Origin of the sequence: Streptomyces smaragdinus (assembly GCF_009604385.1) — a bacterium.
Classification (GTDB): Bacteria; Actinomycetota; Actinomycetes; order Streptomycetales; family Streptomycetaceae; genus Streptomyces; species Streptomyces smaragdinus.
Genome location: NZ_WEGJ01000008.1, coordinates 56,651 through 169,939 on the forward strand (window position 1 = coordinate 56,651; position 113,289 = coordinate 169,939).

Sequence of the window (113,289 nt, forward strand, 5' to 3'; positions counted from 1 at the left end):
GAGTCGGACGGGCGTCCCGCGTAGCGGCTGAGGGGGATACAGGGGCCGCCAAACCGTCATTCTGTCGGTGGCTACCGGTAGACTGGATGGCATCCGCCGCTTGCGGATCATGTCGACCTCAGTACCACTCGATGTGGCCACCCGGACGTAGTCAGGAGAGTGGCCCCACCTGTGCCAGAAAGGGCGCTTCGTGGCCGATTCCGGCAACCCCAACGAGTCCATCCCCGCCAACAAGACCGCCGGCGAAGCGTCGTACGACGCCGACGCGATCACCGTGCTCGAGGGCCTCGACGCGGTGCGCAAGCGCCCCGGCATGTACATCGGCTCGACCGGTGAGCGGGGTCTGCACCACCTCGTTCAGGAGGTCGTCGACAACTCGGTCGACGAGGCCATGGCGGGGTACGCCACCCATATCGAGGTGACGCTGCTGGCGGACGGCGGCGTGCGCGTCGTCGACAACGGCCGCGGTATCCCGGTGGGCATCCAGAAGTCGCAGGGCAAGCCGGCCGTGGAGGTCGTGCTGACGGTCCTGCACGCGGGCGGCAAGTTCGGCGGCGGCGGGTACGCGGTCTCCGGCGGCCTGCACGGCGTGGGCGTCTCGGTGGTGAACGCGCTGTCGACGCGGCTGGCGGTGGAGATCAAGACCGACGGTTACCGCTGGACGCAGGAGTACAAGCTGGGTGTGCCGACGGCGGACCTGGCGCGGCACGAGGCGACGAGCGAGACCGGTACGTCGGTCACGTTCTGGGCGGACGGCGACGTCTTCGAGACGACGGAGTATTCGTTCGAGACCCTGTCGCGCCGGTTCCAGGAGATGGCGTTCCTGAACAAGGGGCTGACGATCTCGCTGACCGACGAGCGGGAGACCGCCCGGCAGACGGCGGGCGCGGAGTCGGCCCAGGCGCCGGACGACGAGTCGGCGCGGACCGTCACGTACCACTACGAGGGCGGTATCACCGACTTCGTGAAGCACCTGAACTCCCGCAAGGGCGAGCCGGTGCATCCGACGGTGATCGACTTCGACGCGGAGGACACCGACAGGAAGCTGTCGGTGGAGATCGCGATGCAGTGGAACACGCAGTACAGCGAGGGTGTGTACAGCTTCGCCAACGTGATCCACACGCATGAGGGCGGTACGCACGAGGAGGGCTTCCGGGCCGCGCTGACGGGCCTGGTGAACCGCTACGCGCGGGACAAGAAGCTGCTGCGGGAGAAGGACGACAACCTGACGGGCGAGGACATCCGTGAGGGTCTGACGGCGATCATCTCGGTGAAGCTGAGCGAGCCGCAGTTCGAGGGCCAGACGAAGACGAAGCTGGGCAACACGGAGGCCAAGACCTTCGTGCAGAAGGCGACGCACGAGCATCTGACGGACTGGTTCGACCGCAATCCGAACGAGGCGGCGGACATCATCCGCAAGTCGATCCAGGCGGCGACGGCCCGGGTGGCCGCGCGCAAGGCGCGGGATCTGACGCGGCGCAAGGGGCTGCTGGAGTCGGCGTCGCTGCCGGGCAAGCTGGCGGACTGCCAGTCCAACGACCCGTCGAAGTGCGAGATCTTCATCGTCGAGGGTGACTCCGCCGGCGGTTCGGCGAAGTCCGGCCGTAACCCGAAGTACCAGGCCATCCTGCCGATCCGCGGCAAGATCCTGAACGTGGAGAAGGCCCGGATCGACAAGGTCCTGCAGAACCAGGAGGTCCAGGCGCTGATCTCGGCGTTCGGCACGGGCATCCACGAGGACTTCGATCTGGCGAAGCTCCGGTATCACAAGATCATTCTGATGGCGGACGCCGACATCGACGGGCAGCACATCCAGACGCTGCTGCTCACGCTGCTGTTCCGGTTCATGCGGCCGCTGATCGAGGGCGGGCACGTGTTCCTCGCCCAGCCCCCGCTGTACAAGATCAAGTGGACCCGGGACGAGTACGAGTACGCGTACTCCGACCGTGAGCGCGATCAGCTGATCGAGCTGGGCCGGGCGGCCGGCAAGCGCATCAAGGACGACTCGGTGCAGCGGTTCAAGGGTCTGGGTGAGATGAACGCGGAGGAGCTGCGGATCACCACCATGGACGCCGACCACCGGGTGCTGCGGCATGTGACGCTCGACGACGCGGCGGCCGCGGACGATCTGTTCTCCGTCCTGATGGGCGAGGACGTGGAGGCCCGCCGCTCGTTCATCCAGCGCAACGCCAAGGACGTTCGCTTCCTCGACATCTGAGTCGGCCCGGCCGGCCGTACGGCGTACGGCCGGCCGCCGTAGACCCGAGACAAGGACTGAGACCTAGCAATGGCCGACGAGAACGGCGAGACCCCCGTGACCCCCGCTGCGGACGACGACACCCTCAACTCCAGTGGCGCGCTGCGGCTGCAGCCCGTCTCCCTGGAGACGGAGATGCAGCGCAGCTACCTCGACTACGCGATGTCGGTGATCGTCTCGCGTGCGCTGCCGGACGTGCGCGACGGGCTCAAGCCCGTGCACCGCCGGGTGCTGTACGCGATGTACGAGGGCGGTTACCGGCCGGAGCGCGGTTTCTACAAGTGCGCCCGCGTCGTCGGTGACGTGATGGGCAACTACCACCCGCACGGCGACTCGGCGATCTACGACGCCTTGGTGCGTCTCGCGCAGCCGTGGTCGATGCGGATGCCGCTGGTCGACGGCAACGGCAACTTCGGCTCCCCGGGCAACGACCCGGCGGCCGCCATGCGCTACACCGAGTGCAAGATGGCGCCGCTGGCGATGGAGATGCTCCGCGACATCGACGAGGAGACCGTCGACTTCGGGGACAACTACGACGGCCGCTCCCAGGAGCCCTCCGTCCTCCCGGCCCGCTTCCCGAACCTGCTGGTCAACGGCTCGGCGGGCATCGCGGTCGGCATGGCGACGAACATCCCGCCGCACAATCTGCGCGAGGTCGCCGACGGCGTCCAGTGGTATCTGGAGCACCCGGACGCGTCCAACGAGGACCTCCTCGAGGCGCTGATGGAGCGCATCAAGGGCCCCGACTTCCCGACCGGCGCGCTCGTCGTCGGGAAGAAGGGCATCGAGGAGGCGTACCGCACGGGCCGCGGCTCGATCACCATGCGGGCCGTGGTGGCGGTGGAGGAGATCCAGGACCGCCAGTGCCTGGTGGTCACCGAGCTGCCGTACCAGGTGAACCCGGACAACCTGGCGAACAAGATCGCCGAGCTGGTGAAGGACGGCCGCGTCGGCGGGATCGCGGACGTACGGGACGAGACGTCCTCGCGTACGGGCCAGCGGCTGGTGATCGTGCTGCGCCGCGACGCGGTTGCGAAGGTCGTGCTGAACAACCTGTACAAGCACACCGACCTGCAGACGAACTTCGGCGCCAACATGCTGGCGCTGGTCGACGGGGTGCCGCGGACGCTGTCGCTGGACGCGTTCATCCGGCACTGGGTGACGCACCAGATCGACGTGATCGTGCGGCGTACGACCTTCCGGCTGCGCAAGGCCGAGGAGCGCGCCCACATCCTGCGCGGCCTGCTGAAGGCCCTGGACGCGATCGACGAGGTCATCGCGCTGATCCGGCGGTCGGACACGGTGGACGTCGCCCGCCACGGCCTGATGGACCTCCTCGACATCGACGAGATCCAGGCGAACGCGATCCTGGAGATGCAGCTGCGCCGGCTGGCCGCCCTGGAGCGGCAGAAGATCGTCGCGGAGCACGACGAGCTGCAGGCGAAGATCGACGAGTACAACGCGATCCTGGCCTCCCCGGAGCGGCAGCGGCAGATCATCAGCGAGGAGCTCGCGGTGATCGTGGAGAAGTTCGGCAACGACCGCCGCTCGGCGCTGGTGCCGTTCGACGGCGACATGTCCATCGAGGACCTGATCGCCGAGGAGGACATCGTCGTCACGGTGACCCGCGGCGGCTACGTCAAGCGCACCAAGACCGAGGACTACCGCTCGCAGCGCCGCGGCGGCAAGGGCGTGCGCGGGGCGCGGCTGCGCGAGGACGACATCGTCGACCACTTCTTCGTCTCCACCACGCACCACTGGCTGCTGTTCTTCACGAACAAGGGCCGGGTCTACCGGGCGAAGGCGTACGAGCTGCCGGATGCCGGGCGGGACGCCAAGGGCCAGCACATGGCGAATCTGCTGGCGTTCCAGCCGGACGAGGCCATCGCGGAGATCCTGGCGATCCGGGACTACGAGGCGGCGCCGTACCTGGTGCTGGCGACGAAGGCCGGCCTGGTGAAGAAGACGCCGCTGAAGGACTACGACTCGCCCCGTCAGGGCGGTGTCATCGCGGTCAATCTGCGGGAGATGCCGGACGGCTCCCCGGACGAGGTGATCGGCGCGGAGCTGGTGTCGGCGGAGGATGATCTTCTGCTTGTCAGCAGGAAGGCCCAATCCATCCGGTTCACCGCAACGGACGATGCGCTGCGGCCCATGGGGCGTGCGACCTCGGGTGTTAAGGGAATGTCTTTCCGGGAGGGTGACGAACTCCTCTCGATGAATGTCGTCCGGCCCGGTACGTTCGTGTTCACCGCCACCGATGGCGGGTACGCGAAGCGCACGAATGTCGACGAATACCGTGTCCAGGGCCGCGGCGGCCTCGGAATCAAGGCCGCCAAGATCGTGGAGGACCGGGGCTCGCTGGTGGGCGCGCTGGTGGTCGAGGAGAACGACGAGATCCTCGCCATCACGCTCTCCGGCGGCGTCATCCGTACACGGGTCGATCAGGTCAGGGAGACGGGCCGTGACACCATGGGCGTCCAGCTGATCAACCTGGGCAAGCGGGATGCCGTGGTGGGCATCGCCCGTAACGCCGAGGCCGGGCGTGAAGCTGAAGAGGTCGACGACGCAACGGATGAGGCGTCCGAGACGTCGAACGGTGCAGAGGCCGCCGACGGTCGGCCGGTGGACGAGGGCGATGTCACGCCCGGCTCCGCCGACTAGCGTGTGAGGGAGTAGACGTGAGTGGAGCCACGGGCGCCGGGGCGAGCCGCGAAGGGTATGTCCCCGCGGACTCGCCGCCCGGTGAGGACGACGGCGCCCGGGGCCCCGCCACGTCGGGGAGTCAGGGGGGAACCGTGACCGACACCCGTCATACGGGCGAAGCGGGCCGTACGCATGCCGCCGCGCAGGCGCCGGCCGATCCGGCCGCCGCGGGCCCGCTGCCGCCCCCGCCGGCCCTGCCGCCGGTCGCGCCGGGGCCGCATCACCCGCCGCAGGCGTACCAGCCGCCGGCCGCCGCCCCGGCCCCGGCCCCGGCCGCGCACGGTGCCGCGCACGGCCGGGGCTCCGGACGCGGGGCGCGCAACTCCGCGGCGGTGCGCCGGTCCCGTACCGGGGCGCGGACGGTGCCGCGGACGCGCAAGGCGCGGCTGCGGGTGGCGAAGGCCGATCCGTGGTCGGTGATGAAGGTCAGCTTCCTGCTGTCCATAGCCCTCGGGCTGTGCACGGTCGTGGCCGTGGCGATGCTGTGGATGGTGCTGGACGCGATGGGGGTCTTCTCCACCGTCGGTTCCACCCTCGCGGAGGCCACCGAGGCCGAGGGGAACAAGACGTTCGACCTGGAGTCGTTCCTGTCGCTGCCGCGGGTGCTGAGCTTCACGGCGGTGATCGCGGTGATCGACGTGGTGCTCGCGACGGCGCTCGCGACGCTCGGCGCGTTCATCTACAACCTGTCCGCCGGCTTCGTCGGCGGGGTCGAGCTGACACTGGCGGAGGACGAGTAGTCGCCGGTCAGCGGCCCTGGACAACCGATTTTGGGACTCGGCCCCTGGTGCGCTAATCTTCAGGGGTCGGCAGGCGGGTATAGCTCAGACGGTTAGAGCGCATCCCTGATAAGGATGAGGCCCCAGGTTCAAGTCCTGGTACCCGCACCGCAGAGAGAGCCCCCGGTGGATTCCACCGGGGGCTTCTTCGTGTCCCCCGTCGGGCCGGTCCGGGTGAGGGTGGGGGGAAGCGGAAACCGGGGCGGCGGGTGCTGTGTATCATCGGGGCCGGAAGGTCCCAAATGCCTAACGAATAACGAGGTAGCGCGGTGAAGAAGCTGTTCCTGGTCGCACTGGCCGCTCTGGGCGGGCTCCTCGTGTACCGCCAGATCCAGGCGGACCGCGCCGAGCAGGACCTGTGGACGGAGGCCACCGACTCGGTGCCGTCCAGCTCGGGCGTCTGATACGAGGTTTCCGGAACCCCGGACCCCCGCCATCGTGCGGAGGCCGGGGTTCTTGCGTTGCGGGATCTTTGCGTCTGCGGGCTTCGGCAGGGCGGATCCGCTGTAGCGGGGCTGTGACAGCCTACCCCTGGTGTTTGCTATTGCACATCTCCTAGGGTGCTCGTAGTCACTTCGCGAACGAGGGGGGACATGACATGCGAGGACTGACGGCGGGAGCCGTCGCGGGCGCGATCCTGCTGCTGACCGCCGCACCGCCGGCCACCGCTTCCGTACGCACCCAGCAACCCGACTACGACAACAGCGGCCTGATCATGGTGCTGGACTCCTCCGGCTCCATGCGCGACGACGACGGCAGCGGCGGTACGCGCATCGACGCCGCCCGCACCGCCGTCGGCAACGTCGTGGACAGCCTGCCCGACGGCTACCCCACCGGTCTGCGCGTCTACGGCGCCGACAAGACGCGCGGCTGCACCGACACCCGGCTCGTCCAGCCCGTCCGGCCCCTGGACCGCGACGGCGTCAAGGCGGCCGTGGCGGCCGTACGGCCCAAGGGGGATACCCCCATCGGCTACGCGCTGCGCCAGGCGGCCGAGGACCTGCCCGCGACCGCCCCGGGGGCGCTGGGGCACCGGTCGATCCTGCTGATCTCCGACGGCGAGGACAACTGCGGCGCCCCGGAGCCCTGCGAAGTCGCCGCGGAGCTGGGCAAGAAGGGGATCGACCTGCGGATCGACACCATCGGCTTCCAGGTGAAGGGCAGGGCCCGCGCCCAGCTCGAGTGCGTCGCCGAGGCCGGCCACGGCTCGTACTACGACGCTCCCGACGCCGACGCGCTGGGCCGCCAGCTGGAGCGCGCCGGACGCCTCTCCGCCCACGGCTACCGCTTCAAGGGCGCCCCCGTCGACGGCGGGCCGACGGCCGAAGACGCCGCGGAGCTGAGCCGGCCGGGGCAGTTCCTGGACAGCATCGGACCCGGCGAGACCAAGTGGTACGCCGCCACCCTCGACGCCTCCTCCGCCGCCGACTTCGGCGTCACGGCCGTCCCGCAGCCCGGGGTCGCGGTGAAGTACGGCGACGGGATCGACCTGCGGCTCACCGCCACCGACACGTACACCTCCCAGTGCGACGCGCAGAGCGACGACCAGCGCCAGGAGGAGGGCGCCCACGTCCTCACCAACGCCGTCAGCCGGGTGCCCAGCTCCGACGGCGGCCATGCCTGCGACCGGGCCGGCCGGTATCTGCTCTCCGTCGCCCGCGTCACCTCACCCGGCGCCGACCGGGCCCGCTGGCCGGTGGAGCTGCGCTTCGGGCTGGAGGATCCCCTGAAGCAGGGGCTGGTCCCGGCGCAGTCCGAGACCGAGTACGGCGACGTGCAGCTGCCCACCGGGGAGCCGCAGGACATCGAGGGCGGCACCGGTTTCAACGACGCCACCGCGCTCACGCCCGGTGTGTGGCGGGACCGGCTGCTGCCCGGGCAGACCACGTACTACCGGATCCCGGTCGGCTGGGGGCAGCAGCTGCGCTACCGCGCCGAGTTCGCCAATGAGCCGACCCTCCGGGAGGGCGGCGGGGTGTCGTCGTACGTCGACACCGACCTGTTCGCCGAGGGACGCAACGCCATCGGCGACGGCCCGTACACCAGCTCCAAGAGCTACTACGGTGAACCGGTCGCCGCCGACCTCGGCACCGTGCCGGTCAGCTGGACCAACCGCTGGGAGACCGACGGCGCCGTGGTGCCCGTACGGCACCGCGGGGACTACTACATCGCCGTCCGCCTCGGCCCGAACGCCGCCCGGTTCGCGCGCAACGCCGCCATCGGCGTCGTCCTGCGCGTCGCCGTCGGCGGACGGGCCAAGGCCGGACCGCAGCACAACGCCCCGGCGCTGCAGGCGCGGGACGGCAACGAAAACGGCAAGAAGACCACGGCGGGCGGCGGCAGCGGCGACGATGGCGCCGGCATTCCGCTGATCGCGGGCGCCACGGGCGGCGGGCTGCTACTCGTCGCGGTGATCGTATTCGCCGTCGTACGACGGACCAGGCAGAGGGGGACCAGGTGAACGGCAGGAAGGCCGCGGCGGCCGCGGCCCTGGCGCTGGGGGTGCTCGCCGCGAGCGCGGCCCCCGTGGCCGGGCAGGAACAGACGGACGCGCGGGCGTACCGGACCGCCGACGGCGCGCGGGAGACGAAGGGCGCCGCGAGCAGCGCGGACGGGCCGATGCTCGAGGCGGGCGAGGTGTATCTCGACACCATCGACCCCGGCGAGAAGCTCTATTACAAGATCAACCTCGATGCGCGGTCGAGCACGTTCGTCGGGGTCACGGCCATTCCCCGGCCCGGCGACAAGGTCGCCTACGGCGACGGCTTCGACGTACAGCTCCTCAGCGCCGACAACACCAAGTGCGGCGGCGCCGACGAGAAGTTCGGCTTCGACGGCCGCAACCGGCCGCTGATCGACGCCGCGGCCCGCCGTATCGACCCGGAGGGGGACTGCCAGGAGGCAGGCGTCTACAACGTGCTCATCGAGCGCCTGAGCGACCCCACCTCCACCCCCAACCCGTGGACGCTGGAGCTGCGTCCCAGGGCCGAGCCGCCGGTGAAGTCCGGCCCGGCCGCCGGACAGCCGCAGGTCTACCCCAGCGCCACCCCGCGGCCCAACACCACCGCCACCGTCCGGGACATCGCCGGCGGCGCGGGGCAGGACGACGCGGTCGGCATGGGCGACGGCGTGTGGAAGGACAAGGTGCTGCCCGGGCAGACGAAGTACTACCGGGTGCCGCTGGACTGGGGGCAGTCGCTCAGCACGTACGCCGAGTTCGGGACCGCACCGGTCACCGACGAGAGCGCCTGGCTCGGCGACGGGGTCTCCGTCGAGTACTACAGCCCCAGCGGCTGGCACATCGGCGGCGGCGCGGAGGGCTACAACGGCCGCGAGCAGACACAGGTCGTCAACTACACCCCGAAGGTCGACTACGCCAACCGCACCGCCGACGACGACATCAACGGCTACGCCTACGCCGGCTGGTATCTCGTCACCGTGCACGTCAGCCAGGACGTCGGCGACTTCGTCAAGGGCGCCGTCCCGGTCACCCTGCGCACCACGATCGGCGGTACGGCGAAGGAGGGCCCGCAGTACGACGGCGACGCGGCGCAGGCCGGCTTCGGCCTCACCGACAGGGACCGGGACGCCGCGCAGCGGGGGCTCACCGCGGCGGAGGCGGCCGCCGGCAGCGATACCAAGACGGTCATCGCGTACGCCGGCATCGGCGCCGGGGTGCTGCTGCTCGCCGGGCTCGGCGTGTGGACGCTGCTGGCCCGCCGGGGTTCTCCGACGGCGCCGGTGGGGGCGTTGCCGGAGAACCCGTACCAGCAGCAGCCGCCGGGCGGCGGGTACGGATATCCCGGGCAGTGACGCACCGGCCTCCCCCGACGCGGGGGGAGGCCGGTCTTCTGGTACGGGGTCAGCCGGTCGCCAGCGCCCAGAAGCCGACCGCCAGGCACAGCAGCGCGACGACGACCACCGGTACGACGACCTTCACCGGCGGCCCGGCGCCGGCGGTACGGGCCTGTCGGGGCGTACGGGGCCGTGGCGGCGCCGTATACGGCCGGGTGGGCCCCGGCGGGGCCAGGGGGCCGGTCTGCGGGGTGGGCGTGGGCGTCGCCGGAGCCTGGGGCTGGGGCTGGGGCTGGGCCGGGACGGCGGCGGGCGGTGCCAGCGGGAAGCTGCCCGTGGGGGACGTTCCCGGCGGGCCGAAGCCCTCCGCGACGGGGGCGGGCGCCGGCTCCGGCCCCTGCGGCCCGTACCCCTGCGGCAGCGGTCCGATCTGGTCGAAGACCTCCACCGGCTCCTCGTCCCCCGCCGCCTCCGGCAGCAGCTCCGCCGCCGACGCGAGCGCCTTGCGCACCCCCGTCGCCGTCCGGAACCGGGCCTGCGGATCCGGCTGCAGCAGCCCCGCCAGCACCTGCCACAGCGGCTCCGGCACCCCCGCGGGCGCCGGGGGCGTGCCCTCGCGCAGGAACAGCTCGAACATCTCCTTGGCGTCCGGCTTCGCCCCGGTCAGCAGATACAGCCCGACCAGCCCCACCGCGTACAGGTCCGCCGGGAAGTCCGGCTCCGCGCCCAGCATCTGCTCCGGGGCGAAGTAACCGGGCGTGCCGACCACGAAGTTGGTCTCCGTCAGCCGTGCCTCGCCCTTGCGCATCGAGATGCCGAAGTCCGACAGCTTCAGATGCGGGCGGCCCGTACCGGTGGCCTCCAGCAGGATGTTGGCTGGTTTGATGTCCCGGTGCACCACGCCCTCCGCGTGCACCGCGTCCAGCCCCGCGAGCAGCTGGTCCAGCAGCGTCACGGCGTAACGCGGCGGCAGCGGCCCGTAGTCCCCGCTCAGATGAGCCAGCGAACCACCGCTGACCAGGTCCATCGTGAACAGGACCTGGTCGTCGTCGGCCGCCCAGCTGGCCGGCGCCAGCACATGCGGGTGGTCGATGCGCAGCGCCTGCTCGCGGACGAACCGCAGCAGCGCGTGCGCGTCCGACTGCTGCAGCACCTTCGCCGCCACATACCGCTTGCGGCGCTGGTCCCACGCGCGCCATACGGCGCCCGCACCGCCCCTGCCGATCGGGTCGACCAGCTCGTATCTCCCGGCGAAGACCTCACCCATGGCGCCGTGCCCCGTCCCCTGTCGTCCGGATCAGTTCTGGTGCGCCTCGTAGTGGGCGACCGCGTCGGCGGTCCGCCCGGCGCCGTACACACGCAGAAACTCTGCCAGCTCCGGGTGGGCGGGGGCGAGCGAGTCCGCCGCTTCGATGATGTCGGCCGCCCCCGCGACGGAGCGCAGCAGCGACTGGATCTCCCGTACGACCCGGCGCACGGTGGTGGCACCGGTCGCCGTGCTCGTCGTCGTCGTGCTCAGCACCGCGCCCCCGGCGTTCTTGCGGATGGCGTCCATCCGCGAGGCCGCCTCCGCCGCGCTGACACCGCCGACGGACACCTCGCGGGCGAGTTCCTGCAGCGCCTGGACGCGCTGGACCACGGCCGGGTTGCCGATCTTGGCGCGCTGGCCGCTCATCAGCTGGGAGAGCATCGGGGCGGAGATGCCGAGGATGCCGGCCAGCCGGGCCTGGTTGAGGCCGAGATCCTCTATGAGCCTGCGGAAGAGGACGCCGAGCGGTTCCCCGTACCAGCCGCGCTGCTGTTCGCGCGCCCTCTCACTGGCGTCTCTGCGAGTCTCGTCCATGGCCGCCGCCTCCCCTGATGCACCCTGTGGCGTTCTTCACTCCTGCGAAGTCCCGTCACGCATCCTACGGAGCGCAGCCGTCCCTATACAGGGTCTGCGAGGCCCCGGGCGGCCGTCAAAGCTTTACGGGATCCTCCCTCGGACCAGGTACGCTGTCTGCGGTACCGCGGGGCCTTAGCTCAGTTGGTAGAGCGCCGTCTTTGCATGGCGGATGTCAGGAGTTCGACTCTCCTAGGCTCCACGCGAACCGGGGGACCTGTCCGTGACGCACGGACAGGTCCCCCGTCGTTTTCCCCGCTACCGGTCGTCCTCGCGCTCGTAGTACGCGCGCGTGGTGTCCGTCGGCTCGCCGGCCTCGTTCAGGTCCTCGGGCTGCTGCTCCGTGTCGAGGTCCGTGTCCGGGGACGTCTCCGCGTGCTCGACGCGGGCCTCGCGGTCCATGTACTCCGTGTCGTCCTCGATCCGCGCCTCCTGGCGGACCTCCGCCGCGGCCGGCGGCTCCACCAGCCAGTCCGGGTTCACCTGCCGGTCCCACCAGCGCCAGGCGGCGACCGCCCCCGCGCCCAGGACCCCGGCGACGGCGGCGTTGCGGGCCGCGCGGCCGGCGACCGAGCGCCGCCGGCGCCGACGGGCCAGGGCGTCGATCTCCTCCGGTGTGATGTGCCCCCGCAGCGCGTGCAGCGCGGCGTGCGAGCGGGACCATGTCTCGCGGGCCACGGGGACCGCGAACTGCCGGGTGGCGACGGCGGCCCCGATGACCCGGGGGGCGGTGTACAGGGCGGCGCGCCGGGTGCCGTCGGCGGCGCGGGTCGCGGCGCGGTCCACCCCGTCGGGCATCTTCGCGCGGGCCTTGCGCATCCGGGGGGCGACGTGGGTGCCGTAGGCCTGGTGTGCGTCCTGGGCCATGCCGGCGACCTTCGGACCGTAACGTCCGCGGGCCTCGGCGGCGTAATGGGCGCACTGGCCCGCTATCTGCAGATACTGGTCCCTCGCTGAGCTGGCATACGGTGCCACCACCTCAGCTGCGTGCCTCACGGTCGCGCTGGCCGTGTGCGCGCTGTGGTTGCGGGTCACGGGATTCCTCCTCCTCGTGGCATTCGGCAGGTCCGGCGGAGCTCGTATGCGGTGTCGTGCGGTACGCGTATCCACCCGTTTACAGATCATGCGTCCGGCTTCGAGGCTCGGCACGTCGGAGTAGGCCAAACTGGACGTACCGACCTCCTCGGCCGGCGGTCCCCCGACAAACGCCGTGTCAAGGTCTGGTCCGGACCGCCGCGGCTTCGTGGCAGGATCGGTAGACGTCCCAGCAGACTATGGAAGGTAGATCGTGGCTGAGCAGCTGTACGCCACCCTGAAGACGAACCACGGCGACATCAAGGTGAAGCTCTTCGAGAACCACGCCCCGAAGACGGTGGCGAACTTCACCGAGCTCGCGGAGGGCAAGCGCGAGTGGACGAACCCGGCGACCGGGAAGAAGTCCACGGACAGGCTCTACGACGGGACCGTCTTCCACCGCGTGATCTCCGGCTTCATGATCCAGGGCGGCGACCCGCTGGGGAACGGCATGGGCGGTCCGGGGTACGAGTTCGCGGACGAGTTCCACCCGGAGCTGTCGTTCAACAAGCCGTATCTGCTGGCCATGGCCAACGCCGGCCCGGGCACCAACGGTTCGCAGTTCTTCATCACCGTCGGCCCGACCCCGCACCTGAACCGGCGGCACACCATCTTCGGTGAGGTCGAGGACGCGGCCGGCCAGAAGGTCGTCGACTCGATCGCCACCACGGCCACCGGGCGCAACGACCGCCCGACGAAGGACGTGGTCATCGAGTCGGTGGTCATCGAGCGCGGCTGAGACGAGCGGGGCCCGGGTCCTCGAAGGACCCGGGCCCATGCTGTCTGACCTGCGCTCCCGGCGACTTGTCCACAGGCTGTCGCCGAGGGTGTGCACGGGGTGCCGACACGGTCCGTGACCGAACAGATCTGCGTTTCCGCTGGGAGATCAAGGGTTTTCCCCGCTCACCAGACCGAGTGAAACGTCACACCGGCGTCAACCCCGGCAAGGCTATCCACAGATCTTCGGGTTTTTGCACAGCTGTGGATGACCTGTGGATAACTTGAGGGATGTGGGTGACGGGACCGTGTCCCGTCACCGGTCGCCCCCTACTTCCACTGGGTGGAGACCACGAACCCGGCCGCGATGAAGCCGAAGCCCACCACGATGTTCCAGTTGTTCAGCGCGCCCACCGGGTAGTCGCCGGATGTGACGTAGAACACGACGATCCAGGCCAGCCCGATCAGGAAGAGCGCGAGCATCAAAGGCGCGACCAGCCGGCGCGGACCGGAGGCGCGCAGGCTGATGGCCTGGGCCGTCCGCTCGGGCGGCGGGGTGAAGTCGGCCTTCTTTCGGATGCGTGACTTCGGCACGAGAGACTCTCCTGTCGATGCTGCTAACGCGGGCGGTGGCTCCTCGGGGCGGGGAGCACGTCCGCCGGACCAGTCCTACCCCAGGCGTCCGTTAGCGTAGTGCCTCTCGGGGCCGGAAGGAGATAAGGGTACTGTGACGAATTTCCCCGGACGCCTTCCGATGCGCGGGATCCGGCCGGTCCGGGTCCTGACACTGGGTGTCTTCGGGCTCGCCGGTCTCCTCTTCTGGACCAGTTTTCACACGGCGCAGGGCGTGAACCTGCGGACCGACGACTCCATGCTGCGGCTCAGCGACCTGATCCAGGAACGCGACGACGACAACGCGGAGCTCGACCGGCAGACCTCCTCCCTGCGCGACGGCATCGACGACCTCGCCGAACGCGACTCCGGCGGCGACACCGCGTCCCGGCGCCGGATGCGCCGGCTCGAGGACATCGCCGGCACCAGCCGCCTCGGCGGCGCCGGGCTGACCGTCACGCTGCAGGACGCCCCGCCGGACGCGCAGGCGCTGATCCCCGGGGTGCCCGAGCCGCAGCCCGACGACCTGGTGATCCACCAGCAGGACGTGCAGGCCGTGGTCAACGCCCTGTGGCAGGGCGGCGCCGAGGGGATCCGGGTGATGGACCAGCGCCTCATCTCCACCAGCGCCGTGCGCTGCGTCGGCAACACCCTGATCCTCCAGGGCCGCGTCTACTCCCCGCCGTACGCCGTGACGGCCGTCGGCGATCCGGACGAGCTGCGCCGGGCGCTGGACGCCTCGCCCTCGATCCAGAACTATCAGCGCTACGTGGCCGCGTACGGCCTCGGCTGGAAGGTCGCCGAACACGACTCCGTGACACTGCCCGGCTACGCGGGCACCGTGGGCGTGCACGTCGCCGAGCCCGTCGGCTGACGGATTCCGGACGGCCGGTGGGCCGCGGACGCCGGACGGCTACGCTGGGCGGATCGTTACCCTGATACCGCGCGGGCGGGGCCCGCTCGGTGAGCGTGAAGAGGGGCACATGTACGGCTGGATCTGGCGGCATCTGCCGGGGAACGCGCTGGTGCGCGCGCTGATCTCCGCGCTGCTCGTGCTGGGCATCGTGTTCGTGCTCTTCCAGTACGTCTTTCCCTGGGCGGAGCCGCTGCTCCCGTTCGGCGACGTGACCGTGGACGAAGGGCGGGGGGCATGAGCGCCCGGATCCTGGTGGTCGACAATTACGACAGCTTCGTGTTCAACCTGGTGCAGTACCTGTACCAGCTGGGCGCCGAGTGCGAGGTGCTGCGCAACGACGAGGTGGCGCCCGCGCACGCCGGCGACGGCTTCGACGGCGTGCTGCTGTCGCCCGGTCCCGGGACGCCCGAGCAGGCGGGGGTGTGCGTCGACATGGTGCGGCACTGCGCCGCCGCCGGGATCCCGGTGTTCGGCGTGTGCCTGGGGCTGCAGTCGATGGCGGTGGCGTACGGCGGGGTCGTGGACCGGGCGCCGGAGCTGCTGCACGGGAAGACGTCGCCGGTGGCGCACGACGGCGTCGGGGTGTTCCGGGGGCTGCCGTCGCCGTTCACCGCGACGCGGTACCACTCCCTCGCGGTCACGGACGTGCCCGACGAGCTGCGGGTGACGGCGCGGACGGAGAACGGGATCGTGATGGGGCTGCGGCACCGGGATCTGCCGGTGGAGGGTGTGCAGTTCCATCCGGAGTCGGTGCTCACCGAGTGGGGGCATCTGATGCTGGCCAACTGGCTCGAGGAGTGCGGCGACCCGGACGCGGTGGCGCGTTCGGCGGGCCTCGCGCCGGTGGTGGGTACGGCGGGGTGACCCGGGACGGGACGGACGGAGCGCCGGACGCGGACGGGCCGTCGCCGGTCCGCGCGTCCTGGTTCGAGCCGCGCGCCCCCGAGCCCCGCCCCGCCGCCGAGCCGCCGGTCCCGCGGCAGGCCACGCCCGTACACCCGTCGGCGGGCGTGCCCTGGGGGGAGGCGGCGGAGCCCGTACCGATGCCTGAGCCGCGGCCCGAGCCCGTACGGATCCCGCAGCCGCAGCCCGAGCCCGTACGCCTCCCGGACCCCGACCCCCCGACCGCCCTCCTCCGCCCCGTCCCCGCCCCGGATCCCCACGACCACCCCGCCGACCGCACCATGGCCCTGCGCGTGGCCGAGCTCCGTTCCGCCGTCGCCGCGAAGATCCTCGGGCCCGCCGAGGACGAGCCGCCGCTGCCCGACGAGCCGCCGCCCCCCGGCAGCCGGATGGCCGCGAGGCAGGCCGCGCGGGTGGCCAAGCAGCGGCGGCAGCTGCTCGTGAGCCGGATCGCCGGCGAGGCCTTCATCACCTTCGGCGCCCTGATGCTGCTGTTCGTCGCGTACCAGCTCTGGTGGACGAACGTGCTCGCCGACCGCAACGCCGGCGAGCAGGCGAAGAAGCTGCAGGAGGAGTGGCAGGACCCCGGCGGGGGAGACGACGGCGCCGCCGCCGGGACGGGCGCCGGCAGCGGGAAGGACCGCAAGCAGCCGGCGTACGAGCCGGGCGACGGCTTCGCCATCGTCCACATCCCGAAGCTCGGCGTGGACGATCCGGTGGCCGAGGGCGTCGACAAGGTGAAGGTCCTCGACAAGGGCCTCATCGGCCACTACAACGACGGCGCCCTGAAGTCCGCGATGCCCTGGGACAAGACGGGCAACTTCGCGATCGCCGGCCACCGCAACACCCACGGCGAGCCCTTCCGCTACATCAACCACCTCACGGCCGGCGACAAGGTCGTGGTGGAGACGAAGAACACCTACTACGTCTACAAGGTGACCAAGCAGCTTCCCTCGACCAGCCCCGCCAACACCTCCGTGATCGACCCCGTCCCGAAGGGGTCCGGCTTCACCGCTCCCGGGCGGTACATCACACTGACGACCTGTACTCCGGAATTCACGTCCAAATATCGCCTGATCGTCTGGGGCGTTATGGTCGAGGAGCTACCGCGGAGCGAGGGCACGCCGGACGTGCTTGCCGAGTGAGAATCGGGGCATGCGTTGACGATCACGGACAACTCGCGGGGCACCGGCCCCCGGGTGCCCAGCTGGGCCGCGGGCCCGCCGCGGCGCCCGCGCCGGGGCCTGGTGGCGTCGGTCGTCAGCCTGACGGGTGAACTGCTCATCACGATCGGCGTCCTGCTGGCCCTGTTCGTCGCGTACTCGCTCTGGTGGACGAACGTCCAGGCGAACCGTGAGGCGGGCCGGCTCAGCGATCACCTGCGCGACAGCTGGCAGTCGGGCGCCCCGGGCGCGCTGGACACCGACGGCGGGCTCGGCTTCCTGCACGTGCCGGCGATGGCGCAGGACGTGCTGGTGCGCGCGGGTACGGGCACGAAGGTGCTGAACGAGGGCGTGGCCGGGTTCTACGAGAAGCCGGTGAAGTCGGCGATGCCGTGGGACAAGGCGGGGAACTTCACCCTGGCGGCGCACCGCGACGGGCACGGGGCGAAGTTCCACAACATCCACAAGATCGACGTGGGTGACCCGATCGTCTTTGAGACCAAGGACACCTGGTACGTCTACAAGACGTACGCGACGCTGCCGGAGACGTCGAAGTACAACACCGACGTGCTGGCGCCCGTGCCGAAGGAGTCCGGCCGCGAGAAGCCGGGCCGGTACATCACGCTGACGACGTGCACCCCGATGTACACCTCGGAGCACCGCTACATCGTCTGGGGCGAGCTGGTCCGTACGGAAAAGGTCGACGCCGCCCGCACCCCGCCCGCCGAGCTGCGCGACTAGACCCCGAGCTCCGCCGGAAGGCGCCCCGACCGTACGGCCCTGAGCAGCTCCGCGTGGTCCGCCTCGCTGCGGTCGGCGTAGGCGACGGCGAAGGCGGCGATCGCGTCGTCCAGCTCCTCCGACTTACCCGCGTAGCCGGCGACGAGCCGGGGGTCGACGCTGTGGGCGTGGGCGCGGGCGAGGAGGGCGCCGGTCATCCGGGCGTAGTCGTCGAGCTGGTCGGTGGCCAGGGCGGCCGGGTCGACGCTGCCCTTGCGGTTGCGGAACTGGCGCACCTGGTACGGGCGGCCGTCGACGGTGGTCCAGCCGAGCAGGATGTCGCTGACGACCTGCATCTGCTTCTGCCCCAGCACGACGCGCTGCCCCTCGTGCGCGGGCGCCGGGACGGGGAAGCCCGCGGCGGCGGCGGGGGCGGCGACCACCGAGGTGCGGGCCTCCTTGACCTGGAGGACGAGGGGTTCGCCGCGGTGGTCCTGGAGGAGGACGACGTACGAGCGGGTGCCGACGGAGCCGGTGCCGACGATGCGGAAGGCGACGTCCTGGACGGAGTAGCGGGCGAGCAGCGGCAGCCGGTCCGGGGGGAGCGTGCGCAGATACGGGCCGAGCGAGCCGGCGACGGCGGCGGCCTCCGCGTCCGGGACGCGGCGCAGGACCGGCGGGGCGTCGGTGAAGCGGCGGGTGCCGTCGGGCTGTTCGACGGTGCTCTTCTCGGCGAACCGGGCGCTGGTGTTGCGGCGGGCCTTCGCGGAGACGCGCTCCAGGGTGCCGGCGAGGTCGTGGGCGTCGGCGTGGGAGACGAGCTCCTCGTCGGCGATGGCGTTCCAGGCGTCGAGGGCGGGGAGCCTGGCGAGCAGGCGCATCGTGCGCCGGTACGCGCCGGTGGCGTCGGCCGCGGCCGTACGGCAGATGTCCTCGTCGGCGCCGGCCTCGCGTCCGGCGAGGACCAGGGAGGCGGCGAGGCGCTTGAGGTCCCACTCCCAGGGGCCGTGGACGGTCTCGTCGAAGTCGTTGATGTCGATCGTCAGGGTGCCCCGCGCGTCCCCGTACAGCCCGAAGTTGGCGGCGTGGGCGTCGCCGCAGAGCTGGGCGCCGGTGCCGGTGTGGGGCAGCGGGGCCAGGTCGTACGCCATCAGGCCGGCGGAGCCGCGCAGGAACGCGAAGGGGCCGGCGGCCATCCGGCCGGTGCGGATCGGGATGAGTCCCTCGATGCGGCCCTCGGCGGACCGCTCGACGGCGTCGACGATGTCCGGGCGCCGCGGCGTGACCTCGAACCGGCCCTGGCCGGCGCGGGGGAGGCGCTCGCGCAGCGCCCTGCCCTGCCGGCGGGGGGAGGTCGCGGCGGTGCGCCCGGGCGGGGCGAAGCCGTCGGTGCGGGGCAGGCGGACGGCGGGGGCGGTGCGCTGCTCAGGTATGCGGACGGTGTCGGCCATGGGTCCCCTCCCACTCCCCCGGGCTCCCGGGCCCGTGCGGTGCGGTGACGATACCGCCGGGGGCGGGGCGGGGCGGCGGGCGGGGCGGATGTGCACGGCAACGGCCCGCTCCCGGGGCGGGGAGCGGGCCGTTGGGCGTGCGACGTCAGACGTTGACGCCGAAGTCCTGGGCGATGCCGCGCAGGCCCGAGGCGTAACCCTGGCCGACGGCGCGGAACTTCCACTCGGCGCCGTTGCGGTAGAGCTCGCCGAAGACCATCGCGGTCTCCGTGGAGGCGTCCTCGGAGAGGTCGTAGCGGGCGATCTCCGTGCCGCCCGCCTGGTTCACGACGCGGATGAACGCGTTGCGGACCTGGCCGAAGGACTGCTGGCGGGTCTCGGCGTCGTAGATCGACACCGGGAAGACGATCTTGTCGATCTCGGCGGGGACGCCGGCCAGATTCACCTTGACCTGCTCGTCGTCGCCCTCGCCCTCACCCGTGAGGTTGTCACCGGTGTGCTCGACGGAGCCGTCGGGGCTCTTCAGGTTGTTGAAGAAGATAAAGTTCTTGTCGTTGGAGACCCGGCCGTCGGCGCCGACCAGCAGGGCGCTGGCGTCCAGGTCGAAGTCCGTGCCCGTGGTCGTGCGCACGTCCCAGCCGAGACCCACGACGACCGCCGTCAGGCCCGGGGCCTCCTTGGTCAGAGAGACGTTCCCGCCCTTGGAAAGGCTGACACCCATGGTTGATCCCTGCTCCATCCGGCGCGGACGCGCCGCTTGACTGTGTGACGGTTTACGAAAACTTTGCCCGCCCGTGAGGATGAACGAGCTCCTCCCGGGCGGGGTTCCCGCCGCTCCTCCGTCCGTGCGGAGACGGGTGTTTCACGTGAAACCTACGCACAGTGGCCGGTTCGCGCACGTTCTGCGCAGGCGTTTCGGCCGGGCGGGTCAGCCCTGCCGGATCGCCGCGAGGGTCGCCCGCAGATCGGTCCGGTCGGTGCGGTTGTGCGGGAGCTTGCCGAGCATCGCGGCCATGGCGCAGGTGTTGGACACCGCCGAGTAGACGAGGCCCGCGGCGACACCGGCCGAGAGCAGCTGGAACGCGGGGTGGACCAGCAGACCCAGCAGCAGCCCGAGCAGGACCAGCCCGCCGGCGGTGAAGCGGACCTGGCGGTCCATGGCCCACACGGTCTTGGCGGGGGCGCCGGCGGGCCGGCGCAGACCGGCGCCGGAGGCAGCCCAGCCGGAGGTCCCGCCGTCGAGGGAGAGGGCGGCTATGCCGTTCTTCGCGAGGATCGCGCAGGCGTTGACGGAGCGGTTGCCGGAGGCGCAGACGACCAGCAGGGGGCGGCGGGCGGCGGCCTCGCGCAGGGCGGGGAGGGCCTCGTCGAGGTCGTCGACGGGGATGTTGTGGGCGCCGGGCAGATGGCCGGAGGCGAATTCGCCGGGGGTGCGGACGTCGACGACGGTCAGCTCGTCGATGCGTTCGCGGGCGGCGTCGATGGTCAGGTTGGTGGTCATGGGGGGTCTCCTTTGTTACGTGATCACGTGATCGACAGCGGGTTACAGGGCGAGTTCGAGGAGCATGAAGGCGGCGACGGCCAGCAGGACGTACGCGAAGATCTGCTGGAGCCGGCTGCCGGCCAGCCGCGCGGCGAGGCGCCGGCCGTCCCGGGCGCCGAGGATCGCGGCGCCGGTGAAGGGTGCGATGACGGACCAGTCGAGCCCGTCCGCGGTCCCCCCGCGGGTGGCCAGCGCGGCGATCGAGTTCACGGCGATGACCAGCAGGCTCGTACCCACGGCGGCCTTCATCCGCAGCCCCAGCACGGACACCAGCGCCGGTACGGCGAGGAACCCCCCGCCGACGCCCAGCACCCCGGTGACCGCGCCCAGCCCCGCCCCGGCGGCGACCGCGCGCCCGGGCCGTACGGGCAGGCCCTCGGCGGGCCGGGACGGCCGCAGCATCCGTACGGCGGCCAGCGCAGCGATCACGGCGAACGCCGAGGTGAGCAGCGCGTCCGGCAGCCGGGCGGCCAGCAGACCGCCCGCCATGGCGGGGAGGATGCCGGCCCCGGCGAAGAGCAGTCCCGCGCGCCAGTCGACGTTGCCGTCCCTGGCGTGGGCGAAGAGCGAGGTCAGGGTGGTGACCGTGACGATGATGAGGCTCGCGGTGATCGCCGAGGACGGGGAGAAGTCCAGCAGGTAGATCAGCGCGGGCACGGCGAGGACGCTGCCGCCCCCGCCGAGCCCGCCCAGCGCCAGCCCGACGAGCCCGCCGGCGACCAGCGCGAGTATCAGGGTGCTCATATATGGGGCTCGGCGGGGCGTACGACCAGCCCGGCGGCCTCCGCCCGGTCGAACCCGTCGTCGACGGCGACGACCTCACGCCCGCCCGCCGACGCCAGCAGCGACGCGGCGATCGCGGCGCGCATGCCGCCGGCGCAGTGCACCCACACCGTGCCCGCGGGCACCTCGCGCAGCCGCTTGTACAGCCCGTGCACGGGAATGTGCACGGAGTCCGCGATGTGGCCCCCGGCCCGCTCGGAGTCCCGCCGCACGTCCAGCACGACCGGCGGCCGGGACGCGGTGCGCAGCTCTTGCGCCAGCTCCGCGAAGGTCGCCCGCCGGAACGACGCGGGCGCCTCCCCCGGCAGCAGCCAGTCCCCGGGACCGCCCACCGCCGCGGCGGCCGGCCGGTCGATGCCGACCCGTACCAGCTCCCGCTGGGCGTCGGCCAGCTGCGCGGGCGACGCGGCGAGCAGCGTCACCGGCTTGCCCCAGGGGACCAGCCACGCCAGATACGTGGCCAGCTGCCCCTCGGCGTCGAAGTTGAAGGTCCCGGCGACATGCCCCTCGGCGAACGCGACCCGGTTGCGCAGGTCGACGACCCACTCCCCGGCGGCCAGCCGCGCCGCGATCTGCGCGGCGTCCGCGCGCGGCGGTGCCGTGAGGTCGACGGGGTCGGGGCCGGCGGCGTTGGCCGGTCCCATGTGCGCGTAGTACGCGGGGATGTCGTCCAGCCCCGCGAGCAGCTCGGAGACGAATTCGTCGGCCCCCCGCAGCAGCGCCGCGTTGACCTGCTTCTCCCGCCCGATGGTGGACGTCTCGCCCTCGGCCTGACCGGAGGAGCAGAAGCTGCCGAAGCCGTGCGTGGGCAGCACCGAGGTGTCGTCCGGAAGCGCGTCGGCCAGCCGGTGCGCGGAGGCGTGCTGGGCGCGGGCGAGCTGCGCGGTGAGCCGGGGCTCGACCAGGTCGGGGCGGCCGACGGTGCCGATGAGCAGCGAGCCGCCGGTGAACGCGGCGCGGGGGGTGCCGGCCTCCTCGAGGACGTACGCGGTGTGGTGCGGGGTGTGGCCGGGGGTGGCGACGGCACGCAGGGTGAGTCCGGTGTCGACGCCGATCACGTCGCCGTCGTGCACGGGCGTACGGGCGAAGCCGACGCGGGCGCCGGCCGGCACGAGGTAGACGGCGCCGGTCACGCGGGCGAGCTCGAGGCCGCCGGTGACGTAGTCGTTGTGGACGTGTGTCTCCACCACGTGCGTGATGCGCACGCCCCGGCGGGCCGCGGCGGCGATCATCCGGTCGATGTCGCGTGGCGGGTCGACGGCGACCGCGGTTCCGGCACCGCCGGCGAGGTAGTGCCGGTTGCCGAGCCCTTCCACCGGGACGGTGTCGACGAAGTACATGCGTGTCAGAGCTCCCTGACTTGGGTTACCCCCGGGGGTATCTGGCAATTCCCACCGTAACAGACACCCCTGGGGGTATGGTGAGGTGCATCTCACCACCACTATGTCCGACTAAGTGAGGTAAGTCGCACGATCCGGCGACCGGAAGAGAACACAACAAAAAGCGGGCCCTCACCGTTTCCGGTGAAGACCCGCTTCTGCTGGTGCGCGAGGGGGGAGTTGAACCCCCACGCCCTTTCGGGCACTGGAACCTGAATCCAGCGCGTCTGCCTATTCCGCCACCCGCGCATTGGGTGTGTCTTCCGCGACCGGCCCCGTGGGCCGTGCGCCTTCCGACATCCAGAAGATTAGCACGCTGCCCAGGGTGGAATCACATCTGTTTGCGGTCGCGGGCCCGGGGCAGGAGGACGCGTGCCCGGCACCCGGGCCCACCGGGCAACCTCTTCCCCTGTGCCATAAGGGCCGTCCGGTGCGGGACACTGGTTGCCGGCGCCCGTACCATCCTGGTGACAGGCCGAGGTGCGGGGGCGTGCGGTGTGAGCGACATGACATCGTGCCGGGCGGCGGGAACCGGAACCACCTGATTCCCCCGCGCGTGGATACGATCAGTAGCCAGTACGCGAAATGAATGTTCGACACCGGGGGCCGCGGTCCCCGCAGGGCTGTGACGAAGGGAGGTTCCGGTGGGTGTGCTGAAGCGCTTCGAACAGCGCCTGGAAGGACTTGTGAACGGCACCTTCGCCAAGGTCTTCAAGTCCGAGGTCCAGCCGGTCGAGATCGCCGGTGCCCTCCAGCGCGAGTGCGACAACAACGCCACCATCTGGAACCGCGAGCGCACCGTCGTCCCCAACGACTTCATCGTGGAGCTCAGCGCTCCCGACTTCGAGCGCCTCGCCCCGTACTCGGGGCAGCTGGGCGAGGAGCTCGCCGGCATGGTGCGGGACTACGCCACCCAGCAGCGGTACACCTTCATGGGCCCGATAAAGGTGCACCTGGAGCGGGCCGACGACCTGGACACCGGGCTCTACCGGGTGCGCAGCCGCACCCTCGCCTCCAGCCAGTCGCAGTACCAGCCGCAGCAGCAACAGCAGCAGGCGCCGCGCCGCCCCAGCGCCCCGACCGCGGCCCGCGGCCTCGGCGGCCCCCCGCCGCCCGCGCCCGCCGGGTACCCGGGCTACAACGCCCCGCCGATGCCCCCGGCTCCGCCGCGTGTGGGCGGCGGGGCGACGCGTCGCTGGGTGGAGATCAACGGCGTCCGCCACCAGATCGCCCGCCAGTCACTGGTGCTGGGCCGGTCCACCGAGGCGGACGTGCGGATCGACGATCCCGGCGTCTCGCGGCGCCATTGTGAGATCAGGGTCGACGGCAGCCACGCGACAGTGCAGGATCTGGGGTCGACGAACGGCATCGTGGTGGACGGGCAGCACACGCTCCACGCCGCCCTCCGCGACGGCTCACGGATCGTCGTGGGTTCGACGACCATCATTTACCGGCAAGCCGAAGGGTGAAGCGGGGCCAATGTCAGAGCTGACCCTGACGGTCATGCGGTTGGGTTTCCTCGCCGTACTGTGGCTGTTCGTGATCGTGGCGGTGCAGGTCATCCGCAGTGACCTGTTCGGCACCCGGGTGACCCAGCGCGCCGCGCAGCGGTCGCAGGGCGAGCGGCCGCCGGCGCAGCGCCAGCAGCAGCCGCGGCAGAGCGACCGCCAGTCGGGCCGGCGCGGCGGCGGCCGGGGCGCCCCGACCAAGCTCGTCGTCTCCGAGGGCTCCCTCACTGGGACGACCGTCAGCCTCCAGGGCCAGACGATCAGCCTGGGGCGGGCACACGATTCGACAATCGTGCTGGACGACGACTACGCCTCTTCCCGGCATGCCAGGATCTACCCCGACCGTGACGGGCGGTGGATCGTCGAGGACCTCGGCTCCACCAACGGCACCTACCTCGACCGGACCCGGCTGACCACGCCGACCCCGATCCCGCTGGGTGCGCCGATCAGGATCGGCAAGACCGTCATCGAGCTGCGGAAGTAAGACAGACCATGACCGGAGGGTGGGCACCATGCGGATGTACCCGGAGCCGACGGGTGAGGTGCGCATGAGCCTTTCCCTGCGCTTCGCTGCCGGCTCGCACGAGGGCATGATCCGCGAGCACAACGAGGACTCCGGCTACGCCGGGCCCCGTCTGCTGGCGATCGCCGACGGCATGGGCGGCCAGGCCGCCGGCGAGGTGGCCTCCTCCGAGGTGATCTCCACCATCGTCGACCTCGACGAGGACATTCCCGGCTCCGACATCCTGACCTCCCTCGGCGACGCGGTCCGCCGCGCCAACGACCGGCTGCGGGACATGGTCGAGGAGGACCCGCGGCTGGAGGGCATGGGCACCACGCTCACCGCCCTGCTCTGGACGGGCCAGCGCCTGGGCCTGGTGCACGTCGGCGACTCCCGCGCGTATCTGCTGCGCGACGGCCGGCTCACCCAGATCACCCAGGACCACACCTGGGTGCAGCGCCTGGTCGACGAGGGCCGGATCACCGAGGAGGAGGCCACCACGCACCCGCAGCGCTCGCTGCTGATGCGCGGCCTGGGCACCGGCGACCACGTCGAGCCGGACCTGTCGATCCGCGAGGTACGGGCCGGTGACCGCTATCTGATCTGCTCCGACGGGCTGTCCGGCGTGGTCAGCGCCGAGACCCTCGAGGACACCCTCGCCAGCTATCAGGGCCCGTACGAGACGGTCCAGGAGCTCATCCAGCTCGCCCTGCGCGGCGGCGGCCCCGACAACATCACGGTGATCGTCGCCGACGTCCTGGACGTCGACGACAACGACACCCTCGCCGGCCAGCTCAACGACACCCCGGTCGTCGTCGGCGCCGTCGCGGAGAACCAGCAGCAGGGCGCCGACAACCCCGGCATGCAGACCCCCGCCGGCCGCGCCTCGAGCCTCGGCCGCCCCGTCCCGCCGCAGGCCGGCGGCTTCGGCCCGCCGCCCGGGGACGGACCCGACAGCTACGGACTGGCGTTCAACGACGAGGACTTCGTCAAGAACCCGCCCCGGTTCAAGTGGCTCAAGCGCGGCCTGATCATCGCGATCGTGCTCGGCGGCCTCGGCTACGGGGGCTACCGCGGGTACGAGTGGACGCAGGACCAGTACTACGTCGGCTCCAACGACGGCCATGTGGCGATCTACCGGGGCATCGAGCAGAAGCTCGCCTGGATCTCGCTCTCCGAGGTCGCCGAGGACAAGCCCGACATCGAACTCAAGTACCTGCCGGACACGTACCAGGACCGCGTCAACGAGACCATCGAGGCCGGGAGCCTCGCCGCCGCCCGGGAGAAGACCGCCGAACTGCAGGCGCAGGCCGAGGTCTGCGAGCTGCTCGCCACGAGCGAGGCGAAGAACGGGCCCAGTCTGACCGATGAGCAAAAGCAGCTCTCCGGTCAGTGCCCGAAGTAGTCGTGGGGGGCCGGAGTACCAGCATGAGCAGTCAACACCACACGTCCACCATCGGCGTCGCCGGTGCGCCGAGCCGGCGCAACACCGAGCTGGCGATGCTCGTCTTCGCCGTGGTCATCCCGGTCTTCGCGTACATCAACGTCGGCCTGGCCAAGGACGGCTCGGTGCCCGCCGGGGCGCTGGGCTACACCCTGGGCCTGGGCTGTCTGGCGGCCGTCGCGCATCTGGTGGTGCGCAAGTTCGCGCCGTACGCCGATCCGCTGCTGCTGCCCATCGCGACCCTGCTGAACGGCCTGGGCCTGGTGCTGATCTGGCGCCTGGACCAGGAGCCGTCGATCACCACCGACCAGCTCGGCGGCGCGATGGCGCCGGGGCAGCTGCTCTGGTCGACCGTCGGCATCGGCCTGTTCGTCGGGGTGCTGGTGCTGCTGAAGGATCACCGGATCCTGCAGCGGTACACCTACATCTCCATGGTCGTCGCGCTCTTCCTGCTGCTGATGCCGCTGATCCCGGGCATCGGGCGGAACGTCAACGGCGCCCGGATCTGGATCTCCATCCCCGGCGTCGGCTCGCTGCAGCCCGGTGAGTTCGCCAAGATCGTCATCGCGGTGTTCTTCGCCGGCTATCTGATGGTCAAGCGCGACGCCCTGGCGCTCGCCTCCCGCCGCTTCATGGGCGTGTACCTGCCGCGTGGCCGTGACCTCGGGCCGATCCTGATGATCTGGGGCGTCAGCCTCATGATCCTCGTCTTCGAGACCGACCTCGGCTCCTCGCTGCTGCTCTTCGGCCTCTTCGTGATCATGCTGTACGTGGCCACCGAGCGCACCAGCTGGATCATCTTCGGCATGCTGCTCTCCGCGGTCGGCGCGGTGTCCGTGGCCTCGTTCAACAGCCACGTCGGACTGCGCGTGGACCGCTGGCTCAACCCCCTGGACCGGGTCCCCGACGGGGCGGGCGGCATGGGTGTGACGGAGACCGCGCAGGCCCTGTACTCCATCGGCTCCGGCGGCATGATGGGCTCCGGCCTCGGCCAGGGCTACTCGCGGCTCATCGGCGGTATCGCCCCGAAGTCCGACTACATCCTCTCCACCGTCGGCGAGGAGCTGGGCCTGACCGGCTTCATGGCCATCCTCATCCTGTACGGGCTGCTGGTGCAGCGCGGTATCCGTACCGCGCTGGCCGCCCGCGACCCGTTCGGCAAGCTGCTCGCGGTGGGTCTCTCCGGCGCCTTCGTGCTGCAGGTCTTCGTGGTGGCCGGCGGTGTCACGGCGCTCATCCCGCTGACCGGTATGACGATGCCGTTCCTCGCGCAGGGCGGTTCGTCCGTCATCGCGAACTGGGCGCTGATCGCCATCCTGCTGCGGATCTCCGACACCGCGCGCCGCCCGGCCCCGGCCCCGGCCCAGAACCCCGACGCCGAGATGACCCAGGTGGTCCGCCCGTGAACAAGCCCCTACGCCGAGTGGCGATCTTCGCCGGCCTGCTGGTGCTGGCGCTGCTGGCGCGCGTGAACTGGCTGCAGTTCGTCCAGGGCGAAGAGCTGAGCACCCACAAGGACAACCGCCGCGTCGCCATCGGCCGCTACGCCATCCCGCGCGGCGACATCATCGTCGGCGACAAGTCCGTCACCGGCCACGCCGAGACGACGGGCAGCGACTTCAAGTTCAAGCGGACCTGGAAGGACGGTCCCCTGTGGGCGCCCGTCACCGGCTACGCCTCGCAGGCCTTCGGCGCGAACCAGCTGGAGGAGATCAACGACGGCATCCTCACCGGCACCGACGACCGCCTCTTCTTCGACCGTACGATCGACATGATCACCGGCGAGGAGCGGCAGGGCGGTGACGTCGTCACCACGATCAACGCCGACGCCCAGCGCGCCGCGTACAACGGGCTCAAGGGCAAGAAGGGCGCGGCCGTCGCCATCGACCCGAAGACCGGGGCGATCCTGGCGCTGGTCTCCACCCCGTCGTACGACCCGTCCAGCTTCGCGGGGAACTCCGACAAGGACTCCGAGGCCTGGACGAAGCTCAACAGCGACAAGAACAAGCCGATGCTCAACCGCGCGCTGCGCGAGACCTACCCGCCCGGGTCGACGTTCAAGGTCGTCACCGCGGCGGCGGCGCTGGAGAACGGCACGTACGACATAGACCAGAACACCCACTCCGACCCGGTGCATTACAAGCTGCCGCTCACCACGGACAGCTGGCTGCCGAACCCCATCGCGGGCAAGTGCGGCAACGCCTCCATGGAGGTCGGGCTGCAGTGGTCGTGCAACACCGTCTTCGCCAAGGTCAGCGACGAGGTCGGCAACAAGGCGATGATCGAGCAGGCGGAGAAGTTCGGCTTCAACGAGGAGCAGTTCGTCCCCATCCGCTCCGCCGAGAGCGTCTACCCCGAGATGGACCGCCCGCAGAACGCCCTGGGCGGCATCGGCCAGTCCTCGGTCCGCGCCACCCCGCTGCAGATGGCCATGGTGGCCGCCGCGGTCGCCAACGACGGCAAGCTGATGAAGCCGTACCTGGTCGACAAGCTGCTCGCGCCGAACCTGGACACCATCGAGCGCACCGAGCCGCAGGAGCTGCGCGAGGCCGTCTCCGAGGAGACCGCCCGCAAGCTGCAGCAGGGCATGGAGACCGTCGTCCGCGACGGCACCGGCGCCCCGGTCCAGCTGACCAACGCCACCGTCGGCGGCAAGACCGGTACCGCCCAGCACGGCGACAAGAACGAGGCCCTGCCGTACGCCTGGATGATCACCTATGCCAAGGGCGAGAACGGCAAGGACGTCGCCGTGGCCGTGGTGGTCGAGGACGGCAGCGCGGACCGCGAGCAGATCTCCGGCTCCGGCATCGCCGGCCCGATCGCCAAGTCCGTGATGCAGGCCATAGTCGGCAAGGGTGCGTGATGATCCACACGACGTCCGGTGACCGGCGGAGTCTCCGATACCGGTCGGATATCAGCTGCCGCCTCGGGATCCGAGACGGCGCGCCCGGCCGGTACCGTATGCCGAGCAGCACACATCGACGACCCCACCGGTCCGTGCAGGGCCGCGCACAGTCAGAGGGCTGGAGAGAGCTATGGATGAGCCGCGTCGCCTAGGCGGCCGGTACGAGCTGGGCCAGGTGCTCGGCCGCGGCGGCATGGCCGAGGTCTACCTTGCCCACGACACCCGGCTGGGACGCACCGTCGCCGTCAAGACGCTGCGTGCCGACATGGCCCGCGACCCGTCGTTCCAGGCCCGCTTCCGCCGCGAGGCGCAGTCCGCCGCGTCCCTGAACCACCCCGCGATCGTCGCCGTGTACGACACCGGCGAGGACTACATCGACAACGTCTCCATCCCGTACATCGTGATGGAGTACGTCGACGGCTCCACCCTGCGCGAGCTGCTGCACTCCGGCCGCCGGCTGATGCCGGAGCGGGCGATGGAGATGTGCGTCGGCATCCTGCAGGCGCTGGAGTACTCGCACCGCAGCCAGATCGTCCACCGCGACATCAAGCCGGCGAACGTCATGCTGACGCGCACCGGCCAGGTCAAGGTGATGGACTTCGGCATCGCGCGGGCCATGGGCGACTCCGGTATGACGATGACGCAGACCGCGGCCGTCATCGGCACCGCCCAGTACCTCTCCCCCGAGCAGGCCAAGGGCGAGCAGGTCGACGCCCGCTCGGACCTCTACTCCACGGGCTGTCTGCTGTACGAGCTGCTGACCAACCGGCCGCCGTTCGTCGGCGACTCCCCGGTGGCCGTGGCCTACCAGCACGTCCGCGAGGAGCCGCAGCCGCCTTCGGTGTACGACCCGGAGATCACGCCGGAGATGGACGCGATCGTCCTGAAGGCGCTGACGAAGGACCGCGACTACCGCTACCAGTCGGCCGACGAGATGCGCGCCGACATCGAGGCGTGCCTGGACGGCCAGCCGGTCGCGGCGACGGCGTCGATGGGCGCCGTCGGCGGCTACGGCGGCTACGGGGCGGACGTCCCGACCACCGCGCTGACCGCCCAGCCCGGCCCGTACGGCCAGCCGACGTCGATGCTGCCGCCGATGCGGGACGACGACGGCGGGATGGGATACGACGACGGGCCGCCCGGCCGCCGGCGGCAGCCTCCGCCGCGGCGCAACGGGTCGACGTCCACGGTGCTGCTGGTGCTCGCGGGCATTCTGGTGCTGGTGGGGGCGATCTTCATCGGGAAGTCGATCTTCAGCAATTCGCCGAACAACACGAAGGAAGCCCCCAATGTGCTGGCGCTGACGAAGGCGCAGGCGCAGAACCGGATCACCAACTCGGGCCTGAAGTACGAGGAGGGTGAGGGGAAGTCCTGCAAGCCGGACAAGAAGGGGACGGTGCTCGAGCAGAGCCCCGCTCCGAAGGAGCCGGTCGCGGAGGGCGACACCGTCACCGTCGTCGTGTGTACGTCGGTGGCCGAGGTCGAGGTGCCGGATGTCACCGGCAAGGACTTCGACGACGCGCGGTCCGAGCTGGAGGACGCGGGGTTCGAGGTCAAGCGGAAGAACACCCCGTCCGAGGACGAGGACCCGGGGACGGTGCTGAGCCAGGACCCGGACAGCGGGAAGCTGGCTCCAGGGGAGACGGTGACGCTGGAGGTGGCGGCGGAGCCTGCGGCGGTGCAGATTCCGGACGTCACGGGCCTGCGGTACGACCAGGCGGTCGAGACCCTGAAGGGCCAGGGCTTCAACAACATCGTGCAGCGCATCGAGCCCAACGACACGCAGCCCGAGGGCAGCGTCTTCAAGACGGACCCGGCGGCGCTGACGCCGGCCAAGAAGGACCAGCAGATCACCGTCTACGTCGCGGCCAAGAAGGACGACAAGGTCCAGATCCCGCAGATCACGGGACAGAACCTCGCCGCCGCCCGGGCCGCGCTGACGGGTCTGGGGCTTGGCCTCGAGCCGGTGTCCGCCAACGGGCAGCCGCCGGAGGACAACTGGCTCGTCCAGGGCGTCATGCCCCCGCACCAGGAGGGTGGCGAGGCACGCAAGGGCGAGACCGTGCGGGTCATGGTGGCACCCCCCGGCGGCCCGTAATAGCCCGTAAGGGCTGAACCGTACATGATCAAGGGCCGCGGACATCGTCCGCGGCCTTTGGCCTACCCTGGCCCGGTGACTGATGAGAGCGGTACGGAGCGGCTGGAACGAGCGGTGCGGGCGGCCGAGGACGCGCTGATCGAGTACGAGATCGCCGTCGACACCTTCCGGATCGAGGTCGACAACTTCTCCCGGCTGCACCACCAGCGCCTCGGCCCGATGTACAGCCGCCTCGACGAGCTCGAGGCGCTGATCGCCGAGGCCATCGCCGCCAAGACCGGCGACCCCGGCGACATCGCGCGGGCGAAGGATCTGCGGGGGCTCGTGATGCCGATCCCGACCGTGGAGGAGCTGTTCAACGGCTGGATGACCGACCAGGGCCTGCCCGAGGACGCGGCGGCCATGCTCACCGACCAGTCGGCCCGTACGCCCCCGCGCGTGCGCCCCAGCGAGGAGTGCCGGCGGCTGTACCGCGACCTGGCCCGCAAGGCCCACCCGGACCTCGCGCAGGACGAGACGGAGCGCGACCGGCGCGGGGAGTTCATCACCCGGGTCAACCAGGCGTACGCGAACGGCGACGAGAACCTGCTGCGCACCCTCACGGAGGAGTGGGAGGCCGGCCCGGCCCCCGTCCTGCCGGAGCTGACGCGGGCGGAGGAGCTGTACGCGCGGCTGGAGTGGCTGGCGGCCCGCAAGGAGATGCTGGCGGCGCAGGCGAAGGAGCTGGAGGAGTCGGCGATCGGCCAGATGCTGCTGCTGGCGCCGGACGACCCCGATCGGCTGATCGAGGAGGTCGCGGAGGAGCTGCTGGCGAAGGTCTCCCGGCGTGAGGCGGAGCTCGCGGAGCTGGCGGAGGCGGGCTGACGCCGCGCGGGCCGCGTACGGGCCGGGTGTTGTACGTGCGGCTCCGCCGAGGTGTACGGGACCCTATCGGGTGGGGTGCGGGCGTATAGGCACACCGGGTGTTTTACGCTGCGTAATCTCTCGATCACGTTCAAGTGACGGGAGGTCTCACGATGACCGCCAACACACGGGAGTTCCACGACGACTCCCACTCGTTCCTGCGGTGCTTCGGTCTCCAGCTGAAGCTGTTCCGCGAACGGGCGGGACTGAGCCGCGAGGAGCTGGGCGACCGCCTCGGGTACAGCGCGGAGCTGATCGCGTCGATCGAGCAGGGACGGCGGGTGGCGCAGCCGGAGTTCATCGACCGGGTGGACCCGGAGGTGAACGCCGGCGGCGTTCTGATCGCGGCGCGGGGGGAGGTGGCGCGGGCCCGGTATCCGGCGTTCTTTCGGGACTTCGCGAAGCTGGAGGCTGACGCGCTCGGGCTGGGGGTGTACGCGTCCCTGATGGTGCCAGGGCTGTTGCAGACGGAGGATTACGCGCGGGCCACGTTCGCGCAGCGGCGTCCACGGATTGGCGCCGACACCGTCGAGTTCCGGACTCGGTCCCGCATGTCCCGTCAGAAGATCTTCGACCGCAGTCCGGCGGCAGAGCTGAGTTTCGTCATGGATGAGGCCATTCTCCATCGGCCCATCGGGGACTCGGCCGTGCTCCGAGGCCAGCTCGAACACCTGCTGCTGGTCATGGGGAACGGGAAGGCAGAGGTCCAGGTGATGCCCTTGGACCGCCGGGAAAACCCCGGTGTGGATGGCGCGTTCACCGTGGTGCAGCCCAAAATCGGTGACCAAGTGGTCTATGTGGAGGCCCAGGGGCGAAGTATCTATCTGACAACACGTGCCGAGACCCGCAGCATGGCCGCCCGGTACGGCAGCATCCGAGCGCAGGCGATGACACCCCGAGAGTCGTCTGCCTTCATCGAGACGAGGCTAAGGACGCTATGACCAGCCATCAGTCCAAGGCGGATGAGGTTCCCACCCGTTGGACGAAGAGCACGTACAGCGGCGCCGAAGGCGGCGAGTGCGTCGAGGTCGCCGCGACCTCGGCCCACGTACACGTCCGCGACTCGAAGAACCCCACGGGCCCCCACCTCACCTTCACCCCCGAAGCCTGGCGCGCCTTCATCACCGAAACCGCCGCCACCGAGTAGGCGGAACACCCGGTCCCGGAAGCACGACGGTGTCTCCGGGACCGGCCCCATTCCATCCCTGGGAGGCAACGATGACCAGCAACGAACCCAAGCGTTGGACGAAGAGCACGTACAGCAGCGGCGCAGGCGGCGAGTGCGTCGAGGTCGCGACGACCTCGGCCCACGTACACGTCCGCGACTCGAAGAACCCCACCGGCCCCCACCTCACCTTCACCCCCGAAGCCTGGCGCGCCTTCATCACCGCCCTCGCCGGCTAACTGTCGTCACCACCGCCGAGCACCGGAACCCCGTAGCCGTGGTGGAACAGGATCACATCGCACAGCGCCTCGGTGATCGTTTCCGCAGCCGTTTCGGTGCCGAGGACACGGGCCGCTGCCGCAAGGGCAACGTAATCCACGTCCGCATTCGTGACAGTCATCCGTGTACCTCCTCGCCGGCGCCTGGCCGGTTCGTACGCCATGTCCAGTTCATGCAGCCGCCGCCAGCCTGAGACGCAGGGCATCCGCGGCTTCCCGCACCATCACGCCTCCTGGAGATCCGTCTCCTCGAAGACGAGGAGCGTCCGTGTGGACAGCACCTCCGGTATGGCCTGGATCTTCGTCAGGACCAGATCCCGCAGCGCACGGTTGTCCGCCGTGTGAACGAGCAGGAGTACGTCGAAGTCACCGCCGACCAGGGCGATATGGGCCGCCCCCGGGAGGCGTTCCAGCTGCTCGCGGACCGAGCGCCAGCTCGTCTGGACGATCCGCATCGTGATGTACGCCGACGTCCCCTGGCCCGCCCGTTCCTGGTCGATCTGGGCTGTGAAGCCGCGGATGACGCCGTCGTCCAGGAGGCGGTTGATCCGCGTGTACGCGTTCGCGCGGGAGACGTGGACCTGCTCCGCCACCGAGCGGACCGACGCGCGGCCGTCGGCGCGGAGGATGCGCAGGATCGCGCGGTCGACGTCGTCGAGGGGGCGGGGGGCCGGGGCCATCTGTTCGTCAGTCACGCTCCCCGCCTTCCGCAATTGGACGTCCGGCTTCCATTTGATGGTGTGCAGAACCGTTTGTCCACAGGCTTTCGCGCATGGTAGCCAGAATGCCCTCTCAACCGAACAATCGGTAGGTGAGGACCTGTGAGGGCCACCCACGCCCTCACCCTGTTCATGCCCCCACAAGGAGGTGGAGACGTCATGACGGTCACCGAGCAGTCCCGCCGTACCGCGAAAGCGCCCCGCACGACCAGGACGCGGCGTACCGCGAAGGCGACGGCGCCCGCCTGGCAGCCCCGGACGGACCCCGCGCCGCTGCTCCCCGAGGTCGAGCCCCACCGGGTGCTGGGCACCGGCGCGAAGCTGGACCCCGAGCTGATGAGCGGGCTGTACGCGGAGCTGGTGCGCGGCCGGAGGTACAACCAGCAGGCCACCGCGCTGACGAAGCAGGGCCGGCTCGCCGTCTATCCGTCCACCACCGGCCAGGAGGCGTGCGAGATCGCCGCCGCGAAGGTCCTGCGCGACCAGGACTGGCTCTTCCCCTCCTACCGCGACACCCTCGCCGCCGTGGCCCGCGGCCTGGACCCCGTGCAGGCCCTCACGCTGCTGCGCGGCGACTGGCACAGCGGGTACGACCCGCGCGAGTGCCGCATCGCCCCCCTGAGCACGCCGCTGGCGACGCAGCTCCCGCACGCCGTGGGGCTGGCGCACGCCGCCCGGCTCAAGGGCGACGACGTGGTCGCCCTGGCCATGGTGGGCGACGGCGGGACGTCGGAGGGCGACTTCCACGAGGCGCTGAACTTCGCGGCGGTGTGGCAGGCGCCGGTGGTGTTCCTCGTACAGAACAACGGCTACGCCATCTCCGTACCGCTGGAGAAGCAGACGGCCGCCCCGACCCTGGCGCACAAGGGCGTCGGGTACGGCATACCCGGGCGGCTGGTCGACGGGAACGACGTCGCGGCGGTGTACGAGGTGCTGGCCGAGGCGGTGGAGCGGGCGCGCTCGGGGGGCGGCCCGACCCTGGTCGAGGCGGTCACGTACCGGATGGACGCCCACACCAACGCCGACGACGCCACCCGGTACCGGGAGGACGCCGAGGTCGAGGCGTGGCGTGCCCATGACCCCGTAGCGCTGCTCGAGCGGGAGCTCACGGAGCGGGGGATGCTGGACGAGGCGGGCATCGAGGCGGCCCGCGCGGCGGCGGAGGAGATGGCGGCGGCCCTGAGGGAGCGGATGAACGAGGACGCGGTGCTCGATCCGATGGACCTCTTCGCGCATGTGTACGAGGAGCGGACGACGCAGCTGCGCGAGCAGGAGCGGCTGCTGCGCGCGGAGCTCGAGGCGGCCGAGGCCGACGCGTCGGAAGGGGACCAGCACTGATGGCAACGGCGGTAAAGGCCAAGCAGGTCACGATGGCGCAGGCCATCAACCGGGCGCTGCGCGACGCGCTGGCCGAGGACCCGTCGGTGCACGTGCTGGGCGAGGACGTCGGCCGGCTCGGCGGCGTCTTCCGGATCACGGACGGGCTGACGGCGGAGTTCGGCGAGGACCGCTGCGGCGACACCCCGCTCGCGGAGGCCGGGATCCTCGGCACGGCGGTCGGGATGGCGATGTACGGGCTGCGGCCGGTGGTCGAGATGCAGTTCGACGCGTTCGCGTATCCGTCGTTCGAGCAGCTGGTCAGCCATGTCTCGCGGATGCGCAACCGTACGCGGGGCGCGATGCCGATGCCGATCACGATCCGGGTGCCGTACGGCGGCGGGATCGGCGGCGTGGAGCATCACAGCGACTCGTCGGAGGCGTACTACATGGCGACGCCGGGCCTGCGGGTCTACACCCCGGCGACGGTCGAGGACGCGTACGGGATGCTGCGCGAGGCCATCGCCTGCGACGACCCGGTGGTGTTCCTGGAGCCCAAGCGGCTGTACTGGTCGAAGTCCGCGGACTTCTCGCTGGACGCCCCGGCGGCCGTCGCGCCGCCCGGGAAGGCCGTGGTGCGGCGCGCGGGGACGTCCGCGACGCTGATCACGTACGGGCCGTCGGTGCCGGTCTGCCTGGAGGCCGCCCAGGCGGCGCGGGCGGAGGGCCGGGACCTGGAGGTCGTGGACCTGCGGTCGCTGGTGCCGTTCGACGACGAGACGGTGGCCGCGTCGGTGCGGCGGACCGGGCGGGCGGTCGTGGTGCATGAGTCGACCGGGTTCGGCGGGCCGGGCGGGGAGATCGCGGCGCGGGTGACGGAGCGGTGCTTCCATCATCTGGAGGCGCCGGTGCTGCGGGTGGCCGGGTTCGACATCCCGTATCCGCCGCCGATGCTGGAGAAGCATCATCTGCCGGGCGTGGACCGGATCCTGGACGCGGTCGAGCGGCTGCAGTGGGAGTCGGAGTACGTGGCGGGAGGGGCGGACTGATGGCGGAGGTGCGGGAGTTCACCCTGCCGGACCTCGGGGAGGGGCTGACCGAGGCGGAGATCGTACGGTGGCTGGTGGAGGTCGGGGACGTGGTCGCCGTCGATCAGCCGGTCGTCGAGGTCGAGACGGCTAAGGCGATGGTGGAGGTGCCGTGCCCGTACGGGGGTGTGGTGACCGCGCGCTTCGGGTCCGAGGGCGATGAGGTGCCGGTGGGGTCGCCGCTGGTGACCGTGGCGGTGGGGGACGCGCCTTCGGCGGAGGCCGCCCCGGACGCCGACGAGGGGTCCGGGAACGTGCTGGTGGGGTACGGGACGAGTGCGGCGGGGGCGGGGCGGAGGAGGCGGGTGCGGCGGCCTTCGGCGGCTGCGGCTGCGGCTCCGGCTCCGGTCGCCCCGGCTCGTACGGTCGCGGTGATCTCGCCGCTCGTACGGCGGCTGGCGCGCGAACACGGCGTGGACCTGGCGTCCTTGCGGGGGTCGGGCCCCGAGGGGCTGATCCTGCGGGCGGACGTGGAGCGGGCGGTGGCGCCCACGCCGGTCGCGGCGCCCGTCGAGGCGACCAACCGGATCCCCCTGCGAGGGGTACGAGGCGCGGTCGCCGACAAGCTGTCGCGCAGCCGCCGCGAGATCCCGGACGCGACGACGTGGGTGGACGCGGACGCGACGGAGTTCATGACCGTACGCCGGGCGATGAACGCGGCCGGCGGCCCGAAAGTCTCCGTCCTCGGCCTCCTGGCCCGCGTCTGCACGGCGGCCCTGGCCCGCTTCCCGGACCTCAACTCCACGGTGGACGGCCGGGAGATCGTGATCCTCCCCGGGATCCACCTGGGCTTCGCGGCGCAGACGGACCGCGGCCTGGTGGTCCCGGTGGTCCGCGACGCCCACAAGCTGAGCGCGGCGTCCCTGACGGCGGAGATGACCCGCCTCACGGAGGCGGCCCGCACAGGAACGCTCACCCCCGCGGACCTGACGGGAGGCACGTTCACGCTGAACAACTACGGCGTCTTCGGCGTGGACGGCTCGACCCCGATCATCAACCACCCGGAGGCGGCGATGCTGGGCGTCGGCCGCATCGTCCCCAAGCCGTGGGTGCACGAGGGCGAGCTGGCGGTACGCGAGGTGGTGCAGCTGTCGTTCACGTTCGACCACCGCGTCTGCGACGGCGGCACGGCGGGCGGCTTCCTGCGGTATGTGGCGGACTGCGTGGAGCGGCCGGGGGTGTTGCTGCGGGACCTGTGATCCGTCGGAGGGGGCCGCGGGATACTGCCCGCGGCCCTGTCGGAGGCGAACCCTGACCAGGCCCTGTCAGTTGGTCCCGGCCGGATTGATCCAGCGGAACCGGGGACGCTACCAGTCCAGCACCCGCGCCAGCAGGAAACCGGCGACCACCAGCACCGGACCCGGTAGGCCCGGGGGCATGGACACCAGTGGGCCGGTCGGGCAGGATGCGTGATCCAACAGGCTTGCCACGGGGGGACCATGAGCATCCGATTCGCCGTCGCCGGTACGTCCGCCGCGCTGCTGCTGGCCCTCAGCGGCTGTGGAGGGGACGGGGACTCCGCCGGCGGGAAGCCTGACTACGACGCCTGCCACGACGCGATGCTCAAGATCTTCATGGACTCCAAAGACATGGACATCGCCACCGCCGAAGGCGGGAAGCTCGCGGCGTGCGACGGTATCGACAGACCGAGCCGCGCGCGGATCGCCATGGAGCTCGCCGGGGACGGGCAGGACTACGGCCCCGCCGAGGGAGCGCCCGAGCACCCCTGACCAGGCCGTTCCTGCCGCCGCCGGCCCCCGCCGCTCAGCGTCCGGAGCCCGCGCGCGGCAGACGCAGCGCCGAGACCAGGAAGAAGATCCCGCCGAGCGTGGCGTAGCCCGCGAGGGTGGTGAGCGTGGGGTCGTCCTGGCCCGCGCTCGCGAAGAAGGAGCCGCCAGCGAGGATCGAGATGCCGCCGCTGAGGATCATGGGCCACTGGCCGCCCATCGCGCGGCGGGCGACGCCCACCAGGAGCTGGACGAGGCCGGAGACCACGGCCCACGCGCCCCAGACGCGCAGGACGTCGGGGATGCCCGAGCCGGCCGCGATCGCGAGGCCGACGGCCGCGAGGGTGCTGATGGCCATGTTCACGTACAGGCCCTTGACCTGGCCTCCGCCCGTCGTACGGGCCGACCTGGCGTCCACGACCGCCGCGGCGACGTCGAAGGCCGGGTAGACGAAGAGCAGCAGCTTCGTCCCGAGGCCCAGTTCGGAGCCGGACGCTGCCAGGAGCGCGGCCCAGGCGGCGGCGAAGACGAAGCGCGTGAGGTACAGGCGGCGCAGGGTGGGTGTGGTGCTGACGGGGGCGATGGAAGCGGTGGATGCCATGGGGTGCTCCAGTCGGGACGTAGGTAGAGAGATCGTTCTCTCTCGCAGACAGCAGACTGGCACACCGGGTCGGGGAAATGCAAGAGAGACCGTTCTACCCGCTACGATGTGCGGCATGGCAAAGACGGAAACCGGCAAACGAGTCTCCGAAGCCCGCGAACGGCTCCTGCGGACCGCCGCGCAGCTCTTCTACGGCCGGGGCATCCACACCGTGGGCGTAGACCGCCTGGTCTCCGACGCGAAGGTCACCAACGCGACCTTCTACCGTCACTTCCGCAGCAAGGAGGACCTGGCCGTCGCGTACATCGGCACCGTCGACCAGGCGATCCGGTCCCAGATCGCCGGCCTGACGGCGGCGGACGGCTCGGCCGAGAGCATCCTGCGGGGCATCGGCGCGTCACTGGTCGAGCAGATCCGCTCGCCGGGATACCGCGGCTGCGCGTTCCTCAACGCGGGCGCGGAGTTCCCCGATCCCGACCACCCCGTCCACCGGGCCGTCGTACAGCACCGCGCGTGGTTCCTGGAGACCGTCACCGGGCTGTTCGCCGAGATCACGGTGGTGGAGGCGGAGCACGCCGGACGGCACTTCGTCATGCTCCGCGACGGGGCGATGAGCGCCGGCTATCTGGGCGACGCCGTGCTCGCCGGGGAAACCCTGATGCGCGGGATCGAGGGGCTGCTGCGGATCCACGCCGCCCGTGGTCGGTGATACGGCGGGTCAGCCCCCGTACTGCTGGACGAACGCCTTGACCCGCTTCCAGACGTCCGGGTGCTCCGTCAGGATCGCGTTGCCGTGCTCGATGCCGTTCACCGGCTCGAACTTCTCGCCCTTCGACGCCGTCGCCGCCTTGTCCAGCTTCTGCGCGTCCTCAAAGAAGCGGGTGTCGTCGCGGGACGCGATGAGGTAGACCGGCATCGTCAGCTTCGGGGCCGCCGCGAGGGCGTCGATGTCGCCGAACTCCGCGGGGCCGGAGAGGGAGACCACCGCCGACACGGCGGGCTTGATCTCGGCCGCGGCGGCGAGCGATCCCGTACCGCCCTTCGAGGCCCCGATCAGGATGATTTTCTCGGCGCCCTTCTCGCGGAGGAGCTTCGCGGCGGCGACCAGCTCGTCGACCTCCGTGCTCATGCTGTTCACCGCCAGCGCCTGGTAGCCGTCGGCCGCGAGCTCGTCCGCCGCGGGGACCCAGGAGCACAGGTCGAGGTCGACCTGGTGGGAGAAGATGACGCCCGTCGTGCCCTTGCCGGTGCGGTACGCGTCGACCTGTTCGCCGTCGACCTCGAAGGACGTCGCGCCCGCGAGCTGGTCGCCCTTCAGACAGCCGAAGTCGTTGGGGCCGGAGCTGGTCTCCGGCGCCGCCTGGGGGGTGGCCGAGGTCTGCTCCGTACCGCTGTCGCCGTCATCACCGCAGCCCGTCAGCAGCGCCAGCAGCACCACCGGGGCAACGGCCCCCGTCCACACCCTCGTTCGCGTCATGAACCCGGATGCTCGCGCCCCGGTACGGGCGAGGTCAACGGCGGAAGGATCGCCTCCCCGTAACGATGAGGACGCTCACGGCAGCCGCAGCCCCGCGAACGCCATCGCGACCACCGCGTCCGCGACCTCCGCGCCGCTGTGCGGGCCGCGGGCGGTCGGGCGGTACCACTCGGAGACCGAGTTGATCATGCCGAAGAGGAGCCGGGTCGCCAGCCGCGCGTCGACGTCCGAGCGGATGTCGCCGTCCGCCGCGGCCTGCGTGAGCAGGAGGGCCACCCGGTGGTCGAACTGGCGGCGGCGCTCCATCGCCCACCGCTCGGTGTCGGTGTTCCCCCGGACCCGCAGCAGCAGCGTGACGTACGGGAGGTCCGCCATCAGCACCTCCGTGCTGCGACGCGTGACGTATTCCAGCCGGTCGACCGCCCGCCCTTCGCGCGCGCCCTCTTCGTCCAGTACGCCGAAGAGCCCGTTGAGGGCGCGGCTGACGGCCCGGTGCAGGAGCTCTTCCTTTCCGCGGACGTGGTGGTAGATGGACGACTTCGAGATGCCCGCGGCCTTCGACAGGTGTTCCATGGAGGTCCCGTCGTAGCCGCGCTCGATGAACACCTCCACGGCGACGGCCAGGAGGGACTCGGGCGTATACGTGTCGCGCTTGGCGGTGCTCGTCACTTATCCACAGCCCCTCTTGAACCGACCGATCATTCGGTTACTCTAACCGCGACCGGAGTTTCCCTCCAGCTCGACGAGGAGTTGGCCCATGACGACCGCGCTGAGTCACGAAGTGCTGACCGAGAGGCACCGGCCTCATCTCGACCAGGCGCTGGAGGCCGTGCGCACCCGTGCGTACTGGTCGCCCCACCCGGAGCATCCGAAGGCCTACGGGGACACGGCCCCGGCGGACGGACTGGCCGCGTTCGAGGCGCTGCGGGGCAGCCGCTTCGAGCTGGACCAGCCCGGGACGGACGGCTGGACGGGCGGCGAGGTGTCGCCGTACGGCTTCGAGCTGGGCGTGGAGTATCCGCATCCGGACGTCGACGTGCTGCTCCCGGCCATGCGGGCCGGGATGGGCGCCTGGCGGGAGGCGGGGCCGGAGCTGCGGGCGCTGGTGTGTCTGGAGGTGCTGGCGCGGATCAGCGCGCGGACGCATGAGTTCGCGCATGCCGTGATGCATACGTCGGGGCAGGCGTTCATGATGGCGCTCCAGGCCGGGGGGCCGCACGCGCAGGACCGCGGGATGGAGGCGGTGGCGTACGCGTACGCGGAGCAGGTGCGGACGCCGCTGGTGGCCGGGTGGTCGAAGCCGCAGGGGAAGCGGGATCCGCTGGAGCTGCGGAAGACGTTCACCGCGGTGCCGCGGGGGGTGGCGATGGTCGTCGGGTGCAACACGTTCCCGACGTGGAACGGGTATCCGGGGCTGTTCGCCTCGCTCGCCACGGGCAATCCGGTGCTGGTGAAGCCGCATCCGCGGGCCGTGCTGCCGCTGGCGCTGACGGTGCGGGTGGCGCGGGAGGTGCTGGCGGAGGCGGGCTTCGACCCGAATCTGGTGTGCCTGGCGGCCGAGGCGCCCGGGGAGGGGCTGGCGAAGACCCTCGCGGTGCGGCCGGAGATCCGGATCATCGACTACACCGGGTCGACGGCGTTCGGCGACTGGCTGGAGGCCAACGCGCCGCAGGCGCAGGTGTACACGGAGAAGGCCGGGGTCAACACGATCGTCCTGGACTCGACGGCGGACTACGCGGGGCTGCTGTCGAACCTGGCGTTCTCGCTGTCGCTGTACAGCGGCCAGATGTGCACGACGCCGCAGAACCTGCTGATCCCGCGCGCCGGCATCGACACGGACGCCGGGCACAAGTCGTACGACGAGGTGGTGGCCGACCTGGCCGGCGCGGTCGACAAGCTCCTCGGCGACGACGCCCGCGCGGCGGCGCTGCTGGGGGCGATCGTCAACCCGGGGGTGAAGGAGCGGCTGGACGCGGCGGCGGACCTGGGCGAGGTGGCGCTGGCGTCGCGGGAGGTGACGCATCCGGAGTTTCCGGGGGCGGTGGTGCGGACGCCGGTGATCGTGAAGCTGGACGGGATGAAGCCTGGGGCTGAGGCGGCGTATCTGGAGGAGTGCTTCGGGCCGGTGTCGTTCGCGGTGGTGATGGACTCTACGGCGGACGCTCTCGATCTGCTCCGCCGGACGATCCGGGAGAAGGGCGCGATGACGGTCGGCGCGCACACCACGTCGGCGGAGGTGGAGCGGCTGGTCGAGGAGGTCTGCTACGAGGAGTGCGCCCAGCTCTCCCTGAACCTGACGGGCGGCGTGTACGTCAACCAGACGGCGGCGTTCTCCGACTTCCACGGCAGCGGCGGCAACCCGTCGGCGAACGCGGCGCTGTGCGACGGGGCGTTCGTGGCGAATCGCTTCCGGACGGTGGAGGTTCGGCGGCCGGCGTGAGGCCACGAGGCCGTGCCGTCCTGGGTGGGCGGCACGGCCTGTGGATAACTTCTGCGATATAACCTCATTCTGAGGTTATATCGATCCTGCAGGTCACAGAGGTGCTGTGGACAACTTTCGTTCGTTAGCTTCAACTTGAAGCCTACGAACTCCTGCGGATCGGCGAGGCTGTGGATAACTCTCGCAATAGAGCTTCAACTTGAAGCTCTATCTGAGTTCCCGCAGGTCAGCGGCCCCGACCGCCCCGTCCGGGGTTGTGGCGGTGCCGGGTGAGGTCGCGGCGTAGCTCGGAGACCTCCGTGCGCAGTTCGCCCACATCCGCGCGGACGTCCTCGCGCAGCTCGGCCATGTCACCCCGGATCCCGGCGACGTCCGCCTGCACATCCGCCAGGCGGATGCTCATCGCGCCGACGACCTCGTTCTGTGCCGCCATGCGCTGGTTGAGCTGGGTGAGCTCGCCCATGACCGGGGTCAGTACGCGCTCGGCGGTTGCGGTGACGATGTCCTCGACGTGCTGGTCGAGGCTGTAGTGCCGCCCACCTGGCGACCACGGGGAGCCGGACGACGGTCGTGTGCGGCGCGTGCTTTCCTCGGCGTCGAGGAGGTAGGTCCGCACCCGCTGGGCGACCGCGCTGTCGCGCAGGAGCATGCCGGTGCAGAGGATGGCCCGGCGGGGCCAGAGGGCCAGGCTTGAGCGTGGCTGTGGATAACTTTCAGGAAAGGACTTCATTTTGAAGTCCTTATACTCTTGCAGGTCAGAGCCTCGCAGGATCCTTAGTCCACAGGACTGCAGCTCCTCTCGGTGTCGGTGGAACAGGTTATTCACAGCAGGCTCGGACACCTCGAAGTAGTCGGCGACAAGCTGCGTCGACGCGTGCACGCCGTCCGGCATCAGCACAAGTGCCTTGACCTTGTCGAGTACGTCGGTTCGATGGCTCATGCCGGAGCGCAGGCTGCGCGACTCCAGCAGAGCGGCTTCCGTGATCACGGATAGGCCTTCCACGTGTTGGCGATTGAGGATGCGTGGAGGCCCTTGTCATCTCTAGCAGTTGTCCGGGGGCACTGCCTCCCGGCGCTTCATCGTCTCTGGCGTCGTCGAACTCGTAGCCCTGTTTTCTCCACGCGCCCAGTACAACGAGCACATTGTCGGACAGTCACGATCCACGCATGATCGTGACTGTCCGCAACGAACCGGGACTACGCCCCCACGTACTCCGCCAAATGCTCCCCCGTCAGCGTCGCCCGGGACTTCACGAGCTCCGCCGGCGTCCCCTCGTACACGATCCTGCCGCCGTCGTGCCCCGCGCCCGGGCCCAGGTCGATGATCCAGTCGGCGTGGGCCATGACCGCCTGGTGGTGCTCGATGACGATCACCGTCTTTCCCGAGTCCACCAGGCGGTCCAGCAGGCCCAGGAGCTGTTCGACGTCCGCCAGGTGAAGGCCCGTGGTCGGTTCGTCCAGGACGTAGACGCCGCCCTTGTCCGCCATGTGCGTGGCCAGCTTCAGGCGTTGGCGTTCGCCGCCCGAAAGGGTGGTCAGGGGCTGGCCGATCGTCAGGTAGCCGAGGCCCACGTCCTGGAGGCGCTGCAGGATCTTGTGGGCGGCGGGCGTGGCCGCGGGGCCCGAGGCGAAGAAGGCCTCCGCCTCCGTCACCGGCATCTCCAGGACCTCGCTGATGTCCTTGCCGCCCAGGTGGTACTCCAGGACCGAGGCGTCGAAGCGCTTGCCCTCGCAGTCCTCGCAGGGCGTCGACGTGCCGGCCATGATGCCGAGGTCGCTGTAGATGACGCCGGCGCCGTTGCAGGTGGGGCAGGCGCCCTCGGAGTTGGCGCTGAACAGGGCCGGTTTGACGCCGTTGGCCTTGGCGAACGCCTTGCGGATCGGGTCGAGGAGGCCCGTGTACGTCGCCGGGTTGCTGCGGCGGGAGCCGCGGATCGGGCTCTGGTCGACCGAGATCACGCCCTCGTCGGCCGGCATCGAGCCGTGGACCAGGGAGCTCTTCCCCGACCCCGCCACCCCCGTGACCACCGTCAGCACCCCGCGCGGGATGTCGACGTCCACGTCCCGGAGGTTGTTCGCCGCGGCGCCCCGGATCGCGAGGGTCCCCGTCGGCGTGCGTACCGAGTCCTTCAGGGCGGCCCGGTCGTCCAGATGCCGCCCGGTGACCGTGTCACTGGCCCGCAGCCCTGCCACCGTGCCCTCGAAGCAGACCGTGCCGCCCGCCGTGCCGGCGCCGGGGCCGAGGTCCACCACATGGTCGGCGATCGCGATGGCCTCCGGCTTGTGCTCGACGACCAGCACCGTGTTGCCCTTGTCCCGCAGCCGCAGCAGCAGGTCGTTCATCCGCTGGATGTCGTGCGGGTGCAGGCCGATCGTCGGCTCGTCGAAGACGTACGTGACGTCCGTGAGCGCCGACCCGAGATGGCGGATCATCTTCACCCGCTGCGCCTCGCCGCCGGACAGTGTGCCCGCCGGGCGGTCGAGGGAGAGATAGCCGAGGCCGATCTCCACGAAGGAGTCGAGGGACTTCCGCAGGGCGGTCAGCAGCGGAGCCATCGACGGCTCGTCGAGGCCCCGTACCCACTCGGCGAGATCCCGGATCTCCATCGAGCAGGCGTCGGCGATGGAGATCCCCTTGATCTTCGACGCGCGGGCGCCCTCCGTCAGCCGGGTGCCGTCGCAGTCGGGGCAGACGGCGAACGTGACCGCCCGGTCCACGAACGCGCGGATGTGCGGCTGCATCGCCTCGCGGTCCTTGGACAGCATCGACTTCTGCAGCTTGGGGATCAGGCCCTCGTACGTGAGGTTGATCCCGTTGACCTTCACCTTCGTCGGCTCCTGGTACAGGAACGCGTGCCGCTCCTTCTTCGTGTACGCGCGGATCGGCTTGTCCGGGTCGAGGAAGCCGGACTCGGAGATGATCCGCACCACCCAGCCGCCGCCGGTGTACCCGGGGATGGTGAACGGGCCCTCGGACAGCGACTTGGCGTCGTCGTACAGCTGGGTGAGGTCGATGTCCGTGACCGTGCCGCGGCCCTCGCAGCGGACGCACATGCCGCCGGTGCGGTGGAAGGTGACCTTCTCCGTCTTCGTCTTGTCGCTGCCCCGCTCGACGGTGAGCCCGCCGCTGGCGGAGACGGACGCGACGTTGAAGGAGAAGGCGCCGGGCGGGCCGAAGTGCGGGGTGCCCAGGCGGCTGAAGAGGATGCGCAGCATCGGGTTGGCGTCGGTGGCCGTGCCGACCGTGGAGCGCGGGTCGGCGCCGATGCGCTGCTGGTCGACGGTGATGGCCGTGGTCAGGCCCTCGAGGACGTCGACCTCGGGGCGGGCCAGGGTGGGCATGAAGCCCTGGACGAAGGCGCTGTACGTCTCGTTGATCAGCCGCTGCGACTCGGCGGCGACGGTGTCGAAGACCAGCGAGCTCTTGCCCGAGCCGGAGACCCCGGTGAACACCGTGAGCCGGTGCTTGGGGATCTCGACGGAGACGTCCTTGAGGTTGTTCTGCCGCGCGCCGTGCACCCGGATCAGATCGTGCCTCTCGGCGGCGGGCGGCGCGGACTTCTTGGACGGCATGCTTCGGCTCTCCCTAGCTCTGGGGTCGGTCCGTCTGCTGGATGCGGACCATGGTGCCCGCGGGGTCGCGGAACGCGCAGTCCCGTACGCCGTACGGCTGGTCGACGGGCTCCTGGACGAGCTCCGCACCGGCCGCCAGGACCCGCTCGAACGTGGCGTCCACGTCGGCGGTGGACAGCACGATGCTGGCGTAGCTGCCCTTGGCCATCATCTCGGCGACCGTCCGGCGCTCCGTCTCCGTCAGCCCGGGCGTCGCGGACGGCGGGAACAGCACGATCGACGTCGACGGCGTGTCCGCCGGGCCCACCGTGATCCAGCGCAGCCCGCCGACGGCGACCTCGCCGCGGACCTCGAAGCCGAGGACGTCCCGGTAGAAGGCCAGCGACGCGTCCGGGTCGGTGTGCGGGAGGAACGTGGTGTGGATCGCGATGTCCATGGTCCGCACGCTAGCGGTGGGCCGGGGAACGCGCGCCCCGTTTCCGTACGGGCCGCGTGACCTGCTTCTCCACACACGCCGGCATCCCCGCCGCACCTCCCTGGGCCTGCCGCCGGTACGCCCCCGGCGGCATCCCCACCAGCTCCGTGAACCGCGTCGTGAACGTCCCCAGCGACGAGCAGCCCACCGCCAGGCACACCTCCGTGACGCTGAGGTCCCCGCGCCGCAGCAGCGCCGTCGCGCGCTCGATCCGCCGCGTCATCAGATAGCCGTACGGCGACTCCCCGTACGCCTCCTTGAACTCCCGGCTCAGGTGCCCCGCCGACATGTGCGCCCCGCGGGCGAGCGCGGCCACGTCGAGCGGCCGGGCGTACTCCCGGTCGATCCGGTCACGCACCCGGCGCAGCACCGCGAGGTCCCGCAGCCGCTGCTCGGGGGTGGGTCTGCTTGTCACCCTCCACAGCCTAGGAGGGACCACTGACAGCCGGCCCGCCCCAGTGGAAGAGGGTCATCGCGACGCTGGTCGCGAGGTTGTAGCTGGAGACCTGGGGGCGCATCGGGAGGGCGAGGAGGCGGTCGGCGCGGGCGCGCAGCCCGGGGGAGAGGCCGTGGCGTTCCGTACCGAAGGCCAGCAGCGCGTCGTCCGGCAGCCCGACGCCGCGGATGTCGTCGCCCTCGGGGTCCAGGGCGTACAGGGGGCCGGGCGGGAGGCCGGCCAGGGGGAGGCGTTCGACGGCGGTGGCGTAGTGCAGGCCCGCCGCGCCGCGGACCGCGCCCGGGTGCCAGGGGTCGGCGGGGCCGGTGGTGATGACGCCGGCGGCGCCGAAGCCGGCCGCGAGGCGGATGACGGCGCCGATGTTGCCGAGGTTGCGGGGGTCCTCCAGGACGATCACCGGTGCGAGGCGGGTGCGCAGGGCGGCGAGGTTGGCCGTACGGGACGGGCGGGCGGCGAGGGCGGCGACCTCGGTGGGGTGCGGGCGGGGGACGAGGGCGCGCAGCTCGTCCGGGGTGACCTCGGTGAGGAGGGCGGGGAGGACGGGGGTCAGGTCCGGCGCCAGTTCGGCGGCGAGGGCGAGGGTGCGGGGGCGGTCGGTGGTGAGGGCGAGGGGGATGTCGGCGCCGAAGCGCAGGGCGTGCTTGAGGGCGTGGAAGCCGTCGAGGAGCACGGGGGCGTCGTCGGCGCGCCGGGTCAGGGCACGCCAGGACGCGGTGGCGGATTGGAGGGGCATGGGTCCATCTTCCGGCTCACGACGAGCGGACGTCCTCCTGGGCCTCGTCGCGGGGGTGGGGGACGGCGGTGTCCTCGTACGGATACGGGTCCTCCTTGCGTACCCGCGAGGTCACCCGCCGCCCCGCTCCCGCGACCCGTGCCCCGGACCAGACCAGGAACGCCGTCGGCAGGAACACGGCGTCCGCCGAGATCATCGCGAGGGAGAAGAACGGCAGGCCCAGCAGCACGGCGATGCTCAGGTGCTCGAGGATCATCAGCCCGAGGAGGACGTTCTTCAGCCGCCGGTTGAAGACCGTGAAGGGGAACGCCACCTGCACGAACACCGTGCCGTACGCGATGATCATGACCATCGTGCCGCTGCCGGTGAAGAGGTCGGCCAGCGCGGGCCAGGGCGTGAAGTAGTCCAGGTGCAGCGGGTAGTACGGCGCCGTGCCGTCCTGCCAGCGCGAGCCGCTGACCTTGTACCAGCCGGCCGTCGCGTAGATGAAGCAGACCTCGGCCATGATGATCAGCAGGCCCGCGTTGTGCACGATGTTCGCCAGCGCGTCCAGCACCGCCCGCGGCTCGCCCGGATACCGGCGTCCGCACAGCCACCAGGCGCCGTGGAACAGCCAGATCCCCCACAGCGCGAAGCCCCAGCCGGGCACGAAGTCGACCACGCCGAGCGTCCAGAACCAGGCCAGCTTCCCCAGCACGCTGAACAGCAGCAGGAAGAACCCCAGCACCCCCCACAGCCACACCCCGGCCAGGTCGAAGTCGTCCTTTGCCCCGCGCCGCCGGCGGCGGGCGTCCAGCGACCACACCTGCCCGCAGCGGGTGAGGACCAGATAGCCGGACATCAGATGGATGACGTTGTCCCCGCCGTCGCCCATGAACACGCTGCGGTTCATCAGCGAGAACACGCCCAGCATGAACAGCACCGACATCGTCCGCGTCCGCCACCCCAGCAGCAGCCCGAGGGCGGACAGCAGGGCCAGCGCGTACACGACCTCGAACCAGACGGTGTCGCTCGACCACAGCAGCAGCGAGAACGGGTCGTGCAGCGCCGTCTGCTCCCGCGCGAGGTCCAGGCTCCACGGCGAGTCCGGCCCGTACAGCTCACGGCGGTGCGGGAACTCGCGGAGCAGGAAGCCGAGCCAGGTGAGCGCGAAGCCGATGCGCACGACCGCTGTCTGGTACGGGCCCAGGGACCGGGTGGTGACCGTCTCGACGCCCCTGGCCAGGGCCGTCTCGACGCGGCGGGCGAGCGCGCGGGGGGTGAGGTCGGGGGTGGTGGTCACTGGCCGGCACTCTCCCAGCGGCGGACGTCCTCGCGCGGCAGGTCGTCGGAGACCACGCGCCACCAGGGGAGCGTGCGGTACGTGGTCCGGGTGTCGGTCTTCTCGTCGCTCCAGGAGGGGGCGGCGACGGGGGTGTACGCGCCGCGCAGCTGGATGGACTGGATGTGGGCGCCGTCGAGCTCGGGGCCCAGGCGGTTCATCACGACCCGGGTGAGATACGTCCTGGACCAGCGGCCGCGGTCGCCGGCCGGCTCGTTCTCCTGGGTGTGGGAGTCGACGAAGAACTCCCAGGCCCGGCGGAGCTCGTTCTGCTGGGTGTGGCTGGGGAAGGGGTTGTGGCGGATGTCCGCCGCGTCCTGGGCGGACAGGCCCAGCCACCGGGTCTCGCGGGTGCCGTTCGCGTCGGTGACGCGGGCGCGGACCTCGACGGCGATGTTGGTCTGCAGGGGGTTCGGGGCGAAGAGCTTCCAGTTCTGTTCGAACTCGGGGTAGATGTACTCGCGGACGAGCTCCCCGTTCTCCTTGCTCAGCGTGTTGGGCGGGGCGACGTGCAGGAACACCATGCCCAGATGTATCGCCGCCGCCACGGCCACGGCCGCCAGGGTCACGGATATGACGATGCGGGAGGCGAGCGACAGCCGCGCGGGCCCGCCGTCGTCCGGCGGTGTCTCGTCCGCGCCGGGTGCCGGTCCGGCCCCGGCGGGCGGTTCCTGAGGTTCCATGCCCCGTTTCCGTTCCCCTGGTCGTTTCCCCGGCCCGCCCGGCACGCTATCGCGCCGGTGCGCCCGGGCGCACCGCCCGGCGGACTTCCGCGGGGTTGTCCACAGGGCCGGCGGGGTTGGCCTTGACAGGGTACGGGCCGCATCGGACCATGGAACCGAACGATCGGTCGGTCGGTCGGGACGGACCGGCATGGGAAAACCCAGTCAGGGCAGTCGGCAGCGGCGAAGGGGCGAGCGCATGACGGCGACGATCGGTGAGGCGGCCGCGGAGCAGGACATCTTCGACGGTGCCATCGCCGCGGACGAGCGCATCGAGCCGCGGGACTGGATGCCGGACGCCTATCGCGCCACGCTGGTGCGCCAGATAGCGCAGCACGCCCACTCCGAGATCATCGGCATGCAGCCCGAGTCGAACTGGATCACCCGCGCGCCCTCCCTGCGCCGCAAGGCGATCCTGATGGCCAAGGTGCAGGACGAGGCGGGCCACGGGCTGTATCTCTACAGCGCCGCCGAGACTCTGGGCGTCCGCCGCGACGAGCTGCTGGACAAGCTGCACGCGGGCCGCCAGAAGTACTCGTCGATCTTCAACTACCCCACCCTGACCTGGGCGGACGTCGGCGCGATCGGCTGGCTGGTGGACGGCGCCGCGATCATGAACCAGGTGCCGCTGTGCCGCTGCTCGTACGGCCCGTACGCGCGGGCGATGGTGCGCATCTGCAAGGAGGAGTCCTTCCACCAGCGCCAGGGGTACGAGCTGCTGCTGACGCTGAGCCGCGGGACGCCGGAGCAGCACGCGATGGCGCAGGACGCGGTGAACCGCTGGTGGTGGCCGTCGATGATGATGTTCGGCCCGCCGGACGACGAGTCGACGCACTCCGCCCAGTCCATGGCGTGGAAGATCAAGCGGCACTCCAACGACGAGCTGCGCCAGCGCTTCGTCGACGCCAGCGCTCCGCAGGCGGAGATCCTCGGCCTCACCCTCCCCGACCCGGACATCCGGTGGAACGAGGAGCGGGGGCACTACGACTCCGGTCCGATCGACTGGACGGAGTTCTGGGACGTCCTCGCGGGCAACGGCCCGTGCAACGACCAGCGCCTGACCCAGCGGCGCGAGGCACACGAGAACGGCGCGTGGGTGCGCGAGGCCGCGGCCTCGTACGCCGCGAAGCACGCCGCCGGGCGCGGAGAGGCGGCGGTATGACGAACCGGGACTGGCCCCTGTGGGAGGTCTTCGTACGCAGCAGGCGCGGCCTGTCGCATGTCCACGCCGGGTCGCTGCACGCCCCGGACGCGGCGCTCGCCCTGCGCAACGCGCGCGATCTGTACACCCGGCGCCAGGAGGGCGTCTCGGTGTGGGTCGTGCCGTCCGCGCAGATCACGGCGTCGTCGCCGGACGAGCGGGACCCGTTCTTCGAGCCGGCGGCCGACAAGGCGTACCGGCATCCCACGTTCTACGACCTGCCGGACGGGGTGAAGGGACTGTGACGTCCGCGGCCCTGGCCCTCGGCGACGACGCGCTGATCCTCTCCCACCGGCTCGGCGAGTGGGCCGGGCACGCCCCGGCGCTGGAGGAGGAGGTGGCGCTGGCGAACATCGCGCTGGACCTCCTCGGCCAGGCGCGGGTGCTGCTGTCCATGGTGGGCGACGAGGACGAGCTGGCGTTCCTGCGCGAGGAGCGGGCGTTCCGCAATCTGCAGCTCGTCGAGCAGCCGAACGGCGACTTCGCGCACACCATCGCCCGGCAGCTGTACTTCTCCGGCTTCCAGGAGCTGCTGTACGAGCGGCTGGCCGCCGGCGACGGACCGTTCCGCCCGCTCGCGGGCAAGGCCGTGAAGGAGGTCGCGTACCACCGCGACCACGCCGAGCACTGGACGCTGCGGCTCGGTGACGGCACCGCGGAGTCGCACGCGCGGATGCAGCGCGGGCTGGCTGAGCTGTGGCGCTTCACCGGCGAGATGTTCCAGCCCGTCGAGGGCCTCGACCTGGACTGGGCCGGGCTGGAGAGCGTCTGGCTGGAGCGGGTCACGGAGGTCGTGGAGCGCGCCACGCTCACCCTGCCGGAGGGCCCGCGCACGGGCGCCTGGACGGCGGGCGCGGGGCGGCAGGGGCTGCACACGGAGCCGTTCGGGCGGATGCTGGCGGAGATGCAGCATCTGTACCGCAGCCACCCGGGGGCGACATGGTGACGACCCTGACCCCGCTGGAGGAGCGGCTGCTGGAGCTCGCCGGCCGCGTCCCCGACCCCGAGCTGCCGGTGCTCAGCCTCGCCGAGCTGGGCGTGGTGCGCGGGGTGCACGAGTACGCGCCGGGCCGGGTCGAGGTCGAGCTGACGCCCACGTACACCGGCTGTCCGGCGATCGAGGTGATGTCCGCCGACATAGAGCGCGCCCTGCGCGAGGAGGGCGGCGCCGCGGCCGTCCGGGTGCGGGTGGTGCTGGAGCCGGCCTGGACGACGAACGACATCACGGCGGAGGGACGGCGCAAGCTGCGGGAGTTCGGCATAGCGCCGCCGCGCACGGTCCGGACGGAGGGGCCCGTGCCGCTCGTGCTCGGGCCGACGCGCACGGCGGACGCCGAGCCCGTGCGCTGCCCGCACTGCGGCTCCGCGGACACCACGCTGCTGTCCCGCTTCTCCGCCACCGCCTGCAAGGCCCTGCGCCGCTGCGAGAGCTGCCGGGAGCCGTTCGACCACTTCAAGGAGCTGACGTGACCGCGCCCGCGCCCGAGGCCACCCGGCGGCGCGCCGCCTTCCACGCCCTGCGCGTCGCCCGGGTGACACCGCTGACGGAGGACTCCGTCGCCGTCACGTTCACCGTGCCGCCGGCGCTGCGGGAGGCGTACCGCTTTCGCGCCGGGCAGCATCTGGCCGTCCGCCGGCCCGGGGGGAACGGCGGGGCGCGCCGGACGTACTCCATCTGCACCCCGCAGACGGCGGACCCCGCGGAGCTGACCGTGGGCGTGCGGGAGGTGACGGGCGGGGAGTTCTCCGCGTACGTCAACCGGGAGCTGAAGGCGGGTGACACGCTCGAGGTCATGACGCCGGCCGGACGGTTCGGGCTGCGGGAGGAGCCGCGGGGCGGCGGGTACTGGGCGGCGGTCGTCGGCGGCAGCGGGATCACGCCGGTGCTGTCGATCGCGGCGACGCTGCTGGCGGGGGACGAGAGCGCGCGGTTCTGTCTGATACGCAGCGACCGCACGGCCCTGTCGACGATGTTCCTGGAGGAGGTCGCCGATCTGAAGGACCGCTGGCCCGACCGCTTCCATCTGGTGCAGACGCTCTCGCGCGAGCAGACGGAGGCCGGTCTGGAGTCCGGGCGGCTGGACGAGGAGCGGCTGGCGGCGCTGCTGCCCGCGCTGGTGCCGGTCGCGGACGTCGCCGGCTGGTTCCTGTGCGGTCCGTACGGGCTCGTCCAGTGCGCCGAGCGGGCGCTGCGCACGGCCGGGGTCCGGCGGGGCCGGATCCACGAGGAGATATTCCACGTGGACGACGGCACCGCGCCGCCCGTCCCGGCGGCCACCGCCCCCGACCGGGCGGCCGTCACCGCGCGGCTCGGCGGGCGCTCCGGGAGCTGGGCCGTGCGGCAGGGCGAGACGCTGCTGGAGACGGTGCTGCGCAACCGGGCGGACGCCCCGTACGCCTGCAAGGGCGGGGTGTGCGGGACGTGCCGGGCGTTCCTCGTCGAGGGCGAGGTGCGGATGGACCGCAACTTCGCGCTGGAGCCGGACGAGCTGGAGGCGGGGTACGTGCTGGCCTGCCAGTCGCATCCGGTGACGGAGCGGGTGGAGCTGGACTTCGACCGCTAGCGCCTCACAGGACGGAGCCCGGGCTGCCCTTGTCGTCCACGACCGGGCGGCCCGTGGCCTCCCACTTCTCCATGCCGCCGGCCACGTTGACCGCGTCCACGCCCTGCTGGCCCAGATACATCGCGACCTGCGCCGACCGGCCGCCGGAGCGGCAGATCACGTTGATCCGCCCGTCCTGCGGCGCCGCGTCCAGGACCTCGCCGTAGCGCGCGGTGAACTCGCTCATCGGGACGTGCACCGCCCCGGGCGCGTGACCCGCCTGCCACTCGTCGTCCTCCCGGACGTCCAGCAGGAAGTCGCCGTCGGTGAGCTCGTCGACGCGGACAGTGGGGACAGGAGAGCCGATAACCATGCCATCGACGGTACCCGACCAAGGGCGCCCCATACTGGGCCGCATGTCGTACGACGCGATCGTGCTCGCCGGAGGCGCCGCCCGCCGCCTGGGCGGCGCCGACAAACCCGGGCTGCGGGTCGGCGGGCGGGCCCTGGTCGCCCGCGTGGTCGACGCCTGCCGCAGCGCCGGGACGGTCGTCGTCGTCGGCCCCCACCGCCCGGAGCTGGACGCCCGCGTCGCCTGGGCCCGGGAGGAGCCCCCCGGCGGCGGACCCGTCGCGGCGCTGGCCGCGGGGCTGGCGCGGGTGACGGCGGACACCGTCGTGGTGCTCTCCGGCGACCTGCCGTTCCTGGGGGCCGGGACCGTACAGGCGCTCATCGACGAAACAGGCGACGCCGACGGCGCCATGGCCGTCGGGGCGGACGGCCGCGACCAGCCGCTGGTCGCCGCGTACCGCACCGCGGCGCTGCGCGCCGGACTGCGCCGGCTCACCGACGAGCACGGCGGGCCGGCGGGCCTGCCGTTGCGGCTGCTCACGAAAGGGCTCCGGCTCGCACGTATTCCTGCCGGGGCAAGTGCGTTCGACTGCGACACCTGGGAAGATCTCGCTGTCGCCCGAGCGAGGATCAGGGAGAGTGGGACCGTGCTGGACGAATGGCTGACAGCGGTGAAGAACGAACTCGGCATCGAGCTCGACGTGGACACCCAGGTCCTCCTCGACCTGGCCCGGGACGCCGCCCACGCGGTGGCCCGCCCCGCCGCGCCGCTCACGACGTTCCTCGCCGGCTACGCCGCCGCGCAGGCCGGCGGCGGCCCCGAGGCCGTCGCGGAGGCCGCGCGCACGTGCGTGGCGCTCGCGGCGCGCTGGGAGGAGGAGAACAAGGAGGAGGGGGGCGCCGGATGACGCCCCGGCGCGGCGCCGTCGAGCGCGACGAGTTCGACGAGGCGCTCTCCCTGGGCAACGCCCACGTCGCACCCCAGCGCGCCCAGGATCCCGAGGACTACGGCGACGCCTTCACCCTCGACGAGCGCGCCCCCGCCCCCCGCCCCAGGCACCGCCCCCACGGCACCCCCTGGCCCGACGCCCGCCGCGCCGCAGCCCGCGCCGCCCGCCCCGCCGCCCCCCGCCCGCGCCCCCTCGCGCAGGCCGTCGGCGAGGTGCTGGCGGCCCCCCTCGAGGCCCTCGCCGACCTCCCGCCCTTCGACACCTCCGCGATGGACGGCTACGCGGTGACGGGCCCCGGCCCCTGGCGCCTCGCCTCCGGCCAGGGCCTCCTCGCCGGAGACCGCGCCGCCCGGCCCCTGGCCGACGGCACCGCGGTCCGTATCGCCACCGGCGCCCGCATCCCCCCGGGCGCCACCGCCGTCGTCCGCACCGAGCACGCCGAGCTCCGCCCCGACGGCACCCTGCTCACCCGCGACGCCCGCGCGGTCCGTACCGGCCAGGACATCCGCCCCCGCGGCCAGGAGTGCCGCTCCGGTACGCCGCTGCTGCCGGCCGGCGCCGAGATCACCCCGGCCGTGGTGGGCCTGGCCGCCGCCGCCGGGTACGACGAGCTGAGCGTGATCCCCCGCCCCCGCGTCGAGGTCCTCGTCCTCGGCCAGGAGCTGCTGCACCGCGGGCTGCCCGCCGACGGCCGCATCCGCGACGCCCTGGGCCCGATGCTCGCCCCCTGGCTGCAGGCGATGGGCGCCGACGCGTTCGTCACCCGGCGCCTCGGGGACGACGCCGAGCTGCTGTACGAGGCCGTCGGCTCCAGCACCGCCCAGCTGATCGTCACCACCGGAGGCACCGCCGCCGGCCCCGTCGACCACGTCCACGGCGTCCTGGCCCGGCTCAAGGCCGACCTCCTGGTCGACGGCGTCCGCGTCCGCCCCGGCCACCCCATGCTCCTGGCCCGCCTCCCCAACGGCGCCCATGTCACGGGCCTCCCCGGCAATCCCCTCGCCGCCGTCACGGGCCTCATGACCCTCGCCGGCCCCCTGCTGAGCGCCCTGCGCGGCACCCCCGCCGCCGAGGACCCCACGGCCGCCCTGACGGAGGACGTCACCGGCCACCCCACGGACACCCGCGTCATCCCCGTCGTCCGCGACCGCCGCCGCCCCGGCGCCGCCCGCCCGCTGCACTTCACGGGCCCCGCCATGCTGCGCGGTCTGGCCGCCGCCCACGCCCTGGCCGTCGTCCCGCCCGGCGGCGCCCGCGCCGGCGACGCCGTCGCCCTGCTGCCCCTGCCCTGGGGCGGGACGGGGTGAGGGGACCGGACAGCCCGCAGGAGGCGGAGGCGCGGGACCGGGTCTTCCTGCCGACGCATCTGAAGGGCCCCCTGCGCCAGGTCGGCGCCCGGCTGCTCGCCGCCCTCGTCGTGCTGCTGCTGTCGACGCTGATCGTGTACGTGTCCCGCGAGGGCTACCACGACAACGCCGGCGAGGACGTCTCCTTCCTGGACGCCCTCTACTACTCCACCGTGTCGCTCTCCACCACCGGCTACGGCGACGTCGTACCGGACACTCCCGGCACCCGGCTGACGACCATCCTGATCATCACCCCGCTGCGGGTGCTGTTCCTGATCATCCTGGTCGGCACCACGCTGGAGGTGCTGACGAAGCACACCCGCGACCAGTGGAAGATCGAACGCTGGAGGACCGCCTTGCGCGACCACACCGTCGTCGTCGGCTACGGCACCAAGGGCCGCTCCGCCCTGCAGACCCTGGTCGCCAAGGGGCTGGCCAAGGACAAGGTCGTGGTCATCGACAACACCCAGAAGGCCATCTCCGCCGCCAACGCCGACGGCTTCGCCGGCGTCATCGGCGACGCCACGCGCAGCGAGGTGCTGATCCGGGCGGAGGCCGCGCGGGCCAAGCAGATCATCGTCGCCACCCAGCGCGACGACACGGCCGTCCTGGTCATCCTCACCGTCCGCCAGCTGAACACCGGCGCGCACGTCGTCGCCGCGGTGCGCGAGGAGGAGAACGCGCCGCTGCTGCGCCAGTCCGGCGCCGACGCCGTGATCACGTCGTCGTCCGCGGCCGGCCGGCTGCTCGGGCTGTCGGTGCTGTCGCCCAGCGCGGGCATGGTGATGGAGGACCTGATCGTGCAGGGCTCCGGGCTGGACCTGATCGAGCGCCCCGCGACCCGCGCCGACGTCGGCCGCTCCCCGCGCGAGACGGAGGATCTGGTGGTCGCGGTGCTGCGCGGGCACCGGCTGCTCGGGTACGACGCGGCGGAGGCCGGGCGCATCGAGGCGGAGGACCGGCTCATCACCATCCGGCGCAGCTCCGTCCCGTATCCCGGCGGTCCGCAGGGCGGCGCACCGGAGGGCGCCCGTCCGGAGTAACGTCCGTGCCATGTACGCACTGACGATCCCCGCCCCGGGCGGGCCCGAGGCCCTGGTCTGGGCCGAGGTACCCGACCCTGTCCCCGCACCCGGCGAGGTTCTCGTCGACGTGGCAGCGAGCGCCGTGAACCGCGCGGACATCCTCCAGCGCCAGGGCTTCTACGACCCGCCGCCCGGCAGCTCCCCGTACCCGGGCCTCGAGGTGTCGGGGCGGATCTCCGCACTCGGCGAGGGCACCACCGGGTGGGAGATCGGCCAGGAGGTGTGCGCGCTGCTCACGGGCGGCGGTTACGCGCAGAAGGTCGCCGTACCGGCGGGGCAGCTCCTGCCCGTCCCGCAGGGCATCGACCTGGTCACCGCGGCCGCGCTGCCGGAGGTCACCTGCACCGTCTGGTCCAACGTGTTCATGATCGCGCACCTGCGGCCGGGCGAGACGCTGCTGATCCACGGCGGCGCGAGCGGCATCGGCACCATGGCGATCCAGCTGGCGAAGGCCGTCGGCGCCCGGGTCGCGGTCACCGCGGGCGGCCCGGCGAAGCTGGAGCGCTGCCGGGAGCTGGGCGCGGACATCCTCATCGACTACCGCGAGCAGGACTTCGTCGCCGAGCTGCACAAGGCCACGGACGGCGCGGGCGCGGACGTGATCCTCGACATCATCGGCGCGAAGTATCTGAAGCAGAACGTGAAGGCCCTCGCCGTGAACGGCCGGATCGCCGTGATCGGCATGCAGGGCGGCGTGAAGGGCGAGCTCAACCTGGGCGCCCTGATGGCCAAGCGCGGCGCGATCACCGCCACCACCCTGCGGGCGCGTCCGGAGGGCGAGAAGGCGGCGATCGTCTCGGCCGTACGGGAGCACGTCTGGCCCCTGCTGGAGTCCGGCCGCATCCGCCCGGTGGTCGACCGCGCGATCCCGATGCACGAGGCGGAGGAGGCCCACCGGGTGATCGAGGCGGGGGTGCACGTGGGGAAGGTGCTTCTGCTCGGGTAGCCCTCGCGGGGGACCGGCGGCGGGCTCCTAAACCCGCCGCCGCAGCCGCAGCCCGATGTACCCCAGACCCAGCCCCATCAGCGTCAGCCCCGTCCCGAACGGCAGCACGCGATGGGCCACGGCCGTCCGCGCGGCCTCGGCCCGCCGCGGCTCCTCGACGTCGAGCACATAGGTCAGCGAATGCGACGGCGCGGTCTGCGGCGGCCGCTGCGGCGCGGCCTGCTCGTAGGGCTGCGGCTGGTGATGCGGTACGGGCCGGCGGTGCGGGGGGCGCTTCTTGCCGGGGGCGGGGGCGGCTGGCTTCCGCGGCTTCACGGCGTGCGGCTCCGCCGGCTCACGCGGCGATGCGGTCCCGGGCGGCGCCCCCGGAGACACCGGCCCGCGGCTCGGCGACGCGGAGGGGGACCGCTCGCTTCCGGGCCGGGTCGCGGAACCCTCGCCTGCCGGAGTCCGCGTACCCGGCCCGTCCGGTGCGGGAGTCCGGACCTCCGGCCCACCCGATGCCGTCCCTTCGGCGGGAGTCCCCACCTCCAGCCCGTCCGGCGTTTGAGGACGAGGCGCGCAGCGCCGATCGGGGGGCGGAAAAGCAGACGCCTCACAACTCCGACCGGGATGCTCCAAACCCTCCCCCGCAGCGCTCCCCGCCAACCCCGGAGGCGGCGAAGCCTCCGCACGGGCCTCCGTCGCGCCCCCACCGACGTACGCCACAACCGCCAGCAAGCCGGAGGCAAACCGCAGACGGATTGCGTGAACCACGGCCCTGCCCCTTCCCGTTCCGGGAAACGCCGGAGTGACAAAACGAGCGTCACACAACCCGGCAAATGAGGCATTCCGACCACAGCCAATCGGGTGGCCACCCGAAAACCGACACTTGCCCCCACGGCCATACTCGGTATACATACTGAGTATGTCGATCCGCCACGGCCTCCTCGCCCTCCTCGAACCCGGCCCCCGCTACGGAAACCAGCTCCGCGCCGAGTTCGAGGCCCGCACCGGCGCCACCTGGCCCCTGAACGTCGGCCAGGTCTACACGACCCTCAGCCGCCTCGAACGCGACGGCTACGTCACCCCGGACGGTGAGGACGACTCCGGCCACCCCCTGTACGCCATCACCGCCGAGGGCCGCGCCGAGCTCCGCTCCTGGTACGCCACCCCCGTCGACCGCGAGCGCCCCGCCCGCGACGAGCTGGCGATCAAGCTGGCCATGGCCATCGGCGCCCCGGACGTCGACATCCGCGACGTCATCCAGCGCCAGCGTCACCACACCCTCAAGGCGATGCAGGACTACACCCGCCTCAAGGCCGAGGCCCTGACGGCCGCCGAGCGCCCGGACGCGGGAAGCGACGCGGTGGCCTGGCTCCTCGTACTGGAACAGCTGATCTTCCAGGCCGAGTCCGAGGCCCGCTGGCTCGACCACTCCGAATCCCGCCTGATCCGCTTCGCGCACCGCGCGAAGACAGCGAAGACAGCGCAGCCGGCGCACAAGCCCCGCGAACGCACCACCCGATGACCACGACCACCCCGGGGGGACCCGTGCAAGCCGTACTCCAGCTCAAAGCCCTCACCCGCGTCCACGGCACCGGAGCCGCGGAGGTGCACGCCCTGCGCGGCATCGACCTCGACGTCCGCGCCGGCGAGCTCGTCGCCGTCATGGGCCCGTCCGGCTCCGGCAAGTCCACGCTGCTCACCCTGGCCGGGGGCCTGGACCACCCGACGTCCGGCCAGGTGATCGTGGAGGGCACCGACATCACGGCCGCGAGCCGGTCACAGCTCGCCGCCCTGCGCCGGCGCTCCATCGGCTACGTCTTCCAGGACTACAACCTGATCCCCGCCCTCACCGCCGCCGAGAACATCGCCCTGCCGCGCGAGCTCGACGGCGTACGGGCGGGCCGGGCCCGCAAGGAGGCCCTGGCGGCGCTGGCGGAGATGGGGCTGGCCGACCTCGCCGACCGCTTCCCGGACGAGATGTCCGGCGGCCAGCAGCAGCGCGTGGCCATCGCCCGCGCCCTGGTCGGCGACCGGCGGCTGGTGCTGGCGGACGAGCCGACCGGCGCGCTGGACTCCGAGACGGGGGAGGCGGTGCTGGGGCTGCTGCGGAGCCGGTGCGACGCGGGCGCGGCCGGGGTGCTGGTCACGCACGAGCCGCGGTTCGCGGCCTGGGCGGACCGGGTGGTGTTCCTGCGCGACGGCTCGGTCGTCGACCAGACCCTGCGCACCGGTGCCGAGGAGCTGCTGGCGGGCGAGGGGGCCCGGTGAACGCGTGGCTGCGCGGCTGGCGCGTCTCGCTGCGCATCGCCCGGCGCGACGCCCTGCGCAACAAGGGCCGTTCCCTGCTCGTCCTGTCCATGATCGCGCTGCCGATCGTCGGGGTGGGCGCCGTCGACATCACGGTCCGCTCCAGCCAGCTGTCCACCGAACAGGGCCTGAACCGCGACATCGGTGCGGCGGACGCCCGGCTCGACGGCACCTGGTCCAGCGGCCAACCCCTTCTCCAGGCGCCCGACCCCCGCGACGGGAACTTCGCGCCCGTCGACCCCGAGGCCCGGGTGTCCGACGAGGGGCCGCCGGCCGTCCCCGACCCGGCGGCGCTGGTGCCCGCGGGGGCCACCGTGCTGAAGACGGAGAGCACCTACGGCCGGGCACGCACCGAGTACGGCATTCTCCACACCCAGCTGCGCGCCCTGGACGCCAGGTCCCCGCTGGCCGAGGGCATCGTGACGAAGCTCCGCGGCGACCTCCCGCGCGAGCCGCACGAGGTGGCGGCCACCCAGTTCTTTCTGGACGAGAGCGGCCTGCACGTCGGCTCGGAGGTCACCCTGCGCGGCGCCGCGCGGCCGTACCGGATCACGGCCGCGTACGAGCTGCCGGGCAGTCTGCGGACCACCGAACTGCTGGGCCTGCCCGGCGCCTTCAAGGGCGACGACCAGCGGGAGAGCACCCTCACGTCGTATCTCGTCTCCGTGCCCGGCGGCATCGGCTGGGACCAGGTCCAGCGGCTGAACGCCCGCGGGCTGACCGTGCTGTCCCGCTCCGTGGTGCTGGATCCGCCGCCGGACGGCGAGGTGCCGTTCTACGCGACGGACCAGGGCCGGGCGATGCGGAGCAACGACACCTCGGCGGAGACCGGGTTCCTGATCGTCGCGGCCACCGTGGCGGGGCTGGCGATGCTGGAGATCTGCCTGCTGGCGGGGCCCGCCTTCGCGGTCGGCGCCCGCCGTTCGCGCCGCCAGCTGGGGCTGGTCGGGGCCAACGGCGGGGACCGGCGGCACATCCGCGCCGTCGTCCTCGGCGGCGGGCTGGTGCTGGGCCTGGCCGCCGCGGTGGTGGGGCTGGGGCTCGGGCTGCTGGCCACGCTCGCCGGGAGGCCGCTGCTGGAGGACCTGGTCGGGAAGCGGTTCGGGGAGCTGCGGCTGGTGCCGCTGGAGCTCGCCGGGATCGCCGCGCTGGCGGTGGTCACCGGGCTGCTGGCGGCGATCGTGCCCGCGGTGACCGCGTCCCGGCAGACGGTGCTCAGCTCGCTCACCGGCCGCCGGGGGGTGCGGCACACCGGGCGGACCCTGCCCGTCCTGGGCGCCGTGGGTGTGGCCCTGGGGACGGCGGTGGCGCTGCTGGGGGCCATGTGGAGCGACAGCTATCTGCTGGTCGGGGCCGGGAGCGCGCTCGCCGAGCTGGGGGTGGTGGCGCTGACGCCGCTGCTCATCGGCGCGTTCGGGCGGCTGGGGCGGCGGCTGCCGCTGACCCCGCGCCTCGCCCTGCGCGACGCGGTGCGCAACCGGGCCCGTACGGCCCCGGCGGTCGCCGCGGTGCTGGCGGCGGTGGCGGGGACGGTGGCGGTGGCCATGTTCGCGGCCGGTGACGAGCAGACGCAGCGGGAGCACTACGAGGCGCGGCTGCCGGACGGGATGATGTACTCCTTCGCGTACGCCGACAACGGCATGGACCGCGACGCGGTGAGCGCCGCCGCCCAGCACACGCTGCCGGTGGCCCGGCGGGCGGACTTCGACGTCATCACCACCCGTACCGGCGACGACCGCGGCGACACCCAGCTGGTCGTCCCCCCGGCCAACGAGTGCCCCCTGGGCAGCGAGGACCGCGCCCGGGACCTGCCGGCGAAGGAGCGGCTGCGCCTGGCCACCGACGACTGGCGCTGCGAGGGCTACAGCTCGTACGTGGCCCGCACCCCCGTGGACGCCGTGGTCGGGGACGCGGACCTGCTGGAGATCTACGGGATCGACGATCCGGCGGCCGAGGCGGCGCTCGCGGCGGGGAAGGCGGTGGCGTTCGGGCCGAGGTTCGTCGAGGACGGCCGGATCGGCGTCGGCGTCTGGGACGAGGCGACCCAGCGGCCCAGGGCGATCGCCTCGATCCCCGCCCACCGCAGCGACGCGAAGGCCGGACAGTGGCTCGGCGTGGTCGTACCCCCGGCGGCCGTGCAGAAGGCGGGGCTGGCGACGCGGCCGTTCGGCTCGTACTTCACCACCGAACGGGCCCCCGACAGCCGCGAGCGGCAGGCGTTCGACAAGGAGGTCGCCGACCTCGGCGCGGAGAGCGACTTCTACATCGAGCGGGGCTTCGTCCCCGAGCGTGGCTTCGTCCAGTACGGGCTGCTCGGCTTCGCCGCCCTGGTGACCGTCGGCGCCGCCGGCATCGCCACCGGGCTGGCGCAGGCCGACGCCGAGGCCGATCTGCGGACCCTGGCCGCCGTCGGCGCGGCACCCCGGGTGCGGCGCACCCTGTCGGGGCTGCAGTGCGCGGTGGTCGCGGCGATGGGCGTGGTGCTCGGCTCCCTCGCGGGGGTGCTGCCGGCGATCGGGCTGATGCTGGCCGACGAGCGGATCCAGCTCGCCCAGTACCGCCGGATGCTGGCGGAGGGACAGTTCATGCGGCGCCCCGACGCGGCGATCGTGGTGCCGTGGGACACCCTCGCGCTGCTGCTCGTCGCCGTCCCGCTGGGGGCGGGGCTGCTGGCCGCGCTGGTCACCCGGTCGCGCCCCGGGATCGCCCGGCGGGCGGAGGCCTGACCGACCGTACCCCCGTACCGGCGTTCCTGTCCGCCGGTACGGGGGTACGGCCCCGCGCGGGTGCCCGTGCTGGACAATGGGACGTATGACTACCCCGAGCCACGAGCAGTCGCAGGACAAACCGCACATCCTGGTCGTCGGACCGGACGGTATGGCCATCGGAGGAGGCGCCCGCAAGGGCGACGAGGGCGGTGACGACGAGCCCCGCGAGATCCCGGTGACGGAGATGGTCGAGCAGCCGGCGAAGGTCATGCGGATCGGGAGCATGATCAAGCAGCTGCTGGAGGAGGTCCGCGCCGCACCTCTGGACGAGGCGAGCCGGGTCCGGCTGAAGGAGATCCACGCCAGCTCGGTGAAGGAGCTGGAGGACGGGCTGGCGCCCGATCTGATCGACGAGCTGGAGCGGCTGTCGCTGCCGTTCACCGACGAGGCCGTGCCCAGCGAGGCGGAGCTGCGGATCGCGCAGGCGCAGCTGGTGGGCTGGCTCGAGGGCCTCTTCCACGGCATCCAGACGACCCTCTTCGCCCAGCAGATGGCGGCCCGCGCCCAGCTGGAGCAGATGCGCCGCGCGCTGCCGCCGGGCGCCGGAGGCTCCGACGAGGACTTCGGCCCGCAGCAGTCGGGCGGGGCGCGGTCCGGTCCGTATCTCTAGACGGCATGCGGAAGGGGCGGCCCCCAGGGAGGCCGCCCCTTCCGCATGCCCGGGGACTACTGCTGCGGGTAGCCCGTCGCCAGGACCAGCTTGATCTTGTCCGACTTCGGGTCGAAGCCGTCGAACGGGTCGATGTTCTGGTCGAGGACCGTGTCCTTCGCCCAGAGGTTGTCGTCGCGCTCCTCGGTCGTGTACTGCCAGCCCGCCGCCGTGATGCAGTCGCGGACCGAGTGCCAGTCCTTGTACGTGAAGTCCGGCAGGCTGATCTTCGAGCTGTCGTCGTAGTCCTCGCGCGCCTCGGTGCACTTCGTCACGTCGATCGTGCGCGAGCGCTCCGGCGGCCGGTAGCCGTCCGGCTTGCTGCCGCCGTCCGCGCCCGTCTCCACGGAGGCCGAGGCGGTCGGGGTGGGGCCGTCGCCGCCGTTGTCCTTTTTGTCGTCGCCGCCCAGTGCGACGAAGATGATCGTCCCGGCCACGGCGGCGATCGCGACGACGGCCGCGGTGACGATCAGCATCAGGTTGCGGTTGCCGCCGCCCCCGCCGCCGGACGGGCCCGGCTGCTGCGGGGTGATGGTGTACGGCGGCGGGGTCTGGAAGCCGCCCTGCTGCGGGGTCTGCGGCGCCGGCGGGTGGCCGTAGCCCCCCGTCGCGTACTGGCTCAGCGGCTGGTAGCCCTGCGGGGCGCCCGGGGGCGGCGAGTGGTACGGCCCCGCCTGCGGGTTCACCGGGGGGAACACCGCCGAGCCCACCCCGGACCCGGCCTGCTGGTGCGGGGCGGCGACCACCGCGGGCATCGCGCCGGGCGGGGTCAGGCCGCCGGCGCGGCGGGCCTCGGCGAGCATGTCCTGGGCGGAGGCGAACCGCTCGTTGGGGTTCTTGGCCAGCGCCCGCATCACCAGGGCGTCCACCACCGGGGGGACGGCCTGGTTGAAGGCGGAGGCGTTCGGCGGGGTCTCCTGGACATGGGCGTACGCGATGGCCAGCGGCGAGTCCGCGTCGAAGGGGAGCCGGCCGGTGAGCAGCTCGAAGAGCATGATGCCCACCGAGTACAGGTCCGACCGGGCGTCGACCCCGCGCCCCAGCGCCTGCTCGGGGGAGAGGTACTGGGGGGTGCCGACGACCATGCCGGTCTGTGTCATCGACGTCACACCCGACTGCACGGCGCGCGCGATGCCGAAGTCCATCACCTTGACCTGGCCACGCTTGTCGATCATCACGTTGCCCGGCTTGATGTCCCGGTGCACCAGGCCCATCTCGTGGCTGGCGTCCAGCGCCGCCAGTACGTCGGCGGTGATGCGCAGCGCCTTGTCGGCCGGCATCGCGCCGTACCGCGCGATGTCCGCGTCCAGCACGTCGCGCAGCGGCTCGCCCTCGACGTACTCCATCACGATGTACGGCATCACCGAACCGTCGGCGCCGCGCTCCTCGCCCGTATCGAACACGGACACGACGTTCGGATGCGACAGCCGGGCCACGGCCTGCGCCTCACGGCGGAACCGCTCGCGGAAGGAGTCCTCCCGGCCGAGCTCACTGTGCAGGGTCTTGACCGCGACGTCGCGGTCGAGATAGGTGTCGTGCGCCAGATGGACGGAGGCCATGCCGCCCGCGCCGAGCTCCCGCTTCAGCTGGTAGCGCCTGCCGCCCAGCGAACGGCCGGCGTGGTCGTACGGTGCGCCGTGCTCGGCCATGTTCGGGTGCCCCCCTGGTGCGAATACGTGAACGCACGCCAAGTCTGCCGTGCCGTCCTGCTACGTCAAGCTTCTTGCCTGTTCCGTGACCGTATGCGTAACACACCGTCCGCGACGTGGGACGACCGGGGCGGATTTGCCATGGCCACCACCCAGCGGGTTGCATGGTCCGTTCACGGCAGTGGCTTCCCGCACGGACGTAAACGCGCTGATCGCGCGGTAGCGTGCAGCCAGAGACGACCGACCACGGGCGAGGACAGATGGCGCAGACGGAGAATCCGCAGGAGCCGTCCCGAGCGGGCGCCCAGGGGGGTCGGAAGGGCGCGGCGGCGGACACACCGGAGTCCTGGGGCGCCGGCGGCGTCGTCGGCGAGGGCCGCTACCGGCTCACCCGGCGCATCGGCCGCGGCGGTATGGCGGAGGTGTTCGCCGCGGAGGACGTCCGGCTCGGCCGCGAGGTCGCCGTCAAGCTGCTGCGGGCCGACCTCGCCGAGGACCCGACGTCCAAGGCCCGCTTCACGCGCGAGGCCCAGTCCGTCGCCGGTCTGAACCACCACGCGATCGTCGCCGTGTACGACTCCGGCGAGGACGAGGTGGGCGGCCACTCCGTGCCGTACATCGTGATGGAGCTCGTCGAGGGCAAGACCATCCGCGAGCTGCTGGTGGGCGCCGACTCACCGCCCGTCGACCAGGCGCTGCTGATCATCTCCGGGGTGCTCGAGGCGCTGGCGTACAGCCATCAGCACGGCATCGTGCACCGCGACATCAAGCCCGCCAACGTGATCATCACCAACACCGGCGCGGTGAAGGTGATGGACTTCGGCATCGCCCGCGCCATGCACGCGGCGGCGTCCACGATGACGCAGACCGGCATGGTCATGGGCACGCCCCAGTACCTCTCCCCCGAGCAGGCGCTGGGCAAGACCATCGACACCCGCTCCGACCTGTACGCGGTGGGCTGTCTGCTGTACGAGCTGCTGGCGCTGCGTCCGCCGTTCGTCGGCGAGACCCCGCTGTCCGTGGTGTACCAGCACGTCCAGGACATGCCGCTGCCGCCGTCCGAGCACGGCGCGGACATCCCGCAGGAGCTGGACGGCCTGGTGATGCACTCGCTGGCCAAGGAGCCGGACGACCGGTTCCAGACGGCGGACGAGATGCGCGGCGTCGTCGAGTACGCGCTGCGGATGCTCCGCGAGGTCGGCGGCAACACCGGCGCCTGGAACACCGGCACCGTGCTGATGGGCAGCACCCCGCCCATGGGCTCCCCCACCATGACCACCGCGATGGGCGCCGGCCGCCCCACCCCGCCGCAGCCGATGCTGCGCGCGAGCGGTCCCGACGACGGGGGCTTCGACCCCGGGGACCGGGACGAGCGCGGTGGCCGGGGGAAGTGGCTGATGCTGGCCGCGATGGCGGTCGTGGCCGTGGTCGTGGGCGTGGCGATCGCCCTCAGCCAGGGCGGCGGGGACAAGACCCCCGACAACAAGCAGAGCACCTCCCCGAGTGTGTCCCAGTCCCCCTCGGAGGAGGAGACGCAGCCGGAGGAGTCCGCGGAGCCGACCGACCCCGCGACGGAGCCGGACGACGGCTGGGACTCCGCCCCGCCGCCCACCGAGACGCAGCAGCCGACCGAGACGCCGACGGAGGAGCCGACGGACAGCCCGCCGCCGACCACGGATGGCGGCACGACGACGGACGGCGGCCAGACCAACGGCGGCACCACGACGGACGGCGGGACGACCGACGGCGGCACCACGACAGACGGCGGGACGGTCGACGGCGGCGCGGCGGATGGCGGGACGGTCGACGGCGGCGCGGCGGACGGCGGCACCAACGCGGGTACGGTCGCCGGCGGCGCGGACGTGGGGACCACCACCGGCCAGTAGGACGGAGGCGGGCCGGGGGGTCACGTCTTCCCGGTGCCGCTCTCGCCCGAGAACGCGCCGGAGCCCCCGGCGCGCTCCCCCTGCTTGCGGGCGACGTACGCCGCCGCCTGCGAGCGCCGCTCCATACCGAGCTTCGACAGCAGAGAAGACACATAGTTCTTGATGGTCTTCTCGGCGAGATGCAACTCCTCGCCGATCGCCCGGTTCGTCATGCCCTCACCGATCAGGTCCAGGATCTTCCGCTCCTGGTCGGTGAGCGACGCCATGCGCTCGTCGCCCTTGTCCTTGGTCCCGTCGCGCAGCCGCTCCAGCACCTGCGCCGTGGCCACCGGGTCCAGCAGCGACTTCCCGGCCGCCACGTCCCGTACGGCCGTCAGCAGCTCGTTCCCCCGGATGGCCTTCAGCACATAGCCCGACGCCCCCGCCATGATCGCGTCGAAGAGCGCCTCGTCGTCCGTGAAGGACGTGAGCATGAGGCATTTGATCCCCTGGTCCTGCGAGCGGATCTCCCGGCACACCTCGACCCCGCTGCCGTCCGGCAGCCGGACGTCCAGCACGGCCACGTCGGGGCGCACCGCCGGGATCCGCACCAGGGCGTCCGCGGCGGTGCCCGCCTCGCCCACCACCTCGATGTCCGCTTCGGCGGAGAGCATCTCGTGCACCCCACGACGTACTACTTCGTGGTCATCGAGAAGGAAAACGGTAATTTTGTCTTCTTTGTCCACCTGGTCAGTCTCACATATTGGGTCTTCCCGCGCCGACGCGGTCCGGGTTACGGTGCCCCTGTCCCGGCACCCTGCGGGCCCGTGACCAGTGGTTGCGTCGCCGAATCCGCGGTTTACTTGGAAATCCAAGTAAAACCGCAGGTCACAGGCGGTTCGCATGCTCGCCTTCCACTGGGTAGCGTGGCTCGTGAGGCTGTCGCCGGGCGCCTGTCACACCCGGTTTTCCCTCGGGCGCACCCACCCCGTGCGCCCCCCGAGGATCCGGGTGAGCCGCCTCCCGGCCGCCGGCCGGGAGACCCCAGGCCACCGGTGACCCCGGGGGCCGGAGATACGTCAGGAGCAGATCGTGACCGTGGAGAGCACCGCCGCGCGCAAACCGGCGCGCCGCAGCGGCGGGAAGCGCACGAGCGCAGCGGCCCGCAAGGCCGGCCAGGAGCCCGAACTCGTCCAGCTGCTGACCCCGGAGGGCAAGCGCGTCGAGCACCCGGGGTACTCGGTGGACCTGAGCCCCGAGGAGCTGCGCGGCCTGTACCGCGACATGGTGCTGACCCGGCGCTTCGACGCCGAGGCCGTCACCCTGCAGCGCCAGGGCGAGCTGGGTCTGTGGCCGTCGCTGCTCGGCCAGGAGGCCGCCCAGATCGGCTCGGGCCGCGCCCTGCGGCCGGACGACTACGCCTTCCCGACGTACCGCGAGCACGGCGTCGCCTGGACCCGCGACGTACCGCCGGAGACCCTGCTGGGCATGTTCCGCGGCGTGAACCACGGCGGCTGGGACCCGACGGCCAACAACTTCCACCTGTACACGATCGTCATCGGCTCGCAGGCGCTGCACGCCACGGGCTACGCGATGGGCGTGGCCAAGGACGGGGCGGACGCCGCGGTCATCGCGTACTTCGGCGACGGCGCCTCCAGCCAGGGCGACGTGAACGAGGCGTTCACCTTTGCGGCCGTGTACAACGCGCCGGTGGTGTTCTTCTGCCAGAACAACCAGTGGGCGATCTCCGAGCGCACCGAGAAGCAGTCCCGGGTGCCGATCTACCAGCGCGCGGCCGGCTTCGGCTTCCCGGGTGTCCGGGTCGACGGCAACGACGTCCTCGCGGTGCTGGCCGTGACCCGGGCCGCGCTGGAGCACGCCCGCTCCGGCCAGGGCCCGATGCTGGTCGAGGCGTTCACGTACCGGATGGGCGCGCACACCACCTCCGACGACCCGACGCGCTACCGCAGCGACGACGAGCGCAAGTCGTGGGAGACGAAGGACCCGATCCTGCGGCTGCGCACGTATCTGGAGAACGAGGGCCTGGCGGACGCCGCCTTCTTCGCGGAGCTGGACGCCGAGTCCGAGGCCACGGGCCGCCGGGTGCGTGAGTCGATCCGCACCATGCCGGACCCGTCCCCGATGTCCATGTTCGAGAACATCTACGCCGACGGTCACGCACTCGTGGACGAAGAGCGCGCACAGTACGCCGCCTACCAGGCGAGCTTCGCCGAGGAGGGCAACTGATCATGGCGATCGAGAAGATGGCTCTGGGCAAGGCGATCAACGCCTCCCTGCGCAAGGCCATGGAGGACGACGCGAAGGTCCTCGTCATGGGCGAGGACGTCGGCAAGCTCGGCGGCGTGTTCCGCATCACGGACGGGCTGGAGAAGGACTTCGGCGAGGACCGGGTCATCGACACCCCGCTGGCCGAGTCCGGCATCGTCGGTACGGCCATCGGGCTGGCGCTGCGCGGCTACCGGCCCGTGGTGGAGATCCAGTTCGACGGCTTCGTCTTCCCCGCGTACGACCAGATCGTCACCCAGCTGGCCAAGATGCACGCCCGCGGCCTCGGCACGGTCAAGCTGCCCGTCGTCATCCGGATCCCCTACGGCGGCGGCATCGGCGCGGTCGAGCACCACAGCGAGTCCCCCGAGTCGCTGTTCGCGCACGTCGCGGGCCTCAAGTGCGTCTCCCCGGCGAACGCCGCGGACGCCTACTGGATGATGCAGCAGGCGATCGCCTCCGACGACCCGGTGATCTTCTTCGAGCCCAAGCGGCGCTACTGGGACAAGGGCGACGTCGACACCGCCGCCATCCCCGGCCCGCTGCACACCGCGCGCACGGTGCGCGAGGGCACGGACCTGACGCTCGTCGCGTACGGGCCGATGGTCAAGACGTGTCTGGAGGTCGCCGCGGCGGCGGCCGAGGAGGGCAAGAGCCTGGAGGTCCTGGACCTGCGCTCGGTCTCCCCGGTCGACTTCGATGGCATCCAGGCGTCGGTGGAGAAGACCCGCCGGCTGGTCGTGGTGCACGAGGCGCCGGTGTTCTTCGGCTCGGGCGCGGAGATCGCGGCGCGGATCACGGAGCGGTGCTTCTACCATCTGGAGGCGCCGGTACTGCGGGTGGGCGCCTTCCACGCGCCGTATCCGCCGGCCCGGGTGGAGGAGGAGTACCTCCCCAACCTGGACCGGGTGCTCGACGCCGTCGACCGCGCGCTCGCGTACTGAGAAAGGGAGCACCGGAGCAATGACGCGCTTCCGCGAATTCAAGATGCCCGACGTGGGCGAGGGCCTGACCGAGGCCGAGATCCTCACCTGGTACGTCAAGCCGGGCGACGCGGTGCACGACGGCATGGTCGTGTGCGAGGTCGAGACGGCGAAGGCGGCCGTGGAGCTGCCGATCCCGTTCGACGGGGTGGTGCACGAGCTGCACTTTGAGGCGGGCTCCACCGTCGACGTCGGTACGGCGATCATCGCGGTGGACACCGATCCGGGCGGTGGGGACGCCGCCCCGGCTCCGGTGGCCGCCGAGGAGCCCGCCGCCGCCGAGCAGGCGCCCAAGAGGGAGCCCGTGCTCGTCGGCTACGGGGTCAGCGAGAGCTCGACGAAGCGCCGCGCCCGCAAGACCGTCCCGGAGCCGGCTACCGCCGCGCTCCAGACGGAGCTGAACGGCAGCGCCGCCCCCGCACCCGCGCCCCCCGCGCCGGTGCCGGGCGTCGACCGCCCGCTGGCCAAGCCGCCGGTGCGCAAGCTGGCCAAGGACCTCGGCGTGGACCTCACCGCGGTCGTGCCGACCGGGGCGGGCGGCATCGTCACCCGCGAGGACGTGCACGCCGCCGTCGCCGTCCCGCCGGCGCCCGAGCCCGTGGTGGCGGAGCCGGCGGTCGCCGTCCCGGTGGCGGCCGACGCCCGGGAGACCCGTATCCCCGTCAAGGGCGTCCGCAAGGTCACCGCGCAGGCCATGGTCGCCAGCGCCTTCACCGCCCCGCATGTCACGGAGTTCGTCACCGTCGACGTGACGCGGACGATGAAGCTGGTCGAGGAGCTGAAGGCCGACAAGGACATGGCGGGCCTGCGGGTCAACCCGCTGCTGCTCGTCGCGAAGGCCCTCCTCATCGCCATCCGGCGGCACCCGGACGTCAACGCGTCCTGGGACGAGGAGAACCAGGAGATCGTGCTCAAGCACTACGTGAACCTGGGCATCGCCGCCGCCACCCCGCGCGGTCTGATCGTCCCGAACATCAAGGACGCCCACGCCCAGACCCTCCCGGAGCTGGCCGCGTCCCTGGGGCAGCTGGTGTCCACCGCCCGCGAGGGGAAGACCACCCCGGCGGACATGTCCGGCGGCACGGTGACCATCACCAACGTCGGCGTCTTCGGCGTCGACACCGGTACGCCCATCCTCAACCCCGGCGAGTCGGCGATCCTCGCGTTCGGCGCCGTCAAGCTGCAGCCGTGGGTGCACAAGGGGAAGGTCAAGCCGCGTCAGGTCACCACCCTCGCCCTGTCGTTCGACCACCGGCTGGTGGACGGCGAGCTGGGCTCGCGGGTGCTGGCGGACGTGGCCGCGGTGCTGGAGAACCCGAAGAAGCTCATCACCTGGGGCTGATTCCGCGTACGAAGACGAAGGGCCGGGCGCATCCAAGGCGCCCGGCCCTTCGCCGTGTCTCAGAACGCCGGAGTCACCGGAGTGTCCGGAGTGACCGACGGCTCGATGTCGAACGAGCCGAAGTACTCCGAGACGAGCCGGTCCTCCTCGCTCATCGGTGCTGCCGCCGCCCGGACGGTGGTGGGCTTCTTGCCGTAGATGTACAGGTGGTCGCCCTCCTCCAGGAGGTTCCACAGCTTCTCCGCGTCCGCCACCCGCAGGTTCACGCAGCCGCCGGAGCCGGAGGTGAAGAGGTCGTGGTAGGTGCCGTGCAGCGCCTGTCCGCCGTTGAAGAACTGCGAGTACGGCATCGGGGCGTTGTCGTAGATGGTGGAGAAGTGGTCCTTGTGGCGCCAGTAGATCTCCTGCCAGCCGGTCCGCGTCTCGAACCCGGGCAGCCCGGTCCGCACCGGGACCGGCGCGAAGAGCAGCTTCCCCGTCTTGCCGGCCTGCACCCACAGCACCTGCCGGGTGAGGTCGATACACGTCACCCGGTAGCTCCTGACCGGGCACTTCTTGCGTGCGTTGGGGTCCTTGCGCACGTCGTCGACGAGCGCCATCCGGTACGTGACGAGGTCCGCCTTGCCGGTCTGCTTCAGCTTCAGCTGCTTCTGCAGCGCCGCCACCGCCTCGCAGTCGGCGACGGAGGCCCGGCCGTCCTCGGGCAGCCCGAGCCGCTTTTCCAGCTGCCACTGGTACGGGCCGGTCTGGGGCGTACAGGCCGCCGGCGCGGCTGCCTGTACGGCGGGGACCGGACCGAGTGCCAGGCCGGCGGCCGTTAACGCCGCGGCGGCGAGCAGCCGCCCGCGCCGTGGCCGGCCGCGGCGGGCGGGAACCGGCAGGGTGGTCATCGATCGACTCCGTTCGACGGGGGGTTTGTAATAAATCGTGAGGATATGCCCCTGCGGCCCGGGAGCCGAGCACGCGGGGCCGTCCGGCGGGTGCGGGTCCACATCGCGGACCGTCCCACCGCTGTATCCCTGTTGTATCTATGCTGTGCTCATGCCCCCCACCGCTGCCCCCGTCGCCGCCCCCGTCAAGCCCCCGCCCGCCGCCGAGCGGGTCTACGTCCACGTCAAGGAGGCGGTCCTGGACCGCCGTTACGAGGGCGGGATGCTGCTCACCGAGGGCGAGCTGGCCGAGGCCGTCGGGGTGTCGCGGACACCCGTGCGCGAGGCGCTGCTGCGGCTCGAGGCGGAGGGGCTGATCAAGCTCTACCCGAAGAAGGGCGCCCTGGTGCTGCCGGTGTCCGCGCAGGAGATCGCGGACGTCGTCGAGACGCGGATGCTGGTGGAGGAGCACGCCGTACGCAAGGCGGTGCCGGCCCCGGCCGGGCTGCTCGCGCGGCTGACGGAGCTGCTGGAGTCGCTGAAGGCGAACGTCGCCTCCGGCGATCTGCGCGAGGCGGCGCGGCTGGACCGCTGCTTCCACGCGGAGATCGTGCGCAGCTCCGGCAACGAGATCCTGGTCCGGCTCTACGACCAGCTCCGCGACCGCCAGCTGCGGATGGGCGTCGAGATCCTGCGCGCCCACCCCGGCCGGCTGCGGCGCAACATCGAGGAGCACACGGAGATCCTCGAGGCGCTGCGCGCGGGCGACGCGGACGCGGCGGTGGCGGCCGTACACGGGCATGTCGGGTCGGTGGCGGAACTCCTGCGCGGAGAACGTCGGTGATCCCCGGCCGGCTGCGTGCCCGGCTCGCGATGACCCGCCTCGGCCGGGTCCCCGAGCGGCACGCCGTCCTCCCCGGTGACCCGCCGGGCGGGCGGCGGGCGCTGGCGATGTGGGGCGTGGGGTGCGCCGTCTACTTCGCCGCCGTGATCTACCGCACCAGCCTCGGGGTCGCCGGGCTGGACGCGACCGAGCGGTTCCACATCAACGCCTCCGCGCTGTCGGCGTTCTCCATCCTCCAGCTGCTGGTGTACGCGGGGATGCAGATACCCGTGGGGCTGCTGGTCGACCGGCTCGGGCCGCGCAAGGTCCTGGCGATGGGCACCGTCCTGTTCACCCTGGGCCAGTTCGGCTTCGCGTTCGCCGGGTCGTACGGGACGGCGCTGGGCGCGCGGGCGCTGCTGGGGTGCGGGGACGCGATGACGTTCATCAGCGTGCTGCGGCTGGGCGCGCACTGGTTCCCGGCCCGCCGGGGGCCGCTGATAGCCCAGGTGGCGGCGCTGTTCGGGATGGCGGGCAACCTCGTCTCGACGCTGCTGCTGGCCCGCGCGCTCCAGTCGTACGGCTGGGTCCCGGCGTTCGCGGGCAGCGCGACGGCCGGGGTGCTGGTGTTCGGGCTGGTGGTGTTCGTACTGAAGGACTCCCCGGCGAAGGCGTCCGCCCTCAAGGACCACCCCGGGCCGCCCCGCCCCCGCCCCGGGATGCGCCGGCAACTGGCCCTGACCTGGCGGGAGCCCGGGACCCGGCTGGGGTTCTGGGCGCACTTCACCACCCAGTTCCCCGCGATGGTCTTCCTGCTGCTGTGGGGGCTGCCGTTCCTGGTGGAGGCGCAGGGCCTCACCCGCGCCGAGGCCGGCGGGTTCCTCACCCTGGTCGTGCTCGCCAACATGGTCTTCGGCCTGGTCTTCGGCCAGGTCATCGCCCGCCACCACGGCGCCCGTACGCCGCTGGTCCTCGGCACGATCGCGGCCACCGCCGCCGTCTGGGCCCTGACGATCGCGTGGCCCGGCGGCCGGGCCCCCGGCTGGGAGCTGGTCGTGCTGTGCGTCGTCCTCGGCGCCTGCGGGCCCGCCTCGATGATCGGCTTCGACTACGCCCGCCCGGCCAACCCGCCGGAGCGGATGGGCACCGCGTCCGGCGTCGTCAACGTCGGCGGCTTCTCGGCGTCGATCATGACGCTGCTGGCCGTGGGGCTGCTGCTGGACGCCACCGGCGACGACTACCGGATCGCGTTCGGCTCGGTCTTCGTGCTGCAGGTGCTGGGCGTCACGCAGATCTTGCGTCTTCGTGGCCGGGCCGGCCGCCGGGAGCGGGAGCGTCTGGTCGCGAGCCGGGTCGAGACCGTGCACGTTCCCGCCTGACCCTGCGCTTTCCCTTCGCAGCCGGCGACCCCTCGGCGCTGCCCCCCTGCTCCGGCGGCAGCGTGTACGTCGCCGGCGCCCGCCGCCCCTTGCCCAGCAGCGAGCCGAGCCCCAGGATCGCCGCCGTCTCCGGCCGCTCCGCGACATGCACCTGAAGGTTCACCGACCGCCGCAGCATCGGCTCCAGCCCCGGCATCGTCGCGTTGCCGCCGGCCAGCATGATGCCCCGGACACCGATGTCCGCCACCAGGTCCGGCGGGCACCGCCGCAGCACCGACCGGATGCCGTCCAGCACCGCCAGCATCGGGGCGTCCGCCGCCGCCTGCGCGTCGGCCACGTTCACGGCGACCTCCCGCACCTCGCCCGTCACCGCGTCCCAGCCGCGCACGGAGGCCCGGTCCGTCTCGCCGGACACCGCCAGCGCCACCGCGTGATGGACCTGACGTACGGCCTGACCCGGGACGACGAGGTCGTGGCGGTTGCGCAGATGCTCCGTCAGCGCCCGCTGGACGGCCGCGCCGCCCGCCATCACCTTCTCCGCGGCGACCACGCTGCCCAGGGACAGCACCGCGATCTGCGTCATCGCCGCCCCGCAGACGACGATCAGCATGCCCTCGGCCTGCTCCACCGGCAGGCCGCAGCCCACGCCTGCGGCGATCAGGGTGTCCACCAGCAGCACCTTGCGGGCGCCGAGCCCGGCCAGGGTGTCCACCACGGCGCGCTGGACCAGCGGCTCCGACTCGTGCGGGACGCAGGCCGCCGCGCGCAGATTGGGGTGGAACCGCCAGGCGCGGCGCACCCGGTGGTCGACGAGATGGCGCAGGAGACGCTGCGCCATCTCGATGTCGGTGATCCCGGTGGCGCCCACCGGGCGCACCACGCGGATGTGGGAGGGGGTCCGGCCCGCCATCTGCTCGACGGTGTTGCCGACGGCGACGAGGGCGCCGGTGCGGGTGTTGACCGCGGCGGCGCTCGCCTCGTCGACGACGAGGCCGACGTCCTTCAGATAGACGCGGGTCCGGGAGGCACCCATGTCGATGGCGACGCTGCAGCGCTGGAGCTGTTCAAGACTGATGGTCACACGGTCAGCCTGCGACGCCCTTTGCCGCCGCGCTCCCCGGGCGCCGCCGCGCGGCTGAACACCGCCGCCGTACGGGTGAGGTCAGCTCACGGCGTGACCGCGAAGTGCCGCAGGATCGCGCGGCCCAGCTCCTGGTCGCCGTCCAGCTTCACCGGCTCCCCGTCCGCGTCCGCCCGCAGGCGCCCGCACGCGAGGCGTACGTACGTCTCCCAGTCGGTGTTCAGCGTCACCGTCGGCGCCAGCGACACCCGGCCGTCCACGCTGCCGCGCCCCTCGGCGTCCACCCGGACCGTCCGCATGAAGTCCACCGGACCCGTCACGTCCACCACGACCACGCTGTCCGGCGGCGCCGCCGCGTCCTTGGCGACGACCTTCGCCAGCCGCTCCAGCAGCACGTCCCGCGCCACGTACGCCCCCTGCGAGTCCAGCCCGCCCGGCCGGCCCAGCACCCGGCGCAGATCCTGCTCGTGCACCCAGGTGTCGAACGCCCGCGTGCGCAGATACTGCTCCAGCGTCGTCTCCCGCCCCAGCGGCCCCCGCACCACGGCCTCCGGCGCCCGCTTCTCGTTGCGCAGCTGACGCCTCCGCCGGATCAGCGTGTACTCGAGCTCCGCCGTGATCTCCGGCGGCGTGTGATGGCGCCGGATGTCGACCTGGACCTCGGTGTAGCGGGCCCACTCGGTCTTCACGTGGTACAGGTCGACCGGCAGGGTGTGGATCGGCCGCGGATCGCCGAGCGCCTCGCACTCGGAGCCGATCAGATGCGACACGACGTCCTTCACCGACCACCCGGGCAGTCCGCTGGGCCGGTGCCACTCCCCGTCCGTCAGGGGTGAGACGAGATCGGTGACGGCATCGGCGGATTGGGTCCAGGCATCGATGTACGGCTGCAGGTTCGGGTGGACGGTCAACGGGACCCCTCGTACGGACTTGTTCACTGGCGGGGAAATCGGCGGAACCTCAGCGAGGAATGCGATAGGTCCTCTAAGTTACGCTGCCCGCACAGGCACCGGCACTGCTTTCGGGCGACGATCGCAGGTCCGTAATCAGGGCTTGACTCAACAGGCGGTGGTACACGTGCGCGTCTCCCTTCTGCAAATGGCAGTGAATACGGCCGAATCGCCCGAATCCCGGCGCGAGGCCGCCGGGTCGCTCGTACGGGACCAGAACGGCGCCGACCTCGTCGTACTTCCGGAACTGTGGCCGGTCGGAGCGTTCGCGTTCGAAAGCTTCGAGGCGGAGGCCGAGCCCCTGGACGGGCCCACCGGGCAGGCGATGTCGGCCGCCGCGCGCGACGCCGGCGTCTGGCTGCACGGGGGGTCGATCGTGGAGCGCACCGCGAAGGGTGATCTCTGCAACACCTCCCTCCTCTTCGCCCCCGACGGGGAACTCGCGGCGGTCTACCGGAAGATCCACCGCTTCGGCTTCGACCGCGGCGAGGCCACCCTGATGGTCGCCGGCGAGGAGATCGTCACGGCGCCCGCCGCGGGCACGGTGCTGGGCCTCGCCACCTGCTACGACCTGCGCTTCCCCGAGGTCTTCCGGCGGCTGCTGGACGCCGGCGCGGAGACGATCGTCCTCCCGGCGGGCTGGCCGGCCGCGCGCGGCGGCCACTGGCGGACCCTCGCGATCGCCCGGGCCATCGAGAACCAGGCGTACGTCCTGGCCTGCGGCACCGCCGGCACCCACGCGGGCGTCGAGCAGAACGGCCGCTCGCTGATCGTCGCCCCCGACGGCGAGGTGCTGGCGGAGGCGGGCCCGGGCCAGGAGGTCCTGACCGCGGAGCTGGACCTGAAGCGGGTGGCCGCGTACCGGGAGAAGTTCCCGGTGCACAAGGACCGCCGCCTCTTCTAAAACGGGTTGTCCCGGAGCGTGCCCGCCCCGTACAACCGCACCATGCTCCGCAAATATCCGCGCACCCCGCATCTGCAGGGCAGCCGGCTGCAGCCGGGCGACGAGGACCTGGCGCAGATCCCCTTCCGGGACATAGCCGGCCGTCATCTCGTCGTCGAGGAGAAGCTGGACGGCGCCAACGCCGCGATCAGCTTCGGCCCCGGCGGCGAGCTGCGGCTGCAGTCGCGCGGGCACTATCTGACGGGCGGCCCGCGCGAGAAGCAGTTCGCCCGGCTGAAGGCGTGGGCGGCGGTCGTCGGACCGGGCCTGTACGAACGGCTGGGCACGCGCTACGTGCTGTACGGCGAGTGGCTGTACGCCAAGCACACGGTGTTCTACGACGCCCTCCCGCACTACTTCTGCGAGTTCGACGTCCTCGACCGCGAGGCCGACGCCTTCCTCTCCACCCCGCGCCGCCACGCCCTCCTGTCCGGTACGGGCGTGCACTCCGTCCCCGTACTCCACGAGGGCCCGTTCACGAAGCCCGCCGAACTCACCGCCCTCGTCGGCCCGTCCACCGCCCGTACGGCCCACTGGCGCGAGACGCTGAAGGAAGCGGCCGTCGAACAGGGCCTGGACCCCGACCGGGTGGCATCCGAGACCGACACCTCCGACGACATGGAGGGCCTCTACCTCAAGGTCGAGGAGAACGGCCTGACGACCGGCCGCCTCAAATGGGTGCGGGCCGGCTTCCTCACCACCGTGCTGGACTCCGGCACCCACTGGCAGGACCGCCCGATCCTGCCCAACCGCCTCGCCGACCCGGAGGTGATGTATGGAGGTCTTTGACCGCCTCTGCCCCACCGCCCCCGGCTGGCACGTCGACTGGCCCGCGATCACGGCCGCGTTCCCCTGGATCCGCCGCCTGGAGGGCGTGCCGCAGGACGCGGTGCACCACGCCGAGGGCGACGTCGCCGTGCACACCCGGATGGCCGCCGAGGTCCTCGCCTCGCTCCCCGAGTGGCGCTCGCGTCCGCCCGCCGACCGCGTCCGCCTGTTCGCCGCCGTCCTGCTGCACGACTCCGCGAAGCCTTACTGCACGGAACACCAGGCGGACGGCTCCATCACCGCCCACGGCCACTCCCGCCACGGCGACCTGCTGGCCCGGCGCGTGCTGTGGGAGCTGGCCGCGCCCACGGCCTGGCGGGAGCACGTGGCGGCGCTGGTACGGCACCACCAGGTCCCGTTCTGGGGCCTGGAGCGCCCGCTGGACGACCTGCGCAGGATCGCCTACCGGGTGAGCCTCCTGGCCTCCAACGAGGACCTGGCCGTACTGGCGACGGCGGACATCCTGGGCCGGATCTGCTCGGACGCGGACGAGGTGCTGGAGAACATCGCCCTGTACCGCGAGTTCTGCGCGGCCGAGGACTGCCTCACGACGCCCCGCGCGTTCCCCTCCGACCACGCCCGCTTCCAGTTCTTCCGCACCCCCGGCCGCGACCCGTCGTACGCCGCCTACGACGACACCCGCACGACGGTCACCGTCATGTCCGGCCTCCCCGGCGCCGGCAAGGACAGCTGGATCGCCGCCAACCGCCCGGGCGTCGCGGTGGTCAGCCTGGACGCCATCCGCCGCGAACTGGGCATCGCCCCCGGCGCCCCGCAGCGCGCGGTGGCCGCGGCGGCGCAGGAGGCGGCCCGCGTCCACCTGCGCCGCCGCGAGCCGTTCGTCTGGAACGCCACCAACGTCAGCCGCCAACTGCGCGACCAGTGCACGGGCCTGATCGCCGCCTACCACGGCCGCGTCGAGATCATCGCCCTGGAGGCCCCGCCGGCGGTCCTCCACCGCCGCAACACCGACCGCGAACACGCGGTCCCCCGCGCGGCGGTGGACCGGATGCTGCGGCGGTGGGAGACGCCGGATCCGACGGAGGGGCACACGGTGCTCTGGGTGGACACGAGCCGGGAGGGTAGGGTCACGGAGGCGGCCGACACCGGAGTGTGACCTGGTTGTCGCGGGTGCCATCTCCTGCTATACGCATCGATGTTCTACCATCCGTGACATGACTGACGGCACGGACCGCCACGGGGGCAGCAACATCCCGGACCCCCGCGCGTACGACCCCACGATCCCCACCGGTACGCCCGCGGAACCCCGCCCGCCGGTCCCGGGCGGCGGGTTCGGCGGTCCCGGGCAGCCCGTACAGCCCTGGACGTCGGAGTCGGGGCCGGGGCAGCCGGGGGCGGCGCCGGGCGGTCAGGCCGACTGGCAGACGCAGGTCTCCCCCGGACAGCCGGAGCCCTGGGTCTCGCCCATCCCGCAGCCCGACTGGTCGTCGCTGGCCGACGACAACGAGCGCAGCCAGCGCCGCCGCAAGTGGCGCATCACCGGCATCGTGACGCTGGCGGCCTGTGTGCTGGGCGCCGGCGTCGGCCTGGTGATCACCCAGGGGATCGGGGACGACGGGAAGTCCCCGAAGGAGAAGACGACCCAGGCCGCCTCGAACAGCCCGAAGCCTGCCGAGTCGAAGAAGGCCGTGGACCCGAAGTCGCCCTTCGTGGACGGCCAGAAGGACCTCATCGCCGACCGCACCGGCCAGAACGACCTCGCCGTCAGCCCCGACGCCACCGTCAGCAAGGGACAGGACGGCTATCTGCTGCGGATGCGCAGCAACATGAACTCCTACGCCCAGTCGGCGACCGAGGCCGTCGACGTCACCAAGAGCTTCACCGTCTCGGCGTGGGTGTTCAACGAGGCGCAGTTCGTCTCCCGTGCCGCGATCAGCCAGGGCGACGGGAAGTCCTTCTCGTTCGAACTGGGCCGGGACGACGTACGCGGCCGCCAGGACTGGGTGTTCCGGGTGCAGACCGGCAAGTCCGGCGCGGACAGCACCACCCGCAAGGTCGTCTCGAAGAACGTCAACACCCACAACGAGTGGGTGCTGCTGATGGGTTCCTACGACGCCAAGGCCGGCACGATCACGCTCTACGTCAACGGCGTCAAGGCGGGATCGGCCAAGACCGGCAAGATCTTCGCCGGTTCCGGACCGCTGCAGATCGGCCGCAGCCGCCACCACGACCAGTGGGTCAACCCGTGGTCCGGGGTCATGGGCAGCATCCTCGTCTGGGACGAGCCGTTCACCGCCGTGCAGGCCGCCCGGCTGAAGGCCGGCTCCGCCGGTACGGGCCAGCCGACGGCGTCCTGGCTGGTCGGCTGACACCCCCTCGGCCGAACCCCGCCCGGTCCGGGCGCCGATGGGCCCCGGACCGGACGGATTGCCTTACACGTCACAAACCGATCACACGGTTCGATTTGTCGACGCCGAATCGATTAGAGTCCGTACGGCACGTACCCCCTTGCGCCGCATGGTCCCCCAGCCGGCTGGGCGCGGAGAATTCGTCAGCCGGTGCGGCGCGTGGTGGAAGCAGGTCTCGGGGGAGGCCGGGCGCTGCCGTGCGTTGACCAAGGGGGGATTTCAGGTGCCAACTCTGTCCGTCGTGATCCCGGCGCTGAACGAGGCCGAGAACATGCCGGCCGTGCTGGAGTCGATCCCGCTGGCCGCGCTGCGGGAGGCGGGCTGGGAGACGGATGTGATCGTCGTCGACAACGCCTCGACCGACGACACCGCCGCCGTCGCGGGCTCCCTCGGGGCCCGCGTCGTCGTCCAGCCCGACCGGGGCTACGGCAACGCCTACCACGCGGGGTTCGACGCGGCCCGGGGCGAGGTCATCGCCACGGGGGACGCCGACTGCACGTACCCCTTCGACCGGCTGCCCGAGCTGCTGGGCACCCTGGTCGAGCGGGACATCGAGTTCATGACCACGGACCGGCTGCACCGGGACAACCGCTCCGCGATGAAGGCCTCGCACACCCTGGCCAACCACGCGCTGAGCGCCCTGAGCCGGGCGCTGTTCCGCAACGGGCTGCGCGACTCGCAGTCCGGGATGTGGATCTTCCGCCGCCATGTCTGGCACGGCATCGACGTACGCTCCACCGGTATGTCCTTCTCCCAGGAGATCAAGAACTCCGCGACCCGGGCCGGTTACCGCTTCCTCGAGGTGCCGATCGAGTACCGGAGACGGCAGGGCGAGGTGAAGCTGCGGGCCCTGCCCGACGGGATGGGCAATCTGCGCCAGCTCTTCGCGCACCGCTTCCGCCGCCCCGCCCCCCGGCTGCGGCCGGTGGTTCCCCTGCCCCGGCAGCGGACGGTCGCCGAGGGCGCCGGTGAGTGCGGCAACGGCCGGGCCGAGGCGGTATGACGACGCAGACGGCCGGCGAGCGCACCGAGGAGGACGAGGACCGGCCCGGCCGGACGCGTCCGCCGTGGGCGCGTGCCGTGATCGTCGCGGTGGTCCTGGCCGTCGTCGCCGCGGCCGGGGGCGTCCTGTGGTCGCTCGACCCGGTGCGCTCCGCGCTGGAGGACTCCTTCACGCGCCGGCCCAGTGAGTTCACCGAGCTGTACTTCACCGACTCCCCGCATCTGGACGGCGCCACCGTGCTGGTGCCCCTCGCGGTCACGGACCACGGCGGCGGCGGTGCGACCCGTGAGGTCGAGGTGACGCTCGAGTCCGCGAAGGGCGAGAAGCTCGCGGTCGATACCCTCACCGTCAGAACCCGCCCCGGGGTGGAGTCCCGTACCGTGGCCGAGGTGCCCGTCCACGCGGAGCCCGCGCTGGTCCTGGTACGCCTGACGGGCCGGCCGCAGGCGCTGCACTACCGCTTCGGTGAGGGCAACGCGATCGGCTGACCCCCCACGCACCCGCCCCTCGCCCCTCTCCCGCCCCTGGACGCCGATGCGTACGATCCTTCAGGTCACGCCCTACTACCCGCCCCATCTGGGCGGGCTGGAGCGTGTGGTGGCGAACCTCGCCGAGGGGCTGGGCGCGCGCTACGACGTACGCGTCGTCACCACGGCCCTCGGCGCCCACGGCGCCGCCCGGCGCACCCGCGAGGGCCGCGTGACGGTACGCCGGCACCGCGCCGCCGAGCTCGCCCACACCGCGATCGCCCCCGGCCTGGCGCTCACCCTGCTGCGCGCGCCCCGGGGTTCGGTGCTCCATCTGCACGCCGCCCACGCCCTGTGGCCGGAGCTGGCGGCGCTGGCCGCGAAGACCCGGCGGCTGCCCCTCGTCGTGCACTTCCACCTCGACGTCGACCCCACGGGACGGCTGGGCGGGCTGCTGCCCGCGTACAAGAAGCACGTCCTCGGCCGGGTGCTGCGGTCCGCCGCCGCCGTCGTCGTGCTCACCGAGGCCCAGGCGGAGTTCGTGCGCGACCGGTACGGGACGCCTGCCCGGCGGGTGTTCGTCGTCCCCAACGGGGTGGGCGCCGAGTTCTACCGCGAGCCGCGCGAGCCGGGGCCGGGGCCGCTGCGGCTGCTGTTCGTCGGCCGGCTGAGCGCCCAGAAGAACGTCGCCCGGCTGCTGGACGCCCTGAGCCTGGTCCGGGAGCCGGTGCGGCTGCGGATCGTCGGCGACGGGGAGCTGCGGGAGGAACTCGCCGCGCGGGTGCGGCGGCTGGACCTCGGGGGCGTGGTGGAGTTCTCCGGCGCGCTGTACGGGGACGAGCTGGCGGCGGCGTACGCGGCGGCCGACGCGTTCGTGCTGCCCTCCGACAAGGAGGGGATGCCGCTGGCGGCGCTGGAGGCCATGGCGGCGGCGCTGCCCGTGGTGGCGACGGACGTTCCGGGCAACGCGGAACTGCTCGGTGACACGGGGCTGCTGGCCGGCCCCGAACCGGCCGCGCTCGCCGCCGCGATCGATTCCCTCGCCGCTGACCCCGGGCTGCGCCGGCGGCTGGCGCGGCGCAGCGCGGCGGCGGCGCCCGGCTATTCCTGGGAGGCGGTCACGGCGGCCGTCGAGCAGGTGTATGCGAAGGTCGCCGTATGACGGTCCCCACGCTGCTCCGAGGGCGTTACGGGATGCTGGTGAGCATCCCGGTGGCCCTGCTGCTCCAGCTCTGGCCCGGCGGGCACTGGCTGCCGCTCGCCGTGAGCGGGCTGTGGCTGCTGATCGGGGCCCCCGCGGTGCTGTGGCGGGCGGTGGCGTTCCGCGCCGTCTCCTCGCCCGGGGCCGCGTTCCTGGTCGCGGTGGGCCTGACCGTGCTCACGGACATGGTCGTGGCGCTGACGGTCAACTTCGCGCTGCCGCTCGCCGGGGTGGAACGGCCGCTGGAGCGGGACGTGCTGGCGTGCGCGAGCGCCATGGTGCTGCTGGTGCTGGGGGCGCTGGCGCCGGACGACATGCCGCCGTGGCGGTCCGGGGGGCGGATCGCCGGGCTGGTGCCCGTCGGGGTGCTCTGTGCGGTGGCGCTGACGCTGTCCGTCGCGGGACCGGTGCGGCTGAACAACGGGCTGGGCGGGGCGGTCAGTGTCTTCGCGCTGGTGGTCGTCGCGGCGCTGCTGGTGCTGCTGATGGTGCGGCGGGAACGCTACCGGGACGGTGTGGTGGAGCTGGGGCTGTACGCCTCGGCCGCCTCGCTGCTGCTGCTGACGTCGCTGCGCGGCTGGTACATCACCGGGCACGACATCCAGCGCGAGTACCTGTTCTTCCGGCTGACGCTCGGCGGCTCGTACTGGGACATCTCCGCCTACAACGACCCGTACAACGCCTGTCTCAGCGTGATCATGCTGCCGATCAGCCTGGTGCGGATGACGGGCATACCCGACTTCTACGTCTTCAAGGCCGTCCTGCCGCTGCTGTTCGCGCTGACGCCTGTGCTGGTGCACCGGTCGGTGCGGCATGTGGCGCCGAAGTTCGTGGCGCTGCTGTCGGCCGTCTTCTTCATGGTGTTCCCCACGTTCTTCACCGACATGGCGTTCCTGGGGCGGCAGGAGATGGCCTTCCTGCTGCTGGGCTGCGCGATGGTCGTCCTCACCGACACCGCCCGCCCGATGCGCCTGCGCCGGATCCTGTTCACCGTGCTGCTCGCCGGGATCGTCCTGGCCCACTACTCGACGACGTACGTGGTGGTGGCGACCCTCGGCATGGCCTGGGCCGTCGATCTGGTCTCCCGGGTCTTCCGCCGGGAGAAGGGGCCCCGGCGCTCCCACCGGTTCCGCACCCGGAGCTTCCTGACCTGGTGGATGGTGCTGGCGCCGGCCGTCCTCGCGCTGGTCTGGGCGGGGCCCGTCACTCATACCGGCGGTCAGCTGCGCACCACCCTCACCGAGGCGGCCGACAGCGTGCTGCACCCGGGGGGCGAGGCGGGGTCGTCCGACACCTCGTACAGCATCTTCGGCGGCACCGTGACCACGCCGGAGCAGCGGCTGGCGGAGTTCGAGCGGCTGAAGATCCGGGAGACGGCGGAGCGGCGCGCGGACGGGGAGCTGCTGCCGCTCAAGACCGTGCGGAAGTATCCGCTGGAGACGGTGGAGCCGGAGAGCCTTCCGCTGTCCGCGGCCGGGCGGATGCTCGACTCCGCGGGCGTGGACGTCGCGGCGGTGAACGCGTTCCTGCGCCAGTCGGCGGCCCAGCTGCTCCAGGTGCTGCTGCTGATCGGGCTGGTCGCGGCGGCCCTCGCCCGGCTGCGGCGCACCCGGCGTACGGGGCGCAGGGGCAAGTCCGGGACCACGGACGAGGACAGGGCCAAGGACACGGGCAAGGCCGGCGGGCCTCGGCGCAACCGGCACCGGGTGTTCGTCCCGGAGCGGGACCAGATCACCCTGTCCGTGGCGTCCCTCGTCGTGGTCGGCCTGATGACCGTGGTGCCGCAGCTGTCCGTCGACTACGGCGTGCTGCGCGCCTTCCAGCAGGGGCTGTTCTTCTTCGCCCCCTTCGTCGCGACGGGCCTGCTCTGGCTGGCCGGCTGGCTCGGCCGCTGGGCGGCGCCGGTGACGTGCGCGCTGGTGACCGGGCTGTTCCTGGACCTCACGGGCGTGGTGCCGAAAATGGTCGGCGGCTATCCGGCGCAGCTGCATCTGGACAATGCCGGGCGCTACTACGACAACTACTACCCGATGACCGAGGAGCGGCTGGCCGCCTACTGGCTCCAGACCCGTACCGAGAAGCAGAACCCCCGGCCCGGACTGCAGACGGAGAACTTCACCTACCGCAAGGTCCAGACCGTCTACCCGGGCGCCGCGCAGGGCAGCAACTTCCCCCTCCAGCTCAGCACCCACGAGTACGTCCTGCTGGGCAGCACCACGGTGTGGAAGGACGAGGTGACGCTCTTCTACCGCGGCGACCTCGTCACGTACCGCTATCCGACGGGCCTCCTCGACGAGACCAAGAACCTGATCTACAGCAGCGAGGGCGCGGAGATCTACCGATGAGCCATCCCGCCGGCTCCCCGCGCGTCCTGCTGGTCAGCCACTACTACCCGCCCCATCTCGGCGGCATCGAGAACGTGGTGCGCCGGGAGGCCGCCGGCCTCGCCGCCCGCGGCGCCGACGTCACCGTCCTCACCACCGGCGCGGTCACGTCCGTCACCCGCGAGGAGGGCGTCCGGGTGGTACGGATCGCCGCCTGGAACGGCGTCGAACGCCGCACCGGGGTGCCGTTCCCGTTCCCCTCGCCCCGGCTGCTCACCGCCGCCGTGCGCCGGGCCCGTGCGGCGGACGTCGTCCACATCCACGACTGCCTGTACCCCACGTCCTGGGCGGCGGGTCTGGCGGCTGCCGTGACCCGTACCCCCCGGGTGCTCACCCAGCACGTCGCCCTGGTCCGGCATCCCTCCGCCCTGGTCCGCGGCGTCCAGCGCGCCGTGTACGCCGTGGCGGGACGGCTGCTGCTGCGCGGCGCCCGCACCGTGGTCACCCTGAACGCGGGGGTGGCGGCGTTCGTGGCCCGGCTGGGCGCGCGCTCCCCCGTCCACCTGCCCAACGGCGTGGACACCGCCCTGTTCCGCCCGGCCGCCGACCCCGGTGAACGGCCGGCCGGGCGCCGGGAGCTGGGGCTGCCCGAGGACGGCGTGCTGGTGCTGTTCGCCGGCCGGCTGGTGCCCAAGAAGGGGTACGGGCTGCTGCTCGAGGCGTACCGGCCGGACGACGGCTACCGGCTGGTGTTCGCCGGGGACGGTGCCGCGCTCGACGGGGACGTGCACCATCTGGGCACGCTCACCCCCGAACGGCTCGCCCTCGCCTACCGGGCGTGCGACGTGTTCGCGCTGCCGTCCACGGCCGAGGGCTTCCCGCTCACCGTGCAGGAGGCCATGGCCTCCGGGCTGCCCGTCCTCACCACCGACGACCCCGGCTACGCCCCGTACCGGCTCGACGGCGACCTGGTGCGGCTCGTACCCCGGCGGCCCGACGCTCTGCGCGAGGCCCTCGCCGAGCTGGCGGGGGACGCGTCCCTGCGGGCCGGGATGGCGGCCTACTCCCGTAAGTACAGCGAGGAGCACTTCGACTGGGGGGACCATGTGACCGCCCTGCTGCGGATCTACCGGGACGCCCGGTGACCGGCCGCCGCGCCCGGCGCACGGACCAGGTCTACCGCAGCTCGTTCTTCGTCCTCGCCGCCACCGCCACCTCCGCCGCCCTCGGCTTCGTCTTCTGGATCGTCGTGGCCCGCTACTACGACCCCGAGACGGTGGGCCTGGCGACGTCGCTCATCTCGGCGACCGGACTGATCAGCTATCTGAGCCTGTTCGGCCTGAACAGCACCCTGATCCGCTTCCCCGCAGGCGAGGACGCCCGCAACGGCCAGCTCACCCTGGCCACGGCCCTGGTCGCCGTGGCCGCCGTCGTCCTCGGCTGCCTGTATCTGCTGGGCATGCCCTGGTACGCGCAGAAGCTGCTGTTCGTCCGCGACGACTGGCCCAGGGCGGCGGCGTTCGTCGTCTTCTGCGCCTGCGCCGCGGGCAACCTGCTCACCAAGTCCGTCTTCGTGGGCGCCCGGATGCCGCAGGTCAACGTACTCGTCGACGGAATGCTGCAGGGCGCGGCGAAGCTGGCCCTGCCCGTCGCCCTCGTCGGCCTCGGGGCGTACGGCATCCTCGGCGCCACCGGCGGCGGTTACGCGGTCGCCTGGGCGGCGGCCGTGGCCGTGATGTACCGCCGGCTCGGCTTCCGCTTCGACTTCCGCACCCGCGGCACCCGGCTGCGCGAACACCTCGCGTTCTCCGCCGCCAGCTACACCTCCAGCCTGCTGAACCTGCTGCCGCAGCTGGTCGTCCCGCTGATCGTGCTGCATCAGCTGGGCGCCGCCGCCGCGGGCTACTACTACGTGGCGTTCCAGATCGCCATGCTGCTCAACGCCGTGTCCTTCTCCGTCGGCGAGGCCCTCTTCGCCGAGGGCTCGTACGACCCGCACCGCTTCCCCCAGCTGCTGCGCCGCTCCGCCGGGATCATCGCGGCGGTCCAGATCCCGGCGGCGGCCGTCGTCGCGGCGGGCGGCGGACTGCTGCTGCGGATGTTCGGCGGCTCGTACGCGGAGCAGGCGCGACCCCTGCTGACGGCGTTCTGCGTGGGGGCGCTCGCCGTCGCGCTGACGACCTGGGCGAACTTCGCGCTGAAGCTCACGGGGCAGCTGCGCCAGCTGGTGTTCAACAACAGCGTGTTCTCCACGGTCACCATCGGGCTGACCGCCGGGTACGCGTCCCGGGGCCTGGTGTGGGCGGGCTGGGCGTGGACCGCCGGGAACCTGGCCTCCGGGCTGGTCGCGCTGACGGCGCTCCTGCTCCACCGGCGCCGCGGCGCCGCCATGCCCGAGGCGGCCGTCCCCGGGCAGCGCGGACACGCCGGGCGGCGCGCGGAGTTCGAGCACTGGGAGCAGACGCTCGAGCTGCCGCGCGTGGGGCGCCGGGAGACGGCCGCGGGCACCCGCCCGCCGTGGCGGCCGCCGAGCTGGGCGATCCAGGACGACGAGAAACCGCGCCGGGGGCGACGCCGATGAGAGTGCTGCAGATCGTCAACCTCGGCTTCGAGGCCGGGGGAGCCGAGAAGAGCGTCCGCCTGATCGCCGACGGGCTCACCGACCGCGGCCACCACGTCCACGTGATCGCCACCGACCTGCTCGCCGCGGGCCGCGACGACGTGTTCGCCGGCGAACTCGTGCCCCACGTCACCGGCGGCCCCCTCCGCCGGCTGCTCGGCTACTTCTGGCACCGCCCCGCGTACCGGCAGGTCCGCCGGGCGGTACGGGACTTCCGGCCGGACGTGGTGCACCTGCACACCATCGGCGAGTTCAGCCCCGCGGTGCCGGCCGCGACCCGCGGCGTGCCCCGGGTGCTCACCGTCCACGGTCCGGAGGACTGGACGCTGAACCTGCTGCGCTGGAACCTGCCGAGCGCCGTCCGCGGCGGCCGGCTCTCCGCCGCCGACCGGGCCCGCTACTGCTACCTCCGCTTCCTGCAGCGGCCCGCGTATCTGCCGTGGATCCGCCGCCTCGACCTCGTCCTCGCCCCCAGCCGCTACTTCGCCGACGCCGTCCGCCCCGACACCGGCCGGGTGCCCGTGGCCGTCCTGCCCAACGGCATCACCCGCGACGCCGTCCCTCTGCCGGTCACCGCGCCGGACCGGGTGGTGTTCGCCGGCCGCCTGGAACCGGTCAAGGGCGTGCACGTGCTGCTGGCCGCCTTCCGCCGGGTCCTCGCCGTACATCCCGGCGCCCGGCTGACGGTGGTGGGCGACGGCTCCGACCGCCCGCGCCTGGAGGCCGCCGCGGCGGACCTGCCCGGGGTGGAGTTCCGCGGCTGGGTGGGCCCCGCGGAGGTGCGCGACTGCCTGCGGGACGCCGCCGTCGTGGCCCTGCCGTCCCTGTGGCCGGAGAACTTCCCCACCGTCGCCCTGGAAGCCCTCCAGCTGGGCCGCCCCCTGCTCGCCTCCCGGGTGGGCGGCCTCCCGGAGCTGGTCGGCGACGACAACGGCCTGCTCGTACCCCCCGGCGACACGGCCGCCCTGGCCGACGCCCTGACCGGGCTGCTCGGTGACCAGGAGCGGCTGCGGCGGCTCGGCGAGGGCTCCGCCGCCCGGGCCGGCCGCTACGACGCCGGGGTGTTCCTCGACGCGCTGGAAGCGCACTACGGAAAGGTCGCAGGCCGGTGAAGGTCCTGATCGTCAACGCCTTCGACCGCGGCAACCGGGGCGACGCGGCCCTGCTGAGCGTCGCGATCCGCCAGATCCGCGAGGCATGGCCGCACGCCGAGGTCACGGTTTCGGCGTTCGAGGACCCCGCGGAACGGCCCGAGTTCGACGGCGTGCCCAACATCGGGTCCATCCGCCGGTACGTCGGCGTGGAGGACGTCCCGCGTCCGCGTCTCGTCGTACGAAAGGCCCTCGCCCTCGGCCTGGGCGCCCTCGCCGCGCTGCCCGGCGGACCCGCTGTCGTACGGGCCGTGGCCCGCCTGCTCCCCGGCGAGATGCGTACCGAGATCCGCGAACTGGCCGCCGCCGACCTCGTCGTCTCCGTGGGCGGCGGACATCTGCGCGGCAAGGACGACTTCGCCTCCGACCTCAGCATCGCCTTCCTGCTGCTCCCGCAGTGGCTGGCCCAGCGCTTCCGCGTCCCCGTCGTCCTCGCCCCGCAGTCCTTCGGCCCCTTCCCCCGCCGGGTCCAGAAGGCCATGGTCCGCAGGGTGCTCGGCGGCGCCCGTACGGTCACCGCCCGCGAGGACATCAGCCTCGACCGGCTGGCGGAGACCGGACTGGCGCCCGCCAACCTGATCCGCGGCAAGGACAGCGCCTTCGCCTTCGACTCCGCCTCCCACCGCGACTGGCGCACCGAACTCGGCATCCCCCCGGACGCCCGCCTCCTCCTGGTCACCGCCCGCGAATGGCTCGCCCGCCCGCAACAGGACCGCTACGAGGCGGGCATGGCCGCGGCGATCCGCCGGACGCTCGAGGACGCGAACAGCCACGTCGTCCTCGTCCCCCAGGTCACCTGCGCCTTCCAGAACGACGACGACCGGATCATCAACAGACGCATCGCCGCCCTCGCCGACGACCCCCGCCTGCACGTCCTGGAGGACGACACCGTCGACCACCACGACGTGTTCGCCCTCTACCGCTCCGCCGACCTCATCCTCGGCACCCGCTTCCACTCCGTGATCTTCGGCCTGGTCGCCGGAGTCCCCTGCGCGGCCGTCGAGTACGACCACAAGACCCGCGGCATCATGGCCGACCTGGGCCTGGACGACTGGGTCGTCGCCATGGAGGACGCCGCCCCCGACACCCTCGTCCCCCTCCTGGACCGCCTCGCCGCCGGGGCGGACGCCTACCGGAAGCGGCTGCGCGACATCATTCCCGGATACGTCGCGGACGCCGCCGCGTTCACCGGCGTCCTGCGCGCCGGGGCCCGCACGGTGGCCATCGTCACCGCGTACTACCCGCCCAAGGTCGGCGGGGTGGAGAACTACACCGCCCGCATCGCCCGCGCAGCCGCGGCCACCGGCGATCTGCGGCCCGTCGTCATCACCACCCGCCCCGGCGTACGCACCGTCGTCACCGAGCAGGACGGCGTACGGGTGATCCGCCTCGGCGCCTGGCTCAAGCTGTCCAACACGCCGCTGAGCCCCCTGTGGCCGCTGCAGTTGCGGTACTGGCTCCGCCGCACCGGCGCCGAGCTCGTCAACGCCCACGCCCCCGTCCCCGGCCTCGCCGACCTCGCCGCCGCCCTCCCCGGCCGCCTCCGGACCTCGGTGCTCACCTACCACGCGGGCTCGATGCGCAAGAACGCCCCGGGCAGCGGCACCGCCGACCGGATCACCGGCCTCTACGAACGGCACGTCCTGCCCCGCGTCTTCGCCCGCGCCGGCGCGCTGGTCGCCGTCAGCGAGGGCTCCCTGGCCGCCCGTCTTCCCGGCGCCGTCCAGCTCACGCCGGGCGTCGACCTGGACCGCTTCACCCCCGGCCCGCCGCCCTCCCGGCGTCCGCGCACCCTGCTCTACGCGGGACGGCTGGACTCCACGTCCCCCTGGAAGGGCGTGGACCGCCTCCTGCGCGCCTTCGCCCGGCTGGCCGACGTGCCGGGGCTGCGGCTCAAGCTCGTCGGCGGCGGGGACGCCCTGCCGGGCCTCCTGCGGCTGGCCGGCGAACTCGGCGTCGCGGACCGGGTGGACGCCGTGGGGGAGCTGGCGGGGGAGGAGCTGGTGGCCGCGCTGCGGGAGGCCGCCGTACTGGCGCTGCCCTCGCTGACGGAGGCGGAGAGCTTCGGGCTGGTGCTCGTCGAGGCGATGGCCTGCGGCACCCCGGTCGTCGCCACGGAGGTGGGCGGCGTCCCGTACACCGTGGGGCACGGTGAGGCGGGACTGCTGGTGCCGCCGGACGACCCGGACGCCCTGGCCGCCGCCTGCCGCGAGCTGCTGCTGGACGGGGACTTCGCCGACCGCATGGGCGCTGCGGGCCGGCGCCGGGCGGTGGAGCGGTACGACTGGAACGCGATCACCGACCGCTGGCTCGAGCTGCTGCGTACCCTGCCGGCGCGGTAGACCGCCTCAGCCGGCGGCGTCCGGGCGGCTCTTCTTGTACGCGGCGATGGCCTTCTGCAGCGCCTTGAACGACGGCTTCGCCGACCCGTCGAAACGCCGCAGACCGAAGTACCGGGACTTCGACCGGTTGTCCTTCACCCGCGCCGAGTCCTGGTCGGCGAACCAGAACAGCACCGCGACCCGCGGATTCGCCCCCGTCGTCGTCACCAGGTCCTCGGCGATCCGGGCCTGGAACTCCTCCGTGACATGGGTGGTGTTCGCCGGGATCCTCGTCCCGTCGGACACATTGCCCGGCCCCGACGTCGGGGCGCCGGTCTCGGTCAGCCAGATCGGCATCTTCGGCTTCCCGTACAGCTCCAGGATGCTCGCCAGATTGTTCTCGGACGCGCTGATGTCCTCGAACGCCGAGCCGTACTTGGTCCGGGCGCTGGCCAGATGGGGATAGGTGTACGGGTGGTAGCTGATCGCGTCCACCGCGTCCAGCGCCCCCAGCTTCGCCACGGCGCGCAGGAACTCGGAGTGGGCGATGTGCAGGTCGTCCGAGGACACCGAGGCCAGCCCGCCCATCAGCACCGTCGCCCCGGGATCGACGGACTTGATGGCCCGCGACGAACTCTTCAGCAGCTTGGTGTACGCGGCCGGGTCGGGCTTGGGCGACCAGAACGGGATGTTGGGCTCGTTCCAGATCTGCCAGGTGTGCACGCCCTTGGGGGCGTAGCGCTCGGTCGCCCGCCGGGTGAAGTCGGCGAACGCCGCCGGGTCCGCGGGAGCGCACCGCAGCCCCTTCACACAGCCCTCCACCCGCGCCCACGCCGGGGTGTACGCCACGGTCGCCAGCACCTCCAGCCCGCGGGCCCGGGCGGCGTCGGCCACCCGGTCGAACCGGTGCCACTCGTAACGGCCGGGAATGTCCGGCTCGATGTTGTTCCACGCCAGATCGACGCGGATCCACTGGGCGCCGAGCTTGCGGGCGTCGTCCAGGCTGGCGTTGAGCTCCCCGTCGGACATCCACGTCAGGGTGTCGGCGTAGGAGAGGCCGAAGCGCAGCTCACGGGACTTGCCGACGGCCGGCTCGGCGTCGTCGGACCCGGCCGGCCCGGACTTCGCGGCGGCGGCGGGAGGAGCGGGCGCGGGCTCGAAGGCGACGACGGTGGCGATCGCGGACACCACGAATCCGACCACCGCGATCAGTATCCGCTTGCGCCTGTCGGTCTGCTCCCTCATGGGCACAGCGTAATGGGCGCCCAACTCCCACGCGGCGTGCCCCGGATCGCCGCCGCCTACTCCACCCGCTCCCGCAGCCGGTTCTCCAGCCGGTCCACCGAGACCGCCACCGCCAGCAGCAGCGCCGCGTCCGCGTCCTCGCGCCGGATGTCCACCGCGTACGTGTCGCGGACCCGGAACCACTTCTTCGAGACCCGCGCCAGCCGCTCGTCCCCGAAGTCGATGTCGAACTCCTTGTCGATGATGTTCCCGGTGACGGTCAGCTCCTCACCGGTCGCCAGCTCGGCGCGATAACGCTCCCGCAGCAGGGCGAGCCGTTTCTTGGCGACGGTACAGACCAGCTCGCCGTCCGCCCGCTCGATGGTCATGGACGGCCGCAGCGCGGCGAGCTTCTGCCGGACGACCAGGGCGACCCGCCCGTCCGGCTCCTTCAGCTGCAGCGTCTCGCGCACCCGCAGCACCTTGCCGTCGACGAGGAACGCCGGCCGCCCGTTCTCGTCCTCGATCCAGAAGTCGTCACCGACGTCGAAGACCTTCTCCCGCACGAGGTACCTCATGCGCCGAGTCTGGGGGGTGCGGGGGCGGGGCGCACATCGGGAGCGCCGGTCAGGGAGCGTCGGCGGGATCAGCCGTACATCCGCCGCATCGCGAAGTCCACCATCTCCTCGACCGCCTTCGCGTCCACCACCATCCGGTGCTCGCCCTCCATGTCCAGGACGAACCCGTACCCGGTGGGCAGCAGGTCCAGGACCTCCGCGCCGGTGACGGTGAAGTACTTCGACTCCCGGCCCGCGTAGCGGCGGAGCTCCTTCAGCGACGTGAAGAGGGGGATCACCGGCTGCTGGGTGTTGTGCAGGGCGAGGAAGCCGGGGTTGTCGCCGCGGGGGCAGTAGATCTTGGACGTGGCGAAGATCTGCTGGAAGTCCTCCACGGCCAGCGACCCCGCCGTGAACGCCTTCACGGCCTCGGCCAGCGACGGCGGCGACGGCTCGGGGTACAGCGGCGGCTCCGCGTAGCCCCCCTGCTGGCCGGGCGCGCCCGCGTACGGCGGCGGCGTGGTTGCGTACCCCTGGTGGCCGGGGTGGGGCTGCCCCAGGCCCGCGTTCTGGTCGTAGCCGTACATGCCACAGAGCCTACCGGGGGAGGGCGGAAGGGGAACGGGGTCCGGCCAAGGGGGTGCGCCCGGGGTGCGGGACGGGGCCGGGGCGCGTAGGACAGACGTGGGGCGTATCACCTCAAGCGGGCGAATGCGATACCGGCGAGGGGTTGCGTCTTGTTACCAGCGGGTAGCATCATGGAAGCCTTCGCTTACTGATGTGTACGCCTGACCGCCTGATGCAGGAGCTGCCGCAATGGGCCACTACAAGCCGAACCTCCGGGACATCGAGTTCAACCTCTTCGAGGTGCTGGGCCGCGACAGCCTGTACGGCACGGGTCCCTTCGAGGAGATGGACACCGAGACCGCGAAGAGCGTGCTCTCGGAGATCTCCCGCCTCGCCGAGAACGACCTCGCCGACTCCTTCGCCGACGCCGACCGCAACCCGCCGGTCTTCGACCCCGCGACGAACACCGCCCCCGTACCGGACACGTTCAAGAAGAGCTACCGCGCCTTCATGGACTCCGAGTACTGGCGCCTGGGCCTGCCCGAGGAGATCGGCGGCACCACCGCCCCGCCGTCCCTCATCTGGTCGCACGCCGAGCTGGTCCTCGGCGCCAACCCGGCGATCTGGATGTACGCCTCCGGCCCCGCCTTCGCGCGCATCCTGCACGAGGAGGGCACCGAGCAGCAGAAGCACATCGCAAAGATCGCGGTGGAGAAGACCTGGGGCTCGACGATGGTCCTCACCGAGCCGGACGCCGGCTCCGACGTGGGCGCCGGCCGCACCAAGGCCGTGCAGCAGGAGGACGGCTCCTGGCACATCGAGGGCGTGAAGCGCTTCATCACCTCGGGTGAGCACGACATGGAGGAGAACATCATCCATTACGTGCTGGCCCGCCCCGAGGGCGCCGGTCCCGGCACGAAGGGCCTGTCGCTCTTCCTCGTCCCGAAGTACCTCTTCGACTTCGAGACCGGCGAGCTGGGCGAGCGCAACGGCGTCTACGCCACCAACGTCGAGCACAAGATGGGCCTGAAGGCGTCCAACACCTGCGAGATGACCTTCGGCGACCGCCACCCCGCCAAGGGCTGGCTGATCGGCGACAAGCACGACGGCATCCGCCAGATGTTCCGGATCATCGAGTTCGCCCGGATGATGGTCGGCACGAAGGCCATGGCCACCCTCTCCACCGGCTACCTCAACGCCCTGGAGTACGCCAGGGAGCGCGTGCAGGGCCCGGACCTCGCGCAGTTCACCGACAAGGCCGCGCCGCGTGTCACCATCACCCACCACCCGGACGTCCGCCGCGAGCTGATGCAGCAGAAGGCGTACGTCGAGGGCATGCGCGCCCTGGTGCTCCACACCGCCTCGGTGCAGGACACCATCGCCGTCAAGGAGGCCGCCGGCGAGGAGGCGTCCACCGAGCACGCGCTGAACGACCTGCTGCTGCCGATCGTCAAGGGCTACGGCTCGGAGAAGGCGTACGAGCAGCTGGCGCGCTCCCTGCAGACCTTCGGCGGCTCCGGCTTCCTGCAGGAGTACCCGATCGAGCAGTACATCCGCGACGCCAAGATCGACACGCTGTACGAGGGCACCACGGCGATCCAGGGCCAGGACTTCTTCTTCCGGAAGATCGTCCGCAACCAGGGCCAGGCGCTCACGCTGATCAGCGAGGAGATCAAGAAGTTCCTGGCCGAGGAGCGGGGCGGCGAGGAACTGGCCGGCGCCCGCGACCACCTGGCCAAGGCCGCCGTGGAGCTCGAGGCCGTCGTCGGCCAGATGCTGACCGACCTCGCGGCCACCGAGAAGGACGTCAAGAGCATCTACAAGGTGGGCCTGAACACCACCCGGCTGCTCATGGCCTCCGGCGACGTCATCGTCGGCTACCTGCTGCTGCGGGGCGCCGCCGTGGCCGCCGGGAAGCTGGCGGACGCCTCCGCGAAGGACGTGCCGTTCTACCAGGGCAAGATCGCGGCGGCGAAGTTCTTCGCCGACAACGTGCTGCCGCTGGTCGCCGTGCAGCGGACCATCGCCGAGGGCGTGGAGCTGGACCTGATGGAGCTGGACGAGGCCGCGTTCTGAGCCTGCACGAGGGCCCGTCACCGGAAGTTCGCCGGTGACGGGCCCTCGTGCTTGCCGGGGGCGCGCGAGAAAGCCGCGTAAGCCTCGTATCGCCGCGAAATCCCTCCGTTCGCGCAGGTCGCGGCGGTTCCCCGGCCGGCTTGCCCGGGATGTCCCCCCGCAGGTCGTGCGGGGTCCGGTCCCGTCGTCGCCGCCTGTCCATATGCTGGAGTCCATGAGCCCTCAACGCCCCGGCCGCCGCTTCGATCGCGGCCACACCGACGACCTGATGTCCTTTCTGGCCGTGAGCCCCTCCCCCTACCACGCGGTGGCGGGTGCCGCCGAGCGCCTGGAGAAGGCCGGCTTCCGTCAGGTCGAGGAGACGGACGCCTGGGACGGTGCGGCGGGCGGGCGCTATGTGACCCGCGGCGGGGCCATCGTCGCGTGGTACGTGCCGGAGGGCGCCGCGCCCTCGACGCCGTACCGGATCATGGGCGCGCACACCGACTCCCCCAATCTGCGGGTCAAGCCGCTGCCGGACACCGGGGCGCACGGCTGGCGGCAGATCGCCGTGGAGATCTACGGCGGCACCCTGCTCAACACCTGGCTGGACCGCGATCTCGGGCTCAGCGGCCGGCTCACCCTGCGCGACGGCTCGACCGAGCTGGTCAGCGTCGACCGGCCGCTGCTGCGGGTGCCGCAGCTGGCCGTCCACCTGGACCGGTCGGTGAACGCCGACGGGCTCAAGCTCGACAAGCAGCGCCACATGACGCCCGTGTGGGGCCTGGGGAAGGTCGCCGAGGGCGATCTGATGTCCTTCGTCGCCGGCGAGGCCGGGGTGCGCGAGAAGGACGTCGCCGGCTGGGACCTGATGGTGCACAGCGTCGAGCCGCCCGCGTATCTGGGCCGCGACCGCGAGCTGCTGGCCGGGCCCCGGATGGACAACCTGCTGTCGGTGCACGCCGCCACCACCGCGCTGATCACCGTGGCCACCGGCGACGAGCCGCTGGACTGCGTGCCCGTACTCGCCGCGTTCGACCACGAGGAGAACGGCAGCCAGTCCGACACCGGCGCCGAGGGCCCGCTGCTCGGGAACGTGCTGCGGCGTTCCGCGCTCGCCCGCGGCGGCACCTTCGAGGACGCCGCCCGGGCCCTGGCCGGCTCGGTCTGCCTCTCCTCCGACACCGGCCACGCCGTCCACCCGAACTACGCCGAGCGGCACGAGCCGGGCCACCACCCCGTGCCCAACGGCGGCCCGATCCTCAAGGTCAACGTCAACCAGCGGTACGCCACGGACGGCGCCGGCCGCGCGGTGTTCGCCGCGGCGTGCGAGCGGGCCGGGGTGCCGTGGCAGAACTTCGTCTCCAACAACGCCATGCCCTGCGGTACGACGATCGGCCCGATCACGGCCGCCCGGCACGGGATCACCACGGTCGACATAGGGGTGGCGATCCTGTCGATGCACTCCGCCCGCGAGCTGTGCGGCGCGGACGACCCGCACTATCTGGCGGACGCGCTCACCGCGTTCCTCGAGGGCTGACCGTCGCGGGGAATCCACAGGCTGTGGATTCCCCGCGACGGCGTCAGTCGTCCAGTCCGGCGAGTACGAGGCCCAGCCGCCCGGTGCCGCCGGCCGAGACCTTCACGGGGACGCCCCAGTCCTGCTGGTGGACGTGGCAGGCGGGATATTGGATCGCGGGATCGTCGTCGCACGACGCCGCCGTCGCCGACACGTGCAGCACGCCCTCGGTGACCCCCTCCGCCAGCACCAGATCGCGGCTGAGGTCCGTCCCCGCGCCCGCGCCGGACGCCAGCAGCTCCGGCGGCGTCGAGCTCACCAGGAGCCGCGTCGAGGGCCCGTACCGCTCGTCCAGCTTCTGCCCCGACGGCGCCCGGAACACCACGTCCAGCCGCAGCGCCCCCGGCGCGACCTCCGTCGCCGCCCGCCGCGTCCGGTGCGCCACCGGCTCCACCCGCAGCGCCTCCTCCGGCAGCCGCAGCCGCGTCAGCCGGTGCCGGGCGGACTCCACGACCAGCAGCTCCCCGTCCACCAGCACGGCCGCCGAGGGCTCGCGCAGATCCGTGGCCAGGGTCGTGACCTCGCCGGTGGCGGGGTCGAAGCGGCGCAGGGCGTGGTTGTACGTGTCGCAGACGGCCACCGACCCGTCGGGCAGCGCCGTCACCCCCAGCGGATGCTGGAGCAGCGCCTGCTCCGCGGCCCCGTCCCGGTGCCCGAAGTCGAACAGCCCGGTGCCCACGGCTGTACGGACCTCGCCGGACTCCCGGTCCAGCCACCGCACGGCCGAGGTCTCCGAGTCCGCGATCCACAGCCGGTCCGCGGTGGCCGCCAGCCCCGACGGCTGCGCGAACCACGCCTGATCCGCGGGCCCGTCGACCAGCCCCTCGTTGGTGGTCCCGGCCGCCGCCGCGACCGTCCCGGCCGCAGGGTCGTACGTCCACAGCTGATGCACCCCGGCCATCGCGATCCACACCCGGCCGTCGAACCACGCCACGTCCCACGGCGACGACAGATCCACCTCGGTCGCCGCCCCCGCCACCGGCGACCCCTGCCACCACTGCCGCCCGGTCCCCGCCACCGTCGTCACCTCACCGGTCGCCGGGTCCAGCCGCCGCAGCGCGTGGTTCACGGTGTCCGCGACGATCACGCCCCCGTCGGGCAGCAGCGCCAGCCCCTGCGGCTCGCTGAACGCGGGCTCCGTCCCGTCCGTCAGCCCGCGCTCACCGGTGCCGACGCGCCGCAGCACCGTCTCCCCGTCGGGCGCGAACTCCACCAGCTGATGCCGGGTGGTGTCGGAGACCAGCAGATTCCCGCCCGGCAGCACCAGCGCCTTGCCCGGGAACCGCAGATCCGTCGCCTGCGGCTCAGGCGGCACGTACGGCCCGTCCCCGCGCCGCAGCGTGCCCTTGGCGGCGTGCTCGGCCTCGAGCCCGGCCACCAGCGCCTCCAGGGCGTGCGCGTGGCCCTCTCCGGCGTGCTGGGCGACGATGTACCCCTCGGGGTCGACGACCACGAGCGTCGGCCAGGCCCGTACGGCGTACTGCTTCCAGGTCGCCAGCTCCGGATCGTCGAGCACGGGGTGCTCCACCCCGTACCGCTCGACGGCGTCGACCACGGCCCGGTGCTCGGCCTCGTGGACGAACTTCGGCGAGTGCACACCGACGATCACCAGGGTGTCGCGGTGCTTCTCCTCCAGCTCGCGCAGTTCGTCGAGGACGTGGAGGCAGTTGACGCAACAGAAGGTCCAAAAATCAACAACAACGCACTTACCTCGCAGGTCGGCGAGGGTGAGTTCCTTGCCTCCCGTGTTCAGCCAGCCGCCCTTGCCGATCAGCTCGGGGGCACGGACACGGGCGCGGCGGGGTGCGGGGCTGTTCATGGCACAAGGGTGCCACCCCCGCGCGGCGCGCCGGGAATGGGTCGCGCTTGCGAGTTGTTGTGAGTTCAACTATCTTGGAAGTCGAACCGAGGAGGTCCCCATGCCTGCTGTGACCGTAGAGAATCCGCTGACCCTGCCCCGCGTCGCGCCCCCCGGGGACGACACCCCGGCGCGCAAGGTGCTGGCCGTGACCACCGCGCCGAGCGGCTTCGAGGGCGAGGGCTTCCCCGTGCGCCGGGCGTTCGCGGGGATCAACCACCAGTACCTCGACCCGTTCATCATGATGGATCAGATGGGCGAGGTGGAGTGGCAGGCCGGCGAGCCGAAGGGGACTCCCTGGCATCCGCACCGGGGCTTCGAGACCGTCACGTACATCATCGACGGGATCTTCGACCACCAGGACTCCAACGGCGGTGGCGGCACCATCACCAACGGTGACACCCAGTGGATGACGGCGGGCTCCGGGCTGCTGCACATCGAGGCCCCGCCGGAGCACCTGGTGGTGTCCGGCGGTCTCTTCCACGGCCTCCAGCTGTGGGTGAACCTGCCGGCCAAGGACAAGATGATGGCCCCGCGCTACCAGGACATCCGCGGCGGCACGGTCCAGCTGCTCACGACCCCCGACGGCGGCTCGCTGCTGCGGGTCATCGCCGGCGAGCTGGACGGCCACCAGGGCCCCGGCATCACGCACACGCCGATCACCATGGTCCACGCCACGGTGACGCCGGGCGCGGAGATCACCCTGCCGTGGCGCGAGGACTTCAACGCCCTGGCGTACGTGATGGCCGGCCGCGGCTCGGTGGGTACGGACCGGCGGCCGGTGCACACCGGGCAGACGGCGGTGTTCGGGCCGGGCGGGTCGCTGACCCTGCGCGCGGACGAGAAGCAGGACGGGAACACCCCGGACCTGGAGGTCGTCCTGCTCGGCGGGCAGCCGATCCGCGAGCCCATGGCGCACTACGGCCCGTTCGTGATGAACACGAAGGCCGAGCTCATGCAGGCCTTTGAGGACTTCCAGAAGGGCCGTCTGGGCACCGTCCCCGCCGTGCACGGGATGACGGAGAAGGGCCCGCAGGGCTGAGCGGCCCCGGCGGGTGAGGGCGGCGAGGGGCCTACGGCTCCTCGCCGCTTTCGTACACCTCGAACCAGATCGACTTCCCGTCCCCCCGCGGCTCCACCCCCCACGACCCCGACAGGGCCTCCAGCAGCAGGACGCCGCGGCCCGAGGAGGCCAGTTCGCCGGGGTGGCGGCGGTGGGGGAGTTCGTCGTCGCTGTCGTCCACCGCGACGCGCAGGGTGCGGGCGTGGGGCGGGCCGGTGATGTCGGCGCGGATGCGGGCGTCGCCGTCGGTGTGGACCAGGACGTTGGCGATCAGCTCGGAGAGGACCAGCTCCGCGGAGTCGACCTGGTCGGGGGTGCCCCAGTCGTGGAGCATCCCGCGCAGTTCGTGGCGGGCGTCGGCGACGCGCTGCTGCTCGTCCTGGCGGACCGTGAGGTGCAGGTACCGGCCGCCGTGCTCCTCGCGGGTGGCGGGGCGTACGCCGTCGCGGCCCAGCAGGATCAGCGCGATGTCGTCCTCGCGGCGTTCGGCGTGCGGGCCGGGGTGTTCGTGGGCGTGGACGCCGCTGACCGCGTCGATCAGGGCGTCGGCGAGGGATTCCAGATCCTCGTCGGCGTGCGCGGCGAACACCTCGCGGATCCGGCGGCGGCCGGTGTCCAGGTCGTGGCCGCCGGTCTCCACCAGGCCGTCGGAGCACAGGAGCAGCGTCTCGCCGTGCTCCAGGCGCAGCTCGGTGACCGGGTAGTCGGGGTCGGGGACGATGCCCAGCGGGAGGCCGCCCTCGGTGGGGCGTACGACCATGGTGCCGTCGCCGAGGCCGATCGCCGGGTCGAGGTGGCCGGCGCGGGCGATGGTGAGGGTGCCGTCGCGGGGGTCGGCCTCGAGGTAGAGGCAGGTGGCGAAGCGGCGGGCGTCGTCGTCGGGGAGGTCGGGTTCGTTCTGGTTGATGCCGTGCAGGAAGCGTGAGGTGCGGGCGAGCACCGCGTCGGGGTGGTGGCCCTCGGCGGCGTAGGCGCGCAGGGCGATGCGCAGCTGGCTCATCAGGCCCGCGGCCCGTACGTCGTGGCCCTGGACGTCGCCGATGACCAGGGCGGTGTTGCCGTTGGGCAGGTTGATCACGTCGTACCAGTCGCCGCCGATGTCCAGTCCGCCGCCGGTGGGGACGTAGCGGGCGGCGACGGTGAGGCCGGGGATGTCGGGGGTGGTGGCGGGCATCATCGTGCGCTGGAGGCCCGCGGAGAGTTCCCGTTCGGACTCGTGCACGTGGGCGCGGGAGAGCGCGGCGCCGAGCATGCGCGCCACGGTGGTGAGCACGGAGCGCTCGTCGGGGGTGAACAGGGCCGCGTGGGAGAAGGCCGCCATCCAGGTGCCGGTGGTCTTCCCGCCGGTGGTCAGGGGCAGGTACGCCCAGGAGCGGCGGCCCAGGCGGGAGGCGTAGTGCCAGGCCTCGGGGAAGCGGCGCTCGTACTCCTCGGGGCCGGGGATGTAGATCGCGCGGCCGGTACGGACCGCGACGGCGCCGGGGTAGTCGCCGGCGAGTTCGATGCCGTGGAAGGCCTCGGCGTCGGCCTCGGTGTAGCCGTGGTGGCCGATCAGCTTGAGCTCGTCGCCCTCGACGCCGAAGACGGCCATGCCGTCGGGGGTGAAACCGGGCATGGCCAGGGACGCCGCGACGCGCAGCACCTCGTCGGTGGAGCGGGCCTCGGCCAGGGCGCGGCCGGCGTCCAGGAGGAAGGCCTCGCGCGACAGCCGCCAGTCGCCGGCCAGCGGGGGCGGCGGTGAGGTGCCGGCGGTGGAGCCGGGCAGCGGTTCGATGAGCTCCTGCAGGGTGCCGGCGAAGGTCCTGGGGTCGCCGGGGACGTGGCGCCAGCGGGCGCGGACGGTGCGCAGGACCTGGCCGGAGGAGTCGACGACGCGCAGGATGGCCTCGTGGACGGTGTCCTCGGCGCGGGCGAGGTCGAAGAGGCCGCGCAGCTCGACGTAGTCCAGCATGTGGAGCCGGGAGCGGACATCGGCCGAGGAGGTTCTGGTCCGGTCGGGGGGCATCCCCATCAGCCGGGCGGTCTCGGTGTTCATCCGTACCTCGCCCGACCCCGTGTCCCACCGCCATACGCCGGTGCCGACGGCGGTGAGCACCTCCTCGATGCGCATTTGCATATTTTAGGCATCTTTGCTGGGTGATGCCGGATGAGGCCCCTCTTACTGATGTGGTGTGGACATGCCCACCCGGTCCCGCTAGCGTCGTGTCATCGGCCCCGTGCCGTACTGCTCCCGCGACGGCTCCTGCCCGTGGCGGATCCGTCATCGCTCGCTGTACGTGAGTACCCCCCACCTGAGACGGACCACCGACGGGAGCACACACCATGAGAAACGACTCGACGTCCGGGCTGCTCGCGGCCCTGCCCGAACGCGCCGGCGCCCATGCCCTCGCCCTGTTCCGCATCGTCGTCGGGCTGCTGTTCGCCTGCCACGGCGCCGCCACCCTGTTCGACGTCTTCGGCGGCCCGCGCTACGGCGGCGTCCCGCCCACCGGGGAGTTCCCCGACTGGTGGGCGTCCGTGATCCAGCTCGCCGGCGGCACCCTGGTGCTGCTGGGCCTGGGCACCCGGTCCGCGGCGGTGCTGTGCTCGGGCTCCATGGCGTACGCGTACTTCACGAAGCACCAGCCCGACGGCCTGCTCCCGCTGGAGAACGGCGGTGAGGCGGCCGTCATGTTCTGCTGGTCGTTCCTGCTCATCGCCCTCCTCGGCCCCGGCCGCTGGGCCCTGGCGGGCATACGCGGCGCGATGACGGGCACCCCGGCGACCGTACCGAGGCGGCAGGAGAAGCAGCCGTCCCAGTAGCCGTACGCGCGGCGGCGCCGTACGACAATCGGCGCCGCCGCCCGGCGGGTAACCTTGACGGCTGGTGGTAAGCCCACCACCTCATCCCCTTCCCGTCTCGATGATCAGGATGAACGATGCACCCTTACCGCTCCCACACCTGCGGTGAACTCCGCTCCGGCGACGTCGGCACCGACGTCAGGCTCTCCGGCTGGCTGCACAACCGGCGCGACCTGGGCGGCATCCTCTTCATCGACCTCCGCGACCACTACGGCATCACCCAGCTGGTCGCCCGCCCCGGCACCCCCGCGAACGAGGCCCTCTCCCGGCTGACCAAGGAGACCGTCGTCCGCGTCGACGGCAAGGTCGCCTCCCGCGGCGCGGAGAACGTCAACCCCGACCTGCCGACCGGCGAGGTCGAGATCGAGATCACGGACGTCGAGGTGCTGGGCGCCGCCGGCCAGATCCCGTTCACGATCAACGCCGAGGACGGCGTCAACGAGGAGAAGCGCCTCGAGTACCGCTTCCTCGACCTGCGCCGCGAGCGCATGCACCGCAACATCATGCTGCGCACCGCCGTGATCCGCTCCATCCGCGAGAAGATGACCGGCCTCGGCTTCAACGAGCTGGCCACCCCCATCCTCTCGGCCACCTCCCCCGAGGGCGCCCGCGACTTCCTGGTCCCCTCCCGGCTGCACGCCGGCAAGTTCTACGCGCTGCCGCAGGCCCCGCAGCAGTTCAAGCAGCTGCTGATGATCGCCGGCTTCGACCGCTACTTCCAGATCGCGCCCTGCTTCCGCGACGAGGACGCCCGCGCCGACCGCTCGCCGGGCGAGTTCTACCAGCTCGACATGGAGATGTCCTTCGTCGAGCAGGAGGACGTCTTCCAGGTCATCGAGAAGGTCATGACGGACCTCTTCGAGGAGTTCGGCGAGGGCCGCCACGTCACCTCCCCGTTCCCCCGCATCCCCTTCCGCGAGGCGATGCTGAAGTACGGCTCCGACAAGCCCGACCTGCGGGCGTCGCTGGAGCTCGTCGACATCACGGACGTCTTCGCGGGCTCGGAGTTCAAGGCCTTCGCCGGCAAGCACGTACGGGCCCTGGCGGTGCCGTCCGTGCAGGACCAGCCGCGGAAGTTCTTCGACGGCCTCGGCGACTACGCCGTCGAGCAGGGCGCCAAGGGCCTGGCCTGGGTGCGCGTCGGCGACGACGGCAAGCTGACCGGGCCGATCGCCAAGTTCCTCACCGAGGAGAACGTCAAGGTCCTGACCGACCGGCTGGGCCTGGCCGCCGGGCACGCCGTCTTCTTCGGCGCGGGCGACGTCGACGAGGTCTCCAGGATCATGGGCGCGGTGCGGGTCGAGGCCGCCAAGCGGGCCGGGCAGTTCGAGGAGAACGTCTTCCGCTTCTGCTGGATCGTCGACTTCCCGATGTTCGAGAAGAACGAGGACACCGGCGAGATCGAGTTCTCGCACAACCCGTTCTCCATGCCGCAGGGCGGCCTCGAGGCCCTGAACACCAAGGACCCCCTGGACATCCTCGCCTGGCAGTACGACATCGTCTGCAACGGCACCGAGCTGTCGTCGGGCGCCATCCGTAACCACGAGCCCCAGGTCATGTACCGGGCGTTCGAGATCGCCGGCTACTCCAACGAGGAGGTCGAGCGCGAGTTCGGCGGCATGCTGCGGGCGTTCAAGTTCGGCGCCCCGCCGCACGGCGGGATCGCCCCCGGCATCGACCGCATCGTGATGCTGCTGGCCGACGAGCCGTCCATCCGCGAGACCATCGCCTTCCCGCTCAACGGCAACGCGCAGGACCTCCTCATGGGCGCTCCGAGCGAGGTCGACGAGACCCGGCTGCGGGAGCTGCACCTGACCATCCGCAAGCCGCAGCCGAAGTAGTCGCGGTACGACGAAGCCCCCCGCCGTCTTCGTACGGCGGGGGGCTTTGTCGTACGAGCTCAGCCCTTCGCGGGCTCCTCCAGCCGCGGGAACAGGATCGCGCCCTTCGTCACCCGCGCGCCCGCCGGCAGCTGGCCCCACTCGGCGGCCTCCGGGATCCGCTGCCCGGCCAGCTCACCCAGCGACGCCTCCGCGCCCAGCGACGCCCACAGCTTCTCCGCCGTCGACGGCATCACCGGGTTCAGCAGCACGGCCGTGGCCCGCAGGGCCTCCGCCGCTGTGTACAGGATGGTCGCCAGCCGGGCCTGACCGGCCTCGGAGGTGTCCTTGGCGACCTTCCACGGCTCCTGCTCGGTCAGATACAGATTGACCTTCCGCACCAGCGCGAACACGGCCTCGATGCCGCCCGCGAAGTCCAGCTCCTCGCCGATCTTCCGGTCGGCGACCGCCACGGCCTCCGCCAGCCCGTCCACGATGACCTGCTCGGCCTCGCCGGAGTCCGTCGCCGCGGGCAGTTCGCCGCCGAAGTACTTCACCGTCATGGCACCCACCCGGGACGCCAGATTGCCGAAGTCGTTGGCCAGCTCGCTGGTGTAGCGCGCGGTGAAGTCCTCCCAGGAGAACGAGCCGTCCTGGCCGAACTGGATCGCCCGCAGGAAGTACCAGCGGTAGGCGTCCACGCCGAAGTGGTCGGTGAGGTCCTGCGGCTTGATGCCCGTCAGGTTCGACTTCGACATCTTCTCGCCGCCGACCATCAGCCAGCCGTTCGCGAACACCTTCCCCGGCAGGGGCAGCCCGTTCGCCATCAGCATCGCGGGCCAGATCACCGCGTGGAAGCGCAGGATGTCCTTGCCGACGAGGTGCACGTTCGCCGGGAACGTCCCCTCGAACTTCGCCTGGTCGGCGCCGTAGCCGACGGCGGTGGCGTAGTTCAGGAGGGCGTCGATCCACACGTAGATGACGTGCTTGTCGTCCCACGGGACGCGCACGCCCCAGTCGAAGGTGGAGCGGGAGATCGACAGGTCCTGGAGGCCCTGCTTCACGAAGTTCAGGACCTCGTTGCGGGCGGACTCGGGCTGGATGAAGCCGGGGTTCGCCTCGTAGAACTCCAGCAGCTTCGGGCCGTACTCGGAGAGCTTGAAGAAGTAGTTCTCCTCCTTCAGCATCTCCACGGGCTTCTTGTGGATCGGGCAGAGCTTCTCGCCGCCCTCCCCGTCGAGGAGCTCGCCGGGCGTCTTGTACTCCTCGCAGCCCACGCAGTACGGGCCCTCGTAGCCGCCGCGGTAGATCTCGCCCTTGTCGTACAGGTCCTGCACGAACTCCTGCACACGGTCGGTGTGCCGCTTCTCCGTCGTGCGGATGAAGTCGTCGTTCGCGATCTCCAGGTGCTCCCACAGAGGCTTCCACGCCTCGGTGACGAGCTTGTCGCACCACTCCTGCGGGGTGACCCCGTGCGCCTGCGCGGTACGCATGATCTTCTGACCGTGCTCGTCCGTGCCGGTGAGGTACCACACCTTCTCACCGCGCTGGCGGTGCCAGCGGGTGAGGACGTCGCCTGCGACGGTCGTATAGGCGTGGCCCAGGTGGGGAGCGTCGTTCACGTAATAGATGGGGGTCGAGACGTAGAACGCCGTCGCCCCCTGCTGCTCAGATCCAGTGGCCGCCATGGTGCGAAATCCTACTGGTCGCGGGGAGCTGTCTCTCCTCGATTACGGTCCGTCATCGCCCGCCCCCGGTCTTCCCGGGCGTGCGTACGGGCCGCTACCGTGAGGGCACGATTTCGCACACCGCGGGAGCTCGGAGCACCGGGCTGAGAGGGCGCTGACGCCGGTCGGACCACGACCGGGAGGGCTGCGCCGACCGCCGAACCTGTTACCGGGTAATGCCGGCGTAGGGAGTGGGTCTCATGACCTTGCAGGATGCACGCACGCCCGAAAACGGCCCGGACGCGGCGCGTCCCGGCTGGCACAAGGGCTATCTCACGGGATCACGGCCGGACATCCGGGTGCCCGTCCGCCGGGTGCACCTCACCACCGGGCAGTCCGTCACGCTGTACGACACCTCCGGCCCGTACACCGACCCGGAGGCCGCCACCGACGTCCGCCGGGGCCTCGCCCCGCTGCGCGAGCACTGGATCACCGCGCGCGGCGACACCGAGGAGTACGCGGGGCGTCCGGTGCGCCCCGAGGACGACGGGCTCAAGCACACCTCGCCACGCGGCGGGCTGCGGAACCTGGATGCCGTCTTCCCGGGCCGGCCGCGGGTGCCGCGGCGGGGGCGGGACGGGCGGCCGGTCACGCAGCTCACGTACGCCCGGCGGGGGGAGATCACCGCGGAGATGGAGTACGTGGCGCTGCGCGAGGGCGTCGCGCCGGAGTTCGTCCGGGACGAGATCGCCGCGGGGCGGGCGGTGCTGCCGGCGAACGTCAACCACCCGGAGATCGAGCCGATGATCATCGGCAAGAACTTCCTGGTGAAGGTGAACGCGAACATCGGCAACTCGGCCGTCACCTCCTCCATCGAGGAGGAGGTCGAGAAGATGACGTGGGCGACCCGCTGGGGCGCCGACACCGTCATGGACCTCTCCACCGGCCGCAACATCCACACCACCCGCGAATGGGTGCTGCGCAACTCCCCCGTCCCCATCGGCACCGTCCCCCTCTACCAGGCCCTGGAGAAGGTCGACGGCCGGGCCGAGGAGCTGACCTGGGACATCTACAAGGACACCGTCATCGAGCAGTGCGAGCAGGGCGTCGACTACATGACCGTCCACGCCGGCGTCCTGCTCCGCTACGTCCCCCTCACCGCCCGCCGCAAGACCGGCATCGTCTCGCGCGGCGGCTCGATCATGGCGGCGTGGTGCCTGGCGCATCACCGGGAGTCGTTCCTGTACGAGAACTTCGCGGAGCTGTGCGAGATCCTCGCCGCCTACGACGTGACGTTCTCCCTCGGCGACGGCCTGCGCCCCGGCTCCATCGCGGACGCCAACGACGAGGCGCAGTTCGCGGAGCTGCGCACGCTGGGGGAGCTGAACCGGATCGCGAAGTCGCACGACGTCCAGACGATGATCGAGGGCCCGGGCCATGTCCCGATGCACAAGATCAAGGAGAACGTCGACCTCCAGCAGGAAATCTGCGACGAGGCCCCCTTCTACACCCTGGGCCCGCTGACCACGGACATCGCCCCCGCGTACGACCACATCACCTCGGGCATCGGCGCCGCGATGATCGCCTGGTGGGGCACGGCGATGCTCTGCTACGTCACCCCGAAGGAACACCTGGGCCTGCCGGACCGGGACGACGTCAAGACGGGCGTGATCACGTACAAGATCGCAGCCCACGCCGCCGACCTGGCCAAGGGCCACCCCTCGGCCCAGACCTGGGACGACGCCCTCTCGGACGCCCGCTTCGAGTTCCGCTGGGAGGACCAGTTCAACCTGGCCCTGGACCCGGACACGGCCCGCGCGTACCACGACGCGACGCTGCCGGCGGAGCCGGCGAAGACGGCGCACTTCTGCTCGATGTGCGGGCCGAAGTTCTGCTCGATGAAGATCAGCCAGGACATCCGCCGCGAACACGGCGGCGACCTGAGGGCGGAGGAGATCGAGGCGGGAATGGCGGAGAAGTCCCGGGAGTTCGCCGCGACGGGCAACCGCGTCTACCTGCCACTCACGGACTGACCCACCGCGCCGGGCGCTCTCCCCGCCGACGGGGGCGCCCGGCGCGGGCCCGGCCTCCGCCTGCCTCAGCGGAGGCCGGCCCGCCAGGCCACCGGGCCCAGGCGGCCCGATTCGGCGAAGCCGACCGCGAACGGTTTGTCGCTCTCGTCCGTCACCAGGTGGACGCTGCACTCCGTCACCGTCTTGCCCGGCAGGATGTCCTGCCTGAGCCAGCCGGACCGGCTGCCACGGCGTACGGACACGAGTCGATCCGGGAGCGTGCCTCTTCAGGGCTTGTCGTCCACCGGGTATCCGATCCGCGCCGCCTCCGCCGAGACCTCGGCCAGGGACGTCTTCGGGTTCAGTCGCGCGATCAACTCGCCGTCCAGCGGGCGGAAGGCGTAGACGTGGCGTATCGCGTCGAGGTCAACGGACGTCTCGTAGTAGTCCTCCGCCCAGGTCCGGAACGCTTCGGGGGTGCCCTCTGTGAGGAGGTGGAACAACCAATCGGAGCCGTCCGGGTCGTCGTTGTCGTCGGGGAAGTCGATCTCTCCCGTGTGCCAGTGCGCGTCCGTCGCACCGCGCCACAGGCACGCGGTGATCCGGGGCATCTCCTCGTCGGCGAAGGCCGGTTCGGTGACGTACTCGCGGAACGCGACCGGGACCGAGTCCACCACCCCGGGCCAGGGGCCGTCCTCCACGTACGGGCTCATCGGGGACTCGTGGTCGAAGCCCCGGATGTAGGCGCCGGCGGGGGAGAAGACGATGGCGTAGTCGTTGCCGGAGCCGTCGTCCATCAGGGCGGTCTCCTCCGTCTCGGACCACTCCCGGTCGAAGGCGTGGATCCGGAACTCGCTGGCCGGGTTCAGCACTGTCTCGAGCATGGCTATGGACCGGCACAGGTCCTTCAGGGCCGGGATGCCGGGGAGGGAGCGGGCGACGTCGTGGACTGTCATGGGTCCATGAAAGCGGAGGGCACTGACAGCGGGGCGCTGTGGGATGTGGCCCGGTGGGCGGGGGGCTGGGAGACTCGGGGTATGGGCGGGAGCGTGTTGCGCAAGGGTGGGAACGTCGGTGTTCAAGCGGGGGCCGTGCGGGCCGCGTTGAGTTGGGTGGACGCGCCGGGGGCGCCTGCTGTGGACGCGTCCGCGCTGTTGCTGACCGGGGGCGGGCGGGTCCGGGACGACGGGGACTTTGTTTTCTACAACCAGCCCGGGCATTCGTCCGGGGCCGTGCGGCATGTGGGCAAGCAGGTCGGCGGGGGTGTCGCCACCGATGCCGTGGAGGTTGAGCTGCGGCGGGTGGAGCCCGGAGTCGAGCGGATCGTGTTGTGTGCCTCCGCCGACGGGGCGCCGTTCGGGGTGCTGAGCGGGCTGGTGCTGCGGCTGGTGGACGTGGGGTCCGGGGCCGAGCTCGTACGGTTCGACATGGCGGCCGATACGGAAACCGCGTTCATCGGCGGGGAGCTCTACCGGCGGGACGGCGGGTGGAAGTTCCGCGCCGTCGGGCAGGGGTACGCGTCCGGCCTCGCCGGGCTGGCCACCGACTTCGGCATCACGGTCGACGACGCCCCCGTCCCCGCGCCGCCGCTCCCGCACCACTCCGGCCCGCCGACCCTGTACGCGCCGAGCCCCCAGCCCGCGCCCGCCGTCGCCCCCGGCGAGGAAAGCCTCCCCGTCGACATGCGCAAGCGCCTCTCCCTCCGCAAGGAGCAGGTCGCCGTCAGCCTGCGCAAGCACGGGGCCGAGGGCGTCGTCGCGCGGGTGATCCTCGTGCTCGACGCCTCGGGGTCCATGTCCGCGCTGTACTCCCGCGGAGTCGTCGCCGGCGTCGTCGAGCGGATGGCCGCCGTCGCCGCGCAGCTGGACGACGACGGGGAGATGCAGGCCTGGACGTTCGCGTCGAACCCCGCGCGGCTGCCCGACCTCAGGATCGGTGAGCTGCCGGAGTGGCTGCGGCTGCACGTCCGCTGCGGGCAGCTCGCCGTCTTCCGGCGCCGCAAGCCGCAGCGGGGGCTGCTGCCGGGGCAGGTCGACATGCGTCAGGTCGGCATTCAGAACGAAGAGCAGAAGGTCATCGCGGACGTCCGCTCGTACGTACGAGACAACCCGGCCGCCGCCCCGACCCTCGTCCTCTTCTTCTCCGACGGCGGTGTCTACCGCAACGACGCGATCGAACGCGAGCTGCGCGAGGCCGTCGAGGAGCCACTGTTCTGGCAGTTCGTGGGCCTGGGCCGGTCGAACTACGGCGTGCTGGAGCGCTTCGACACCCTCCCCGGGCGCCGGGTGGACAACGTGGGCTTCTTTGCCGTCGACGACATCGACCGGGTGCCGGACGCCGAGCTGTACGACCGGCTGCTGGGCGAGTTCCCGCTGTGGCTCGGGGCCGCGCGGCAGGCCGGCATCCTCCGGTAACCGGCAGAACGTAGACCCGACCGTCCGGAAATAGGATTCGTAGCACTTAGGCGCCACCCGACTGTAATGTCGGGTTAGTGGCAAGTCGTACGCGTTCTACCGTATTTCGTCGTGTCTTAATGTCTGCGTGAGCAACCAACCCACCCGAGCAAGCCGCGTGCTGACCGCCCTGTGGTCCGTACTGTCGCTGCTGCTGACCCGCCTGGCCGCCCGCGTGGCCCGGCGCCCCGGCCGGCCGGAGCCCCAGGCCCCGTCCGCCCCGGCCCCGCAGCCGCAGCCGCGACCGCAGCACCCCCCGCGGCCCGCCCCCGCAGCCCAAGCCCGCGCGCCGCGCCCCCGCCCGGCGACGTGGTACGCCGACCGGGCTCCCGCCGCCGGCCCACGCCCGCCGGCCCCGGCGCCCGTACGCCTCCCCGTGCCTGTCACCCGCTGGGAGGCCGAGCGCCTCTGGCCCCCACCCCGCAGCCCGCCTCCCACCAGGACGTACGAAGACCTGGGCCCCGCACCCGGACCCGCCGAGCGGCGTCCGCACCGGGCCACATCGAGAACCGGACACACGAACACCCGCACACCCCAGGTGCCCCCATGACCGTGCCGCCCCCCGTAACGGACCGCCCCACCGCCCCCGTTCCCGCGGATCCCGCGGAGCGGCTGGCGCCCGGTGGGACGAGCCTGCGGCCGAGGTACCGCCGTGCCCTCACGGCCGGCGCCGTGGCCGTCGTTTCGCTGGCGCTCTACCACTGCGCCATGGTGTTCCTGGCCATCGCGCCCCCGAGCACCGTCAAGAACCACGCGTACCGCCAGGTCGACTGGTGGATCTACCCCTGGTTCGAGCAGGGCTGGAAGATGTTCGCGCCGGAGCCCGTCGCCACCAACCGCGCCGTCGAGGTGCGGGTGTACGGCGCCGACGG

104 protein-coding genes and 3 tRNA genes (1 of these 107 running past the window's edge) are annotated in these 113,289 nt (G+C 71.9%); 69 read left to right on the forward strand and 38 right to left on the reverse strand.

What is annotated here, in order from left to right; genetic code table 11:
- Positions 1-169 precede the first annotated feature (169 nt).
- The 7 genes from gyrB to SRB5_RS14145 all read left to right on the forward strand — a co-directional run bounded on the left by gyrB (position 170) and on the right by SRB5_RS14145 (position 9,555).
- Positions 170-2,218, forward strand: a complete 2,049-nt coding sequence (gene gyrB, locus SRB5_RS14120) for a DNA topoisomerase (ATP-hydrolyzing) subunit B (RefSeq protein WP_153452297.1) — start codon at positions 170-172, stop codon at positions 2,216-2,218.
- 69 nt (positions 2,219-2,287) lie between these two features.
- Positions 2,288-4,921, forward strand: a complete 2,634-nt coding sequence (gyrA, locus tag SRB5_RS14125; protein ID WP_153452298.1) for a DNA gyrase subunit A — start codon at positions 2,288-2,290, stop codon at positions 4,919-4,921.
- A 17-nt stretch (positions 4,922-4,938) separates the two neighbouring features.
- Positions 4,939-5,703, forward strand: a complete 765-nt coding sequence (locus SRB5_RS14130; protein ID WP_323377893.1) for a DUF3566 domain-containing protein — start codon at positions 4,939-4,941, stop codon at positions 5,701-5,703.
- A 73-nt stretch (positions 5,704-5,776) separates the two neighbouring features.
- Positions 5,777-5,850 (forward strand) — tRNA-Ile (locus SRB5_RS14135).
- 161 nt (positions 5,851-6,011) lie between these two features.
- Entirely contained in the window at positions 6,012-6,146 is a 135-nt protein-coding gene (locus SRB5_RS36480) for a DLW-39 family protein (protein ID WP_323377894.1), read from the forward strand.
- Positions 6,147-6,340: 194 nt separating this feature from the next.
- Positions 6,341-8,203 carry a vWA domain-containing protein gene (locus tag SRB5_RS14140; protein ID WP_153452299.1) on the forward strand — a complete coding sequence of 621 codons (1,863 nt, stop codon included), beginning with the start codon at positions 6,341-6,343 and terminating at the stop codon, positions 8,201-8,203.
- Entirely contained in the window at positions 8,200-9,555 is a 1,356-nt protein-coding gene (locus SRB5_RS14145; RefSeq protein ID WP_153452300.1) for a hypothetical protein, read from the forward strand. Before SRB5_RS14140 ends, SRB5_RS14145 begins: the two co-directional genes overlap by 4 nt.
- A 49-nt stretch (positions 9,556-9,604) precedes the next feature.
- On the opposite strand, the gene SRB5_RS14150 is transcribed toward SRB5_RS14145, so the two are convergent.
- Positions 9,605-10,804 (reverse strand): serine/threonine-protein kinase, encoded by a 1,200-nt coding sequence (locus SRB5_RS14150; protein WP_153452301.1) that lies wholly within the window; start codon positions 10,802-10,804, stop codon positions 9,605-9,607.
- Positions 10,805-10,834: 30 nt separating this feature from the next.
- Positions 10,835-11,380 (reverse strand): helix-turn-helix transcriptional regulator, encoded by a 546-nt coding sequence (locus tag SRB5_RS14155; protein WP_153452302.1) that lies wholly within the window; start codon positions 11,378-11,380, stop codon positions 10,835-10,837.
- 168 nt (positions 11,381-11,548) lie between these two features.
- Between SRB5_RS14155 and SRB5_RS14160 the strand changes: the two genes are divergently transcribed.
- Positions 11,549-11,621, forward strand: a tRNA-Ala gene (locus SRB5_RS14160).
- A 56-nt stretch (positions 11,622-11,677) separates the two neighbouring features.
- On the opposite strand, the gene SRB5_RS14165 is transcribed toward SRB5_RS14160, so the two are convergent.
- Complete coding sequence (locus SRB5_RS14165; protein ID WP_194292927.1) at positions 11,678-12,544, reverse strand: DUF5324 family protein; 867 nt, start codon at positions 12,542-12,544, stop codon at positions 11,678-11,680.
- Positions 12,545-12,707: 163 nt separating this feature from the next.
- On the opposite strand from SRB5_RS14165, the gene SRB5_RS14170 reads away from it, so the two are divergent.
- Entirely contained in the window at positions 12,708-13,232 is a 525-nt protein-coding gene (locus SRB5_RS14170; protein ID WP_323377895.1) for a peptidylprolyl isomerase, read from the forward strand.
- A gap of 308 nt (positions 13,233-13,540) precedes the next feature.
- On the opposite strand, the gene crgA is transcribed toward SRB5_RS14170, so the two are convergent.
- Positions 13,541-13,804 carry a cell division protein CrgA gene (crgA, locus tag SRB5_RS14175; RefSeq protein ID WP_323377896.1) on the reverse strand — a complete coding sequence of 88 codons (264 nt, stop codon included), beginning with the start codon at positions 13,802-13,804 and terminating at the stop codon, positions 13,541-13,543.
- Between the two features lie 160 nt (positions 13,805-13,964).
- Between crgA and SRB5_RS14180 the strand changes: the two genes are divergently transcribed.
- The 5 genes from SRB5_RS14180 to SRB5_RS14195 all read left to right on the forward strand — a co-directional run bounded on the left by SRB5_RS14180 (position 13,965) and on the right by SRB5_RS14195 (position 17,545).
- On the forward strand, positions 13,965-14,696 hold the full coding sequence (locus tag SRB5_RS14180) for a DUF881 domain-containing protein (RefSeq protein ID WP_153452401.1): 732 nt from the start codon (positions 13,965-13,967) through the stop codon (positions 14,694-14,696).
- A 109-nt stretch (positions 14,697-14,805) separates the two neighbouring features.
- Complete coding sequence (locus tag SRB5_RS35875; protein WP_194292928.1) at positions 14,806-14,976, forward strand: hypothetical protein; 171 nt, start codon at positions 14,806-14,808, stop codon at positions 14,974-14,976.
- Positions 14,973-15,602 (forward strand): aminodeoxychorismate/anthranilate synthase component II, encoded by a 630-nt coding sequence (locus SRB5_RS14185; protein WP_153452303.1) that lies wholly within the window; start codon positions 14,973-14,975, stop codon positions 15,600-15,602. Before SRB5_RS35875 ends, SRB5_RS14185 begins: the two co-directional genes overlap by 4 nt.
- Entirely contained in the window at positions 15,599-16,786 is a 1,188-nt protein-coding gene (locus tag SRB5_RS37490) for a class E sortase (protein WP_323377897.1), read from the forward strand. Before SRB5_RS14185 ends, SRB5_RS37490 begins: the two co-directional genes overlap by 4 nt.
- Before the next feature lie 21 nt (positions 16,787-16,807).
- Positions 16,808-17,545 (forward strand): class E sortase, encoded by a 738-nt coding sequence (locus SRB5_RS14195; RefSeq protein ID WP_407703919.1) that lies wholly within the window; start codon positions 16,808-16,810, stop codon positions 17,543-17,545.
- Here SRB5_RS14195 and SRB5_RS14200 read toward each other — a convergent pair.
- From SRB5_RS14200 to SRB5_RS14225, 6 genes are all read right to left on the reverse strand, one after another.
- A complete protein-coding gene (locus SRB5_RS14200; RefSeq protein ID WP_153452305.1) occupies positions 17,542-18,975 on the reverse strand; it encodes a DUF2252 domain-containing protein in 1,434 nt (477 codons plus the stop codon). The two genes, SRB5_RS14195 and SRB5_RS14200, sit on opposite strands and share 4 nt — an antisense overlap.
- A gap of 145 nt (positions 18,976-19,120) precedes the next feature.
- Complete coding sequence (locus SRB5_RS14205) at positions 19,121-19,696, reverse strand: TerD family protein (protein WP_153452306.1); 576 nt, start codon at positions 19,694-19,696, stop codon at positions 19,121-19,123.
- 207 nt (positions 19,697-19,903) lie between these two features.
- A complete protein-coding gene (locus SRB5_RS14210) occupies positions 19,904-20,476 on the reverse strand; it encodes a rhodanese-like domain-containing protein (protein WP_153452307.1) in 573 nt (190 codons plus the stop codon).
- Between the two features lie 42 nt (positions 20,477-20,518).
- Positions 20,519-21,262, reverse strand: a complete 744-nt coding sequence (locus SRB5_RS14215; RefSeq protein WP_153452308.1) for a sulfite exporter TauE/SafE family protein — start codon at positions 21,260-21,262, stop codon at positions 20,519-20,521.
- Positions 21,259-22,641 carry a rhodanese-like domain-containing protein gene (locus SRB5_RS14220; RefSeq protein ID WP_153452309.1) on the reverse strand — a complete coding sequence of 461 codons (1,383 nt, stop codon included), beginning with the start codon at positions 22,639-22,641 and terminating at the stop codon, positions 21,259-21,261. The genes SRB5_RS14215 and SRB5_RS14220 overlap by 4 nt, the downstream gene beginning before the upstream one ends.
- Positions 22,642-22,842: 201 nt before the next feature.
- Positions 22,843-22,929: transfer RNA gene (locus SRB5_RS14225), tRNA-Leu, on the reverse strand.
- 395 nt (positions 22,930-23,324) lie between these two features.
- Here SRB5_RS14225 and SRB5_RS14230 point away from each other — a divergent pair.
- The 10 genes from SRB5_RS14230 (at position 23,325) to SRB5_RS14275 (ending at position 33,444) form a co-directional block, all read left to right on the forward strand.
- A complete protein-coding gene (locus SRB5_RS14230; RefSeq protein WP_323377898.1) occupies positions 23,325-24,149 on the forward strand; it encodes a DUF3662 and FHA domain-containing protein in 825 nt (274 codons plus the stop codon).
- Positions 24,150-24,159: 10 nt separating this feature from the next.
- Positions 24,160-24,672, forward strand: a complete 513-nt coding sequence (locus tag SRB5_RS14235) for an FHA domain-containing protein FhaB/FipA (RefSeq protein ID WP_153452310.1) — start codon at positions 24,160-24,162, stop codon at positions 24,670-24,672.
- Between the two features lie 28 nt (positions 24,673-24,700).
- The gene (locus SRB5_RS14240; protein ID WP_153452311.1) at positions 24,701-26,095 is read left to right on the forward strand and encodes a Stp1/IreP family PP2C-type Ser/Thr phosphatase; all 1,395 of its coding nucleotides are present in this window, start codon (positions 24,701-24,703) and stop codon (positions 26,093-26,095) included.
- A 23-nt stretch (positions 26,096-26,118) separates the two neighbouring features.
- Positions 26,119-27,540, forward strand: a complete 1,422-nt coding sequence (locus tag SRB5_RS14245; RefSeq protein ID WP_153452312.1) for an FtsW/RodA/SpoVE family cell cycle protein — start codon at positions 26,119-26,121, stop codon at positions 27,538-27,540.
- Positions 27,537-28,997, forward strand: coding sequence for a penicillin-binding transpeptidase domain-containing protein (locus tag SRB5_RS14250; RefSeq protein WP_323377899.1), 1,461 nt, complete (start codon positions 27,537-27,539; stop codon positions 28,995-28,997). Before SRB5_RS14245 ends, SRB5_RS14250 begins: the two co-directional genes overlap by 4 nt.
- A gap of 172 nt (positions 28,998-29,169) precedes the next feature.
- The gene (pknB, locus tag SRB5_RS14255; protein WP_153452314.1) at positions 29,170-31,137 is read left to right on the forward strand and encodes a Stk1 family PASTA domain-containing Ser/Thr kinase; all 1,968 of its coding nucleotides are present in this window, start codon (positions 29,170-29,172) and stop codon (positions 31,135-31,137) included.
- A gap of 24 nt (positions 31,138-31,161) precedes the next feature.
- Positions 31,162-32,001 (forward strand): J domain-containing protein, encoded by an 840-nt coding sequence (locus tag SRB5_RS14260; RefSeq protein ID WP_407703917.1) that lies wholly within the window; start codon positions 31,162-31,164, stop codon positions 31,999-32,001.
- Positions 32,002-32,153: 152 nt separating this feature from the next.
- Complete coding sequence (locus SRB5_RS14265) at positions 32,154-32,981, forward strand: helix-turn-helix domain-containing protein (RefSeq protein WP_153452316.1); 828 nt, start codon at positions 32,154-32,156, stop codon at positions 32,979-32,981.
- A complete protein-coding gene (locus SRB5_RS14270) occupies positions 32,978-33,187 on the forward strand; it encodes a DUF397 domain-containing protein (RefSeq protein WP_153452317.1) in 210 nt (69 codons plus the stop codon). Before SRB5_RS14265 ends, SRB5_RS14270 begins: the two co-directional genes overlap by 4 nt.
- 71 nt (positions 33,188-33,258) lie before the next feature.
- On the forward strand, positions 33,259-33,444 hold the full coding sequence (locus SRB5_RS14275) for a DUF397 domain-containing protein (protein WP_153452318.1): 186 nt from the start codon (positions 33,259-33,261) through the stop codon (positions 33,442-33,444).
- Here the strand turns inward: SRB5_RS14275 and SRB5_RS14280 are convergent.
- The gene (locus SRB5_RS14280) at positions 33,441-33,605 is read right to left on the reverse strand and encodes a hypothetical protein (RefSeq protein WP_153452319.1); all 165 of its coding nucleotides are present in this window, start codon (positions 33,603-33,605) and stop codon (positions 33,441-33,443) included. The genes SRB5_RS14275 and SRB5_RS14280 overlap by 4 nt on opposite strands.
- Before the next feature lie 102 nt (positions 33,606-33,707).
- On the reverse strand, positions 33,708-34,163 hold the full coding sequence (locus SRB5_RS14285) for an Lrp/AsnC family transcriptional regulator (protein ID WP_153452404.1): 456 nt from the start codon (positions 34,161-34,163) through the stop codon (positions 33,708-33,710).
- A gap of 198 nt (positions 34,164-34,361) precedes the next feature.
- On the opposite strand from SRB5_RS14285, the gene pdhA (SRB5_RS14290) reads away from it, so the two are divergent.
- Genes pdhA (SRB5_RS14290) through SRB5_RS14300 form a run of 3 tightly spaced genes read left to right on the forward strand, consistent with a single transcriptional unit; the run spans position 34,362 to position 37,806 of the window.
- Positions 34,362-35,540, forward strand: coding sequence for a pyruvate dehydrogenase (acetyl-transferring) E1 component subunit alpha (pdhA, locus tag SRB5_RS14290; protein ID WP_153452320.1), 1,179 nt, complete (start codon positions 34,362-34,364; stop codon positions 35,538-35,540).
- Entirely contained in the window at positions 35,540-36,568 is a 1,029-nt protein-coding gene (locus SRB5_RS14295; RefSeq protein WP_153452321.1) for an alpha-ketoacid dehydrogenase subunit beta, read from the forward strand. The genes pdhA (SRB5_RS14290) and SRB5_RS14295 overlap by 1 nt, the downstream gene beginning before the upstream one ends.
- Complete coding sequence (locus SRB5_RS14300; RefSeq protein ID WP_153452322.1) at positions 36,568-37,806, forward strand: dihydrolipoamide acetyltransferase family protein; 1,239 nt, start codon at positions 36,568-36,570, stop codon at positions 37,804-37,806. The genes SRB5_RS14295 and SRB5_RS14300 overlap by 1 nt, the downstream gene beginning before the upstream one ends.
- Before the next feature lie 108 nt (positions 37,807-37,914).
- Here SRB5_RS14300 and SRB5_RS37100 read toward each other — a convergent pair whose 3' ends face one another.
- Positions 37,915-38,037 (reverse strand): hypothetical protein, encoded by a 123-nt coding sequence (locus SRB5_RS37100; RefSeq protein ID WP_267132588.1) that lies wholly within the window; start codon positions 38,035-38,037, stop codon positions 37,915-37,917.
- A 9-nt stretch (positions 38,038-38,046) separates the two neighbouring features.
- On the opposite strand from SRB5_RS37100, the gene SRB5_RS14305 reads away from it, so the two are divergent.
- Positions 38,047-38,337, forward strand: a complete 291-nt coding sequence (locus SRB5_RS14305; protein WP_153452323.1) for a hypothetical protein — start codon at positions 38,047-38,049, stop codon at positions 38,335-38,337.
- 34 nt (positions 38,338-38,371) lie between these two features.
- Here the strand turns inward: SRB5_RS14305 and SRB5_RS14310 are convergent, their stop codons facing one another.
- Entirely contained in the window at positions 38,372-38,935 is a 564-nt protein-coding gene (locus tag SRB5_RS14310) for a hypothetical protein (protein WP_153452324.1), read from the reverse strand.
- A 106-nt stretch (positions 38,936-39,041) separates the two neighbouring features.
- Between SRB5_RS14310 and SRB5_RS14315 the strand changes: the two genes are divergently transcribed.
- A complete protein-coding gene (locus SRB5_RS14315; RefSeq protein WP_153452325.1) occupies positions 39,042-39,644 on the forward strand; it encodes a TetR/AcrR family transcriptional regulator in 603 nt (200 codons plus the stop codon).
- A gap of 9 nt (positions 39,645-39,653) precedes the next feature.
- Here the strand turns inward: SRB5_RS14315 and SRB5_RS14320 are convergent, their stop codons facing one another.
- Together SRB5_RS14320 and SRB5_RS14325 are read right to left on the reverse strand one after the other, a co-directional pair.
- Positions 39,654-40,412 (reverse strand): alpha/beta hydrolase family protein, encoded by a 759-nt coding sequence (locus SRB5_RS14320; RefSeq protein WP_153452326.1) that lies wholly within the window; start codon positions 40,410-40,412, stop codon positions 39,654-39,656.
- 75 nt (positions 40,413-40,487) lie between these two features.
- Positions 40,488-41,081: a TetR/AcrR family transcriptional regulator gene (locus SRB5_RS14325; RefSeq protein WP_323377901.1), complete on the reverse strand. Its 594-nt coding sequence runs from the start codon at positions 41,079-41,081 to the stop codon at positions 40,488-40,490.
- Between the two features lie 88 nt (positions 41,082-41,169).
- Between SRB5_RS14325 and paaN the strand changes: the two genes are divergently transcribed.
- A complete protein-coding gene (gene paaN, locus SRB5_RS14330) occupies positions 41,170-42,852 on the forward strand; it encodes a phenylacetic acid degradation protein PaaN (RefSeq protein ID WP_153452327.1) in 1,683 nt (560 codons plus the stop codon).
- 226 nt (positions 42,853-43,078) lie between these two features.
- On the opposite strand, the gene SRB5_RS14335 is transcribed toward paaN, so the two are convergent.
- From SRB5_RS14335 to SRB5_RS14365, 7 genes are all read right to left on the reverse strand, one after another.
- The gene (locus tag SRB5_RS14335) at positions 43,079-43,840 is read right to left on the reverse strand and encodes a hypothetical protein (protein ID WP_153452328.1); all 762 of its coding nucleotides are present in this window, start codon (positions 43,838-43,840) and stop codon (positions 43,079-43,081) included.
- 209 nt (positions 43,841-44,049) lie between these two features.
- Positions 44,050-46,425 carry an ATP-binding cassette domain-containing protein gene (locus tag SRB5_RS14340; RefSeq protein WP_153452329.1) on the reverse strand — a complete coding sequence of 792 codons (2,376 nt, stop codon included), beginning with the start codon at positions 46,423-46,425 and terminating at the stop codon, positions 44,050-44,052.
- A 13-nt stretch (positions 46,426-46,438) separates the two neighbouring features.
- Entirely contained in the window at positions 46,439-46,861 is a 423-nt protein-coding gene (locus tag SRB5_RS14345) for a VOC family protein (protein WP_153452330.1), read from the reverse strand.
- Positions 46,862-46,871: 10 nt separating this feature from the next.
- Positions 46,872-47,315: a helix-turn-helix transcriptional regulator gene (locus tag SRB5_RS14350; protein ID WP_323377902.1), complete on the reverse strand. Its 444-nt coding sequence runs from the start codon at positions 47,313-47,315 to the stop codon at positions 46,872-46,874.
- Between the two features lie 10 nt (positions 47,316-47,325).
- Positions 47,326-48,090 carry a TrmH family RNA methyltransferase gene (locus SRB5_RS14355; protein WP_153452331.1) on the reverse strand — a complete coding sequence of 255 codons (765 nt, stop codon included), beginning with the start codon at positions 48,088-48,090 and terminating at the stop codon, positions 47,326-47,328.
- A gap of 16 nt (positions 48,091-48,106) precedes the next feature.
- Positions 48,107-49,372 carry an HTTM domain-containing protein gene (locus SRB5_RS14360; protein WP_194292929.1) on the reverse strand — a complete coding sequence of 422 codons (1,266 nt, stop codon included), beginning with the start codon at positions 49,370-49,372 and terminating at the stop codon, positions 48,107-48,109.
- Positions 49,369-50,094: a DUF5819 family protein gene (locus tag SRB5_RS14365; RefSeq protein WP_228390044.1), complete on the reverse strand. Its 726-nt coding sequence runs from the start codon at positions 50,092-50,094 to the stop codon at positions 49,369-49,371. The genes SRB5_RS14360 and SRB5_RS14365 overlap by 4 nt, the downstream gene beginning before the upstream one ends.
- Positions 50,095-50,332: 238 nt before the next feature.
- Here SRB5_RS14365 and paaA point away from each other — a divergent pair, with 238 nt between their 5' ends.
- The 5 genes from paaA to SRB5_RS14390 are packed head-to-tail and all read left to right on the forward strand — an operon-like array spanning position 50,333 to position 53,898.
- On the forward strand, positions 50,333-51,295 hold the full coding sequence (paaA, locus tag SRB5_RS14370) for a 1,2-phenylacetyl-CoA epoxidase subunit PaaA (RefSeq protein ID WP_153452332.1): 963 nt from the start codon (positions 50,333-50,335) through the stop codon (positions 51,293-51,295).
- Positions 51,292-51,579, forward strand: a complete 288-nt coding sequence (paaB, locus tag SRB5_RS14375) for a 1,2-phenylacetyl-CoA epoxidase subunit PaaB (RefSeq protein ID WP_153452333.1) — start codon at positions 51,292-51,294, stop codon at positions 51,577-51,579. Before paaA ends, paaB begins: the two co-directional genes overlap by 4 nt.
- Positions 51,576-52,280, forward strand: a complete 705-nt coding sequence (gene paaC, locus SRB5_RS14380; RefSeq protein WP_323377903.1) for a 1,2-phenylacetyl-CoA epoxidase subunit PaaC — start codon at positions 51,576-51,578, stop codon at positions 52,278-52,280. Before paaB ends, paaC begins: the two co-directional genes overlap by 4 nt.
- A complete protein-coding gene (gene paaD, locus SRB5_RS14385) occupies positions 52,274-52,804 on the forward strand; it encodes a 1,2-phenylacetyl-CoA epoxidase subunit PaaD (protein WP_153452334.1) in 531 nt (176 codons plus the stop codon). The genes paaC and paaD overlap by 7 nt, the downstream gene beginning before the upstream one ends.
- Positions 52,801-53,898, forward strand: coding sequence for a 2Fe-2S iron-sulfur cluster-binding protein (locus SRB5_RS14390; protein WP_323377904.1), 1,098 nt, complete (start codon positions 52,801-52,803; stop codon positions 53,896-53,898). The genes paaD and SRB5_RS14390 overlap by 4 nt, the downstream gene beginning before the upstream one ends.
- Before the next feature lie 4 nt (positions 53,899-53,902).
- On the opposite strand, the gene SRB5_RS14395 is transcribed toward SRB5_RS14390, so the two are convergent.
- Complete coding sequence (locus SRB5_RS14395) at positions 53,903-54,250, reverse strand: rhodanese-like domain-containing protein (protein WP_153452335.1); 348 nt, start codon at positions 54,248-54,250, stop codon at positions 53,903-53,905.
- Positions 54,251-54,293: 43 nt separating this feature from the next.
- On the opposite strand from SRB5_RS14395, the gene SRB5_RS14400 reads away from it, so the two are divergent.
- Genes SRB5_RS14400 through SRB5_RS14415 form a run of 4 tightly spaced genes read left to right on the forward strand, consistent with a single transcriptional unit; the run spans position 54,294 to position 58,555 of the window.
- Positions 54,294-55,136: an NTP transferase domain-containing protein gene (locus SRB5_RS14400; protein ID WP_323377905.1), complete on the forward strand. Its 843-nt coding sequence runs from the start codon at positions 54,294-54,296 to the stop codon at positions 55,134-55,136.
- Complete coding sequence (locus SRB5_RS14405; protein ID WP_153452337.1) at positions 55,133-56,485, forward strand: molybdopterin molybdotransferase MoeA; 1,353 nt, start codon at positions 55,133-55,135, stop codon at positions 56,483-56,485. The genes SRB5_RS14400 and SRB5_RS14405 overlap by 4 nt, the downstream gene beginning before the upstream one ends.
- Positions 56,482-57,567, forward strand: a complete 1,086-nt coding sequence (locus SRB5_RS14410; RefSeq protein ID WP_323377906.1) for a potassium channel family protein — start codon at positions 56,482-56,484, stop codon at positions 57,565-57,567. Before SRB5_RS14405 ends, SRB5_RS14410 begins: the two co-directional genes overlap by 4 nt.
- Positions 57,568-57,577: 10 nt before the next feature.
- Positions 57,578-58,555: an NAD(P)H-quinone oxidoreductase gene (locus SRB5_RS14415; RefSeq protein ID WP_153452338.1), complete on the forward strand. Its 978-nt coding sequence runs from the start codon at positions 57,578-57,580 to the stop codon at positions 58,553-58,555.
- 27 nt (positions 58,556-58,582) lie between these two features.
- On the opposite strand, the gene SRB5_RS14420 is transcribed toward SRB5_RS14415, so the two are convergent.
- Positions 58,583-58,870, reverse strand: coding sequence for a hypothetical protein (locus SRB5_RS14420; RefSeq protein ID WP_153452339.1), 288 nt, complete (start codon positions 58,868-58,870; stop codon positions 58,583-58,585).
- Between the two features lie 592 nt (positions 58,871-59,462).
- Between SRB5_RS14420 and SRB5_RS14425 the strand changes: the two genes are divergently transcribed.
- The 4 genes from SRB5_RS14425 (at position 59,463) to SRB5_RS14440 (ending at position 64,228) form a co-directional block, all read left to right on the forward strand.
- Complete coding sequence (locus tag SRB5_RS14425; protein WP_153452340.1) at positions 59,463-60,065, forward strand: PadR family transcriptional regulator; 603 nt, start codon at positions 59,463-59,465, stop codon at positions 60,063-60,065.
- Positions 60,062-60,811 carry an ABC transporter ATP-binding protein gene (locus SRB5_RS14430; protein WP_153452341.1) on the forward strand — a complete coding sequence of 250 codons (750 nt, stop codon included), beginning with the start codon at positions 60,062-60,064 and terminating at the stop codon, positions 60,809-60,811. The genes SRB5_RS14425 and SRB5_RS14430 overlap by 4 nt, the downstream gene beginning before the upstream one ends.
- Entirely contained in the window at positions 60,808-63,576 is a 2,769-nt protein-coding gene (locus SRB5_RS14435; protein ID WP_323377907.1) for an FtsX-like permease family protein, read from the forward strand. The genes SRB5_RS14430 and SRB5_RS14435 overlap by 4 nt, the downstream gene beginning before the upstream one ends.
- Positions 63,577-63,661: 85 nt before the next feature.
- The gene (locus SRB5_RS14440; RefSeq protein ID WP_153452342.1) at positions 63,662-64,228 is read left to right on the forward strand and encodes a bacterial proteasome activator family protein; all 567 of its coding nucleotides are present in this window, start codon (positions 63,662-63,664) and stop codon (positions 64,226-64,228) included.
- A 56-nt stretch (positions 64,229-64,284) separates the two neighbouring features.
- On the opposite strand, the gene SRB5_RS14445 is transcribed toward SRB5_RS14440, so the two are convergent.
- On the reverse strand, positions 64,285-65,916 hold the full coding sequence (locus SRB5_RS14445) for a protein kinase domain-containing protein (RefSeq protein ID WP_153452343.1): 1,632 nt from the start codon (positions 65,914-65,916) through the stop codon (positions 64,285-64,287).
- A gap of 260 nt (positions 65,917-66,176) precedes the next feature.
- Here SRB5_RS14445 and SRB5_RS14450 point away from each other — a divergent pair, with 260 nt between their 5' ends.
- On the forward strand, positions 66,177-67,802 hold the full coding sequence (locus SRB5_RS14450) for a protein kinase domain-containing protein (protein ID WP_153452344.1): 1,626 nt from the start codon (positions 66,177-66,179) through the stop codon (positions 67,800-67,802).
- 20 nt (positions 67,803-67,822) lie between these two features.
- Here the strand turns inward: SRB5_RS14450 and SRB5_RS14455 are convergent, their stop codons facing one another.
- Positions 67,823-68,527, reverse strand: a complete 705-nt coding sequence (locus SRB5_RS14455) for a response regulator transcription factor (RefSeq protein WP_323377908.1) — start codon at positions 68,525-68,527, stop codon at positions 67,823-67,825.
- Positions 68,528-68,873: 346 nt separating this feature from the next.
- On the opposite strand from SRB5_RS14455, the gene pdhA (SRB5_RS14460) reads away from it, so the two are divergent.
- Genes pdhA (SRB5_RS14460) through SRB5_RS14470 form a run of 3 tightly spaced genes read left to right on the forward strand, consistent with a single transcriptional unit; the run spans position 68,874 to position 72,392 of the window.
- Positions 68,874-70,028, forward strand: a complete 1,155-nt coding sequence (gene pdhA / locus SRB5_RS14460) for a pyruvate dehydrogenase (acetyl-transferring) E1 component subunit alpha (RefSeq protein WP_323377909.1) — start codon at positions 68,874-68,876, stop codon at positions 70,026-70,028.
- A 2-nt stretch (positions 70,029-70,030) separates the two neighbouring features.
- Entirely contained in the window at positions 70,031-71,011 is a 981-nt protein-coding gene (locus SRB5_RS14465) for an alpha-ketoacid dehydrogenase subunit beta (protein WP_153452346.1), read from the forward strand.
- A gap of 19 nt (positions 71,012-71,030) precedes the next feature.
- Complete coding sequence (locus SRB5_RS14470; protein WP_153452347.1) at positions 71,031-72,392, forward strand: dihydrolipoamide acetyltransferase family protein; 1,362 nt, start codon at positions 71,031-71,033, stop codon at positions 72,390-72,392.
- A 59-nt stretch (positions 72,393-72,451) separates the two neighbouring features.
- Here the strand turns inward: SRB5_RS14470 and SRB5_RS14475 are convergent, their stop codons facing one another.
- Entirely contained in the window at positions 72,452-73,282 is an 831-nt protein-coding gene (locus SRB5_RS14475; protein ID WP_153452348.1) for a L,D-transpeptidase, read from the reverse strand.
- A 151-nt stretch (positions 73,283-73,433) separates the two neighbouring features.
- Here SRB5_RS14475 and SRB5_RS14480 point away from each other — a divergent pair, with 151 nt between their 5' ends.
- Complete coding sequence (locus tag SRB5_RS14480) at positions 73,434-74,105, forward strand: GntR family transcriptional regulator (RefSeq protein ID WP_153452349.1); 672 nt, start codon at positions 73,434-73,436, stop codon at positions 74,103-74,105.
- Between the two features lie 29 nt (positions 74,106-74,134).
- On the forward strand, positions 74,135-75,463 hold the full coding sequence (locus SRB5_RS14485; protein WP_153452412.1) for an MFS transporter: 1,329 nt from the start codon (positions 74,135-74,137) through the stop codon (positions 75,461-75,463).
- On the opposite strand, the gene SRB5_RS14490 is transcribed toward SRB5_RS14485, so the two are convergent.
- Positions 75,369-76,544 (reverse strand): rod shape-determining protein, encoded by a 1,176-nt coding sequence (locus SRB5_RS14490; RefSeq protein WP_323377910.1) that lies wholly within the window; start codon positions 76,542-76,544, stop codon positions 75,369-75,371. The two genes, SRB5_RS14485 and SRB5_RS14490, sit on opposite strands and share 95 nt — an antisense overlap.
- 86 nt (positions 76,545-76,630) lie before the next feature.
- Positions 76,631-77,455 (reverse strand): maleylpyruvate isomerase family mycothiol-dependent enzyme, encoded by an 825-nt coding sequence (locus SRB5_RS14495; RefSeq protein ID WP_153452350.1) that lies wholly within the window; start codon positions 77,453-77,455, stop codon positions 76,631-76,633.
- A 166-nt stretch (positions 77,456-77,621) separates the two neighbouring features.
- Between SRB5_RS14495 and SRB5_RS14500 the strand changes: the two genes are divergently transcribed.
- The 12 genes from SRB5_RS14500 to SRB5_RS14555 all read left to right on the forward strand — a co-directional run bounded on the left by SRB5_RS14500 (position 77,622) and on the right by SRB5_RS14555 (position 92,742).
- Positions 77,622-78,398, forward strand: coding sequence for a carbon-nitrogen family hydrolase (locus SRB5_RS14500; protein WP_323377911.1), 777 nt, complete (start codon positions 77,622-77,624; stop codon positions 78,396-78,398).
- Positions 78,399-78,440: 42 nt separating this feature from the next.
- On the forward strand, positions 78,441-79,226 hold the full coding sequence (locus SRB5_RS14505; protein WP_153452352.1) for an RNA ligase family protein: 786 nt from the start codon (positions 78,441-78,443) through the stop codon (positions 79,224-79,226).
- A complete protein-coding gene (locus tag SRB5_RS14510) occupies positions 79,213-80,382 on the forward strand; it encodes an AAA family ATPase (RefSeq protein ID WP_153452353.1) in 1,170 nt (389 codons plus the stop codon). The genes SRB5_RS14505 and SRB5_RS14510 overlap by 14 nt, the downstream gene beginning before the upstream one ends.
- Before the next feature lie 58 nt (positions 80,383-80,440).
- Complete coding sequence (locus SRB5_RS14515) at positions 80,441-81,595, forward strand: LamG-like jellyroll fold domain-containing protein (RefSeq protein WP_153452354.1); 1,155 nt, start codon at positions 80,441-80,443, stop codon at positions 81,593-81,595.
- A gap of 262 nt (positions 81,596-81,857) precedes the next feature.
- Positions 81,858-82,637, forward strand: a complete 780-nt coding sequence (locus tag SRB5_RS14520; protein ID WP_323377912.1) for a glycosyltransferase family 2 protein — start codon at positions 81,858-81,860, stop codon at positions 82,635-82,637.
- Positions 82,634-83,125: a hypothetical protein gene (locus tag SRB5_RS14525; RefSeq protein WP_153452356.1), complete on the forward strand. Its 492-nt coding sequence runs from the start codon at positions 82,634-82,636 to the stop codon at positions 83,123-83,125. Before SRB5_RS14520 ends, SRB5_RS14525 begins: the two co-directional genes overlap by 4 nt.
- Positions 83,126-83,171: 46 nt before the next feature.
- Complete coding sequence (locus SRB5_RS14530) at positions 83,172-84,266, forward strand: glycosyltransferase family 4 protein (protein ID WP_153452357.1); 1,095 nt, start codon at positions 83,172-83,174, stop codon at positions 84,264-84,266.
- Positions 84,263-86,650 carry a DUF2206 domain-containing protein gene (locus tag SRB5_RS14535; protein ID WP_153452358.1) on the forward strand — a complete coding sequence of 796 codons (2,388 nt, stop codon included), beginning with the start codon at positions 84,263-84,265 and terminating at the stop codon, positions 86,648-86,650. The genes SRB5_RS14530 and SRB5_RS14535 overlap by 4 nt, the downstream gene beginning before the upstream one ends.
- Entirely contained in the window at positions 86,647-87,774 is a 1,128-nt protein-coding gene (locus SRB5_RS14540) for a glycosyltransferase family 4 protein (protein ID WP_153452359.1), read from the forward strand. The genes SRB5_RS14535 and SRB5_RS14540 overlap by 4 nt, the downstream gene beginning before the upstream one ends.
- On the forward strand, positions 87,771-89,210 hold the full coding sequence (locus SRB5_RS14545) for a lipopolysaccharide biosynthesis protein (protein ID WP_194292930.1): 1,440 nt from the start codon (positions 87,771-87,773) through the stop codon (positions 89,208-89,210). The genes SRB5_RS14540 and SRB5_RS14545 overlap by 4 nt, the downstream gene beginning before the upstream one ends.
- Entirely contained in the window at positions 89,207-90,361 is a 1,155-nt protein-coding gene (locus SRB5_RS14550) for a glycosyltransferase family 4 protein (protein WP_153452361.1), read from the forward strand. The genes SRB5_RS14545 and SRB5_RS14550 overlap by 4 nt, the downstream gene beginning before the upstream one ends.
- Entirely contained in the window at positions 90,358-92,742 is a 2,385-nt protein-coding gene (locus SRB5_RS14555; protein WP_153452362.1) for a glycosyltransferase, read from the forward strand. Before SRB5_RS14550 ends, SRB5_RS14555 begins: the two co-directional genes overlap by 4 nt.
- Before the next feature lie 6 nt (positions 92,743-92,748).
- On the opposite strand, the gene SRB5_RS14560 is transcribed toward SRB5_RS14555, so the two are convergent.
- The 3 genes from SRB5_RS14560 to SRB5_RS14570 all read right to left on the reverse strand — a co-directional run bounded on the left by SRB5_RS14560 (position 92,749) and on the right by SRB5_RS14570 (position 95,089).
- On the reverse strand, positions 92,749-93,966 hold the full coding sequence (locus SRB5_RS14560; protein WP_153452363.1) for a cellulase family glycosylhydrolase: 1,218 nt from the start codon (positions 93,964-93,966) through the stop codon (positions 92,749-92,751).
- 56 nt (positions 93,967-94,022) lie between these two features.
- Positions 94,023-94,523, reverse strand: coding sequence for an LURP-one-related/scramblase family protein (locus SRB5_RS14565; RefSeq protein WP_153452364.1), 501 nt, complete (start codon positions 94,521-94,523; stop codon positions 94,023-94,025).
- Between the two features lie 68 nt (positions 94,524-94,591).
- On the reverse strand, positions 94,592-95,089 hold the full coding sequence (locus SRB5_RS14570; protein ID WP_153452365.1) for an SseB family protein: 498 nt from the start codon (positions 95,087-95,089) through the stop codon (positions 94,592-94,594).
- A gap of 229 nt (positions 95,090-95,318) precedes the next feature.
- Between SRB5_RS14570 and SRB5_RS14575 the strand changes: the two genes are divergently transcribed.
- The gene (locus SRB5_RS14575) at positions 95,319-97,145 is read left to right on the forward strand and encodes an acyl-CoA dehydrogenase (RefSeq protein ID WP_153452366.1); all 1,827 of its coding nucleotides are present in this window, start codon (positions 95,319-95,321) and stop codon (positions 97,143-97,145) included.
- A 214-nt stretch (positions 97,146-97,359) separates the two neighbouring features.
- Positions 97,360-98,664 carry a M18 family aminopeptidase gene (locus tag SRB5_RS14580; protein ID WP_153452367.1) on the forward strand — a complete coding sequence of 435 codons (1,305 nt, stop codon included), beginning with the start codon at positions 97,360-97,362 and terminating at the stop codon, positions 98,662-98,664.
- A 43-nt stretch (positions 98,665-98,707) separates the two neighbouring features.
- On the opposite strand, the gene SRB5_RS14585 is transcribed toward SRB5_RS14580, so the two are convergent.
- The gene (locus SRB5_RS14585) at positions 98,708-100,522 is read right to left on the reverse strand and encodes an NHL domain-containing thioredoxin family protein (protein WP_153452368.1); all 1,815 of its coding nucleotides are present in this window, start codon (positions 100,520-100,522) and stop codon (positions 98,708-98,710) included.
- Between the two features lie 100 nt (positions 100,523-100,622).
- On the opposite strand from SRB5_RS14585, the gene SRB5_RS14590 reads away from it, so the two are divergent.
- Positions 100,623-101,603, forward strand: a complete 981-nt coding sequence (locus tag SRB5_RS14590; protein WP_153452369.1) for a pirin family protein — start codon at positions 100,623-100,625, stop codon at positions 101,601-101,603.
- A gap of 31 nt (positions 101,604-101,634) precedes the next feature.
- On the opposite strand, the gene SRB5_RS14595 is transcribed toward SRB5_RS14590, so the two are convergent.
- Positions 101,635-103,734 (reverse strand): ATP-binding SpoIIE family protein phosphatase, encoded by a 2,100-nt coding sequence (locus SRB5_RS14595; RefSeq protein WP_153452370.1) that lies wholly within the window; start codon positions 103,732-103,734, stop codon positions 101,635-101,637.
- A gap of 212 nt (positions 103,735-103,946) precedes the next feature.
- Here SRB5_RS14595 and SRB5_RS14600 point away from each other — a divergent pair, with 212 nt between their 5' ends.
- Together SRB5_RS14600 and aspS are read left to right on the forward strand one after the other, a co-directional pair.
- The gene (locus SRB5_RS14600) at positions 103,947-104,426 is read left to right on the forward strand and encodes a DoxX family protein (protein ID WP_153452371.1); all 480 of its coding nucleotides are present in this window, start codon (positions 103,947-103,949) and stop codon (positions 104,424-104,426) included.
- Between the two features lie 116 nt (positions 104,427-104,542).
- The gene (aspS, locus tag SRB5_RS14605) at positions 104,543-106,306 is read left to right on the forward strand and encodes an aspartate--tRNA ligase (RefSeq protein ID WP_153452372.1); all 1,764 of its coding nucleotides are present in this window, start codon (positions 104,543-104,545) and stop codon (positions 106,304-106,306) included.
- Between the two features lie 59 nt (positions 106,307-106,365).
- On the opposite strand, the gene metG is transcribed toward aspS, so the two are convergent.
- On the reverse strand, positions 106,366-107,973 hold the full coding sequence (gene metG / locus SRB5_RS14610; RefSeq protein ID WP_153452373.1) for a methionine--tRNA ligase: 1,608 nt from the start codon (positions 107,971-107,973) through the stop codon (positions 106,366-106,368).
- A 239-nt stretch (positions 107,974-108,212) separates the two neighbouring features.
- Between metG and thiC the strand changes: the two genes are divergently transcribed.
- Positions 108,213-109,985 (forward strand): phosphomethylpyrimidine synthase ThiC, encoded by a 1,773-nt coding sequence (gene thiC / locus SRB5_RS14615; protein ID WP_153452374.1) that lies wholly within the window; start codon positions 108,213-108,215, stop codon positions 109,983-109,985.
- Positions 109,986-110,050: 65 nt separating this feature from the next.
- Here the strand turns inward: thiC and SRB5_RS14620 are convergent, their stop codons facing one another.
- Complete coding sequence (locus tag SRB5_RS14620; protein WP_153452375.1) at positions 110,051-110,227, reverse strand: hypothetical protein; 177 nt, start codon at positions 110,225-110,227, stop codon at positions 110,051-110,053.
- A gap of 24 nt (positions 110,228-110,251) precedes the next feature.
- Positions 110,252-110,920 (reverse strand): hypothetical protein, encoded by a 669-nt coding sequence (locus SRB5_RS14625; RefSeq protein WP_153452376.1) that lies wholly within the window; start codon positions 110,918-110,920, stop codon positions 110,252-110,254.
- Between the two features lie 81 nt (positions 110,921-111,001).
- Between SRB5_RS14625 and SRB5_RS14630 the strand changes: the two genes are divergently transcribed.
- Both SRB5_RS14630 and SRB5_RS14635 read left to right on the forward strand, forming a co-directional pair.
- Positions 111,002-112,378 carry a VWA domain-containing protein gene (locus tag SRB5_RS14630; RefSeq protein WP_153452377.1) on the forward strand — a complete coding sequence of 459 codons (1,377 nt, stop codon included), beginning with the start codon at positions 111,002-111,004 and terminating at the stop codon, positions 112,376-112,378.
- Between the two features lie 585 nt (positions 112,379-112,963).
- Positions 112,964-113,289: the beginning of a DUF5819 family protein gene (locus SRB5_RS14635; RefSeq protein WP_153452378.1), read on the forward strand. 331 nt of this gene lie beyond the right edge of the window; the window shows 326 of its 657 coding nt (coding positions 1-326); its start codon is at positions 112,964-112,966; the stop codon falls past the right edge of the window.

Coding starts and splice junctions, on each gene's coding strand:
- SRB5_RS14285 (WP_153452404.1), bottom strand. CDS start 34,163: ATGGCCCCGGCCCCCCGCCCCCTCGACGACGTCGACCGCGCGATCCTG.
- paaD (WP_153452334.1), top strand. CDS start 52,274: ATGGTGACGACCCTGACCCCGCTGGAGGAGCGGCTGCTGGAGCTCGCC.
- SRB5_RS14140 (WP_153452299.1), top strand. CDS start 6,341: ATGCGAGGACTGACGGCGGGAGCCGTCGCGGGCGCGATCCTGCTGCTG.
- SRB5_RS14585 (WP_153452368.1), bottom strand. CDS start 100,522: ATGAACAGCCCCGCACCCCGCCGCGCCCGTGTCCGTGCCCCCGAGCTG.
- SRB5_RS14430 (WP_153452341.1), top strand. CDS start 60,062: ATGACCACGACCACCCCGGGGGGACCCGTGCAAGCCGTACTCCAGCTC.
- SRB5_RS14565 (WP_153452364.1), bottom strand. CDS start 94,523: ATGAGGTACCTCGTGCGGGAGAAGGTCTTCGACGTCGGTGACGACTTC.
- SRB5_RS14465 (WP_153452346.1), top strand. CDS start 70,031: ATGGCGATCGAGAAGATGGCTCTGGGCAAGGCGATCAACGCCTCCCTG.
- aspS (WP_153452372.1), top strand. CDS start 104,543: ATGCACCCTTACCGCTCCCACACCTGCGGTGAACTCCGCTCCGGCGAC.
- SRB5_RS14340 (WP_153452329.1), bottom strand. CDS start 46,425: ATGCCGTCCAAGAAGTCCGCGCCGCCCGCCGCCGAGAGGCACGATCTG.
- SRB5_RS14450 (WP_153452344.1), top strand. CDS start 66,177: ATGGCGCAGACGGAGAATCCGCAGGAGCCGTCCCGAGCGGGCGCCCAG.
- SRB5_RS14295 (WP_153452321.1), top strand. CDS start 35,540: ATGGCAACGGCGGTAAAGGCCAAGCAGGTCACGATGGCGCAGGCCATC.
- SRB5_RS14525 (WP_153452356.1), top strand. CDS start 82,634: ATGACGACGCAGACGGCCGGCGAGCGCACCGAGGAGGACGAGGACCGG.
- SRB5_RS14200 (WP_153452305.1), bottom strand. CDS start 18,975: ATGGCCGACACCGTCCGCATACCTGAGCAGCGCACCGCCCCCGCCGTC.
- SRB5_RS14240 (WP_153452311.1), top strand. CDS start 24,701: ATGCGGATGTACCCGGAGCCGACGGGTGAGGTGCGCATGAGCCTTTCC.
- SRB5_RS14600 (WP_153452371.1), top strand. CDS start 103,947: ATGAGAAACGACTCGACGTCCGGGCTGCTCGCGGCCCTGCCCGAACGC.
- SRB5_RS14185 (WP_153452303.1), top strand. CDS start 14,973: ATGAGCGCCCGGATCCTGGTGGTCGACAATTACGACAGCTTCGTGTTC.
- thiC (WP_153452374.1), top strand. CDS start 108,213: ATGACCTTGCAGGATGCACGCACGCCCGAAAACGGCCCGGACGCGGCG.
- SRB5_RS14595 (WP_153452370.1), bottom strand. CDS start 103,734: ATGCGCATCGAGGAGGTGCTCACCGCCGTCGGCACCGGCGTATGGCGG.
- SRB5_RS14480 (WP_153452349.1), top strand. CDS start 73,434: ATGCCCCCCACCGCTGCCCCCGTCGCCGCCCCCGTCAAGCCCCCGCCC.
- SRB5_RS14550 (WP_153452361.1), top strand. CDS start 89,207: ATGAGAGTGCTGCAGATCGTCAACCTCGGCTTCGAGGCCGGGGGAGCC.
- gyrA (WP_153452298.1), top strand. CDS start 2,288: ATGGCCGACGAGAACGGCGAGACCCCCGTGACCCCCGCTGCGGACGAC.
- SRB5_RS14630 (WP_153452377.1), top strand. CDS start 111,002: ATGGGCGGGAGCGTGTTGCGCAAGGGTGGGAACGTCGGTGTTCAAGCG.
- SRB5_RS14205 (WP_153452306.1), bottom strand. CDS start 19,696: ATGGGTGTCAGCCTTTCCAAGGGCGGGAACGTCTCTCTGACCAAGGAG.
- SRB5_RS14150 (WP_153452301.1), bottom strand. CDS start 10,804: ATGGGTGAGGTCTTCGCCGGGAGATACGAGCTGGTCGACCCGATCGGC.
- SRB5_RS14345 (WP_153452330.1), bottom strand. CDS start 46,861: ATGGACATCGCGATCCACACCACGTTCCTCCCGCACACCGACCCGGAC.
- SRB5_RS14260 (WP_407703917.1), top strand. CDS start 31,162: ATGATCAAGGGCCGCGGACATCGTCCGCGGCCTTTGGCCTACCCTGGC.
- SRB5_RS14415 (WP_153452338.1), top strand. CDS start 57,578: ATGTACGCACTGACGATCCCCGCCCCGGGCGGGCCCGAGGCCCTGGTC.
- SRB5_RS14165 (WP_194292927.1), bottom strand. CDS start 12,544: ATGATCTGTAAACGGGTGGATACGCGTACCGCACGACACCGCATACGA.
- metG (WP_153452373.1), bottom strand. CDS start 107,973: ATGGCGGCCACTGGATCTGAGCAGCAGGGGGCGACGGCGTTCTACGTC.
- SRB5_RS14265 (WP_153452316.1), top strand. CDS start 32,154: ATGACCGCCAACACACGGGAGTTCCACGACGACTCCCACTCGTTCCTG.
- SRB5_RS14405 (WP_153452337.1), top strand. CDS start 55,133: ATGACGCCCCGGCGCGGCGCCGTCGAGCGCGACGAGTTCGACGAGGCG.
- SRB5_RS14220 (WP_153452309.1), bottom strand. CDS start 22,641: ATGTACTTCGTCGACACCGTCCCGGTGGAAGGGCTCGGCAACCGGCAC.
- SRB5_RS14245 (WP_153452312.1), top strand. CDS start 26,119: ATGAGCAGTCAACACCACACGTCCACCATCGGCGTCGCCGGTGCGCCG.
- pknB (WP_153452314.1), top strand. CDS start 29,170: ATGGATGAGCCGCGTCGCCTAGGCGGCCGGTACGAGCTGGGCCAGGTG.
- SRB5_RS14590 (WP_153452369.1), top strand. CDS start 100,623: ATGCCTGCTGTGACCGTAGAGAATCCGCTGACCCTGCCCCGCGTCGCG.
- SRB5_RS14215 (WP_153452308.1), bottom strand. CDS start 21,262: ATGAGCACCCTGATACTCGCGCTGGTCGCCGGCGGGCTCGTCGGGCTG.
- SRB5_RS14570 (WP_153452365.1), bottom strand. CDS start 95,089: ATGTACGGCTACGACCAGAACGCGGGCCTGGGGCAGCCCCACCCCGGC.
- paaA (WP_153452332.1), top strand. CDS start 50,333: ATGACGGCGACGATCGGTGAGGCGGCCGCGGAGCAGGACATCTTCGAC.
- SRB5_RS14310 (WP_153452324.1), bottom strand. CDS start 38,935: ATGGCATCCACCGCTTCCATCGCCCCCGTCAGCACCACACCCACCCTG.
- SRB5_RS14305 (WP_153452323.1), top strand. CDS start 38,047: ATGAGCATCCGATTCGCCGTCGCCGGTACGTCCGCCGCGCTGCTGCTG.
- SRB5_RS14540 (WP_153452359.1), top strand. CDS start 86,647: ATGAGCCATCCCGCCGGCTCCCCGCGCGTCCTGCTGGTCAGCCACTAC.
- SRB5_RS14320 (WP_153452326.1), bottom strand. CDS start 40,412: ATGACGCGAACGAGGGTGTGGACGGGGGCCGTTGCCCCGGTGGTGCTG.
- SRB5_RS14180 (WP_153452401.1), top strand. CDS start 13,965: ATGCGCGGGATCCGGCCGGTCCGGGTCCTGACACTGGGTGTCTTCGGG.
- SRB5_RS14395 (WP_153452335.1), bottom strand. CDS start 54,250: ATGGTTATCGGCTCTCCTGTCCCCACTGTCCGCGTCGACGAGCTCACC.
- SRB5_RS14485 (WP_153452412.1), top strand. CDS start 74,135: ATGACCCGCCTCGGCCGGGTCCCCGAGCGGCACGCCGTCCTCCCCGGT.
- SRB5_RS14560 (WP_153452363.1), bottom strand. CDS start 93,966: ATGAGGGAGCAGACCGACAGGCGCAAGCGGATACTGATCGCGGTGGTC.
- SRB5_RS14365 (WP_228390044.1), bottom strand. CDS start 50,094: ATGGAACCTCAGGAACCGCCCGCCGGGGCCGGACCGGCACCCGGCGCG.
- SRB5_RS14470 (WP_153452347.1), top strand. CDS start 71,031: ATGACGCGCTTCCGCGAATTCAAGATGCCCGACGTGGGCGAGGGCCTG.
- paaB (WP_153452333.1), top strand. CDS start 51,292: ATGACGAACCGGGACTGGCCCCTGTGGGAGGTCTTCGTACGCAGCAGG.
- SRB5_RS35875 (WP_194292928.1), top strand. CDS start 14,806: ATGTACGGCTGGATCTGGCGGCATCTGCCGGGGAACGCGCTGGTGCGC.
- paaN (WP_153452327.1), top strand. CDS start 41,170: ATGACGACCGCGCTGAGTCACGAAGTGCTGACCGAGAGGCACCGGCCT.
- SRB5_RS14440 (WP_153452342.1), top strand. CDS start 63,662: ATGACTACCCCGAGCCACGAGCAGTCGCAGGACAAACCGCACATCCTG.
- SRB5_RS14580 (WP_153452367.1), top strand. CDS start 97,360: ATGAGCCCTCAACGCCCCGGCCGCCGCTTCGATCGCGGCCACACCGAC.
- SRB5_RS14275 (WP_153452318.1), top strand. CDS start 33,259: ATGACCAGCAACGAACCCAAGCGTTGGACGAAGAGCACGTACAGCAGC.
- SRB5_RS14270 (WP_153452317.1), top strand. CDS start 32,978: ATGACCAGCCATCAGTCCAAGGCGGATGAGGTTCCCACCCGTTGGACG.
- SRB5_RS14530 (WP_153452357.1), top strand. CDS start 83,172: ATGCGTACGATCCTTCAGGTCACGCCCTACTACCCGCCCCATCTGGGC.
- SRB5_RS14535 (WP_153452358.1), top strand. CDS start 84,263: ATGACGGTCCCCACGCTGCTCCGAGGGCGTTACGGGATGCTGGTGAGC.
- SRB5_RS14425 (WP_153452340.1), top strand. CDS start 59,463: ATGTCGATCCGCCACGGCCTCCTCGCCCTCCTCGAACCCGGCCCCCGC.
- SRB5_RS14515 (WP_153452354.1), top strand. CDS start 80,441: ATGACTGACGGCACGGACCGCCACGGGGGCAGCAACATCCCGGACCCC.
- SRB5_RS14210 (WP_153452307.1), bottom strand. CDS start 20,476: ATGACCACCAACCTGACCATCGACGCCGCCCGCGAACGCATCGACGAG.
- SRB5_RS14280 (WP_153452319.1), bottom strand. CDS start 33,605: ATGACTGTCACGAATGCGGACGTGGATTACGTTGCCCTTGCGGCAGCG.
- SRB5_RS14300 (WP_153452322.1), top strand. CDS start 36,568: ATGGCGGAGGTGCGGGAGTTCACCCTGCCGGACCTCGGGGAGGGGCTG.
- SRB5_RS14235 (WP_153452310.1), top strand. CDS start 24,160: ATGTCAGAGCTGACCCTGACGGTCATGCGGTTGGGTTTCCTCGCCGTA.
- SRB5_RS14400 (WP_323377905.1), top strand. CDS start 54,294: ATGTCGTACGACGCGATCGTGCTCGCCGGAGGCGCCGCCCGCCGCCTG.
- SRB5_RS14625 (WP_153452376.1), bottom strand. CDS start 110,920: ATGACAGTCCACGACGTCGCCCGCTCCCTCCCCGGCATCCCGGCCCTG.
- SRB5_RS14445 (WP_153452343.1), bottom strand. CDS start 65,916: ATGGCCGAGCACGGCGCACCGTACGACCACGCCGGCCGTTCGCTGGGC.
- SRB5_RS14505 (WP_153452352.1), top strand. CDS start 78,441: ATGCTCCGCAAATATCCGCGCACCCCGCATCTGCAGGGCAGCCGGCTG.
- pdhA (WP_153452320.1), top strand. CDS start 34,362: ATGACGGTCACCGAGCAGTCCCGCCGTACCGCGAAAGCGCCCCGCACG.
- SRB5_RS14475 (WP_153452348.1), bottom strand. CDS start 73,282: ATGACCACCCTGCCGGTTCCCGCCCGCCGCGGCCGGCCACGGCGCGGG.
- SRB5_RS14510 (WP_153452353.1), top strand. CDS start 79,213: ATGGAGGTCTTTGACCGCCTCTGCCCCACCGCCCCCGGCTGGCACGTC.
- SRB5_RS14315 (WP_153452325.1), top strand. CDS start 39,042: ATGTGCGGCATGGCAAAGACGGAAACCGGCAAACGAGTCTCCGAAGCC.
- SRB5_RS14155 (WP_153452302.1), bottom strand. CDS start 11,380: ATGGACGAGACTCGCAGAGACGCCAGTGAGAGGGCGCGCGAACAGCAG.
- SRB5_RS14355 (WP_153452331.1), bottom strand. CDS start 48,090: ATGCCCCTCCAATCCGCCACCGCGTCCTGGCGTGCCCTGACCCGGCGC.
- SRB5_RS14575 (WP_153452366.1), top strand. CDS start 95,319: ATGGGCCACTACAAGCCGAACCTCCGGGACATCGAGTTCAACCTCTTC.